Origin of the sequence: Neochlamydia sp. EPS4 (genome assembly GCF_000813665.1) — a bacterium.
Taxonomy (GTDB): domain Bacteria; phylum Chlamydiota; class Chlamydiia; order Chlamydiales; family Parachlamydiaceae; genus Neochlamydia.
Map to the genome: position 1 here is coordinate 1 of NZ_JSDQ01000047.1, position 81,390 is coordinate 81,390.

Genomic DNA, 81,390 nt, shown 5'->3' on the forward strand with positions numbered 1-81,390 from the left:
GTATTGTAGAATAGCCGTAAGTGATTTTTAAATTGGGTTGAGCTAAAATGAAATAAAAACTTTTAGCCATCTTATCTTTAAACAAGTAATCCGTTTTCCTTCCCGCAACTTAAGTAAGCTTAAGCTAACCTACACATTTATAAAGAATCAATCTCATTCTTTTAGTCAAATCAAAATTGCCGCGTCAATTAATTTCCAAAACCTGTGGCTGCTCCTAAATGCTTGAAAGGTCTCCACCCTTTCCTTAAATCTATACGAATTCGTTTGACTTGCTTTTTTAATTTTTTTTATTCTGTCTTAAAGAAATAAAAATGATAAAAGGTCATTACTACCCAAGGAAATAAAATGCATCCTATCTCATCGACATCTATTGAAAGCTTACCCAATGAATTGCTACTCCCTATCTTAGAGGCTTGCGTAGTTCCTTCCTTATTTAGCGTCTGTAAAAGATGGCATCATCTGCTGGCTACTGAAGTCATGCCCCCTCTTTATAAGCAAATAGGTAAAGTGCATGTTCCTCAAGGAAATGTTAAGGAGCAGGCTCTTATTGTAGATAAGATTTATAAGCTAGAAGAAAAGCTTTCTGAAGCAGCAAAGGTAAATGCAATCTTTAAGCAAATCTTTACTTTAGCCAAGTCTTTTTCTCCTTTGGAATTTAAAGAGAAAACGGAAGAAAAAAGAGGCTTAACGCTGGCTAATCACTCTTCTTATCTCTTAAACATTAATCGCCTTTTACTTTGGAAAAAATTTCCTGGAGGGGAAGAATACTTGAGCCGAGAAGAAATTAAGCACTTGCCTCTAGAAAAAAAAGGGGAGCTACTTAGAGATTGGATTGAAGAAAATTATAAAAATACCACGGCTTTAGGTTTATCTGGAGTAGGCTTGACTTGTTTACCCCCAGAGATATGCCAGTTATCTAAGCTGCAAGCACTTAACTTAAATCAAAACCAGCTCACCAGTCTGCCTGGAGAAATCGGGCAGTTGTCTCAGCTGCAAGAGCTTAACTTAGATTATAACCGCCTCATTGCTCTGCCTACAAAAATCGGGCAACTGTCTCAGCTGCAAAGGCTTTACTTAAATCAAAACCAGCTCACGACTCTGCCTGCAGAAATCGGGCAACTGTCTCAGCTGCGATGGCTTTACTTAAATCAAAACCAGCTCACCGCTCTGCCTGGAGAAATCGGGCAGCTGTCTAAGCTGACACGGTTTGGCTTAAATCAAAACCAGCTCACCGCTCTGCCTGCAGAAATCGGGCAGCTGTCTCAGCTGAAATCGCTTGGCTTAAGAAAAAACCAGATCACCGCTCTGCCTACAGAAATAGGTCAATTGCCTCAGCTGCAAGTGCTTGACTTAAATCAAAATCAGCTCACCAGCCTTCCTGCAGAAATGGGGCAGCTGTCTGAGCTGCAAAAGCTTTACTTAATTCAAAACCAGCTCACCAGCCTTCCTGCAGAAATAGGTCAATTGTCTCAGCTGCTACAGCTTTACTTAAATCAAAACCAGCTCACCAGTCTTCCTGCAGAGATAGGGCAGTTGTCTCAGCTGCAAACGCTTGAATTAGCGGAAAATCCTTTGAAAGATATCGCCGAAAAAATAAGGCAGCATTTTTCAATTGTAGAATGGTCGTAAGTACTTTTTAGATTGTGGTGAGCTAAATGAAATAAAAAACTTTTAGCCGTAGTTCCATTTTTTTATAAGGTTAAAGTGAGTAATTGGTTTATTATTAAATACTTAGGTTTTTTTATTTAAAATTGTAGTCGCCAAAAAATTATTTAGGCTGGTTTTCAGCAAATTCCAGAACCACGCCATCAAAATAGACAAATGCTTGAGGCTTTAAAGATAGAGTTACCAAAAGTTTTACCAAAGAATTATGCGCCTGTAGTCATCAGGAAAAAGCGCCGATAATATGCGTAAATTTTTAATAATCAATAAGTTGATTACTACTGATTATTTCTAAAGAAATGAAACTTCCCGTTTAAAGAAAAATTAAGTCAATCTCTCCTTAACTATTTCAAAAGATGGACGCTATTACAAAGCTTATAGAATTTAACTTTAGCTTTTTTCTTTCTTCTTTTTCAATTTTCGTTTAGGTTGTTCTATCCCTCTCCTATAAATATTTGAATAAGAATCGAATAGATTAAAAGTCTAAGCTTTTACAATGGATGATTAAAAAATATAATTTACAATTTTTTTAGATAAGGTATATTACAAAATAATGCCTCCTTTATCCCTAAATGAGCGCTGCTACTTAAAGTTGGTTTTATTCACCTTTATAGATGCCTTTTACTCAGCACCTTGTTTTGAAATAAGTGCGAATTAAAGGGTGAATTAGCAGCCCAAATAGCTAGGTAAGGCAGGAAAGAAAAAGAGATTTTTAAACTAGGCGCTTTTCTGCCTCATTTTTTAATACTCGACTTCGCAGCTCTTCCACTAAATTGGCTAGGGGATTAGCAAAAAACAATCATTTATCTATATCTTAAAGGAGATGCTATGAAGATTTCTCTCTCTATTTTTTCTTATACATGCGCGGGGATCATCCTTTCAACAATGAGCTCGGCTTATGGGCAATGCACAGCGGAGGATTGTCCTATTTTTAATTCTTATTTTGATCATCCTGCTTCTTCTCCATCTAGTTACTCTCTTCAAACTTCGCAAGAGAGCCAAGATTTTAGCTCGCAAAATAGCTTAAAGGCAGAGAGTAAAAAGAAGAATGGCGGGGAAAGCAGTGTGCAGCGAGGCTTTAATCGGGAGGGAAATCCTGATCAAAGAGAGATAAACAGTAAGCAGATAAGTAGCTATCAAAATAAGGGGTCCGATAGCGTAATTTACTACCAGATTGAAGAAACTTTAAAAAATAACCGTTTAAAGAAAAATTACCCTTTGGTGAATATACGCTTTTATAAAGGCATGGCCACTCTGTCTGGTACGGTAGAAACAGAGGATGATAGGCAACAGGTCGAGAGTAGAGTCCGTGCGATTCAAGGGGTTGCTGATATTAATGATCAGCTGCATGTTGAATCTTCTACTCTACATAACCAAGGCAGCAAACCTACTAACTAGTAAGCAACCAATTTATCTCGGCCTAAAGGCATGAATCTTTTCATTAAAAAATACGCATTTAGAAATAAAGAAGGAGATTCAGAAGGATCAACGTAAAACAAAGTGAGGATTGAATTGGAATTATTCTATCCATAGAGATAATCATTATTATAAGCTGGGTAGGAAATGATGAAGGGTTGCTTGGCCTGGGTGATAGAAGGCAAAAACATACACATGCATAGACAAGCAGCCTCAAGAGAAACTTTTGCCAATCAACCCTTTAAGATAATAAATGATTTTTTAAGGCCATCTATTTAGATATCTTTTAAGGGGCGCAAGTAGCTTCTTTGGCTGGGTTCCTCCCTCTAGGGAGAAGGCATCGTAGGCGCGAAATAAAGAATTCAATTTTGGGCACTGAGAAGAATTTCTAATCCCATTTCTTCGGGTATATACTTGTGTTGAAGGTAAACTCGGCGTAAGCATCCCTGCTCATCAAATTGTAAAATAAATTCCATCCAGCCCTCATTAAAGTAATAGGAAAATAAGCTTTTTTGAGAGAAACGATCGATACGAAGAGCAGATTTGAATGCCTCCTCGGCTTGCTGGCGGGGCATATATTTTTTTAAGCGAGTAGATCTTAGCTGAGGGCATTGCAGTTGAGCAACAAACTCCTCGAAAGTCAAGCCATACGAAAACTCTACCCCTAAAGCATGGGCGATATCTTCTGGCAAGGATACGGGATAACGAAATCGTCGTAAGATACGATAGATAAAGTTAAACATTTTCATCTGATACAGAAAATAAAAAAGTTTTTTTAACAACAGAAAGTGCTGCTATACATTTGCCCACTTTCCGCTCATTTTGAATGGCTGACCTCCTATTTAACCAGGCGGAGAAAAAATTCGCAATATATAATTTTAGGTTATTTGCAAAGTAAGATGCAGATGAGGCCGCTTTTTCTCGTTGGAATGAGAGTCTAGACATCACTTTTTCTCAAAGGGGTAAAGCATGCTTTAAGCTCTCGCGGATTGTTTTTTTTACTACCAATCAACGCTTGCCTTTTAGCTTTTGCGCTTTTCTTCTTCTTTGCCCACCTGACCATTTCCTATCTAAAAAATCTTAGAACCTAAAGAAAAGCTCTTTTATCAGTTAGATATAGCTTATGGTGCCTAGGTTAATAATTGTTTTAAAAGTAAGCGGTTTTTGATTTATAGATGTTTTAATAAGTTAAAGAGAAGGCTTTTATATGACTAGACGCTTTTGAATAAAGAGTAGATGGGGACTTTTTTTATGTCGATTGATCCATTGATGATGACTGCAGCTCCATTCTAAGGGGCTCAGTTTTTCTACGAGAGATAGCACACTCTGCTCCTCACATTGCCCTTCAGGATGGCCTGGATAAAGGGTAATGCTTATCGCTCCCCCCGGTTGAAGCAGCAGCATCGCTTTTTTTATACTTTCTATAGTAGTTTTTGCGGTAGTGGTTAGCGTTTTATCACCACCTCCTGGTAGATATCCTAGATTATAAGTAATCAATTTAACACTTTCAGGAAAGATTTCCTCAGGAAAGGTAGAATGACATCCTAAAATAAATCGCACTCGTTGAAAATGAACGGAGGGTAATTTTTCATATAAGTATTTTTGGGTAAGCTCTATTGCTCTTGGCAAAATGTCTAAGGCATAGATTAATCCTCCTTTAAGGTCCGCGCATAATTGGGCCAATATTAACGTGTCTTGGCCATTCCCACATGTAGCGTCAATAACAAGGTCACCTTTATGAACTAATTTTTCCCAATATAGGTGGGCAAGTTCTAGATGGGAATTAAAAAGAGGAAATTGAGCTCGCATAGAATTTTTAAAAAGTATTAAAAAATTATTAGGAGGTTTCTTTTTGAAAGCTTAAAGCAAGGACATATTCCTGCTGATAGCCTAGCAAACGAGCTAACATCTTTTTCACGTCATCATTTATGCGTGCCAACAATGCTTTTTGTTTGGCAGAAGGAATATAAGGAAGATCGGCAGTAATTACTATTTTATTTTTTTGGATAAGAATGGAGCTAGGAACCTCTTCTTTGGGAAAGAGCTGTTTCCAATAATCATGCATATATTCTTGGAAAATGTTTTCGTCTAAAAAATAAGCATGATTATCTTTGGAATTAATTTTTAGATAACTTTTTTTTAAATTAGTCCGTAAGTAAAAAATGATAGCCACTCCAATCGCCAAACATCCTATCGCAAATAATGAAAGAAAAAGCTGATCTTTCTCAATAAAAGCTACAAATTCTGAACGAACATGTGGGGAGGCTTGCACCAAGATACTTAGTAAGCCAAGCACCACAAAGAATAGAGAGATAACAAAGGTAAGCAAGGGATAAAAAAATTGGTTCATAATTTAGAACTCATCGCTATAGTCTTCTTGGGTGCTAACCAAGTTTACAGGGTGTGTGACGGGAGAAAGAGATTTCTTGGAATCGGCAGTTACTACATTTTTAAAGACTACATGGACATAGGAGACGTGTAAACCGGTAAGATGGGTAATTTCCTCAGAAACAAGCGTTTGTATTTCTTCAGCTTTTTCAGGGATAGAAATTCCATAAAAGACGTTTACCTCAATTTTTATACCTACAGAATGATTCTTATTATCTTGCTCTGCTATGATTCCACGTGCTCCTTCGGTAGTATTGCGTCCAAAAATACTGTCGATGAAAGTGCTTTCTACCAAAGTAACGCCTTCAATGCGATTCAGGCATTCAAGAACAATTCCTTGGAAGACTTTGTTGTCAACGTCACGAATGAACAGCGTTTCAGGTAGCTCAAATTCTTTTGTATCCACTTTTTTCACATCAATAGGCATTTTCTTCTCCCCCATGCTAAATTGTCCTTATAATAGTTGACAGCATCATAAATAAGAATATAATAAAATGCTAACTGAAATAGTTGATGCTGCTCTATTAAATCGAAATTTATACTTAAAGATAGCAGGATGTGAAGAGAAGCGTATGATGGTTAGTCTTTTTTTACTTTTTTTTCTGGCTGCCTTTTCTGCTTATGTGGCTAAACAAAGGGGACGGGATCCATTAGTATGGTTTATGCTAGGCATACTTTTAGGAATTTTTTCTCTTATTTTGCTTTTTGTTTTAAAACCTTTTGAAGAGGATCACCTAGAACAAAAAAATAAGATAGAAGAGAATCTGACTCCTAAATATGGGGCTCTAGCGGAAGAAATAGGAGAAGTTTCTTATGAGAATAAAGAATGGTTTTATTTAGACCAGGCACACCACCAACAAGGCCCTATCTATTTTAGAGAGCTATACACCTTGTGGCTAGATAACAAAATAACCCCCTTAACTTATGTATGGTCAGAAGGGATGGCTGATTGGCAGCGTATCAACGAGCTTCCCAACTTTATAAATAAATGATGAGCTGAAGGATTACGAACTTTAAAGATTAGCTAACGATTGAGGTCAAACTAAAAAGGAGGATAGTAAGCTTAAGGCTTTGTAGAATCGTGCGTTATATTCTTTCAACCCTAAACTTACATCTTATGATTTTTTTGCTTTTACCAACTCGACTTAGTCACCCCAGGGATCAATCCATGCAAAGCCATTTCTCTAAAGGTAAGGCGGGAGAGTTTAAACTGTCTAATAAATCCTCTTGCACGTCCTGTTAAAAGGCAGCGATTACGTAGACGAGTAGGGGATGAGTCACGTGGCATTTTGTTAAGCGCTACACGAGCTTCATGGCGTTCTTCTTCTGAAATGTTGATGTCAGCTGCTGTTTTTTTAAGAGCTTGTCTTTTTTCCCATTTCAGCTTAACAACTTTTTCACGACGTTTTGCTTTTTCTATTGAGGACCTTTTTGCCATATGATTATAATCTTCCTATTTTTTACGAGCAGGGCCTTTTTGCCGCTGTTTACGATTCGGGTCTTTCTTATTAATCACATAAAGACGTCCTTGGCGACGTACGAGGATATCACCCTTCGATGGATCGGCTTTAACGGATGCTTTTACTTTCATATCTATTCCTGCATGTTACAATAATTTGTAAGTTAAGCGATTCTTATATCCTAAACCTTAATTTCCTTTCAATCCTTTTCTTGTAAAGGTAAAGAGAAGAGCTCTCAAGGAGCCTTAAATACTAGGTAGGGATGAGAGGGGCTTATTGATGAAGAGTAGATAGGTAAGCTTAAGTTAAAATACCACTGTTCTCTTTCATTTTTTTAGCTGCCTTCTGATCAGTTTCCTCTACTTCTTTTCTTGCATTTATTTTACCTGTTTTGTATTCTGCTGTTCATATTTATCTAATTGTCGAAAATTTTAATCAAGGAAGTTAATGTGAAGCGCACATACCAACCTAGTAAACGTCGTCGTAAATCCGAGCATGGCTTTCGTAAAAGAATGAAAACTGCTGATGGACGTAAAATCATCAATTCCCGTCGTCGCCGAGGTCGTAAGGCTTTAACAAGGGCGTGAAATACAGCTTTTCCAAGCTTTTTAGATTACGCAAGCGTTATCAATTTCAGAAGTTTACTCACAGCAGTAAACGTTTAATCGGGCGATGGATTACCATAGAAATCCTTCCTAATCCTTTGCAAATGACCCGATTAGGGATTACCGTCACCAAACGCTATGGTAAAGCTCATGATCGTAATCGGTTTAAAAGAATTACGCGTGAGGCTTTTCGCTATTGCCAGTCAAGTCTTCCATTAGGGCAAGACCTTAATGTAAAGCCGCGCGTTAATGCTAAACAGGCAACGTCTTTAGACATTTATATGGATTTAATAAAGCTCTTAAGTACCAATCATCATGAGCGCGGGACTTAATACTCAGCAGAAGCAAGCTGTGGATACCATTACAGGCCGTGTCTTAATTTTGGCTGGAGCTGGTACGGGCAAAACGCGCGTTCTTACGATGCGTATGGGCCATCTAATCAATAACCTAGGCGTTCATCCTAGCCATATTCTCGGCCTCACTTTTACCAATAAAGCTGCAGCTGAGATGTATCATCGAATGGTTTCACTCGTTCCCCAAAGGATAGCCAAGCTGGTTACCTTATGTACATTTCATAGTTTTTGCATTCAAATACTAAGAGAAGAGATCGTACGTTTGGGTTACACCAAAGAATTTACTATTTATCGTGAGTCGGATGTGCAACGTCTCATCTCTACTCTTGCACGTGATATGCTAGAAAGAGAAAAAGATCTGCCTTCGTTAGCCGCTACCTTAGCGGTGATCACGCAGGCTAAGAATAAAGGGCTTTGTGCAGAGCAGATTCAAAATACAGGATCTGCCTGGCATGATCAATTTTCAAGCACTCTTTATCGTCGCTTGCAAGAAAGTATGCGTGCCTATAATGCTGTTGATTTTGATGATTTATTGGTGCTTACGGTCCAGCTTTTAGAAAAGTATCCTGACGTCCTTAACCGCTATCAGGAACAGTATCGTTATATCATGATCGATGAGTATCAAGATACCAACCCTATTCAGTATCGCTTAGCAAAATTGCTTTCTGCTAAATATAATAATTTGTGTGTAGTAGGTGATGATGATCAGTCTATTTACGGCTGGCGAGGAGCGGAAGTACGCAACATTTTAGATTTTGAGCAAGCAGTAGTGATTAAGCTAGAACAAAATTATCGCTCCACCAATAGTATTCTTAAAGCCGCTAATGCGGTGATCAGCAAAAATCAGTCTCGTTATCCTAAGGCCTTATGGAGCACCAAGGGAGAGGGTGATCCCATTGAGATTTTTTATGCTCCTCAAGAGAGTGATGAAGCTGAAGCTGTCGTGTATAGAATGGTAAAAATGAAGGAAGAAAAAGGCCTGCGTTGGAATGATTTTGCTATTTTATACCGTTCTAATGCTCTTTCTCGTGCTTTTGAAACGGCTTTATTAAAATATACGTGGGTAGAGAATGGGCAATGGATGAAAGGGATACCTTATCAAATTTACGGGGGCATAGAATTTTATGAAAGGCGTGAAGTAAAAGATTTATGTGCTTATTTACGTGTGATAGTCAATAATAGAGATCAGGAAGCTTTACTACGTATTATTAATCAACCTCGACGTAATATAGGTGGAGTTTCTTTAGATGCTCTTACGGCCTATAATCGCCAGCAGAATATTTCTCTTTGGGAAGTTTTAAAAATGGTAGGTGATGACCAGCTTAAAGAGGAAGAGGTTAAGAGTTCCTTACCTGCAAAGACTTTGAAAGCTATCCGTGAGTTTGTAGCTCTTATTGAGGAAGCTCAAAAGCGCTTTGAAAACATGCCTTTAGCAGAAACTTTTGAATGGCTAATTGAAAAAATTGATTACCGTAAAGCTATCGAGGAAGAGGTTAAAAGTTCTCAGATGCGGGAATTTAAATGGGAAAATTGCCTGGAGTTTGTAGAGACGTTGAGAGATTATGCATGTAAGGTGAAAGAAAAGCTTCATAAGCAACCCCGGCTCTATGATTTTTTAGGCACCGTTTGCTTAGAAAATGATTGGGAGCGTATGGCTCGTCAGCAGCAAACAGGAGAAGATAAAGTCAATTTAATGACTTTCCATAGTGCTAAAGGATTGGAATTTCCGGTATGTTTCTTAGTAGGAATAGAGGATCATATTATTCCTCATGAGAAAAGCTTAAAAGAAACAGGAGTAGAGGAAGAGCGGCGTTTAATGTATGTAGCGATGACGCGGGCGATGCAAAATTTAGTGATTAGCATGGCTTGCTCCCGCCATAAAATGGGAAAGAAAGTCTCTTGTAAGCCTTCACGTTTTCTCTATGAGATCCCTAAAGAGCTCTTGAGAGTCACGGAGTGGGGTGGGTAAAATAGCAAGTCCTTAAAGGTTGTCTTGCCCCCGGTTTAAACAAATATTCCTAAAAAGAGGTGGCAGATAACTGGCTAGTCTACAATTTTATCGGGAGATGAGGGTGTAATACATTTTAAAAAACTAACTCCCCGTAACCCATTGTTTAAAAGTTGCCTCTCTATTTAAAGAAAGGGTTTTACAAGGATAGGGGGCATAAAGAATAATTTAAAGGGATAGAATATTCTAAACCGCTGCTTCAATTATAACTTAAGCTAAACTTCCATTGTTAATTAATGCCTGACCACCGCCGTTTCAGTAGCCATTTGAGATTTAATATTCTTAATAGCAGTTGAGATCTCAATTTTTGCAGTAGGAGGGGCAGACGTAAAAGAGCTTTCGGCGAAATTTAGGGCCTCTGCAAGATTATTTCGGTCAAAATAAATTTGTGAAATAATCATCTGCAGGCGCCACAGATGTTCTTTATCTTTAGGGCCAAACTTCTGAATATAATCGACAAGAGAAGCTACAGCTAGATCAGCTGAGCGTTTATCGCCCGCCTCTGTATATCCTTCAAAATCGATAAGAGCCAGATGATAATGAGTCATCTTTTCGTTGTTAGGATCCATTAGCTGCAATTCTTTCTTTAATGCCGTAGCTTCAGCAAGCCCCGACAGACCTTCTTGAGTCATTTTGCGATAGCGTTCAATCATGAAAAAATGGCTATCTTCCGAATTAACGCCTACTTTAATAATTTGGTTAATATCGCTCTCATATCCAAAATTTTGGGCTACTGCATAAAGTTTTTTAAGTTCGGCGCCAGAATACTTTTGTTTGTTTATAGCCTCTAACTTTTTTTGATAGTCGAAATAGTCAGCGACAATTTTTGAAAGGTGGGCGGCATACATCTTTCCGCCTCCGGCGCGATATCCAGTGATACCGATCTGCTTTTGTTGCTGGCCATCTAAAATGATTAAAGTAGGAAAACTTCGTATATTATATTTTTTTTGGAGTTGTTTGTTTTGGACAGCTAAGGGAGTTGGCAGGGTAGAATTTACTGGAAAGTCTAGCCTCATAAAAATAAATTTATCGCCTACCGCTTGCGCAAATTCTGCTGTATCTAAGCTTTCTTGCTCAAGCTTAGAGCACCAATTACACCAGTCTGAGCCAGTAAAAAATAAAATAATGGGCTTAAAAGTTGCGCGTGAAAGGTTTTCTGCTTCCTCATAATTGGTCATCCACTGGAGGGAATCAGTAGAGATACCTTTAGCAGGAGTAATAAAAAAGGTCACTCCCACCATCATACTACACATATAGGTTAGCACTGGCCTCATATATTTTTCCCTCTTGATAATGAATTTAAACTCATGTTACTATACTTTTTTTTAATGCATATTAACTAATTAATTTATATCATGCAATCCTTTCCTCCTACTGTAATTTTACGGCACCATAAAGAAAACCTTAAAAAATGTAGTTTAAGGGGTCTAGAAGGAGTTAAAGATTTTCATTTTTATACCTATCCTAAAAGCATTTTACCTTCCCTGGTAGGATATACCATGTTAACGTTGGAGGCTCCGGTTTTATCTTTAGAAGATGCAGGGCAGGGCCTGTTTATTTTAGATAGTACGTGGCGCTATGCAGAAAAAATGCTAAAATTTGTAGAAAGGCATGCCGATCTACCAAAAAGGAGTCTGCCTCCTCATTTTCGCACCGCTTATCCTCGGCGTCAAGAAGATTGCGTAGATCCAGCACGGGGATTAGCCTCTATAGAGGCTATTTATGTTGCGTATACGCTCCTAGGCCGTGATACTACTCAAGTGTTAAGCCACTATCATTGGAAGGAAGATTTTTTGAAAGTCAATGGATTTGAAAAGAAGAGTTAGATTTTCTATTTTAAAACTTTTTAAAAACTTTATGATACGCTTCTGAGCGGCCCTTTATGTAATCATAGGTTTAATAAAAAGATTGTTGCTACGGAGAGAGCCAGCTTGGAAAAAGGTTAACTTCTTTTTTGGTTATACAGACGGGGTTTCTTTAAAGGGGGGGGGGCTTTAAAAGGTATGATTTTATTTATAAACTTCAAATTACTTGAATTTACTTGACTTTCATCCGTCGTAAGCCTGATCTGAGCTTTAAAATTAAGAAATTAAAAAGGCTAGAATAACAAGAATGCTTGTAGCTGCTAGGAGTAAAAGGTTTGCGATTAAATAAATTTCAGCTCTCTTGTCCTAGTTAGTTATCTATTTAGTGAGGGAAACCGGCCGGCAGATACAAGAGAAAAAATCCATAAAAATCTTAATTTTTTATATTAAAGCTCTCAGCTTGCCAAAGAAAATTTTATCAAGATAACAATACTGAGTAAACTGGGGGAAATTCTTGACTAATACAAGATAGTAAGAATATAATATATTATTGCTCAAATAATTTTTGTAAATTTTTATAGTTTAATATCTAATGCTAGACAATTTTTTTATCCACCTGGAACAGGTGGAAAATATTCTATGGGGATATGTAGCCGTTCCCACCATTCTTCTATTGGGGGTTTTTTTAAGCTTTCAAGCTCGTTGGGTGCAAATCGTTCAGTTTCCTCGTGTGGTAAAAACATTTTTTGGCTTTTTATTTGTGCCAGATAAAGATAAAAGTGGTGTCCATCCTTTACAAGCCTTCTTTGCTTGCGTAGGTGGATGCGTAGGCATTGGGAATATTGTGGGAATTACTACAGCTGTGCAAATTGGGGGCCCCGGTGCTTTATTGTGGATTTGGCTCACTGCTATTGCTGGTATGATGATTAAATATAGTGAAGTATATCTAGGAATTCGTTACCGCGTGCCCAATGCCCACGGAGGGTATAATGGGGGTCCCATGTATTTTTTGCAAAGGGTGTTCAAAGGCTCTTTTGTTCCCACTATTGTAGGTGGTCTTTTGTGCATTTACGGAGTGGAAGTTTATCAATTTAATGTGATTGTAAAGAGCGTGACAGCCAATGTAAATCTTTCTCCTTACCTTGTTCTGGCTATCTTGCTAGCTTTAGTGATTTTTGCAGGACAGGGAGGCGTGCGCCGAGTAGGTAATATCTCAGGAATTTCTATTCCGCTTTTTGTGTTTGTTTATCTAGGCATGGGATGTTGGGTACTTATCCAAAATATCGATAGGATTCCCGAGGTTTTAAAAGCAGTTTTTAATACAGCTTTTACAGGCCATGCCGCCGTGGGAGGTTTTATTGGCAGCTCAGCAATGGGAACTATATCGCAAGGAGTTCGCCGAGGATGCTATACAGGTGACCTAGGGGTAGGCTATGCTTCTGTTATTCATAGTGAAAGCTTTGTTAAAATACCAGAAAAACAGGCTTCCTTGGTGATTTTTGATATTTTTGTGGACACTTTCATGATTTGTACCACGAGCGTTCTTATTATTTTAGTGACAGATCTATGGCATCAGCCCATTAATTCTAGTCTGCTCATTCAAACAGCTTTAGCTCAATATTTTCCTTATATGGAATGGTTTATGCCTTTGTTTTTGTTTTTGCTGGGATATTCCACTATCAATGCTTATTTTTGCGTAGGTCTTAAGTGCGCTGAATATTTGCACCCTAGAAAAGGTCGTAAACTCTATTATATCTATGCCGTAATTACTTTAGGCGCATTTGCTTTGGTAGATACAGCACAAGCACAGACTGTCATGACGATTGCTGGAGGACTTCTACTCGTTCTGAACTGTTATGGAATTTTTAAATTACGGCATGAGATCTCCTATAATTTCAATTTTCTTCAAAATGAGAAAACAGAAGGACGTTCTATAGCGGTATCAGCGGATCTAGGATGAAAATAGAAATGAGTATTCCCTGGATGTTTTCAACGCCACTAATACACTAACATAGGGTTCTAACCCTGCTTAATAGAGATTTGGCATCTATTGCTAGACGCCTAGCTCTTTGCGAAGGATAACCTTATACTATTGAAGGGACTACATCCCTATAACCCAGAAAAAAAACAAAGCCTTTAAAAGCCGGCCCCCTTTCCTTGAAGAAACGCATTTCATTAACTAGAGGACGGCATAAGGAACTTTTAAAAAAGCCTATAATGCCTTTTTGAGCTACTTCTTATACAACCCCGTACTTTATAAAATCCCTTGTGTAAGTAGAAAGACAGCTTTCAGAGGGCTGGGTATGCAGACGGAGTTTTTTTTAAACGTATAATTTAATGACGCGAAAATTAAATTTTTTTTCAAAAATCCTCTCCTTCTACCGCGATTACACTTGTTTTTTGCGTTTGTTAATAAGGCCATTAAATGGCTCTTTGGGCCTGCTAGAAATTCTTTTTTACCCTCAATAAATGCTTCTGCTTGTTATCCTAATTAGAGCTACAACTCATCTAGATATTCGGTTTTCAGAGTTCATTTGCTTACCCCTTCCTAGTGGAAGCTCTGCTATCAATATTCCAATCATGGAGCGTCACAACGGGGAAAGAGGGGACTATGAACCTTACACTCCTGATCACCAGTTTCTTGGCTTGGTAGGGGCTCAGTAAAAATTAGAAGATTTGGTCCTTAGCTTTAATACCTAGCAATTGAAACCATGATTCATCTTACGCCTATAAAAACCTCCCTTAAATTTTATGATTCATGATAGGTCATCTGCTTGACTTTAAGAATTATATCGTTTAAAGACACAACGTCTACACAGCCTAAAAGGAGAATCATCTTCCTAGCAGCTCTCTTTTAAAAAAGGAGTTTTTATTAGCTGTATAATTGTGTAAAAAGTTGTCTTAAAGCATATGACGCTGGGATTTATAGCAAATTGATTTAAGTGAGAGTTAGATTGCAAGAAACTCCATCTTGTAGCAAGCGATAAGAGAGGCAAAGATACGATTCCTTTGAGGGCGGGCAATTTGTTGGGCGACCTCTCAAGGCGAGTATTTTGCTTTATTAATTGGCAATACTCTACTATCTTCCACCCTTTTTAGTCGACCTCATGATTTAGACCTCTAATCGCAAGGAGAAAATGTCGGTAAAACCCTCTTTTTTTGAAGATCTTTGTAAATGAAGCTGGGAGGAAGGCTAGCTCTTTAAGATAAGACTATCTTTTGGTATCCCTCTTCGAAATTAAACATAAGGCTCTTTGGTAATCTCCTTTAGGCATGGCCTACTAACAAAGGGGTAATCACCTAAAAATTTATGAGGGCTTAGGGTTTAGCTGGGTGCAAAGACAATAGCTTGGCAATGTATTGTCTATTGGCATACACATAGTCTACTCCAGAATAAGCAGTATAAATTCCTGCTATACCTACAACCCATGTGCTTATGTATTGTAGATCAGGGCTGGACAGATAACCTAAGGAATGAGGAATCATCAGGATTAATACAGTTAAAGCAGCCATCGCTTGAATTCCTGCTTTAATTTTCCCGCTGGTACGCGCTGCTAAAGCAAACCCTTTAAGCGCACAAATGGTTCGAAGTGTACTCACTACAGAATCCCGATAGACAAAGATAAAAATTAAAGCTAAGGGCAACCTGACAGGCTCTGCGGTAAATGTTAAAAAATAAGAGAGACGCGCAATGCTATCAGCCATAGGATCTAGTATTTTTCCAAAATCTGTTACTTGGTTATATTTGCGTGCCAAATAGCCATCAAAGGCATCTGATAATTCACTAACCCCAAGTAAAAAAAGTAAAACATAGGGTAGAAGAGATGGATTAATTTCTAAATAATCATGGTGAAGATAGACTAAAAGAAAAATGGGGCTGATAAAAATGCGAATAAAGGTAAAGTAATTAGCTATACTCAAGAAGTGACCTATAATTTGAAGGATTTTAGCTTAACTTTTACAAAACTTTAGATTTATTTTCTCTAAAAAAAGATCAACTTGTAAATTTCCCTCTATAAAGGGCATTTTTTAGCCTCTTTTTCGGTGGCTAGGATGCTCTGATAGATGTTTAAATATTCATCAGAAGGAGTATGCCAGCTGAAATCTGTCTTCATTGCACGAATGATAAGCTGACGCCAGCGGTCAGGATGATGGAACCAACATTCAAAAGCTCTATCTAAAGCTGACTCAATTCCTTTAGCATCAGGGTATTCAAAAACATATCCATTTGTTTTTTCAATAGGTTTTCCTGAATAATCTACATCCCAAATAGTATCTGCTAACCCTCCAGTCTTTCGCACAATAGGGATAGCTCCATATTTAAGAGCAATCATTTGCGTTAAGCCACAAGGTTCAAATAAAGAAGGTACGATAAACATATCTGAAGCCGCATAGATCAGATGAGCCAATTCTTCGCTATGATGTAAAATTAGGCGCACGTGAGGGTGCTCATGAAAATGGCGATTAAGCTGTTGAAATTCGGCGTTGATACCCTCGATAGGGCTAGATCCTAGCAATAAAAATTGCCCTTTTTTTTCTAGAGTATAATGCAGAGCGTGTTTAATAAGCTCGATGCCTTTTTGAGGAACCAAACGCGCAATGCAGCCTACAATCGGGCGATGTTCTTCGGCTAAAAATAAGCGTTCTCTTAAGAAATTTTTTATGTAAGCTTTTTTATCTAGCGTATGACGATCTTTTTTGCTTTCTGGTGCTTCTCGAGGAGAATAATGTGTAGGAAGATAACGATCGATCTCAGGATTCCAATAGGAATAATCAATCCCATTCAAAATCCCTTTAAATTTGTTTTTGTATTTGTATAATGTTTTATCTAAACCGCGGCCTCCTAGAGGTGTGAGCACTTCTTTTGCATAATTAGGGGAGACGGTGGTGATATGATCTGCATAAATAATAGCCCCTTTTAATAGGTTGATAGCCTCTTTGTATTGAGCATCTTGCATTTTATCTGGCAGAAGATAATGCGAGCCGTTCAATCCTATATTATCAAGATCACTACTTGAGCAATGTCCTTGATATTCAATATTGTGGATAGTAAAAACGATTTTAGCCTCTTTAACACATTGGGGTCGATAAAGCTCATGATAGAGAGGGGCAATCACAGCTGTTTGCCAATCATGCAAGTGAATAATATGAGGAGATAGCTTTTCCTTGTCTATAAATTCTAAAGCCGCTCGCGAGAAATAAAGATAGCGCTCCATATCATCTGCGCAGCCATAAAAACAACCGCGGTGAAAGAAATGGGCGGGATGATGAGGCTCAATGAAATAGACTTTAAGATTTTCTACCCAGCCTTTCCAGATGGTATTGCGATGCCAAGTTCCTTTATAGAAAGAGGGAAGAGAATCATTATAGATAGCAAAATCGCGGATGCTTTCTGTATCCATGCAATCATATTTGGGAATAATAAGGTCAATATCATGTCCCTTGCATGAAAGTTCTCTGCTTAAACCTAGTAAGACATCTCCTAACCCACCAACTTTGGCAATGGGAGCTAGTTCAGAAGCAATATTGATAATATGCATAAATGTGTAAGGGCTCGTTTTATCTAGTTAAAATTTTTTTCCCCATCATAGGGGCAAGCCTAAAAAAAATACAGAAAATCTCTTGAAAGCTTTTTATATAGCCTTTGTATCTCATCGTTAAAGCATTATCTTGTAAAGTTTTTTCACATCTTGGCGCTTTCAAACGAAGGCGCGAAATATAGAATTTTTTTTGTAGGTTCTACTATAGTTTTTTTGCTAGGGGTAGGCAAATCCCCAATCGCCAGAAGGCTAGGGAAGTAAATAAAAAAAAGTCTAGGCATTTTTATAGATTAAATAAAGCTTGGCGTAGGCTTTTTCAGTAAGAAGAAAGAGAATAATCATGCTTGCTCACGCATGTGACGTAAGGGCAAGGTAGCTTGTAGATCGCTACTTAAACTTTAGAACCAGAAAATAAAAATTTAAGAGAACCTGTTCTAGGGCATTGAAGCTAACAAATAAACAAAAAAAATAAAAGGTGTTTGCTAAAAATCTTCCATTCCTGTAGCATATCAAACTTGATTATCGCGCTAAACAGTAATTGTACTGGGGTGTCGCCAAGCGGTAAGGCAGCGGTTTTTGGTACCGCCATGCGGAGGTTCGAATCCTTCCACCCCAAATCTAGTAAGTAGATAAATAGGTTAAATGATACCCACCGCCCCTAACTTTGTAGTCTTTGCCGGTACTTCTCATCCTGAACTATCCAAAGAAGTGGCAAAAAACTTAAAAGTTAAGCTAGGTAAGATTAGCATTCAACGTTTTCCTGACCAGGAAATTTTTCTGGAAGTTTTGGAAGATGTTAGCAATAAAGATGTGTATGTCATCCAATCATTAGCTTTTGCGCCCAATGAGTATTTAATGGAGCTTTTGATTATGGTAGACGCGCTGAAAAGAGCTTCAGCACGCCGCATCACAGCCGTTATTCCTTATTATGGGTATTGCCGGCAAGATCGTCAGGATAAGCCGCAGGTGCCTATTACTGCTAAGCTTGTCGCCGATCTTTTGCAAAAAGCGGGTGTTGCTTGCATAATTGCTGCAGATTTGCATGCAGGTCAAGTGCAGGGGTTTTTTGATATCCCTGTAATCAACCTTCAGTGCATGCCTCTCTTAGCAAAAGTTTTCAGGAAATTTGAGACTGATAAGCTAGTTGTTGTGACACCCGATGTAGGTAGCATCAAATTAGGGCGTGATTATGCTAATCATCTAAATGTTGGGTTTGCTGTTGTTAATAAACAAAGACTTAAAGCTGGTGAAGTGGAAGCTTTACAAGTGATAGGTGATGTTAAAGGAAAAGATGTACTTCTCGCTGATGATATGTGCTCCACGGGAGAAACATTAACATCAGCTGCGAAAGCGTGCCGAGAGAAGGGTGCTAAAAGAATTTGGGCGTCTATGACGCATGGTTTGTTTGTAGGGGAAGCTCTACCGCTTATCAACCAAAGTTGCATTGAAGCACTGATAACGACAAATACTGTCCCCTTCAAGGGTCTTGCAGAAAAAACCACAAAAAATGTGCATGTTGCCTCTGCAGCGCCTCTCTTTGCTCGAGCTATACTAAATCTCGCTACTTAAGAAGACATCCATAAAAGTTAATCAATATTTAAAAAGAGTATGCTTTTGAATTTAATACTCTTATTCTATCGGAGGCTACATGAAGCTAAACGTTACTAAAAGAACTGCAGGAAAGAAGAGTAGCTCCAAGCAACTTCGCCGTGCAGGTCAAGTTCCTGCTATTATTTATAAGCGTGGAAATGAACAAGCAGACAATATAGCGCTGAACATCAGCGAGTTTAATGCTCTCGGTCGACAAGTTCAACCAGGACGGCTATCAACAAATGTTTTTACCTTGGTAGATGAAAACGGTCAAGAACGACGCGCATTGCTCAAAGAGATCCAATATCATGTAACCAGATATGATGTACTTCATCTGGATTTTGAAGAATTGGTAGACGATGTACAGGTCAACGTAAAAGTGCCTATTGAGTGCACAGGTGTAGTAGATTGTGTAGGCATTAAATTAGGGGGCGTCTTACGTCAAGTCATTCGCTACTTAAAAGTACGCTGCTTGCCCAAAGATATACCCTCTGCTTTTGTTTTAGACATAAAGAATATGAATCAGCGAGAAACTCGTCGTTTGGCCGATTTGAATATCCCTGAAAGCATTAGACCTTTGGCTGATCTTAACGAAGTAGCAGTAGCTATAGTTAAACGTTGATAAGCCTTAACAGATAGGGATAGTAAGTCATCCAACATGCATCGCCTCTTTGTAGGACTAGGGAATCCAGGTAAAAAATATGAGCTGACACGGCACAATATTGGATTTATGGTTTTACAAGAGTTGGCTTTAAACCTGGGAGTGCAATTTAAAGAAAAGCCCCAGGTGCAGGGGTGGATAGCTAAAACTGCTTGGAAGGAAACGACAATACATCTATTGATGCCCACCACTTATATGAATGAAAGTGGTCAAGCAGTGCGTCGATATATGGATTATGTGAAGTTAGTACCAGATAACCTTGTTGTCATTGTGGATGATGTGGCATTACCGTATGGACACATGCGCCTAAGGACAGAAGGGGGAGCTGGCGGACACAATGGCTTAAAAAGCATAGAAGCTTATCTAGGTACGCAACGGTATGCTAGGTTAAGGATGGGGATAGGGTACCATGGAATGGGTAGCCTAGCTGACTATGTGCTGGATAATTTCACCCCTGAAGAGCAAAAAGTTCTTCCCACTTATGTCAAGCAAGCTGTTGATGTGCTTAAGCAGCTAGTGAATGAAAGCATCACTGAGGTGATGAAAACAGTTAATAAACAGCCTCAATAGAGGCTTGGAAGACCTAAATTTATACTGGTCAGGAGAAAACAATGAGTCAAAAACCTAAGAACCTTTACGAAGGAATGTATATCATCAGCGCTACCTTAAGTGATGATGCCCGTCACAAAGCGCTCGATAGAATTCAAAAAGGAATTACAGAGCGTGAAGGGTCAATTTTAAAAATTCACGATCAAGGTCGCCGCCGGTTGGCCTATGAAATTGATGGACATCGTGAAGGGCACTATTTCGTGATTTATTTTGAAGTAATTCCAGCAGCTATTTCCGAGCTTTGGCAGGAATATCATCTTAACGAAGATCTCGTTCGCTTTATCACACTCCAAGCGGATAAAGTTATGGAAAAAATTGAATTTAAACTTTTATTGGAAGAAAGCGCATAAGGAGCACAGATTATGAGAAATATGGGTCAAAGGTTCTCTGAGCCAGGCGATTTTCGTTCGAAGAAACGTAAACGTTGTCCATTTATAGCTGCTGGTGTTAAACATATCGACTATAAAGATATTAATACTCTCTCTCGCTTTATTACCGAAAGAGGTAAAATACTGCCAAGGCGCATTACAGGCGTTTCTGCATATTATCAGAAACATCTGACAAACGCGATTAAAAGAGCACGTCACATGGCCCTGTTGCCTTTTGTGGCAGAAGTTTAAAATTGAGGAGAACTAAATATGGCAAATAAATTGCTGTTGCTCAAGGACATCGAAACGCTGGGGCGTAGTGGAGATATTGTTGGGGTTAAACCAGGCTACGCACGTAATTTCCTACTGCCTCAAGGAATGGCAGTTGTTGCGGATAAGAAGGCTTTGCGTATGCAAGCTCGTCTGCAGGAAGAACGTCAGAAAAAAGCGGCTCTTGATCGCCAAGAATCCGATGAGCTTGCTGCTAAGCTGGAAGGCCAAAATATTACCACAATCGTTAAGGTAGATCATGAAGGACATATGTATGGTTCTGTAAGTACTGGAGATATTGCTGAGCTTTTAGAACAGCAGATGTCCATTACTTTGGACAAACGTACCCTTCAACTCAAGCATGCCATTAAGGTAATAGGCGTGCATAAAATTAGCGTAAAACTTAAAGAAGGCGTTCAAGCTTCTTTTAGTTTAACCATTGAACCTGAAGGTAAAGCTGCTCTTCCTAAGGAAGAAAGCATTACAAAGTCCAAGTAAAATTTAAGGTCTCTTGTAAAAACAGCTTACAAGAGACTTTTTGCTCTATTAAATATCTACTTTAAAATAGCAATAAGCCTTAAAACATTACTCCTATGCTCACTCTTTTAGCGCCAGCTAAAATTAATCTTTTTTTAAGGGTTCTAAACCGTCGCTCAGATGGATACCATAATCTGGCTTCCCTTATCCAAACTATTAACCTGCATGATACTCTTCATTTCGCTCTAGGAAGTCAAGATGTGCTCATGTGTGAACATCCTAGCCTTTCTAAAGATTCTTCCAATTTAATTACAGCAGCTACACATCTTTTTAGAAAGAAAACGGGCTTGAACTTTGGCTTAAAGGTCGTTCTAGAAAAAAATATTCCTATGCAATCAGGGCTAGGAGGCGGCAGTAGCAATGCCGCAACCACACTATGGGCTCTTAACCAATTGCATGGATTTCCTGTTCCTTTAGAGCAGCTAATAGAATGGTCGAGTGAAATAGGATCAGATGTTCCCTTTTTTCTATCTCAAGGAACAGCTTACTGTACAGGAAGGGGTGAAGTCGTTCGTTGCTTAGATCCTTTACCTATTCAGCGCTTGTGGATAGCCAAACCTTATGAGGGGCTATCCACTCCTCTTGTATTTAAGCAACTCGATTTAACTAAAATATCTTCCTATGATCCCGAAGTAGCGCTACAAAGCTTTTTTTCTAATCAGCCTTTTTATTTTAACGATTTAGAAGAGCCTGCTTTTGAATTAAAACCTTATTTGAAAACAGTTAAAGAAGAGCTGCTAAGAAGTGGATATGAGACGGTCTCAATGACTGGCAGCGGAACAGCTTTTTATTGTTTGGGCCGTGTGGCTCCTCCCATCATTCCTCAAGTTACCTTTTATCCTGCAACTTTCATCAATCGTCCTGCAGAGAGATGGTACCCTTTTGACTCTGCGCGCGATTAAATTTAGCTATTGATAGAAGGCGGGTCCCTTGGGTCTTTAATTAAATGAGTGAGGGTGTTTCAATCTATTCCTAGCTTTGCTAATATTTGCCTATTTGAATTTTAAGAAAATTATTAAATTCTATCCTTATAAAAGGTCCACTAAAGAGGTAGGGAAGGAGTAAATTTAGCTTGGACTAGAGAGAACCATTTGGGTAAAATTTTTAATCCTTTAAGTAAGATTTCATATGAAAGCATTTAGTGATCAGTACATTATCATCACAGGAGGAGCTGGATTTATTGGCTCGGGCGTAGTGCGCTATTTAAATGATCGAGGAATCTCTAATTTGATCCTGGTAGATGATCTAGGGGCCTCTGAGAAATGGAAAAATTTAGTGGGCAAATGTTTTATAGACATTTTAGATAAAAGTCAGCTGTTAACATGGATGGTAGGACGTGAAGATGCCATTAAAGCTTTTATTCACTTAGGGGCCTGCAGTAGCACCTTGGAAAGAAATGCCAGCTATCTTTTGGAAAATAATTACCGTTATAGTGTTAAGCTAGCTGAATATGCATTCACCCACGGCCAACGCTTTATCTATGCTTCTTCGGCTGCAACTTATGGGGATGGCACGCAAGGGTTTTTAGATAATGAGAATCAATTAGAGAGCCTGCAACCACTTAATATGTATGGCTATTCTAAGCATCTTTTTGATTTATGGTTAAAAAATCAAAGAGTTTTGAATAAAGTGGTAGGTCTAAAGTATTTTAATGTTTTTGGACCTAATGAAAATCACAAAGGCCAGATGGCTTCAGCCATTGTGCGCATGCTGCCTGCGGCACAACATGAAAATGTCGTCCGGCTTTTCAAATCTTCTGAACCAAGTAAATATCCTGATGGAGGGCAAAAACGTGACTTTGTCTACATTAAAGATGTGGCTCGCATGACTTGTGCTTTTCTTTTTAACAAAGTCAATGGAGTTTATAATATCGGTTCAGGAAATGCTAGTACTTGGAATGAGTTAGCTTCTTCTGTTTTTAAAGCTATTCATAAACCTGTTAAGATAGATTATGTAAATATGCCTGATGAGCTGGTAGGTAAATACCAGAATTATACATGTGCTGATATGACTAAAACACGCCAAGCTCTTCAGGAGCAGGCCACTTCCCTACCTTTAGAGGCTGCTGTGGAAGATTACATTTGTAACTACTTAATTCCCGGTAAAACATGGTAAGGTTGACAGGTCCTTTTAGCAGGCTAGGGGTGTGTAAAGTCCTGGTAGCCGGTGACCTCATGTTAGATACTTATACGATAGGAAAAGCCCTGCGTATTTCTCCTGAAGCTCCTGTAGCTATTATCCATGTGCAGCACGAAGAAAACCGTCCAGGGGGAGCAGGCAATGTCATGCTCAACCTGATATCTTTAGGGGCGGAGGTAGTAGCTGTTGGCCGGGTCGGTAATGATGTTTATGGGCAAGCTTTAAAAGAGCTGCTTTCCCAAGAGAAAATCGATGTCAAAGGGATTGTTACGCAATCGAGCTACTTTACCCCTGTTAAAAATCGTATCATTGCTGAAAATCAGCAAGTGGTGCGTGTAGACCATGAAAAGTTCATGAATTTGGAAGAGCAGCTTGAGCAACAAATTATTGATCATCTATCGGTTCTCTTTCAAGGGGTTCAGGTGGTGGCCTTATCGGATTATGGAAAAGGATTTTTAACTAACACTTTACTTAACGCTATCATTGAATATGCCAAGCGGCTGGGTATACCAGTGATCACCGACCCTAAAGGAACGGATTTTACTAAGTATATAGGTACGACCATGATTAAGCCCAATCTAACCGAGGCCTATTCTGCTGCAAATTTATCCTTAACCTCTACTCTTGAAAAAGTTGCTGAAAAGATTCTCCATCAAGTAGAAGCAGAGGTGCTTCTTATTACTCGCTCTGAGGCAGGAATTTCCATCTTTGAAAGAAAGGGAGAGCGTCAAGATTTCCCTGTGCGCGTGCATGAAGTCAAAGATGTGACGGGTGCAGGTGATACCGTTTTAGCTATGTTGGCCTATGCGATTGGAAACAAGCTTGCCTTAGCGGAAGCCGCTCAATTAGCGAACGTAGCAGCTGGAATTGCTATCGAACATTTAGGCTGTGCGCGCGTGACACTCAAGCAGCTAGCTAGCCGTCTGCTAAAATATGATGGAGAAAATAAGGTCTTCGATGAAGAACATATCTTTGCATTACAGCAAGCTCTAAAAGGGCAAAAAATTACGATTATCAATGTCTCTGGAGTGGAGGGTTTAACTTCTACTATCTTCCAGGCGATTAGGAAGATTGCGCAGCAGGATCATCTGAAGTTGCTTGTTTATATCCGTGATGAAAAGCCTTCAGAGGACTTTATCCATATTTTAGCTTCTTTACAAGAAGTAGAATTTATTATTCTAGCTACGAGCAGCTTAGATAACTTTTGCCAACTGCTTAAACCGCAAGAACTTCATTTGATTGAGAATGTATATGTGGGTTAAACGGAAAATAATCTGCCCTTTACCCTGTTTTATAGCCAGGATATCTTTCTTACCATCTGTCTGATATTTTAAAGCCTATTGCTAATAACACCATAGCCATAGGTAAATAATCTAAGCTAACCCCTGAAGAGTCTCTCTTTTTAAGAGAGCTTGGTCTGCCTAGGCTTCAAATTTAGTAAAGTTAAATAAATTTTGCCGTTTAGCTGAATTTCATCCTGAATAACACAGGCACTCCACCCTGGTGACAAGGAAGATTTTAGTAAAATTTATACTCATTAAGCTACTCCCATTGATGCAAGGTTTTTTTGCTATCGTTCATAATAGGCTTTAGAAAAACTTAAGTCCATATATCTAACTCTCTGAAAGTTACCTCTCTACTTAATGAGAGGAATTTTATAAAGTAAGGGATTACATAAGAAGTAGCTTGAAAGCGTATAATTTAAGAAACAAAATCTATTTGTTCATCCTAATTCTCTAATTTCTTATTTGCTTGCTAGAGAAAAATTTATGGAGTAAAATCATTATCAACCCTTGTTCTTAACATATTATCCATGCCACTCTTCACTAAAGAAAGCCTTGAAAATCTCCGTCAAAGAATAGATATTGTCGATGTCTTGAATGCCCACCTTGATCTTAAGCGTGCCGGGGCCGCCTATAAAGGGCTATGTCCCTTTCACGATGAAAAAACACCTTCCTTTATGATTCAGCGGGGAGATACCCATTATCATTGCTTCGGATGTGGAGCGCATGGCGACGCCATCCAGTTCTTAATGGCGCATCTTAAAATGAGTTTTTCTGAAGCCGTTGAAAGCTTAGCTGAGCGTTTTCATGTGCCTTTAGAAATTATGGAGGAGGCCGAATCTAATAAAGGCCCTAGTAAGACTCTCTTAAAAGAAGCCCTTGAGCAGGCTTGCCATTTTTATCATTTCTATCTTCTTCATACTCCGGAAGGCCATGAAGTGTTACATTACTTATATAAAAGGGGACTGGACCTTGATTTTATTAGACGTTTTCAGATTGGGTTAGCTCCCAAAGTTCCTGGATATTTTCGCCAAGTTATGCATGCAAAGTTTATCAAGGATGAGATTTTACGCACGGTAGGATTGATAGCAGAGGGTAAGGAAGGCCGTTGGCGTGATTTCTTTTCGGATAGAATTACTTTCCCTATTCGTGATGCGGCAGGAGCAGTGATTGGATTCTCTGCCCGAAAATATAAGGAGCAAACTTTTGGAGGTAAATATATTAATACCCCTGAAACTAGCCTTTTTAAAAAATCTCGCGTTCTTTTTGGATTAAATTATTGTCGTAGACGTCTTGCTAAAGAAGGGCGAGTAATTATTGTAGAAGGCCAAATTGATGCATTGCGCCTGATCCAAGAAGGCTTTAACTTTACAGTTGCAGGGCAAGGTACCGCTTTTGGAGAGGGGCATGCCAAAGAACTGTTGATGCTAGGCATAAATTTAGTTTACTTAGCATTGGATGGAGATAGTGCAGGGCAAGAGGCGAGTGTAAAGATTGGAGATCTTTTCCAGCGCGAAGGGGTAGAAGTCCGAATTGCTCAGATGCCTAAAGGATTAGATCCCGATGTTTTTTTAAGGGAAAAAGGGCCTGAAGCTTTTTTGAAGCTACTGGAAACAAGTTCAGATTATCTAGATTTTCTTGTTAAGCATTACTCCCAACAGTATGATTTACGTTCACCTGCTGCCAAGCATCAGTGTATCGAGAGAATTGCCAAGCAGATTCGTCAATGGGATCAACCTGTATTAGTGCAAGAAAGCTTACGTAAGTTAGCTCATTTGATGCAAGTTCCTGAAAATACACTCTTGCTTGAACAAATTCATACACCTAATTTGTATATTAAAAAAGCAGCAAATATTGGATTACAAACTATTGATCCAGATCGTATTTTAGAAATGGACTTGCTGCGTTGGCTGCTTATGATGCCAGAGGAGCGCACTCGTCTTTTAAAACTTGCCCAAGAGAATCTAAAACCCTCAGATTTTCGTGTACCTATCTGTCAAAAAATGTATTTAGCCTTGTTGGATGCATGCCAAAAGAATGAATTTATTGATGTCATTTCTCTTGTTTTAAAAACAGATGATTTGGAAAGTCAATTGATAATCTCTGATCTGCTTGAAAAGAAAATTAATAAGGAGAAAGCCGAATCTAATTTTGTGGAAACTTTGCAAAAGATTTTAACGCGAAATTGGATGGGTACTTGCGAACTTATTAAAATGAAAATTCAAAGTGGTCAATGTACGGATGATGAAGTTTTGGAATTAGTCAAAGAATATAATACGCTTAGAAAAAGCCTTCCCAAAGTGAATGTTTCTTTTTAAAAATGCCTTTTTTTGAGGAAACTTAGAGTAGGATAAAAGCTTTAAAAAATTAAACCTTTTTTAATAGAGCTTACTATAAATGCATTCTTCTACCTCTATCCTCGCTACAGCCTATCTGCCTAATGAAGTTCTCATAAATATTTAATGCCAGTTATAGGATAGCCAAGTGTAAAAAGATAACTTAAGCTTGGAATAAATCTTAAACTATTTGTTTAGAAAGTTTTTTTTGTTTTCTAAAAAAAACCAAGAGATCTAAAGAAATGGTCCCTAGATCTCTCGGATTTTAGCTACCTATTATCTATCATCAATGAGTACCTATTACCAGGTAACTGTTACGCCTCCAGCAAGGTTCCAGGCAGAAAAACGATCCCACACTTCACCAGAAAACTCAACATAGCCTTGCCAGCAGTTATAAAAGGTTTTAGCAATATTAACGGAACCTTCAAAACCACTAGTTTTTTGGTGAACGCCTTTGATTCTAAATTGTGAGCCTAGGTTTTTAAAATGGGCTTGAAAACGTTCTTGTAACAAGTTAAAGCGATATTTCCAGGCTGCATCGGCATTTAAATGAAGCTCCCACCAAGGAAGATTAGTACTTAAGTGTGTTCCTAAATAACCTACAGAGGCACTGATGTTTTTGCCGCGCACATGTAAGTTGAGTGATTGAGCACCATGTTCGCTGAGAGCATGGCGACGGTAAGAAGCATGTTCTAGCCGTGCGAAAGGCTGTACATAGAAGTTTTCGTAACCTAAATTTAAACCAAGCTCTGTAAAAGAGGTCCATTCGCTGACTCTAGCTTTTCCTTTAGCTTTTCTCGTAAGGTTACCCACATCAATAGAGCGTTTGACTCTTACGCAGTCGGCACCAAGAATGGTTCCCGAAAAAGAATAGAAGTGGGGATTATTCCACATGTAATAAATAGCTCCTTGCCAATTATTACCTTTACCATGCCCATTTTGCTTAAAATGAATATGGTCTTTTTCATAAGAACCGGCAATACCAACAGTTAACCAAGAGTTTAAAAAATTAAGATTCAATGGCTTTTGAGCACCAAAGGTAATATTGAAATTATCCATTCTATAGCCCTTAGCCCCATGAGAGTTGTGTAGACGGCTCTGTCCTCCTCCTACAGCTCCCCACGCTCTATATTCATCACAGTTCTCTCCACATTGTAAGCCTAAGCTATCATTGAGGATAGGCTGGTACATCCTACGAATAAATGTCTGGGAAGCTGTTTGATTGGGCTGAATTAAATTAGCATATTGCTCGCCTGATAAATCATTGAGAGCTTCCCTTTGTTCTTTAGAAGAAAGATTAGAGAGGTTATTAATTACCAGCGCTTCATCGGCAGATACTGTAGTAGTGGAGCTCCATTGCTGAGCAACATGTCTCTCATTGTAGGTGGAGGCAGAAAATGAGGCACTCATCAAATTGCCCAAAGGGCAAACTAAAGTACAACTACTCAAGCAAATTGTTAAAAGGGTTTTTAAATTATTTTTCATATGCATGTCCTATGCGGGTTGATAATGGAAAAACTCACTGATAGATTTTTTTTAAATTTATCTCAAGAAAAAATTGATAAAGAGGGGGATGAGAGTTGATTTGCTTTATTTGCTTTCTTAGCTTTAAGATTAGCGTGAAGTGCTATTTTCTTAATAAATAATTTAAGGAAGAAAACGATTTTTATCCTGTTCTTTTGGAAGCAAGCAGCTATTTTGCAAGAAAAAACGTTGGCGATTTTGGGCTATTAATCGATACATCCAGTTATATAAAAAAGAAGGAAGAAAGGAAATCCAGCCAATAAGCCTCCATCTTCCGCCTAATAACCATAAAACTTGCAAAGCAGCTTGCCCCAATAAATAAACTTCTTTTTGAGAGGAAGTGTAATTTTTAAGAAGAATTAAAGAATTTGCTGTTTGAACCTTTCTAGGCAGAGTTCCTAGCAGCTTTTTTGCCGTTAAGCCTTGTAAAGGTGCAAAGAGGAGTTGCTGCTTGGTATCATATTTTATAAGAAAATATACAATATGGCTGCAGAGGCCACAGGTGCCATCATAAAAGATTAAATGTTTATCCATGCTATTTTTTTACATTCATCGATTAAGAAAGACAAAATAAAGCTCTAGGAGCTAGCTACCAAAACTCTACGAGCTAAGTTACCAAAGCTCTAGGAGCTAGCTATCTAAGTATAAGTTTAATATTAACAAATGTGTTTCATGAGGAAAAATTTATCAAGTAAAAATATTAATCATGTTTGCAGTGATCGGGCCTTCAAGCATCTGCTTGGTAATTAGCGTGCTTGCAAGCAGCAAGCTCGCTAGGAGGGCAAAATCCTAAACATGCTCAAGATAAAGTGAAGCTTAAGAAAGGAGTGTTTTTTATAATATCTTTAATTCCCTCTTTAAAGTCCTTATCTTTGAGCCTTTCTTTAAGGAATACCCTAAAGCCTAGCCTGTATTCAACAGGATAATCCAAATTGCTATTCTTTTACGCTTTTCTTCATGAAAAGAATTTAAGTTGCTGTCTCTGGATGGAAAATTGCGAAAAATAGGAAAAGTTTTTAATTAATCCTATCCGCATAAGCAATAAGCTAGCCATATTCATGGAGGCCCTCTTAACTGGCTTTTATCCTTAGGGAGTTTTGAGCAAATAAGCCTCTTCAAATGCTTTTCCCACAATCGATTGGGCTTCATTTAATATTTGCTCTAAATGCTCTTGACCTCGAAAGCTTTCTCCATAAATCTTGTAAATGTCTTCTGTTCCTGAAGGGCGAGCAGCAAACCACCCATTCTCGGTGATAACCTTTACTCCTCCTATGGCAGCACTGTTTCCTGCGGCATGAGTAAAGATACCCTGGATAGCTTCGCCTGCTATTTCCTTTGCTTGTATCTGCAAGGCAGAAAAGCTTTTTAATATTTGTCTTTGCTTAAGGCTGGCAGGTGCTTCTACTCTATCATAAGCAGGGTTGCCAAATTCGCGGGTTAAATCCTGATAAATTTCGCCAGGGTCTTTGCCTTGTTGGGCTGTCATTTCAGCAGCTAATAAGGACAAGATAATCCCATCTTTATCCGTCGTCCAGGTTTTACCATCTAAACGAGCAAAAGAGGCGCCAGCACTTTCTTCGCCACAAAAACTTAAAGATTCATTAAGAAGCCCCTCGACAAACCATTTAAACCCTACCGGTACCTCATAAATTTTTCGATTTAATTGAGTGGCCACACGATCGATCATTTGGCTGCTGACGAGCGTTTTGCCTATTGCCGCTTCGGGATTCCATAAAGGCCGATGTTGAAAAAGATAAAAGATGGCGGCAGAGAGGTAATGATTAGGGGGCAGTAAGCCTGAACTTTTAGTGACAATGCCATGTCTATCGTGATCTGTATCGCAGGCAAAAGCAATATCAAAGCGATTTTTTAGATTGATTAGCCCTTGCATAGCATAGGCTGAAGAGGGATCCATACGAATTTGACCGTCCCAGTCTAGAGTCATAAATTGGAAAGTTGGATCAATTGTTTTGTTGACTAGGGTAAGGTTTAGCTTGTAACGCTCTGCTATAGGTTCCCAATAATGAATTCCCGCTCCACCTAGCGGATCTACTCCCAATTTTATTTGGGATTTTTGAATAATCTCCATATTGATTACATCCTTAAGATCGCTAACGTAGGCTTCAAGATAGTTATAGCGCTTAGTGGTAGACAAGGTTAAGGCTTTTTCATAGGGAATTCTTTTAAGGTCTCTTAGCTCATGGCGCATTAGCTCATTGGCTTTTGTTTCAATCCATTGGGTAATATGAAGGTCAGCGGGTCCTCCGCTAGGGGGATTATATTTGATGCCACCTTGACTAGGGGGATTATGGGAAGGGGTAATGACGATACCATCGGCTAAATTTTTGGTGCGATGGCGGTTATAAGAAACTATAGCATGGGAGATAACGGGCGTAGGTGTATACTCTTCTCCTTCAGCTAACAAAATTTCTATTCCATTGGCTGCTAATACTTCTAGAGCACTCATTAAAGCTGGCTTAGAAAGCGCATGCGTATCCATACCCAGAAATAGAGGACCATCAATCCCTTGTTGTTTACGATACTGGCAAATCGCTTGGCTAATAGCTAGGATATGATGTTCATTGAAGCTTTTTTGTAATGCAGAACCACGATGGCCCGATGTTCCAAAAGCTACCTGCTGAGCTGTATCTAGTGGATCGGGCTTTTCAGCGTAATAAGCTGTGATAAGTTGGGGTATATTTACAAGTTTATCAGAAGGACTGATTTTTCCGGCTAGTGGACTGACTCTCATTATTTCCTCTTCATATTGTATGATAGCATGTTAGCTTAAAATTATATTAGGCCCTGCATGAAATTCCTTATTACGGAAAGGTTTTTAATTTTAACTCGCACCAATAAAATAGTTTATTAGCTTTTTAACCTTCTTTGTTTAAAGGATTCTCCAGGCGACTTATGGGTGCCATCTTTGAAGCTTAATATGTGTTTTAAAATATTTTATGTACATAAAATTTATAGGTAACCTTGCTAAAATGTCAAGATGTTGATAAGGTCTGTTCAGAATAAAAAGCAACCATATCTGCTAAAAAGATAAAGATTCTACAAATTTTTTTTGCGTTAACTTGAAGAATACAGAAAGCTTACCAAAGGAGCCTCTATGAAAAATGCATCCAACCCTGTCCCCTCCACCCTGGCAGTACCCATTCATCTCCAAGCGGAAGCAAGTCATAAAATTTCTCAAGTTCTCAATCCCTTAATTGCGGATGCTTTTGCTTTATATGTAAAAACAAAAAGCTATCATTGGCATATGTTTGGCCCCCACTTTCGCGATTATCATCTCTTAATGGATGAGCAAGCCGAGCAAATCTTTGCGATGATCGATGCGCTTGCAGAAAGGGTACGCAAGCTTGGAGCTCTTACCATTCACTCTATCAAACAGATTAGCCAATTGCAAAATGTGCAAGATGATGACGAGCCATGCATTGAAGCCCTCCAGATGCTTAAGCGTTTAGAAGAGGAAAATAGAAACTTAGCTGCTCGCATGCTTGCTGTCCATAAAGTTTGTCAAGAGTATCAAGATGTGGCTACCACTAGTATTCTTGAAGTTTATATCGACGAAGCCGAGCGGCGAGCCTGGTTTCTTTTCGAAACCCAGCAGAGCTAAATCTTTTGTTGCTCAGGGCTTAAAATACCGCAAGCTGGGCGATCTATTGACCTAGATCTTCAAAAAAGCTTCATTTCTTGGCTTTGGTGCTTTCTTCTTAAAAAAGGATTTAAAGCTGGTTGATTTTTTTGCATAGAAAATCCTAAAAGGCAAGGAAAAGCCTTTTGAAGATTCCAGGAATAAGCTCCTAACTTAAGGTAGAAACTAATGAGTAAGACTTAAAGGGGATAAAAATGTTTCATCTGCTTGGATTTCTTTAATCTATTCATAGCAAACTATCAAAAAAAAGTTGATTTGAATTCGGAAATAAAAGATTTATTGTTCATTCTTTCATTTATCTAGACAAAGTGACTCGGCTCAGATAAAAGGATAAAGAAAAATTTGAATAAATAGATAGGGGTGCCAGCAAAGTAGCTGGTGTCTATTATCTTTTTAGGGATTGGAAAAGATGAGCAAAATCTACAAATTAGCCTTTTTTATTGTTTCTCTTCTTGCCCTCTTCCTCGTAGTAGGATGGTTTGTGCACAATAGCGATATCGCTGTGCTCAATCCCAAAGGAGCGATCGCTCAAAGAGAACTGGACTTAATCATTCAAGCTACTCTTCTGATGTTGATTGTGGTTATTCCAGTATTTATCCTGATGATTGCTATTGCTTGCCGCTATAGAGCGAGCAACTCAAAAGCAAAATATGCACCCGATTGGGATCATAGCCATCTTGTTGAGTTTATCTGGTGGGCAATTCCTTTTGTAATTGTTCTGGTCCTTTCGGTTATCACTTGGAAAAGCAGTTTTGAATTAGATCCTTTCAAGCCGATACAGGCCAGCACTAAGCCTCTGACTATACAAGCTGTAGCTCTACAGTGGAAATGGTTATTTATCTATCCCGAGCAAAAAATTGCTACGGTGAATTTTCTTCAGTTTCCCAAAGACACACCCCTTAATTTTGAAGTCACTGCCGACGCTCCTATGAATTCATTTTGGATCCCGCAACTGGGCGGGCAAGTGTATGCGATGCCCGGCATGAAAGCAAAGCTGCATCTTATAGCGCATGAACTAGGAAGCTTTAGAGGCTCTTCTGCGAACTTTAGTGGAGAAGGGTTTGCTGGCATGAAATTTACGGCTGAAGCCACTTCATCCGAAGATTTCGAGCAATGGGTAGAAAAGGTAAAGCAATCACCTAAGCAACTTAGCTTAAACGAGTATAAAAAATTAATCCTGCCTACTCAAAATTCCTCTTTAGACACCTATATTTTGCAAAAAGAAAATTTGTTTGATTGGATCATTATGAGCTACATGATGCCCATGGACTCACATTCAAGCAAAAGCGACGCCTCTTTAGAATAATTAGTAAGTATTTGATCTTAATCCATACAGGGAAATGACATGTTTGGAAAATTAAACCTTGAAGCTTTCAAGCACGACCCCATTGAAAGTGGTGCGGGTATAGGCATGGCTATAGCTGGCTTAATGATTGTTGCTCTCTTATTTTATTTCCGCCGGTGGAAATGGCTCTGGAATGAATGGTTAACATCCCTGGACCATAAGAAAATTGGCATGATGTATATCATCGTTTCTCTTTTAATGTTATTCAAAGGCGTGGTAGATGCTTTGATGTTACGAGCTCAACAGATACTCGCGGTAGGGGAATCGCAGGGCTTTTTAACCTCTTCCCATTTTCAGCAAGTATTCTCTGCTCACGGTACCACCATGATTTTCTTTGTGAGTATGGGAGCTGTGTTCGGCTTGTTGAACTTAATCGTGCCTTTACAGATAGGCGCTCGGGATGTGGCTTTTCCTTTTATGAATTCCTTGAGCTTTTGGCTGTTCGCAGCAGGTGCATTTTTGGTCAATCTTTCCCTTGTTATAGGAAATTTTTCTGCGACAGGGTGGTTAGCTTATCCGCCTCTTTCAAGTCTACAATACAGCCCTGATGTAGGCGTGGATTACTGGATATGGAGTATACAGATTGCTGGTATGGGCAGCTTGCTCTCGGGAATTAATTTCTTAGTGACTATTTTAAAGATGCGTTGCCCTGGCATGACGCTGATGAAAATGCCTTTATTTACCTGGAGTGCTTTAAATAGCATGGTTTTAGTCATTTTTGCTTTCCCTATCTTAACAGCCACCCTGGTCATGTTGAGCTTAGATCGTACCTTAGGAACCCATTTTTTCACGGCAGATTTTGGAGGCAATCCTATGATGTATATCAACCTCATCTGGGCCTGGGGGCATCCCGAAGTTTATATTCTCATGTTGCCAGGTTTTGGAATTTTTTCAGAAGTTGTGGCAACTTTTTCACATAAGCGCTTATTCGGTTATACCTCCATGGTATGGGCGCTAGCTTCGATTACTTTTCTGTCTTTTATCGTGTGGCTCCACCACTTTTTTACGATGGGAGCAGGAGCCAATGTTAATGCTTTCTTTGGCATTATGACCATGCTTGTTGCCATTCCCACGGGCGTAAAAATCTTTAACTGGCTATTTACTATGTGTAGAGGACGTATTCAATTTTCACGGCCTATGCTTTGGTTTTTGGGTTTCGTAGTCGTTTTTACGAGTGGAGGCATGACAGGGGTGTTAATGTCTGTGCCTGCAGCTGATTTCCAAGTGCATAATAGCTTATTTTTAGTAGCCCATTTTCATTCCATGGTCATTGGAGGCGTTTTATTTGCTTTTTTTGCCGGCCTTGCTTATTGGCTTCCTAAGTTTTTAGGATTCAAATTGCATGAAAAGCTGGGAAGATATGCCTTTTGGTGTTGGATTATAGGTTTTTTCCTAGCCTTCATGCCACTCTATCTCATTGGCTTAATGGGGGCTACCCGCCGTTTAAATCATTATGAGGAGGCCACCGGCTGGCATCCCTTATTTGTGCTTGCCGGGGTAGGCGTTTGCATCATTATTGGTGGTGCTTTCCTCCAGTTTTTACAACTTATTGTAGGTGTGATCCAGCGTAAACAAAATAAGGTGGGTAACGACCCCTGGAATGGTAGAACACTGGAATGGTCCACTTCCTCTCCTCCACCCATTTATAATTTTGCTATTATCCCTGAGGTGAACGAGCGCGATCCTTATTGGGCTAAAAAACAGGCGCATGTGCTGGATGCAAAAAAACCTTGTTATCAAGCTATTCATCTGCCTAAAAACTCTGCTATGGGTATCTATGTGGCTAGCTTTAGCCTCCTCTTTGGCTTTGCAGTCATTTGGCATATTTGGTGGCTTGCTCTCTTGAGCTTGCTAGGTACTATAGTAGGCACCATTATACGTCTCTTAGATGATAATACCGACTACTACCTATCAGCCGCAGAGGTAGAAAAAATAGAGGCAGAACATGCCAGGAGTAGGGGATAGCTATGACAGATTTAACTACGCTTTCATCCATCCATCATGCGGACTCTTCTCCAACCACCTCTGCTAAAACGCTGTTTGGCTTTTGGATCTACTTAATGACCGACTGCATTTTGTTTGCCACCTTTTTTGCCACATATGCCGTGCTGCACAATAGTACGTATGGTGGGCCTTCTGCTGGCCAAGTGTTTAGCCCTGCTTTTGCTTTGATAGAAACTCTTATCTTATTAACGAGCAGCTTTACCTGCGGATTGGTTATGTTAGCGGCTCATCGCCAAGAAAAAAATAGGGCGTTAAGCTATTTAAGCTTAACATTTTTATTAGGGCTTTCCTTTTTAACCCTGGAAATAATGGAATTTAACTATCTTATCCAGGAGGGAAATAGCTGGCAAAAAAGTGCTTTTCTATCGGCCTACTTCACCTTAGTTAGCACGCATGGCTTGCATATTCTAGCAGGCTTACTATGGATAGGAGTCCTTGGAATGCAATTTTTGTCACGGGGTTTGAGCGCAAATACGCTTAGACGATTAGCTTGCTTTAGCATGTTTTGGCATTTTTTAGATATTATATGGATTTTTATCTTTACCTTTGTCTACTTAATGGGAGCCCACTAACATGAAAGATAATCTTTATCCTATAAAAACTTCGCAAGCTTCTAGGCATGGAAGCTTTAAATCCTATGGAGTGGGCTTTGCTTTATCCATCGTATTGACTTTAGCGGCCTATATAATTGTCCAGGAACATTTATTTAGCGGTAAGATTTTAGCTCTTGCCCTGGTTAGCTTAGGGGTCATGCAAGCTTTAATTCAGCTTTTATTTTTTCTTCATCTTAAAGAAGAGGCCAAGCCCCGCTGGAACCTAGTGGCTTTAACTTTTATGATAGCTGTGATTGCCATTTTAGTAGTCGGTTCGCTATGGATTATGAATGATTTAGATGAAAGGCTGATGTCTATGCAAGAGATGTTTCACCCCAGCGAATAGGAAATATGGCTACCACCTCAAGGATTAAATCATAAGGCTATTTAAGACGATGATCATTAAAACTTATTATATGTTGACTAAACCTGGTATCATAGCAGGTAATGCGGTAACAACTTTTGGTGGCTTTATGCTTGCCTCAAAAGGGCCTTTTAACTTCTGGCTGTTCTGCTGGACTCTGATAGGTCTATCTTTAGTGATTGCCTCGGCATGCGTGTTTAACAACTATATGGATCGAGAGATAGATAAGAAGATGGCGAGGACTAAAAATCGAGCGCTTGTTAGGGGGCTAGTCTCTGAAAAAAGCGCGCTCATATATGGTACTTTGCTGGGTTTGTTAGGAATGGGCGTGTTAGCTTTGTATGCTAATTTTTTAACAGCTATGATAGCTCTAGCAGGTTTTTTATTTTATGTCGTCGTGTATGGCCTATGGAAATATAGATCTTCTTATGGCACGGTGATAGGAAGCCTAGCAGGAGGTGTCCCTCCCGTGGTAGGTTATTGCGCGGTCAGCAATCAATTAGACTTAGGTGCTTTCCTCCTATTTACCATTATGGTCCTATGGCAAATGCCCCATTTCTTTGCGATTACTCTCTATCGCCTAGAGGATTATGCTGCCGCCTCCATCCCAGTTTTACCGCTTGAAAAGGGTATATACACAACCAAGATACAAATGTGGCTATATATCATGGCTTTTATCGTGGCGACTGTCATGTTAACGTTCATGGGGTATACCGGCTATGCCTATTTAACCGTGGCTGTCCTGATGGGGTTAATGTGGTATGTATTATGTTTAAAAGGTTTTAAAAGTGATAATGACAAGCAATGGGCCCGCCAAATGTTTTTATTTTCAATTGTAGTGATTATGGTCGAATGTTTCATGATGGCTATCGATAGGGTTTAAAAAGAATCAGGTGGTTGGCTAATCAACCTAATGTCTTTACTTTGCCGCCTATTAAAAAAGCTCAAGGATTAAGAGAATAATTTTCGTAGCATTTTTTCACTAGCAAGCGGCATGGACAGATAGACAGTATCAAATTTATAAAGGGGAATTAAAAAAAACCATCCCTCTTTACGAAAAAGACCTGTGATTGAAGCAGTAAACGACAATTAAAAATATTTCCCAACTTAAATATATTTGTTTTAAGATGGGTAGGGAATTTTCTAGTCAATTGCGGGCAAAAATAGCAGCGTAATTGCTACCAACCACAAGAGCCTTCGTTAAGGTTTACTGGCTAAGAAGATTGCTCCTTGAGTGCCATCAAAAACACCACTTCATGTTCTGCTTCAGAAGCTTGCTTAAGCTTGCCTATATAAGAGAAAAAAGCCGTGCAAGCTGTCGATTAAGCAAGAAATAGAAAAAAATTAGCCAGTAATCCTTCATCCTTTATATCTAAATCGAATTTCAAATTTTTTGCTGTTGTTATAATCAAATTTCTGTATTTTTTATTCAGTATAAAAATATACCGGATAGCACCCCGGAGAAACAAATAATTAATCTTATAGTTAGGTTTTAATCGATGGAAAATGCAAGTAACATCCCTTTTCATGGAATGAATATTCATCAGATTCGTTCTCCAAAAACGCTATTAGAAACAGTGCAAGCGACCAAGAAATTCATCGATAAAATTGTGAGGGTTTACAATCAGAAAAAAATTAAAGATAACAACAGCAATCAAATCTATAAAGAGATAAAACTTAAGTGGAATTCAGAAGCCTATAATGGCTTTCATGCCCGTCTATTCTTATCTAAACGCCCGACGCAATCTAAGTTTGCGCAATGGGTAACCATGATGAATACAGACTCTGATGAGAAATTTCAGGGAGAAAATATTCATTTCGTGTTCTTTACTTATTGTGAGGTAAAAAAAGCTAAATCCATGGTGAAAAAAATTAAAGTTGAGAACACCACGCAAAAAGTTAAGCAGGCTTGGGAACTATTTGCATTGACAACAAATGACGGCTGGCAGGTAGTCAAATCATATGCAGACTTTCAAGCTCCTATTAAATGGGCTTTACGCGTCATGGATCCTAAACTCACCTCTACAGAAACTAAATCTCTCGCTGGGCACCAAGATTCTTCAACAGAAACTTACCATCAAGAATATGCCTTAAAAGAACATGAAACGGCAACAGTATGGCACTATTTTAAAGGATTTGGAACCCATTTTAAGCTGGGATCCTCACTCTATAATCCCGAATATAAGCTCTCAGCATTTACTCAACCAAAATCTAAAAAAGGCCTTAAAAAGGAAAAGGTGAGTAAGATTTCTGTTGATGTAGGTGTTGGTAGAATTATTATTGGATCTTCGATGACGATGCAACAACATATAGAAATTCTTAAGCATCTAGCGTGTATTTCTCGGGGTGACGATACGTATCGCTCAGAGGAAAATAAACAGGTAAAAGAAGAGGATGATACTGCTTTTCGTTATTTAGAGAATATTCAGAATGTAGAGGAGGCTTTAGTGCCTACCTTGAATAATGCTCTTTTGATATTAGTTTGGGAATATTATAAAAACAAACAGCCGATAGGAGAACTTTATTTCGTTCATCGCTATTATAAAGATTTCTACAGGTCGGGTGAATTTACCTTAATGTATGAAAAAGAGAATAAGATAAGTTATCAGTATCGTCCTTCATTAAATGAAATTTTAGAAACTTTACGTTTTCTGTTCGGTCAAATTGCTACTTTCGAAGAGTTTGCAACTAAATTTAGTAGAGTTAAGCTTAAGTTCAATCGAAAAAACCCTTATTTTGCACTAAAAGAATTCATTCATGGAGAAATGCGCTATAAGGGAAATGTTTTTTTTCGTATCGATGGACTTTGGTTGCAGATAAAAGCGGATCATTTAGCTGTTTTACAACGTGCTTTTTATATTTTAATTGATAAACATCTGATTGACACAAAAGATCCCCAAGCTAGTGGGCAATTGGGGAAGCCATGGCTTGCTAAAAAAGAGTGGGCCACATTTACAGCTGAATTGGCTTTAGAAAAGACTGAAGTGCAAGAAAAACAGCTAAAAAATTATTTAGAAGAGCTATGCAAAAGAGAATTTTGCTTTATCAATGAAAAGGGGGTTGTAATCTATCCTACTCCAACGCGTTGTCTCTTAGAAAATGAGGGAATGCCGGCAAATTTTACAAAAGCTGTTTCTAAAAATTGGGAGGGACTCAGCCTCCTGCTGACTGACAAGAAGGACAGAAAAGAGGTCCTAAAACCACAGGAATTAGGCGTTTTTTTTAGTAAAAAAAATAGTGAAGAATATGCAAAGGATCTATTTAAACTTTTACAGAAGAAATATCCTGTTTTAAGCCGTTTGTCGGGAAATGCTAAAAAGATATGTATTTTAAGAGAAGATGGCACTCCTACTCTTTCTGATTTAAGTGCATTTATTTTTAAGGGAATAAATCTTAAGAATAATAAGAAGGCAATCGGAAAGCTTTTAACGGAAAAAATGAAGAATAATCATGCTTGCGAGATAAATGATTTTAAAGAACGTTTGAATATAAAGGAGCGATTTGCTAAAGCTATTTTCAAAGAGCTAAGTAAGCCAATACCCATGCCTGAACAAAAACTTTATGGATCTCGCTACTTAATGCAGGGGCCTTTACCTGCATATTTTGAAGCATCCGAGCCGCTTATCGATTTTTTAAATGAGCAGCATAATAACTACAAGTTGGTTTTGCAAGAAGAGGGATATAATCGACTTTATTTGGAGACGCCTGGTTTTCTAGTCTGTGATCAGGTCTACGCAGGGAAAAGGGAAAAGGTGGAACTCTTTGACCTACTAAAATTTGGTAAGGACGAGGAGGATCTTTACCTTTATCATGTTAAGGAAGGCTTTGCCCAACCCACCCGTATTGCTTGTGCGCAAATACGTGAAGCTGCAATCAATGTTTTGAATGCGCGTGTTGGAAAAGCGGAAATGTTGCGTAAACTTTATTATCAAGTAATAGATGTCAAAGATGCGAGTCCTTTTCGCCAAAAATTGAAGAAATCATTCAAGGCATTACCTCTCGTTGAAAATGAAAATGATCCTTCCGATCGATTCGTACAGTTATTTAAAAGGGATTTAAATAAAATCTGCTTTGTCTACGCTTTTATTGATAGTGCTGAGGGGGCGGAGCGTTTTTTAATCGATGAGAAAAATCCTGGATATGAGTTTAGAAAAGAAGATTTTGATAAACTTTCTTCACAAAAAAGCTCTAGTTCCACAAAGCTTTATAAATTTTTAAAGAGCCAAGAATACCTAGATAAGTACGGTCGTGTGGGTGATAAATTCTTGCGCCTTATAAAAGAGGAATTTTGTGCGGAGATGTTAGAAGGGGGATGGTCACATAAGATTGCGGGAAAGGTCTATGAAAGGGTTCATCAGCAACTTTCTCAATTTGACTCTATGGTCGCTAAAATTGAGTTATTGCATTTAGAGGAGTTCCTAAAACTTAAGGGATTCGGCTTTAAGATTTGCCAAATTCCTCGCAGTGCGAATATAGATGTTTCAAAACCTGGCTTTTTCCAATGGTCTTCTCTTTCACAAAAGAAGTGGAGAGCAGCAAGTTTACCTTTAGACGCTTCATTCAAATATGAAGACCAGGTATATCATCGCTCGGAAAAGGCTATAAATCTACTTGGAGTACTGGCTAGCTTATTCGAGCTAAGTATGGAACAGGTTAATGAAAAGGAGCTGCGCTTGAAGATGTGTAAGTTGTTTTTGAAAAAAAAATCGGCTGATCGTAAAATTTTTCTTGACTACTTCTCTAAACTTTCCGAAAAGTTTAAGAATAAATCCAAAACTGAAATTAATTCCTTTTCATTAAGCCCTAAATTAAATTTGCTACTTCAAAATAAAAGTCAGAATTTTGAAAAGTCTTTTGAAGAGATTTTTACCTCGTATTTGGATTCCCTCATCTATTCGACCTTTTTGCTTGAGCACGAAGAATTGGAGCTTGTAGCCATGCTCCTCGATAGAAAGATTGTGTTTTTGGCCCAAAACCGTGAAAAAATCGTGAATTCAAGAAAACCATTAAAGGTAATCAACTTGAATGGTAAACAACGCGTTATCTATATCCAGGAGGGGCTTCTTTACTATCCATGTCAATCACCAGAAAAGACTCACGCAACTTCAGATATAGAGTCAGATATAGACAGTGATTCCTTAGAAGAAATTTCTGCAGAGAATAGTGAGGAAAAATACTCGCTGAGTTTAACGCAAGAGCGACAATCAGAAATACTTTCTAATTTGGGCTCAGTTGGAATAATAAATGTTAATAATGACTGTTTTTTCATTTCTGCCATGCAATTACTTTTTCACACGCCATTACTTCTTCATCTAGTAGATGAAAAGAATCTAGAAAATAAAAAAAACTTAAAGAAATTAGGCAAAAAAACTTTGAATGCTCAACAATTAAGGGGGCTACTTTTAGAAATGGCTTTGGAATATGGTATCGAATCTGATAGCTGTGCTAGCAATCTTAATAGCGAAAGGGACGCGATGGTAACCTTTTCTAGACAGAAGATGCGTACGCTTTTAGGGTTTTCAACAAATGGTCAAGAAGATGCGGCAGAGGCTATCGTAAAAACGTGCGAGCATTACAATATGGCCAGCTGGAACTCTACTTTTACAAGATCTCGCCAAGTAAATTTAGCTAAGAAAAAGTCAGTTAAAGGAAAAAAAATTGAAAACTATTCTAAGATCAACGCAAAAGATAAAATTGAAAATTTTGAGGAGACCTTCATTTTGCCCTTAACAATTTCTGATAAAACGGAAAATCTTCAAGATATGATAAACGAATTATTTTGCTCCCATAAGGAGAATGCTGAGCTTACTTTTGTTCAAAATGGTAAAGTTTATATTGTAAATAATTATAGGGAGCAATTAAATATTGTTAATATGAAAGAGATAATTTTCTTTCAAATTATGCGTTTTCAACCAGCTGAAGATGGCAATGGTTTTATAAAAGTTGTTAAGTCAATTAACATTAACAAACAGATCAAAATTGGCCAACAAAAATATACCTTGAAGGGGTTTATCGTTCATAAGGGTGATACAAAAAATACTGGTCACTATCTCGCATACTGCTTGACTTCCAAGGGATGGCAGCTTTTTGAAGATGGTAAAAAGCCGCAGCGATTAGATGAAGATGAAATATTAAATGAAGCTAAAGAGGGTTATATCTTCTATTACCATAAAATTAATAATTAATTTAGAAAGGTTGCATTTTCAGGAAAACTTTGTTAGCGCTACAGTGGTAATTAACCCCCATATCCAGCCTTGTTGGGTAAATGATAAGAAGGGTATGCGATAAGACTGCTCTTTAGCGCTTAAGAGCTATAAAATTTAATTTGATAAGATAAAAATATAGACAAGCTTTGAGAAAAAACTTACCTATTACCTACGTAATGGATCTGGTTATACTATAGCTTTAGTGGAAAGAAAAAATATAACTTTATGGTTCTAGGGGTTGAGGTTATTGAAGATAGAGGGAAAATAAAAGTACGGGCAGGAAGGGATTCATAAGAATTTATTCCGTTGAAGCTATCCTAAGCGTGTTGATGATTAAAGCCGCTTATCATTTCTCTATGAGTTGTGCGAGGACTTCTCCTGTCTCTGATTGCTTTGCTGACCTTCAAGACTCCTTATTCCTTGTTATGTCTGCTTCAACAGGCGTGCTAAAGAGCTAGGACAAGAATCGAAGAGGTTAAGCCGTAAGCTTCCAACAGGCATAGTCTTTGATTCCTCTGGGGTGAAGGTCTATGGCGAAGGAGAATGGAAAGTGCGTTAGCATGCATGGCAAAACAAAGTGGAGGACTTGGAGAGAGATTCACTTAAGCATTTGCTCAAATTCCCCTGAGATTATTTTTAAGCGAGTTGACAAAGAGCAATAGCGCCGATGATTTAGTGGCAACTCAAATGATATCCAAGTTACCAAAGAGTGTAATAACCGCTCATGGCGATGGTGCTTACGATAAATCCACTTTCTATCGATCATCCAAGTTCAGCAGATAGATCTTTTAGTACCTCTCAGAAGAGGAGGAGGGTTAAGCCAAGAGACGGACAAGCCCTAGATGAAAAAAGGAAATGATGCTTTAAAAGTCATTCAAGGCTTTAGAGGAGAGAATGAGGGCAGGGAGCCTTGGAAGAAGCTTTTGAGGAGATTTCCCCTCTAGGAAACTAGCCTATTAACGAGCAGAGCTATACACTAAACCTCTAGCTATCAATAAAATGACAAAGCTTGGAAGGCTCAAAGGGCATTGGGTGCTAGCTTAAGTGATAAGCCTAGTATAAGGCTGCGCCTTAAAGAGATGGGCTATTAAATCATTTACCTAACAAGGTTCACATATCATTGACCTTTATTCACAGACTTCAAAAACTATTTCTCACTAATTTTACTAAAGTCTAGCAATTGAGAGAACATGTCAAAAACGCGCTGCAGCAAAGCTATACGGTTGTCTCGCAATTTTAGATCATCCGTCAAGATTTTAACTTCATCAAAAAGCTGGGCTAAAGCTGGTTGAATATCTGCAATTAATTCGTAAGCCTTATCATAATCATGCGAGATAATTGCTTGGGTAAGTTGTATTTGCTTTTGGTCTAGTAAAGCATCCAAGTTTTTCTCAGCATTTTCTTTAAGTAATTCTTTTGAAAAAGCTGTACTTGGGATGTTTGCTAACTGACCTTTAGCTCTTTTATAGACTTCAAAGAGAAGGGGGAACTTTTTGTTTGTTTGTCTGAAATGATGAAGGGATTTAGCTTTGCAAAAAGTATCGTAGATATCACTAAAGTTAGCAGAAAGAGAAGCTTCAATTTCATCTTTAGAAAGTTCATATTCTTGGAAAACTGATTTAATACGGTTGGTAATAAAAGCTTCTATCTCTTGTAATAAATGCTCTTTATCTTCTATTAGAGCTTCAGGGAAATGATCAAAACATTGCCGGAAGACCTCCATTAAGGGTAAGCGGTAGCGCCCATTAATAAGCATTTTAATCACGCCGAGAGTCTGGCGCCTTAGCGCATAAGGGTCACTAGAAGAGGTAGGCTTAAGATTTACACAGTAGCAACCAATTAAATTATCGATTTTGTCCGCAAGGCTTACTAAGGTGCCTGTAAGGGTTTGGGGTAAAGGAGCGTTTTCTCCTCGGGGCATCCAATGTTCATCCAGGGCTGCGGCTACCTCTGGATCCTCGCCTGAAGCTAGAGCATAGTATTTTCCTATCGTACCTTGTAGGTTAGGAAATTCATAAACCATTTCTGAGGCTAAATCGGCTTTACATAACCAAGCTGCTCGCTTAGCTTTTTCCAAATTGCCTCTGTTAAGCAATTTTTGCAAAATCTCTACATGGGAAACAATTCGTTTAACCTTATCCCATACGCTCCCTAAGTGAGCTTGGAAAGTCACTTGTTTGAGCTTCTCATTGTAAAAATCTAAGGATACTTTCAAGCCTTGCTCATATAAAAAAGCTCCATCAGAGAGCCTAGCTGATAAGACACGCTCATTACCGGCCCGTATGTAATCCGAAGGATTGTTGTCAGCGGTGATAATGAAGATGTTTTGTAGCTGACCGCGAGCATCGGTAACAGGAAAATATTTTTGATGTTCCACCATCTCAGAAATTAACACTTCTTTAGGAACATTAAGAAAAGAGGCATTGAAGTAGGCATAAGTTACTTGGGGCCACTCCACCAAGTTCAAGACTTGCGGGATGACAGCCTCTCGGCAGATAATTTTTGCTTGTAAGGACTGTTCTAGCTTATCTAGGACAGTAATGATGGTATCTTCTCTTTCCGCCATGTCTACCATCACCTGATGTTTCTTCAAAATTTCCACATAGTCTTGGGCTTTATCAAGAGCAAAAGCCTCCGGGCATAGCTGACGATGCCCAAAAGATTTTCGACCGGCCTGAATATTGCCCACGCTAAAGGGAATAATGTGAGTGCCATGAAGGCAGGTGATCCAGCGCAGAGGACGTGCGTAAGAAATTTCACAAGAACCCCAGCGCATTTTTTTAGGAAAATCGAGATTCAAAATGAGATTGGGTAAGTTTTTAGCTAAGATGTGTGCTGTCGGTATTCCTGGTGTTTCCATGGAGGCAAATAGATAATCGATTCCTTTGATTTGCTGAATGCGCACGGAGCCGCAGGGAGCTTCACGGATAGCAGCTAAGGAAATAGGGGGAATGCCAAGAGAGCGAAAGAAACCTTCACCCGCTGGTTTTAATTGCCCATCGATGCTATAGGCTTGCTCTAAAGATGGCCCTTTTTTTTCTAAGATTTGGGGGGGCTTAAGATAAGGAAGATCTTCAACATACAAGGTCAGGCGACGAGGAGTCCCATAAGTTTTAATATCTCCGTGAGCGATACTTTCTTTATTTAAAAAAGCTTTAAATGTTTTCTCTAGATTTTGACAGCCTAAGCTGACAAAGGAAGCGGGGAGCTCTTCGGAGCCAATTTCTAAAAGAAAAGCCTCTTTTTTATTAGGATCAAGTATTTCGATTTCTTCTTCTCTGGAAAGAGTAGGAGCTATAATCTCTTCAATTTCGGATAGAGGCGTAGAGTTAAATTTGCCTAGTAAGGGGTAGTTTAGCTGTTCGCGGCTCTTTGTATAACTTTCGGCAATTTGCTTAGTAAGATTACGTATACGTGCAATATAACCTGTTCGCTCAGTAACAGAAATGGCGCCGCGTGCATCCAGAATATTAAAAGCATGCGAAGCTTTCATGACAAAATCATAGGCGGGTAGCGGCAAGCTTGCAGCCATTAATGCTTGAGCCTCTTTTTCAAAATCATTAAAGTGTCGAAACCACATTTCTGTTGAAGCATTTTCGAAATTGTAATGGCTCCATTCGACTTCATTACGGTGATAAATATCTTTATAGGTAATCTCTTCATTCCATTGTAAATCAAAGATGTTATTGACTTTTTGTAGATACATGGCCAAGCGCTCAATGCCATAGGTAATCTCACCGGTGATAGGTTTTAAATTGAGGCCCCCTACGCATTGAAAATAAGTAAATTGGGTAACTTCCATCCCATCCATCCAGACTTCCCATCCTAATCCCCAAGCTCCAAGTGTAGGGGCCTCCCAATCATCATGAACAAAGCGGATATCATGCTCACTCAGGTTAAAGCCAATAGCTTCTAAGGATTTTAGATAAAGATCCTGTATATGCGAGGGTGAGGGCTTGAGAATCACCTGGTATTGAAAATAGTGTTGAAGCCGGTTGGGATTGGTTCCATAACGTCCATCTGCAGGGCGGCGTGAGGGCTCAATGTAAGCTGCACGATAAGGCTCGGGACCTAAGCAGCGTAGAAAGGTGGCAGGGTTAAAGGTCCCTGCTCCTACTTCAAGATCATATCCTTGATGGATAATACACCCTTGCTGTTCCCAAAAAAGCGAGAGACGTCTTAAAACTTCCTGAAAGGTAATCATGTAGATACTCATTTTTTATGAAAGGCATGATGTTATCTTATTTAAGAAAAATAACGCTACATTTTCATCATCTTCACTTCTCTCCTATTCCTTTCCCTTTTATTTTTTATTATATAGCCCAAAAGTTCTCTACTTGCGCTTTTCATTTTTTAAATAGCTTAAGCTGAACCATCTCTAGCTAGCAAATCGTGAAAATCTAAGGGAAAACCCTTCTAACTATTCAATAAGTAGCTTTCTACACCTTTAGTTATATGTATAACTTTATCTATCCTTACCAGGGAAATTGGCCTTTAATAAAAAAATATAAGAGGTAAGGCAGCTTGCCTTACCCTAACGAGCAAGTCTTAAGCAGGTTTTACAGATCTTTAGTAGGCTTGTTTTTCTAACGCCAGCTAAAATAATTAGTAAGGAATTAACTAGTAGTTATTTAATACATATGGTATGCTGCACTATAAATAAAATTATTGATTGAGAAAATAATGACAAATTTTTGTGACCTAACCTATTCAGAACTTGTAGATTGGCTAGAAACTTATGAGGAAAAAAAGTTTCATGCACGCCAACTCTTTGAATGGGTGTATAAAAAATCGATCCTGGATTGGGATTTGATGTCTAACCTGAGTAAGCCTCTGCGTGAAAAGCTAAAAAAGGGCTTGTTGTTGCCTACCTTGCAATTGGTAAAAGTTACCCCTTCCACAGACTTAGAAACTTATAAATTTCTCTGGAAGTTAAGGGATGGTAATCTGGTCGAATCTGTACTGATTTGCTCTGGTGATCGTCGTACAGTTTGTGTTTCCTCGCAAGTAGGATGTCCTGCTAACTGCGCCTTTTGCGCTTCAGGAAAGCAAGGTTTTTTTCGCAATCTCCGACCTGGGGAAATTGTCGAGCAGATCGTGCAAATTAACCATTGGTTAAAGCAAAAAGAAGAACGTGTTTGTCATGTGGTTTACATGGGAATGGGTGAGCCCCTTAAAAACTATGAGGCCGTGATGAAATCCATTCATCTGATCATTGATGAGGAAACTCTTAACATTTCTCAAAGAAGAATTACAGTCTCTACGGTAGGAATTGTGGATGGAATCAAGCGTCTAAGCACAGAAAATCTTAAAGTCAATTTGGTTCTTTCTCTTCATGCTCCTAATCAAAATATTCGCAAAAAAATTATTCCCTATGCTCGTAAATATCCTTTGGAAGATATTTTAGCTGCTATGGATGAATATAGTATGAAAACGAAGCGCGATATTACCTATGAATATACTCTGATTGCGGGCATCAATGATCATCCTGATCATGCGCATGAATTGGCTCATCTATTAAAAGGCAAGCAATGTACAGTTAATCTAATTCCCTATAATCCTATTCCAAATGTGAGGCTGCAGAGGCCTGATAGAAAAGCGATTAAAGAATTTAGAAGCGTTTTGTTTGGATGCAAGATCGTTAACACTTGCCGTTACACCAAAGGTGATGACATTGCAGCAGCTTGTGGGCAATTGGCAATGCAGCAGCAAAACTTGCCAAAGCCTGCCTTAGCGATGATGCCAGAGTAAACACAAGTGATCTGCTTTTTAATCAATTGAGGGGAATGCCTTACGCAACTGCTAATCGAGAAGTACGCTTTCAGCACTCTTGCTAAAAAAAAGCTTAAGTAGTAGGTTTTTAATGATGAAGCCCACCTATGAAGATCTTTTCATACTTGTCCAGCATCAGAGCCAAATGGTTTTTGAGCAGGAGCAGACGATTAAGCGCCTTGAAAAGCGCATTCTAGAGCTTGAAAAAATGCTAAATCTTCCTCCAATCAATAGCTCTAAAGGGCCCAGCTCTGAGCGAAAGAAAAATCGTCAGTCTCCTAAAAGGGGAGCCAAGCCTTAAACCTAAAGGTTATTCACCACTATTACTCCCTAAAGAATAAAGGCTACCCTTCTTTCATTTTTGTTTATCGGCCAGTTTTGTGGATTCAGTTAAACCAAAGATTGCTCCATGAATCTCTAGCAGGATAGCATGAAAAAATGACAAGAAAAAATTGTTAAACCTTTAAGAAATTGGCCTAACAAGCGGTTGATGGATAAAATAGGGAGTGGTAGGGTCTAAACACTTGGTAGTAAAGCTTTTTAGGGAGGACCTGTTTAAGCTTTCTTTTCCTAGTTGGCTACATTTAAAAGGAAGGAAAAGCTTTAAAGAAAAGATTTTTTTCTGGCCTTCTAGGGAGGAAGAGAAAAGCATTTTTATTTATTAGGTTGCTTAAGATAAGAAGCTCCCTTTAAAATTATGCTCTGAAATAAAAGGTATTTATGTCTTTTGATCTCAAAAAACTCGATCTTTTTCCTACCCAGCCTGGCGTTTACTTGATGAAGGGGGAGCAAAATGAGATTCTTTATGTGGGCAAAGCTAACAATTTGCGTCAACGGGTCAAGCAATATTTTGCTGCAGGTAGAGATGGGCGTATAATGGTCCCTTTTTTAATTGCAAAGGTTGAAGAAATTGATACGATTATTGTTAATTCAGAAAAAGAAGCTTTGTTATTAGAAAATAATCTGATTAAGCAATACCAGCCTAGGTATAATGCTTTACTCAAAGATGATAAAAGTTATATTGCTTTAAAAATTAACAATCGACATCCCTGGCCTATGGTCAGCCTTATACGGTATCGAGGTAAACCTAAATCCGATGGTTACTATTTTGGACCTTATACAAGTGCTCTAGCTGCTCGCCATACTTTAGATTTAATTCAACGCATTTTTCCCTTAAGGCAATGTTCTGATCAGGAGCTGGTTCGTCGTCATCGCCCCTGCATTCTTTATGATATCAAACGTTGCATAGCCCCTTGTGTCAATAAATGTACAAAAGAAGAGTATGATCATTATATGGATGGGGCTATCAAGTTTTTAAGGGGGCAAGATAAGGAAGTTTTGCAAGATTTAAAAGCTGAAATGGAGCGTCAGTCGGAAGCTTTAGAGTTTGAAAGGGCAGGAGAGATTTTACAGACCATTCGTCAGATTGAGAAAACGATTGAAACACAAAAAGTAGATAAACCTCTCGGGGAGGATGCGGATGCTTTTGGAATTTTCCGTCAAGGCGATGAAGCTATTCTTTGCCAGCTTTTATTTAGGGCAGGCAAGCTTGTAGGATCAAGGCGCCATAACTTTAGTCAGATCGCTCAAAATGATCATGAGCTGCTCGAATCTTTCCTATTACAAAATTATGATGAGCAAGCTGAATTGCCTCATGAAATTTTACTTTCCGCGCCCGTTGATAATTCTTCGGCTATTGCTGAAATTCTCTCTAGTCAAAGAAAAAGAGGAGTGCGCATCTATCATCCTCAGAGGGGTAACAAATTAGCGATGGTTGAAATGGCTATTGCTAATGCCAAAGCTTCTTTTCATCAAGAAAAAGATTTGCAAGCGGTTAGGGAGCGAACCTTATTAGAAATGGAAGAGAAATTCCATTTAAATAGGTATCCTGAGCGCATTGAATGTTTTGATATTTCTAATATTGCAGGCACCAACATTGTCGCTACGATGGTTGCCTTTACTAACGGCCAAAAAGACTCCAATCGTTATCGAAAGTATAAGATTCGTACGATCGACCAATCGAATGACTATGCTTCTATGCAAGAGGCTTTAAGCAGACGTTATCTAAGAGCTAAAGAAGAAAATGATTTACCTGATTTGCTGATTGTGGATGGAGGAAAAGGACATCTTAACATGGCTTTAAAGCTCCTAGCAGATTTAGATATCGCCACGGTCGATGTGATCGGCTTAGCAAAAGAAAGGGGACGACACGATCGCGGCATGACAGAAGAGCAGGTCTTCTTGCCAGGTGTTAAAGATCCTCTTTTATTGCATAAGACCTCACCCGTTTTGTTTTTACTCCAGCAAATTCGTGATGAAGCTCACCGTACTGCTATCACCTACCATCGCCATTTAAGAACAAAAAAAACAATTAAAAGTTCCCTTGATGATATCCCAGGGATAGGCCCTAAAAAACGTTCCTTGCTCCTAAAGTATTTCGGTAGCGTTAAAAAATTAAGGGAAGCTTCCCTAGAAGAGATCTCTCAACTTCCTCGCCTTACCCAAAAAGATATAAAAGCTTTAACCGAATATTTAAAAAATGCTAAATGATGGGACTGCTTAAATAGTAAAAATTAAGAGATTATTCTTTTTTGATTGAATAAATTCAGCGCTCTCCGTTAACATGCCTTCTTCACTAATCCCGATGGGATATTAGCTCAGTTGGTTAGAGCGCCACGTTGACATCGTGGAGGTCAGCTGTTCGAGTCAGCTATATCCCACCATTTTATGGTTATGACAAATTCGCTAAAAACTCTAAGACAATCGGCTGCAGAGTTATTAGCGCTTGCTATGTGTAGCCTTTTTCCAAAAGCACAGCTATTCCAAGGGGAGGCCACGGATGTGGGCTTCTACTACGATTTTTTTCTTCCCGAAGCTATTACTCACGAGCAATTCTTGTATATCGAAGAGCGCATGCGTGACTTTATGCGGCAAAGCCTTTCGTTCAAGCCCATGGAAATGATGCGCAAAAATGCTATCGAGCTGTTTAAACATCAGGGGCAATCCCTTAAAGTTATTTTATTAAAAGCTTGTGCAGAGACCTTAGTGCATGTTTGTCAAGTGGGTGAGTTTTACGATTGGGTGGCGCCTCCTTTTGTTGAGACGACTAAGCAGGTGGGGGTCTTTAAATTATTAGAGATAAGTTCTTTTAAAGTTTCCTTGGCGGGTAGGCCTAATCTTTCATTAACACGCATCCAGGGGGCCGTATTCCCTGAAAGCTATAGCCTTAAGCAATTTCTGAAGAAAAGAGAGATTGCCAAGCAATGCGATCATCGACAACTGGGCAAGCAGATGAACCTATTTACTAGCTTGGACGAGACGTGCCCGGGCTGCTGGACCTGGTATCCTAAAGGAGTTCTTCTTCGCGAAATATTGCTAAATTGGTTGAAAGCCGAGTATCAACAGCAGGGATGTCAATGGATAACCACTCCCGCATTGCTAAAGCAGCCTTTTGCCGATTCAACAGAGCCTTTGGCTTTACGTTTTGAGTCTGAAGGAGCAGCTTATGTTTTATGTGCGACTAAAGCATCTTTGCACGCCTCTCTTTACAAATCTAAGCCACATTCTTACCAAGAACTGCCCCTCTCTTACGCAGAATACGCTGAATTTTACAATCAGGGGAAAGAGATCCACCAGTGGGGAATGTTAAGGTCGCGTTCCTTTTATGCCGATCAGTCTCATATTTTCTGTTCTGCTGAGCAACTTTTAGATGTGCTCATTTCTTCCTTGCAATTCATTAATAAAACTATTAAGATAATGGGATTTGAGATCCAATGGCATCTGATTGCTAAAAGCACAAAGTATAAGAAGGCTCCTAAAAAGTGGGAGGAATCTCAAGCTAATTTAGTCAGAGCCTTGGATGTAAGCGGCTTTAAATATGTGATTGACAAAGAGCCGCAAGATTATTATGGTCCTGCTATAGAGGCGCGATTCACCGATATCCTGGGGCGCGATTGGAAAAGCTCTTGCATTTATATTGATTTGTATCATCCCGATAAGATGGGCTTGTCCTATCCAGGGCAAGATGGCATAATGCATGTGCCGGTCATGGTAGGTCGAGCAGTACTAGGTTCAATTGAACGTTTAACAGCTATTCTCCTTGAACACTACGCCGGGAACCTGCCTTTATGGCTTGCTCCTGAACAGATACGCGTGATTCCGGAGATGAATAAAAACCTCGATTATGCTATTCAGGTATTTGAGGAGATAAAAAAAGCTGGTTTCCGTGTGAGCATGGATGATTCTACTCACAGTGCTGCGCTAAAAATCCAGGCCGCTCACCATGAGAAAATCCCTTATCTTGTAAGAATAGGGGATAAAGAAGAGGAAAATCGCACCGTTATATTTAAGAAATATCAGCAAGAAAGCGTGCAAGAGGAAGTTTTAAATAAATTTCTTGAGCAATTGAAATTAGAAAACGAATTAAAAGCTTAAATGAAGTCTACCTCTTTAAGAAAGAGGTCTAATAAAAACTAAGAAGTGCAAGGTGACATCTTTGTGCTTCTATAACGAAGGTGGAATTTCGGTTGAAAGTTAACAGAGAAATACGTGCTCCGCGCGTTCGTTTGATTACGCAAACTGGTGAGCAAATTGGTGTAGTCCCTTTGCATGAGGCCTTAGCGAGAGCTGAAGAAGATGGATTAGATTTGGTAGAAATATCAGCAGGCTCTAATCCACCCGTATGTAAGATTATCAACTACGGCAAATTCCGTTACGATCAAACGAAACGGGAAAAAGAGAGTAAGAAAGCTCAACATCAAGTTAAAGTAAAAGAAATTAAGGTCAAGCCGAATATTGATATCCATGACCTAGAGACAAAAATTAGACATGCTCGAGATTTTATTGCTAAAGGCAATAAAGTCAAGTTAACATGCATGTTTAGAGGGCGAGAGATGGCTCATCCAGAGATTGGAGAAAAGGTTCTTCGCAAAGTGTGCGAAGATTTAGAAGAAATCGCTACTGTAGAGTCTCCTTCTAAGCTATTTGGAAGAATGCTCATTGTCATATTAGCACCTGGTGGAAAGAAGAAAAAAGAAGGCGCGAAAGGCCTCTCGAATGAGAGCCAGCCTACCAGGGAAGAAGAAAGCGCATAGGCAAAATGAAAAGATATGTAGGGAGAAGTTCACGTGCCTAAGATGAAAACAAAAAAGGCTGTTGCGGCCAGATTCAAATTGACGGCAACTGGTAAGCTCAAAAGAGGGCGTCCAGGTAAGCGGCATATTTTGAATAAAAAAACACCTAAGCGTAAACGCCAGCTATCCAAACCGGCGTTAGTTAATGATGCGCACTTGAAAACGTACAAACGATTAATGTGCGTATAAAATATAGATCTGACTAGCTAAAAGTCAGAAAAATGAATGAAACGATCTAATATTTTAATAATTAAAGAATTAGACAAATAACAGTGGAGATAAGCTATGGTTAGAGTAACCAATGCTGTTGCTTCACATCGTCGCAAAAAAAGACTACTTAAGAGAGCTAAAGGGTTTTTCGGTGATCGAAAAAACCACTTGCGTCTTACAAGTGATGCGGTTAATAAAGCGTTGGCCTATAATTACCGCCATCGCAAAGAGAAAAAACGCGAGTTCCGTAGCTTATGGATCATGCGAATTGGAGCCGCTGCGAAAATCCATGGAATTTCTTATAGCAAGTTTATTCATGGTTTGCAAAAAGCGCGATGTGATTTAGATAGAAAAATGTTAGCCGATATGGCTATTCGTGATCCCCAAGGCTTTGCTGCCGTGGTGAGTCATGCAAAACAAGCCCTTGTATAACAAGGTATTGATTTCCTACATTTTTAGCAGAGCCGCCGAGTGTGACTCTGCTATTTTTTTTATTTTATTTTTTTGAGGAAGATTGTGCATAGCTCCATTCAAGCCATTCGTAGCGACTTTACTGCCGATATAGCTGCCGTAAAAAGCACGGCAGAGATAGAAAATTTGAAAATAAAGTATTTAGGGAAAAAGGGCCTTATCCAAAATTTGATGAAACTCTTAAAAGAGGTTAATCCTGAACAGCGGCCCGCCTTTGGCAAGGAAATTAATGAACTTAAAGAAGAAGTGTTGCATCAAATTGAGGAACATGAAAAGCAGCTGATAGCTAAAGAAGAAGATCAGCAATTGGCTCAAGAAAAAATCGACATTACTTTACCTGGCAGGCGACCTCCTCTTGGACGCAAGCATATAATTACACAAGCCTTAGATAGTATCCTAGATATTTTAGTAGGCATGGGCTTCTCTGTACAATATGGCCCTGACATTGATACCGATTATTACAACTTTGAAGCCCTTAATTTTTCCTCCGATCATCCAGCACGTGATATGCAAGATACTTTTTATATCACTCCTGATGTTCTTTTACGCACTCATACCAGTAATGTGCAAGTGCGCGTCATGGAGGCCCATCAGCCTCCTATTCGTATCATTACTCCTGGTAAAGCTTATCGCAATGAAACCATTACAGCTCGTTCTCATGTTTTCTTCCATCAGGTAGAAGGTCTATATATCGACAAAGGAGTGACCTTTGCCGATCTTTTAGCTACCATGCAAGAGTTTTTTAAAAAACTATTTCGACGAGAAATTGAGACTCGTTATCGCCCAAGTTACTTTCCTTTTGTTGAACCAGGCTTAGAGGTAGATATCTCCTGCCTTTCTTGCAAGGGAAAAGGATGTCAGCTCTGTAAGCACTCCGGATGGCTCGAAGTTGCAGGGGCTGGAATGGTACATCCCGAAGTATTAAAAAATGGAGGAATTGACCCGGAAGTGTATTCTGGATATGCTTGGGGAATAGGCGTAGAAAGAATGGTATTACTAAAACATGGAGTAAAAGATATTCGTCTATTTACAGAAAATGATCTACGTTTTTTAGAGCAATTCACCCATTTTTAATCCTCTCTAACAAAGGATGCTTAAGAAATTGTAGAAAAACGCTAAAAGCAAGTTTTTCAGCCTATTTTTGACTTTTTTTTAAGGTTTAATTATGCAATGGATGGTGGAGACAGCAGAAAGTGGCCAAAAGCTGGTCAATTTTCTTAAAGGCAAGCTAGGTTCACGCTATTCTGCTCGCCAAATTAAGAGCAGTATTGAATATAATGGATGTTATGTGAATCATCACCTAGAGCATTTTGCTTCCACAGTTCTCGCTAAAGGAGATAAAGTTTCCTTGCCAGCAGGAATTCTAGAGAATAAACCTCTTTCTTCTTTTCAATTCTTACCTAGTCAGATTATTTATGAGGATAAAGAATTACTTGTTTACAATAAGCCTGCAGGGGTAGCCTCCGATGGTCAAGTATTGATAGAAGCTTTAAAAGCTTATAATATGAGGTGGGAGCTTTTACATCGGCTAGATCGGGATACGACCGGACTGTTGATGTTCACTCAAGGTAAGGCGTTTCGCGAAAAAATGGTGGCTGCTTTTAAAAAGCAGGAGATCGATAAAGTTTACTTAGCTCTTATTGATGGAGTTCCTAGGCAAGAATCAGGAAGTATTAACAACTATTTAGGTAAACTTCATGATTATCTTGGACAGTCATTATGGGGAGCTGTCCCTTCTGCTGAGGGCCATCATGCCCTTACAGCGTGGAAAGTCCAAAAAAAAGGCCCAAAAGCCTCTTTAGTGCACTGCTACCCGCGCACAGGCCGCACTCACCAAATCCGCGTGCACATGAGTGAAATGGGACACCCTATTTTGGGGGATCGGCAGTATGGGAAGCTCTTTCATTGTTCTTATTATAGCCCACGTTGTCTTTTACATGCTTATGAGCTATCCTTTATTCATCCCACTCTTCTACGCAAAATGCACTTTCAAGCTCCTATTCCTTTAGATTTTCAGCAAGCCATGGCGCAGGTGTTATGAGGATATTGATCGTTAAGACCTCTTCACTAGGGGATATTATCCATGGCTTTCCAGTACTTGCTTTTCTTCATCAGCAATTTCCGAAGATTAAAGTGGATTGGGTAGTGGAAAAGAGCTTTGCCGAAATTGTTAAAAGCCACCCTTTAGTTGAACGCGTCATTGAAATAGATACAAAAAGTTGGCGAAAAAGGCCTTTTAGCTTAAAAACATGGAGCAGCATATTAAGCTTTCGCTCAGCCCTACAACAGCAAGAATATGCGGCTGTGATTGACTTGCAAGGTAATACTAAGTCAGCTATTCCTACTTTTTTAGCAAGAAGTGCTCATAAAGTAGGGTTTGGAGCTAAATCTCTCCATGAGTGGCCTAACCGGTGGGTAACCCATCATCATTTCGATCCTCCCAAAGAGATAAATGTGCGAGATGAAAATGTATATCTGGTTCAGCACTATTTTCAATGCTATTCTCCCTTAAAAGAAGAAAAATTAATTTTAAATTTAAGTAAGGAACAAAAAGGCGTTTTTGATCTTCTTTGGAACAAGATAAAAGAGCTACCTGGACAAAAGATTTTAGTATGTGCAGGCTCTGCTTGGAGAAATAAAAGGCTTTCTTATGAAGCCCTGGAAAGTTTTTTATATGAAATTTCTAGCAACCTGAAAGTTTCTCTTATTTTAGTATGGGGAAATGCCGAGGAATTAGCCATAGCACAAAAGCTTCAGGCTGCCCTGGTGACAAATGTAAGCCTTTTGGATAAAGTCTCTCTTGCGGTTTTACAAAATTTAATGAGTCGGATAGATGCTGTCATTGCGATGGATTCCTTGCCTTTACATCTAGCTGGAATGTCGGGAACACCTTCCTTTAGTGTATTTGGAGCTTCTTCTGCTCGTAAATATAAGCCTAAAGGTAGCCTACATGAAGCTATACAAGGGGAGTGCCCTTATGGACGGACTTTTGAAAGGCGCTGCCCTGTATTAAGGTCTTGTCCTACGGGATTGTGTATTCGCGGATTATCAGGAAAATATTTGTTTCAGCAGTTTGCCCATTTTTATTCGCAGTTAAAAAATTAAAAGGGCCATTTTAAGCTTTAATAAAATCTTTAAGAAAGATTGCTATTGTCTATTCATTAGATTAATTCATAGATAATTTTAGGAGGGGCTTGATGAGCTTTAATGTAGACAAAGGGGCGGAAAAGGGAAGAGAGCTTTTATATAGCTTTTATAAAGATACTCGGCCTAATGGAGGGCGAGCAAAGCTAAGGAATGCTATTGCAATCTTTAATCGCCTTAAAATTGATAAGACGCTTACCCCTGAAGGGCGCTTACGAGAGGCTATACAGCGCTTATTCGATAAAAATTGCTCAGATAGAGAGACAAAAGTTGAGCAGGCCGTCGCTTATCTAGCTTCTAAAATAGATGATAAAAATCATGAGACAACTAAGCGATTAGAAAAATTATTTGGTAAAATCAATCATTCCGAGCGGGAAGCTTTTATCAGCGGGGAAGAAAAAGCCTTTAAAAAAAGCCCCGCTTATGAAAAGCAATGGCTACAAGAGAAAATAGCTCAAAGCAAAAATGAGCGTTTTGCCCTATTAAAAGCTAATCAAGCAATTCTTGAGGATATAGAAGGCCCTTCCTTTATCTACTTATCGCCTTTGATTGAGAAACTTGATGCATTCATTTTAAAAGAGGAGAATCCTCTTCTTGGGCAGCATCAAGCGCATATAATTAAAATCTTGCGTACCCTCAATGATCTCAATAAAAAAAACCTTTCCGCAGCAGAGCAAGCTAGCATGCGCGAATTTCTCGCCGGGGTGGACTGGGGGATTTTCGAGCCTGAAAACATTTCCTACCTTCATCAAGCCAATATTCATAATATTGAAATGCTAAGTGATTTGCCTGCAGGCAATCAACTGCTAGCCTCAGAGGTGAAAAAAACTTTGAATGAAAATGCCTATAAAATTCTAGCGCTTGAGGAAGAGATTGCTGATAAAGAAAGAGAGTATGATCGATTATATGGCGAGCGACATCAACTGTCTATTCAAAGTCTACTCCCTCCTTCTAACATACACGAAGGACAAGCTACTCCTCCCTTGCAAGATGGCATTCATCAAAAGGAAGAAAAAGACCTAGCAGACTTATTAGCTGTAATAGCAGCAATGGATGCCGAAGAAGAAAGGGCTAGAGAAGAGCCAAGTGTGGAAAGGGCACCTACCCGGGAAGAAAATCATCTTACCCCTGCAAGCTATGATGAAGAAAAAGCCCTAGCAGAAGCATTAGCTGCAAGCTTAGAGGAGTTTGAAAAATTAAACCCACCTAAAAAAAATGAAGGAGAGCAAAAGACAGCTAAAAACTTTGGCAGAGGCCCTTTATCTCTGCTTGAACGCATGCAACTAACAGAAAAAAAAGGTAAAGAGGGGATTCAGCCAGCTACCTCTAACATTCCTCCTTCTGCCCCTGGCACTATTAAAGGAGAGAAAGGAGCGTTAAAAGAGGCTTTTACAGCACCTGACATAACTTCTCAAAAGGGTAGAGCAGGAGCAAGGCCATCTGTTCAAGCTTCCCCCTTAAGAGCTGCTCCTGAAGAAAGTGTAGAAGCAAAATTAGACACAGCTCAAAAGGTAAAGGATAAAGGGAAAATGGCTGAAGTTAAGCAAGAATCATCAGTCACAAAGCTTGTCAAGTTTTTAGCGGCCCCTTTTGTTAAAATTGGCCAATGGCTGTTAGCCTGTTTTTGGTGGATTTTTAAAAGAAGAAATCCATGGATAAGCTTAGCTAAAAAGCATGAGAACTGATACACAGCTAGAAGCCTATCACTCTTTCTTAGTGAGGACTAGGTCTCTAGCTTTTTAAGCTTGCCATCTTAAAGCCCTATCTCTATAGATTTTAAGTTCCCTTAAGGTTTACTTCTACCAGCTTGCTAGCTTTCTCACCTTAATAAAGCACCCTTAGCACTGATTTTTGCAATAAAACTCATGCTTAGCTCCAGGAATTTATCTTTATATGCGGGACAGAGAGTACAAAATATGAACTTTATGCATGTCGTTGAAAGGTCTAGGGCGACCAATAGAGGGGCTGGCTAGTATGAATGAATCCTTCTTTGGATATCTTTACCTTCTCTTGATAAATTTTTTTATGCTTTTTAAGGGTGAGTTTTGCTAGGACTTCCTGTTGAAGCGAGCTGGTAATAAGAATGAAATAGGATTATATAAAGGGTTGCTCGGAAGCGTATTACTTTTTTTGTATACTTCCTTAGGGGCCACATTTTTTAAAAGCCTCTTAAGAAAAGATGGCGAAGTGTTTGCTGGGTTTCCACAAAAATCTCTCCGTCAGGGTTTAAAGCTTCTATCTCTTCTAGGGTAAACCAGCGTATCCCATTAGTCTCGCAAGGATTTTCTTTGATCTCGCCACCGATGGGGCGGGTAATATAAATAAAATCAACATGTTGATGGGCAGGTTGATCTCCGAAAGGGGGAATTTCTTCTAACAAGCATAGATAGGGACGTTCAAAACTATGCGCATTCCACCGCTCAATCCATATATTTTCTTGAAGAATAATCTCAACTTCAAGACCCGTTTCTTCTTTAGCCTCTCGTTTGGCTGCCATAGGGGGAGTTTCGTGAGGATACATATGCCCTCCAGGCGGTAACCATTTACTTAATTTTCGATGAAAAATGAGTAAGACTTTTTCATTATCAAAAATATAAGCGGTGGCGGTGCATTGTTTTTCCATATAACCTTATCTAAAATTTTAACCTCCTACCCTATCACTTGCGGAAGGATTATTCTAGTTTTTTTACATCACCTTAGTTTATAAATGAAGAGACCTATTAAGGCTATAAACCTATTAAGGCTATAAACCTAAAGGTGGAATTTTATTTATGGGGTAGCTAAAGGAATGTTTACCTATGTTTTGGCCTATCTTGTCTAATGAATGGCTGGCTTTTAAGCTGTTTTTAGCAGAGAAGAGCCACAGGATAAAAGATAAAATTCCTTAATAAGGCCTCCATAAACCTGTAATCCTCGATTATTTATTTAATCCTCTAAACTTAAAGTGGCTATGCAAGAATTTAATCAACTGATAGAAATTATTGAGCGTTTGTTAGCGCCTGAAGGATGCCCTTGGGATCAAGCACAAACGCTACATTCGCTAAGATCTTCGCTTTTAGAAGAAAGCTGTGAAGTCATTGAAGCGATAGATTTAGGCCACAATAGCCATATTCAAGAAGAGCTAGGGGATCTTTTTTTTAATGCTGTTTTTCTGTGCAAGATAGCAGAAAAAGAGAAGCGTTTTACTTTTGGTGCCGTGCTTAACGAGCTTAATGAGAAATTAGTTCGACGCCACCCGCATGTTTTTGGCGAAGGAAAAAAGATAAATACTTCTCAAGAGCTTTCCCATCAGTGGGAAGAAATAAAAAAGCGTGAAAAAGGTAAAGATATGCGCAAAAGTGTCCTGGATGGCATTTCTAAGTGTTTGCCTGCTTTATCACGCGCTCAAAAAGTTCTTAAAAAAATAAAAAATTTCGGATATTTAAAAGATTTACCGGCTGGCGATCTTGCTTGTATCCATAATGAAAATGAATTAGGTAAGCATCTTCTTTTCTTGGTAGGAGTAGCTCAAAAACAGGGTCTAGATGCTGAACATGCTTTAAGAAAAACTCTCTCTCATTTAGAAAAAGATTTTCAACTTTTTGAAAAAAAAGCATTTATAAATAACGAGGAATAAGCTATTCTTATAGCTGCCGGGGACCTTGTGGAATGAAATAGTTCGAACCAGGTCAGGACAGGAATGTAGCAGCCTTAAGGATAATGTTTATGCCTTGAGATAATCTCCGGCACTCTTTTTAATTAAATTCTTCTTAAAGTTAAACGATAGTATGCCTTCCAAGTAAGCTATCTTTCTAACACCTTTTTTCTTGTAACGTATAAGGTCATTATCTTTTTACCTTGCTTCATTCTAGAGAATGAGGTGGGAAAAATATATTCCTTTATTTATTCTTCTCATGCTTGGCTGCTAGCGTTTTGATGTCAAAATTTTTGTAGAAAGATAATAATCTTTTTGATAAAATTAAACACTATAAAACCCTTTCCTTATTAATAACAGGTTTTTATGTACTATTTGAGGTGGAATTAATGAATAAAATTATATTATCTTTAATAATCTGTTTACTTACTATTTCTTGTGCTTCACGTTATGGAGATTTTTATCCCATGCATGACGATGGTAAAGCCAAACCGCGCGTGGTATTATTGCCTACCATGGATGCTACGGAAAGATCCTCTAGTGTCGATTATCTTATAAAGCAAACGCGTCATCAATTAAGAGAAAGGGGAAGCTTATATCTTTATCCCCAAGAGTGCGTTGAAAGACAATTAGAAAAGATAAAAAAAGTTTCCTTTTTTAATCCCGATTTTTCTTTTGTGAAGAATTTTGGGGGAGCTGATGTAATAGTAGCTACCGAACTTGTAGAATATCGAAAAGATAGGTATGGAGAGGTAGAAGTGAAATGCATGCCCCCTCATCTGCATAATAAAAATCTATTAACTATGAAGCTAAAGGTGCGTATGATTGATCTACGTGGAGAGCAACCGACAGTGGTCCTACAAGAGATCATGACAGAGCAGCTTTTGCTCCCTCCTACAGCTTGGGACAGTGATAAAGAAAAGTATTACTTCAAAAAATTGAGCGAGCGTTTAGTTAGAGATCTTGTCATACGCTTAGAAAATATAGCCTTACACGTTCTGTAGATGAAAAAGGAGAGAGCGAGGATCCAGCAAGCCTTACTCTTTTTAATTTATAAACTTAAGTTTAAGCAATGGAAAACATGCAAACATTGATGATTGAGCGGTTACAGATTTTCACTAGCGCAAGCTTTATATTTATAATATTTTTGCTAGTGGCCTGGAAAAATGATTATTTTAGCTCCAGTAGAAGATTGCCTGAATCCAAGCAAGCGTTAGATGTAAAGTTATGGAGTTGCCCTTTTGCTATTTTTTTTCTTTTGCAAATCCTACTCGTTCCCGCCTCTTTTAAGTTATGGGCTTTTTTTTATCCTCACGAAGAGCCCTTTTCTCCTTCATCTCTTACTCCAGAAATACAAGGGTGGTACACCATCTACGCTATTTTTGTAACAGGCATAGGAATAGGTGTCTATTACTTTTCTTTATCTAAAGGAAACCAAGAGATAATTCTAGGAGCATGTGCTTTAAAGGGCAGCCTTTATAAACTACAAGATTTTTTTATTGCTTGCCTAAGTGGGGTGTTAAGTTATCCTTTAGTCATCGCAACAGGTCAATTTATTGCTCTTTTGTTAATGCTCACCTACCAAAATGTTGAAATTGAGCAAGTAGCTGTGCAGCAGATTAGGATGGCAACCTCTTCTCTACCTCTGCTAATAACTTTAAGTGTATGCATTATATTTATCGTCCCTATCATCGAAGAATTGCTTTTTAGAGGTTTTTTACAGAATGGATTAAAGAAATATATGACCTCCAAGCAAGCGATTGGATTGACTTCTTTAATCTTTGCCCTCCTCCATTTTTCTTCTCTGCAGGGCTGGGGAAATGTTGAATTAATTGCTTCGCTTTTTGTCTTGTCTTGCTTTCTAGGATTCATTTACGAGCGGCAGCAATCGATTTGGGCATCTGTTAGCTTACATGCTATTTTCAATGCGGTTAATATTATGCTAATTTTTTATACAAAAAGAGGGGTTTAATGAAGCACATCTTTACAAAAACTTGGTTTAAATTAGTGGTATTAGGATGGATAAGTCTATTCTCCCTACCTATACAATCGGAGGAAGAAAAAGCCTCTCAGGATGAGCTGAATGAAAGGCTTTTAGTCTCTCAAGGGGCGAATGCGTTTGCTATAGATATGTACAATCAGCTGCCCCCCACGAATAACCTTTGCTTTTCCCCCTACAGTATTTTTTCTTCTTTTGCAATGGCTTATACCGGTGCTGCTGAAAATACCCATAAAGAAATCTCTACTGCTTTTCATTATCCTCCTTCTATTGATAAATTGGGAAAAGGTTTAGCAGAGCTAAACCATTTCTTTACTTTTTATCCGAGCAGTGCTTCTGATGAAATACGCGTCAGAGTAGCCAATTCTTTGTGGATTCAAACCAATTTCCCGTTACTGCCTTCTTACAAAGAAGGCATGAAAAAATATTTTAATGGCACATTTAGAGTCATCGACTTTAAAGGACAACCTGAAACTGCACGGGCTACCATTAATGCTTGGGTTAAGCATCATACCTTTGGCAAGATCATTGACATTTTGCATTCCCAAGCCATAGATTCATCAACCCGCATGGTCCTAGTGAGTGCTCTCTATTTGAAAGCAAAATGGAAAAACCCCTTTGATCCCCATTTAACTACTCAACAACCTTTCTTTACAGAGGATGGGGTCGTTCAGACAGCTTTATCCATGACTCAAACAGCTTATCTTCCTTATTTAGATACCCCGGAAGCAGCCGTTGTGGAACTTCCTTACATTCTTTCGCGAAAAGAAGGTCCTGAATTTTCTATGATGATTATTTTACCTCATCAAAAAGAGGCCTTGAGGGAAGTAGAAAAAGGGTTAACGGCAAGAAAGCTAGAGGAATGGAGAAAAAATTTAGAAAATACTAAGGTCCTTATAACGATTCCTAAATTTAAAGTTCTCCAATCTAGCAATCTAAAAGATATCTTAGAAAAGATGGGAATGCACACGCCTTTTAGTGAGCAAGCTAATTTTTCAAAGATAACTGAATTTAAAGGGTTAAAGATTGGAAATGTTTTACATAAAGTCTATCTATCCATGGATGAAAATGGTAGCGAAGCTGCTGCTGCCACCTCTATTAGCATGAATGTTACTTCAATTTTGGAGCCGAAAGCTCCTGTGATCTTTCAAGTAGACCATCCTTTTATTTATATGATTTATGAGAAAAAGACAGATACTATTCTCTTTATGGGAAGGGTAACCGACCCCAATAAAAGTTAGCTACTAACTCGTTAAAAAACTTACCCTCTATCAAGCGCCTAATCAATTTTGATAGAGGGTAAGACTCACAAATTTGGCTTGTTTTCTTTCTCTCTACTCCCATCTAGTAAAAAATTCTGTAATGGATTATGATTCCTTCATTAAACTGCACCTGATTAGTAAGTCCTTTCCTCAAAAATTCTATGTTTATGAACCTAAAGTATTATAAGGTCTCTGTTTACGGTATCTCAGACAAAGGCCTTGTACGCTCAAATAATGAAGATTTTTGGACGCATGTGCATGAGTTGGACTTTGTGGTTTTAACAGATGGAATGGGGGGGCATCGTGCAGGGGAAGTAGCTGCTCGTGAGGCAGCTAAGGCTCTTTGTGAGCACTTGCAGCAAACACTTGCTATCGCAGGCCCTTCGCTCTCAATTGATGAAGCTCATGGCCTTATTCAGCTATCTATCGAACATGCCAATCATACTGTCTATGAGCTGAGCAAAGCTGAAAAGGAGTGGCGGGGAATGGGAACCACCCTATGCTGCTTACTCTGCCATCCTCAGGGTATTATTTATGCTCACGTAGGGGACAGTAGAATTTATCGTTTACATAACGCTCGTCTTCGACAATTAACTAAAGATCATTCTTTGCTAAGGGAATTAGTGGACTTAGGTCAAGTGAATGAACGAAGTAAAGATAAATTTATCTATAAAAACATTATCACTAAAGCGGTAGGCACAGAAAAATCGGTGGAGCCTTCTGTGCATATTAGCGATGTAGCTAAAAATGACATTTACCTGATGTGTTCAGATGGCCTTACCGATATGCTGAGCACAAAAGAAATTGAATCCGTGCTCAACAGCATTCAAAATATTGAGGCCGCTGCCCACATTCTAGTTGCCAAAGCTAATGCAAAAGGTGGGCATGATAATATTACTTTAGTAATTATTAAAATTGATGAAACTCGTGAATAGAATTTATTTAGATAACAACGCCAGCACTTATGTGGATCCTTACGTCATCCAGGTAATGACCGAAGTCTTACGCACCTATCCGGGAAATCCTTCTAGTCCTCATTCCTTTGGCCGTGAAGCCCGCCAGGTTTTAATTCAAGCACGCCAGGCTATTGCTAGCTATCTTAAAGTACGTCCTCAAGAGATTATTTTTACTTCTGGAGGTACAGAAGGTGCAAATATGGCCATTCGCGGTATCCTAGGTGCGTTAACTCAAGGGCATATAGTGACCTCTAACGTTGAACATGCCTGTGTGCATAGCGTGATGGATTTATTGCAGCATCAAGGAATTGAGGTTACATCTCTCGCGGCAGGTTTGCATGGAGCTGTTCTGCCAAAAGATGTAGCTGCTGCTATTCGCCCCCATACCCGATTGATTGCTTTAATAGGAGCAAGTAATGAAACAGGAGTAAAAACAGATATCAAAGCTATTGCCAAGATAGCAGAAGAGGCAAATGTTCCTTTTTTTGTAGACGGGGTAGCTTTGCTTGGTAAAGAGCCATTAGAAATTCCTGCAGGTGTGTCAGCAATGTCTTTCAGTGGACATAAAATTCATGCTCCTAAAGGCTGTGGATTTATTTATCTAAAATTTTCTCAAAAATTACTTCCCTTATTGCACGGAGGACTGCAAGAATATAACCGCCGCGGAGGGACTGAAAATCTGGCCGATATTGCTGGAATGGCTGCAGCCATACAAATACTGGCCCAAACTTTACCGGAAGCTTCTGAAAAGATGCTAAAATTAAGGGTCTATTTCGAAGAGTCTTTAAAAAAGCATTTAGGCGAGGCAGTGCACATTAATGGAGAGGGGGACAGAGTTTGCAATACAGTCAACTTAAGTTTTGACGGGATAGATGGAGAAACATTGTTAGCAGCTTTAGATATGGCAGGAATAGCTGCTAGCCATGGGTCTGCCTGTTCCTCAGGAGCCATGGAGCCTTCACGTATTCTTCTTAACATGGGGATTCCTTTAAAAAGAGTAAGAGAGTCGATTCGCTTTTCTTTAAGCCGGTATGTCACTCAAGAAGAAATAGATCGTGCAATTAATATAATTGTGAATTTGGTAACCAAACTAAAGGCTTTATAAGCTATCTTTAAGAATAGAGGCTTGCAAATAAGCCAGGCATACAGGGGACTAAAAAATTGCTGGCGTTCTTTCTAAAAGACGCCGATCGATAATCCCATTATAGCGTATACAATGTTGCCAGGTATTCTGTCTTATAAAAATTTCTCTTTAAATCTTAAAGCTTTTTAAAATATTTTAGGCATTCTAAAAAGCGTAAAATTTCTCTTTGCATTAAATCTTTGCCTTATTTCGCTTAAATTTCCATGGTCATCCAAGAACACCTTTCTTTTCTCTTACTGAGAAACAAGAAGTTTTTTTTCAAGATAGATTTATATCTTACGTTCTAAGAAATTTTTCTCCATGTCTTTCTTTATAGAAAGTATAAAAAAAATAAGCGGTATGAACAGCGGCTATAGCTTCTACCCAGTACGAATATTTTTTTTCTCTTAAAATAAAAATTGATCAATAAAGATAAAAAGAATATGTTAAGGGCAATAAAGTAAGATAAGATCTTAAAAAGCAGGTTACACCAGCATTTAAGGCAATCACTTATCCTAAAACTTTTAGGAGGTTATTATGATCCCTTCATCTTCAACTTCTAGCACCCAGATAACTTTCCGCACAACACTTTCAGAGAAGATAGAAGATGCGGTCTCAGGTAAGCTGATGACTCGGGCAGTTACTTTGTTTCCTTGTGGTCATACCTTTAACGAAGATACCGTCATCGAGTGCTTAGCGCGCAATAAGCTTTGCCCTCTAGATAGAAGGCTTATTGAAAGACATGCGCCTAACTACACGGTGAGGTACCTAGCCGAAACAGCTGGATCTCATCCATTAGAAGAACCTAAGCATGAGCCTAGTGAAGAAGCTGTAGGACATTTCTTACGAGGTAAAGAACTTGCTGAGAAAGGAGATCATGCAACTGCTATAGAAGCTTTACTGCAAGCTTTGCAATTAACTCCTAGTTATGAAAAGGCCCAAGCTTATCTTGAATTTTGCCTTAAACGCTCCTCAGAAGCTTCTTCATCTTCACAGCCGCTCTCCCCTTCTTTATCAGAAAAAGGCAAAGAAAAAAGCCTTTCTTCTACAGACTCTCCTAAAGAAGGCTACACTAAACTCTTATTCAATCTGTTAGAAGAGCCTTCCATTCAAGAAAACTCTATATTAAAGAAGATATTAGAGAATCAAGTCGAAAGGCTGATGAGCCAAGAGGGTGAAGAGCTAAATGAGAAAGAAAAAGTAAACTATAAATGGACAGAAAAATTACTAGGAGAAAATAAAAAGGTTAGGCAGTTTGTGGTTGAAAAACTGCGGCAAATCCACCATCAGTCCCTTTGCCTTGCCTCGGTCGCTCCTCAACCTTCTATTTCTTCTTCATCTACTATCTCGTCTAAAGAGATTCAAGCTCTTGCTCCTCCATCTACTACTCCTATTTCCATGGTTTCGCTTTACAATGCAATTCTCCAGGTTCATTTTCCTGCGGGAAAAAGGGATTTCATAGCACAAGCTGGTATTTTAGATAAAATTTACGAAATTAAACCTAATCTTTCTATTGAAGAAAAAGTCCCTTATATTTTTCAAAAGCTTTTTACCTTAGCTGCTTCTCTTTCTCCTACAGAATTTGAAGGGAATACTAGGGGAAGCCAATCTTTTACCCTCTCTAATTATTCCTCCTATCTGCTCAATATTAACCGCCTCTTAATTTGGCAAAAGCTACCGGGAGGAAACGATTATCTCAACCAACCACAAATAAAAGCTTTATCTTTAAAGAAAAAAGGAGAGCTGCTAACGCGGTGGATAGAAGAGATGGGTAAAAACATTACCATTCTGGACTTAGATAATGTAGGCTTGACTTATTTACCGCCAGAGATAGGGCAGCTTTCTCAACTTCAAGCGCTTGGCTTAAGTAACAACCAGCTAACTGTTATTCCTCCCGAACTGTGGCATCTTTCTAAGCTGAGATGTCTCCTCTTAGACTCCAACCAGTTAAGGGCTATTCCTACATCAATTGGACACCTTTCTCAGCTGCAAACGCTTTACTTAAACTTCAACCAGTTAACTGCTATTCCTGCAGAGGTAGGGCATCTTTCTCAGCTGCAAATGTTTAGGCTAGATAGCAACCTGCTAACCACTCTTCCTGCAGCCATTGGGCAGCTTTCTCAGCTGAGAGAGCTTTGGTTAAGCAACAACCAACTCACCACTATTCCTATAGAGGTAGGGCAGCTTTCTCAACTGCAAACGCTTGACTTAACAAACAACCAACTCACCAATATTCCTGCAGAGGTAGGGCAGCTTTCTCAGCTACAACTGCTTTTATTAAGCAACAACTGGCTAACCACCATCCCTGCGGAAATGGGACAGCTTTCTCAGCTGCAAACCCTTGCATTAGACCGCAACCAGTTAACGGCTATTCCTACATCTATTGGGCAGCTTCCTCAGCTGCAAAGCCTTGCCTTAGATCGCAACCAGCTAACGGCTATTTCTACATCTATTGGGCAGCTTCCTCAGCTGCAAATGCTTTGTTTACATAACAACCAGTTAACTGCTCTTCCTGCGGAAATCGGGCAGCTTTCTCGGCTGCAAACGTTTAGGTTAGATAGCAACCTGCTAACCGCTGTTCCTGCAGCCATTGGGCAGCTTTCTCAGCTGAGAAAACTTTTATTACATAACAACCATCTAACCGCTATTCCAGCAGAGATAGGGCAGCTTTCTCGGCTGCAAACGTTTAGGTTGGATAGCAACCAATTAACCGCTGTTCCTGCAGAGATAGGGCGGCTTTCTCAGCTGAGAGCGCTTTCCTTACATAACAACCATCTAACCGCTATTCCTGCAGAGATAGGGCGGCTTTCTGAGCTGGATTGGCTTGACTTAAGCTCCAACCAGTTAACCGCTATTCCTGCAGAGGTAGGGCAGCTTACTAGGCTACAAGAGCTTGACTTAAGTAATAATCAGCTAACCGCTCTGCCTATAGAGATATGGCAGCTATCGCAGCTAAAAACTCTTGACTTAAGTAATAATCAGCTAACGGCTATTCTTGCAGAGATAGGACAGCTTTCTCAGCTACAAACGCTTGACTTAAGCAACAACCGGCTAATCTTTATTCCTCATCTTCCTAAGCTAAGATTACTCAAGATTGATGGTAATCCCCTTTAGATGGCATTATGAAGTCAATCCAATCTTTTGTACGCTTGTTTACTTTGGTGAATAAAGGAAATCCATCTTTCCTAGCCTTTGGGCCAAGGTTTCAGATAGGTAGCCTACAATTGGCAAAAATTTTCCCTTTTAAGCCTTTTAGCAGGTTATTCAGGCTATGAAATGAAAGGTTTGAGAGCAAAAACTTTGAGAGGCTAATCCAAAGAGATAGGATAAAAATGGATAAGAGGTAATAACAGCTGCTATAGCTTCTACCAAATGCCAGCAAAGATTCTCTCTTTTTTCTTTAAAATAAAAATTGATCAATAAAGATGAAAAGAATAAGTTAATGGCGAAAAGTTAGGGCAAGACCTTAAAAAGCAGGTCGGACCAGCTTTTAAGGTAATCTCTTATCATAAAATTTTAAGGAGCTTATTATGATTCCTTCATCTTCTACTTCTAGCACCCAGGTAACTTTCCGCAGTACAGTTTCAGAGAATATAGAAGATGCGGTTTCAGGAGAGCTGATGACTCGGGCAGTTACTTTATTTCCTTGTGGCCATACCTTTAACGAAGATACCGTGATCCAATGCTTAGCGCGCAATAAGCTTTGTCCTCTAGATAGAAGGCTTATTGAAAGGTATGCACCCAACTACACGGTGAGGCACTTGGCTGAAACAGCTGAATCTCATCCATTAGAAGAACTTAAGCCTGAACCTAGCCAAGAAGCTGTAGGACATTTCCTACGAGGTAAAGAACTTGCTGAACAAGGAGAGCATGCAACTGCTATAGAAGCTTTACTCCAAGCTTTGCAATTGGCTCCTGCATATGAAAAAGCTCAAGCCTACCTTGAATTTTGCCTTAAGAGCTCTTCCAAAGCTTCTTTATCTTCCCAGCAACTTCCTCCTCTTTTTACTGGGAGTAGAGATAAAGGTAAAGAGAAAAGCCTTTCTTCTATAAACTCTCCTAAAGAACGCTATACTGAACTCTTATTCAATCTGTTAGAAGAGCCTTCCATTCAAGAAAACTCTATATTAAAGAAGATATTAGAGAATCAAGTCGAAGAGTTGATGAGCCAAGAGGGTGAAGAGCTAAATGAGAAAGAAAAGATAAGCTATAAATGGACGGAGAAATTATTAGGAGAAAACAAAAAGGTTAGGCAGTTTGTCGTTGAAAAACTGCGGCAAATCCACCAGCAGCCCTCTTGTCTAGCCTCGGTCGCTCCTCAACCTTCTATTTCTACTTCATCTACTACCCCTATTTCCATGGTTTCGCTTTACAAGGCAATCGTCCAAGTTCATTTTCCTGAGGGAAGCGGGGATTCCATAGCACAAGCTGGCATTTTAGATAGGATTTATGGAATTAAGCCTACTCTTTCTGCTGAAGAAAAAGTTCCTTATATTTTTCAAAAACTTTTTACCTTAGCTGCTTCTCTTTCTCCTACAGAATTTAAAGAAAATGCTAAGGAAAGCAAGGCCTTGACCCTTTCTAATTATTCTTCCTATCTACTAAATATTAACCGCCTCTTACTTTGGCAAAATCTACCTGGAGGAACCGATTATCTCAACCAGCCAAAGATAAAAGCTTTACCTTTAAAGAAAAAAGGAGAACTGCTAAAGCAGTGGATAGAAAAGCATGGCAAAAACATTATCAAACTGAACTTAGATGAGGTAGAGGTAGGCCTGACCTTTTTACCGCCCGAGATCTGGCAACTTTCTCGGCTATCCTGCCTTTCCATAAGCAATGATCAACTAACTACTCTTCCTCCAGAAATAGGGCAGCTTTCTCATCTACAAACGCTTGACTTATGTTGCAACCAGCTAACAGCTCTGCCTGGAGAGCTCTGGCAGCTTTTTGAGCTGAGAGAGCTCTACTTAACCCTCAATCTCAATCAACTAGCTGCTATTCCTGCCGAGATAGGCCAGCTCTCTAGGCTGCAAAAGCTTGACTTACGCTACCACCAGATAGCAAATATTGCTGCCGAGATAGGTCAGCTCTCTAGGCTGCAAAAGCTTGACTTAAGCTTCAACCGTCTAACCGCTATTCCTGCCGAGATAGGGCAGCTTTCTCAGCTACAAAGGCTTTGTTTAGATAGCAACCAGCTAACCGCTATTCCTGCTGAGATAGGGCAGCTTTCTGAGCTAAATTGGCTTGACTTAAGCTCCAACCAGTTAACGGCTATTCCTGCAGCCATTGGGCAGCTTTCTAAGCTACAAAGGCTTGAATTAGGTTGCAACCAGCTAACCGTTATTCCTGCTGAGATAGGGCAGCTTTCTCAGCTACAAATGCTTAGCTTACATAACAACCAGCTAACCTCTATTCCTGCGGAAATCGGGCAGCTTTCTCAGCTAGATTGGCTTGACTTAATCCGCAACCAGCTAACCGTTGTTCCACACCTTCCTAAGGTAAGAATGCTTAATATTGAGAGTAATCTCATTTAGATGGTATTATGAAGGCAGATCTGTCTTTTTTGCACTTCTTTACGTTGGTGAATAAAGGTAAATCTACCTTCCCTAGCCTTATTTAAGGCAATCGCTTATCATAAAACTTTAAGGAGCTTATTATGATCCCTTCATCTTCTACTTCTAGCACCCAAGTAACTTTCCACAGTACAGTCTCAGAGAATATAGAAGATGCGGTCTCAGGAGAGCTGATGACTCGGGCAGTTACTTTGTTTCCTTGTGGCCATACCTTCAACGAAGATACCGTCATCCAATGCTTAGCGCGCAATAAGCTTTGTCCTCTAGATAGAAGGCTTATTGAAAGGCATGCACCTAACTACACGGTGAGGCACCTAGCTGAAACAGCTGATTCCCATCCATTAGAAGAACTTAAGCATGAGCTTAGCGAAGAAGCTATAGGACATTTCTTACGGGGTAAAGAACTTGCTGAACAAGGAGAGCATGCAACTGCTATAGAAGCTTTACTGCAAGCTTTGCAATTAACTCCTACCTATGAAAAAGCCCAAGCCTATCTTGAATTTTGCCTTAAACGCTCTTCCGAAACTTCTTTATCTTCGCAGCCACTCCCTCCTCTTCCGCCTTCTTTTCATAATAAAAATAAAGGTAAAGAGAAAAGCCTATCTTCTACAGACTCTCCTAAAGAAGGCTATACTGAACTTTTATTCAATCTGTTAGAAGAGTCTTCCATTCAAGAAAACTCTATATTAAAGAAAATACTAGAAAATCAAGTTGAAGAATTGATGAGCCAGGAGGGCGAAGAGCTAAATGAGAAAGAAAAAGTAAGCTATAAATGGACAGAAAAATTACTAGGAGAAAATAAAAAGGTTAGGCAATTTGTGGTTGAAAAACTGCGGCAACTCCACCAGCAGTCCTCCTGTCTTGTCCCAGGCGCTCCTCAACCTTCTATTTCTTCTTCATCTACTATCTCGTCTAAAGAGATTCAAGCTCTTGCTCATCCATCTCCTATTTTCATGACCTCGCTTTACAATGCAATCCTCCAGGTTCATTTTCCTAAAGGGAATTGGGATTTCATAGCACAAGCTGGCATTTTAGATAAGATTTATGAAATTAAGCCTAACCTTTCTATTGAAGAAAAAGTCCCTTATATTTTTCAAAAGCTTTTTACCTTAGCTGCTTCTCTTTCTCCTACAGAATTTGAAGGGAATACTCAGGAAAGCAAAGCTTTTACCCTCTCTAATTATTCCTCCTTTCTACTAAATATTAACCGCCTCTTACTTTGGCATAAGCTACTAGGGGGAACCGACTATCTCAACCAGCCCCAGATAAAAGCTTTACCTTTAAAGAAAAAAGGAGAACTATTAACACATTGGATGGAAGAGAATGCTAAATACATTGTCATTCTGGCCTTAGATAAATTAGGCTTGACCTTTTTACCGCCAGAGATCTGGCAGCTTTCTCATCCGCGAGCGGTTGGCTTAATCTTAAGTAATAACCAGCTAACAGTTATTCCTGCAGAGATAAGGTATCTATCTCAGCTATACGAACTTAGGTTAGACAGCAATCAGCTAACCGCTATTCCTACATCTATTGGGCAGCTTTCTCAGCTGCACAGGCTTGTCTTAAATTTCAACCAGCTAAACGCTCTTCCAGTAGAAATAGGGCAGCTTTCTCAACTGCAGGAGCTTTCGTTAAATGGCAACTGGCTAACGACTATTCCTGTTGAGATAGGGCGGCTTTCTTATCTGCAAATGCTTCTCTTAAAAGACAACCACTTAACTGCTCTGCCTGTAGAGATAGGACAGTTATCGCAACTGCAACAGCTTGACTTAAGCTCCAACCAGTTAACGGCTATTCCTGCAGCCATTGGGCAGCTTTCTCATCTTCAAGTGCTTGGCCTAAGTAACAACCATCTAGCCGCTGTTCCTGCTGAGATAGGGCAGTTATCGCCACTGCAACAGCTTGACTTAAGCTCCAACCAGTTAACGGCTATTCCTGCAGCCATTGGGCAGCTTTCTCATCTTCAAGTGCTTGGCCTAAGTAACAACTATCTAGCCGCTCTTCCTGCTGAGATAGGGCAGCTTTCTCAGTTGCAAGAGCTTGACTTAAGATATAACCCGCCGCTAACCAGTATTCCAGGCTTTCCTAAGATATGGCAATCTCTTACCATAAAAGTTTAAGGAGCTTATTATGATCCCTTCATCTTCTACTTCTAGCACCCAGTTAACTTTCCGCACTACAGTCTCAGAGAATATAGAAGATGCGGTTTCAGGTGAGCTGATGACTCGGGCTGTTACTTTATTTCCTTGTGGTCATACCTTTAACGAAGATACCGTCATCCAATGTTTAGCACGTAATAAACTTTGCCCCCTAGATAGAAGGCTTATTGAAAGGCATGCACCCAACTACACGGTGAGGCACCTAGCCGAAACAGCTGAATCTCATCCTTTAGAAGAGCTTAAGCATGAGCCTAGCGAGGAAGCTGTAGGGCATTACTTACGAGGTAAAGAACTTGCTGAGAAAGGAGAGCATGCCACTGCTATAGAGGCTTTACTGCAAGCTTTGCAATTAACTCCTACCTATGAAAAAGCCCAAGCCTATCTTGAATTTTGCCTTAAACGCTCTTCCGAGACTTCTTTATCTTCGCAACCCCTCCCTCCTTTTCCGCCTTCTTTTCATGGTACAAATGAAGGCCAAGAAAAAAGCCTAACCTCTACAGAGTCTTCTAAAGAAGGCTATACTGAACTTTTATTCAATCCTTTAGAAGAGCCTTCCATTCAAGAAAACTCTATATTAAAGAAGATATTAGAGAATCAAGTCGAAGAGTTGATGAGCCAGGAGGGCGAAGAGCTAAATGAGAAAGAAAAGATAAGCTATAAATGGACCGAAAAATTATTAGGAGAAAATAAAAAGGTTAGACCATTTATCGTTGAAAAGCTGCGGCAAATTCACTCGGACTCTTTCTCTCTTGCTCCAGTTGCTCCTCAACCTTCTATTCTTTCTTCATCTACTATTTCGTCTAAAGAAATTCAACCTCTTTCTCCTCCATCTACTACTCCTATTTCCATGGTTTCGCTTTACAATACAATTCTCCAGGTTCATTTTCCTGAAGGGAATGGGGATTTCATAGCACAAGCTGGCATTTTAGATAAGATTTATGAAATTAAGCCTAATCTTTCTATTGAAGAAAAAGTCCCTTATATTTTTCAAAAGCTTTTTACCTTAGCTGCTTCTCTTTCTCCTACAGAATTTGAAAGAAATACTATTGAAGAAAAAGTACTTTACATCTTTCGAAGGCTTTTTGCCTTAGCCCCTTCTCTTTCTCCTACAGAAGTTGAAAGAAATACTACGGAAAGTAAGGCTATCAACCTTTCTAATTATTCCTCCTATCTGCTCAATATTAACCGTCTCTTCTTCTGGCAAATGCTACCGGGAGGAACAGGGTTCTTAAACCAACCACCGATTAAAGCTTTGCCTTTAAAGAAAAAAGGGGAGTTGTTAACGCAGTGGATAGAAGAGTATGGTAAAAATATCACTACCCTGAACTTAGAAGGATTAGGCTTAACGCTTTTACCGCCAGAAATCGGTCACCTTTCTCAGCTAACTTGCCTGGTCTTAAGATACAACCATTTAACTGTTATTCCTGCTGAGATAGGGCAGCTTACTAAGCTAGAAGTGCTTAACTTAAGCTATAACCATCTAACAGCTATTCCTACATCTATTGGGCAGCTTACTAAGCTGCAAATGTTTAGATTAGACGGTAACCACCTCACCGCTATTCCTGCCGAGATAGGGCAGCTTTCTCAGCTGCAAGAGCTTGACTTAAGCTACAACCGGCTTACTGTCATTCCTTCAGAAATCTTGCGGCTTCGAGAGGCTGGGGCGTGGATTAAATTAGATTGAATGGCAATTCTCGTTAGAATGAGTTATAAAGAGTGGCTTGCTTTTTATGCGTTCCTTTACTTTGATGAATAGACGGGAATCCACCTCCCTAGCCTTTCATCTAAGCTTGTAGATTAAGATTTTAGCTTGTTGTGCGGTCTATAAAAATTTTTGAAAGCTAACATTTTAAGAAGTTAATCTAATGCAAAAGCTTTACTTAAGCTTCAACCAGCTAACGGCTCTTCCTTCTGAGATAGGGCAGCTGTCTCGGCTGCACGACCTTGACTTAAGCTACAATCAGCTAACCATTATTCCTCACCTTCCTAAGGTAGGGAGGCTTAATATGGAGGGTAATCTTCTTTAGAAGGTTTTATGAAGAGAGGCTTGTCTTTGGTATATTTCTTTAATTTACTTTGGTGAATAAACGGGAATCTATTTCTCTTAGCCTTTGGGCTAAGGTTTCAGATAAGTAGCCTACAATTGGCAAAAATTTTCCCTTTTAAGCCTTTTAGCAGGTTATGCAGGCTATGAAATGAAAGGTTTGAGAGCAAAAACTTTGGGAGGCTAATCCAAAGAGATGAGATAAAAATTGATAAGCGGCAAAGACAGCGGCTATAGCTTCTACACAGTGCTAACAAAGCTTTTCTTTTTTTTTTCTTTAAAATAAAAATTGATCAATAAAGATGAAAAGAATAAGTTAATGGCGAAAAGTTAAGGAAAGACCTTAAAAAGCAGGTCGGACCAGCAATTAAAGCAATCACTTATCCTAAAACTTTAAGGAGCTTATCATGATTCCTTCATCTTCTACTTCTAGCACTCAGGTAACTTTCCGCACTACAGTTTCAGAGAATATAGAAGATGCTGTTTCAGGAGAGTTGATGACTCGGGCGGTTACTTTGTTTCCTTGTGGTCATACCTTTAACGAAGATACCGTGATCCAATGCTTAGCACGTAACAAACTTTGTCCCCTAGATAGAAGGTTCATTGAAAGGCATGCACCCAACTACACGGTGAGGCACTTGGCTGAAACAGCTGAATCCCATCCATTAGAAGAGCTTAAGCATGAGCCTAGCGAAGAAGCTGTAGGACATTTCCTACGAGGTAAAGAACTGGCTGAGAAAGGAGAACATGCCACTGCTATAGAAGCTTTACTGCAAGCTTTGCAATTAACTCCTACCTATGAGAAAGCTCAAGCCTACCTTGAATTTTGCCTTAAACGCTCTTCAGAAGCTTCTTTATCTTTCCAGCAAGTTCCTCCTCTTTCTATCGGGAGTAGAGATAAAGGTAAAGAGAAAAGCCTTTCTTCTACAGACTCTCCTAAAGAACGTTATACCGAACTTTTATTCAATCTGTTAGAAGAGCCTTCCATTCAAGAAAACTCTATATTAAAGAAGATACTAAAGAATCAAGTCGAAGGGCTGATGAGCGAGGAGCGTGAAGAGCTGACTGAGAAAGAAAAAGTAAGCTATAAATGGACAGAAAAATTACTAGGAGAAAATAAAAAGGTTAGGCAATTTGTCGTTGAAAAGCTGCGGCAAATCCACCAGCAGTCCTCCTGTCTTGCCTCGGTCCCTCCTCAACCTTCTATTCCTTCTTCATCTACTATCTCGTCTAAAGGGATTCAGCCTCTTTCTCCTCCATCTACTACTCCTATTTCCATGGCCTCGCTTTACAACGCTATTATGCAGTTTCATTTTCCTGAGAGAAACGGGGATTCCATAGCACAAGCTGATATTTTAGATAAGATTTACGAAATTGAGCCTACTCTTTCTATTGAAGAAAAAGTACCCTACATCTTTCAAAAGCTTTTTACCTTAGCCGCTTCTCTTTCTCCTTTAGAATTTGAGGGGAATACTAAGGAAAGCAAGGCTATTACCCTTTCTAATTATTCCTCCTATCTGCTCAATATTAACCGCCTCTTACTTTGGCAAAAGTTACCAGGAGGAACAGAGTACTTAAACCAAGTGCATATTAAATCTTTACCTTTAAAGAAAAAAGGAGAACTGCTAACGCAGTGGATAGAAGAGCAAGGTAAAAACATTATCAAACTAGACTTAGATGATGAGTTAGATTTGACCATTTTACCGCCAGAGATTTGGCAGCTTTCTCAACTGGAATGGCTTAACTTAAGTAATAATCAGTTAACTACTCTTCCTCCAAACATAGGTCAGCTTTCTCAGCTGCAATCTCTTTGGTTACATAACAACCAGCTAACCGCTATTCCTGCTGAGATAGGGCAGCTTACTAAGCTAGAAGTGCTTAACTTAGGCCATAACCAGCTAAACATTATTCCTGCAGAGATAGGGCAGCTTACTAAGCTGCAAGGGCTTGCTTTAGGCTTTAACCAGTTAACCATCATTCCTGCAGAGATAGGGCAGCTTTCTCATCTGCGAATGCTTCACTTAGGAGATAACCAGCTAACCATTATTCCTGCAGAGATAGGACAGCTTTCTCAGCTGCGATCGCTTGACTTAAGTTATAACCAGCTGACCATTATTCCTGCCGAGATAGGGCAGCTTTCTCAGCTGCAAAAGCTTTACTTAAGCTTCAACCAGCTAACTATTATTCCTGCAGAGATAGGGCAGCTTTCTCATCTACATACGCTTAGGTTAAGCAATAACCAGCTAATTATTATTCCTGCCGAGATAGGGCAGCTTTCTCAGTTGGATAACCTTTGGTTAAGCAGCAACCAACTAACCGCTATTCCTGCAGAGATAGGGCATCTCTCTCAGCTGGATAAGCTTTGGTTAAACAGCAACCAACTAACCGCTATTCCTGCGGAAATCGGGCAGCTGTCTCGGCTGCAAGAGCTTGACTTACGCAAAAACCAGCTAATGGCTATTCCTGCAGAGATAAGGCAGCTTTCGCAGCTACAAAGGCTTTGGTTAAGCTATAACCAGCTAGCCGCTATTCCTGCAGAGATAGGGCAGCTTTCTCATCTACAAGAGCTTGACTTAAGAAAAAATCAGCTAAACGCTCTTCCTGTTCAGATAGGGCAGCTTTCTCATCTGCAAGAGTTTTGGTTAAGCGACAACAAGCTAAACGCTCTTCCTGCTGAGATAGGGCAGCTCTCGCAGCTGCAAGCCCTTGACTTAAGCAATAACCAGCTAACCGCTATTCCTGCTGAGATAGGGCAGCTTTCTCAGCTACAAAGGCTTTGGTTAAGTGATAACAAGCTAACCGCTCTTCCTGCTGAGATAGGACAGCTTTCTCATCTGCGAATGCTTCACTTAGGAGATAACCAGCTAACCATTATTCCTGCAGAGGTAGGGCAGCTCTCTCAGCTGCGATCGCTTGACTTAAGTTATAACCAGCTAACCGTTATTCCTCCTCTTCCTAAGCTAAGATCGCTCAAAATTGATGGTAATCCCCTTCAGATGGTAATATGAAGGTAATCCTATCTTTTGTACGCTTGTTTACTTTGGGAATAAACGGGGATCCATCTTTCCTAGCCTTTGGGATAAGGTTTCAGATAGGTAACTTATAATCAGCAAAAACTTTTCCTCTTAAGCCTTTTAGCATGTTATGCAGGCGATAAAATGAAAGATTTGTGAGCAAAAACGTTGAGAGGCTAATCCAAAGAGATGAGATAAAAATTGATAAGCGGTAAGAACAGCGGCTATAGCTTCAACAAAATGCGAACAAAGCTTTTCTCTCTTTTCCATTAAAATAAAAATTGATCAATAAAGATGAAAGGAATAAGTTAATGGCGAAAAGATAAGACAAGACCTTAAAAGGCAGGTCGAACCAGCATCTAAGGCAATCACTTATCCTAAAACTTTAAGGAGTTTATTATGATCCCTTCATCTTCTACTTCTAGCACTCAGGTAACTTTCCGCAGTACAGTCTCAGAGAATATAGAAGATGCGGTCTCAGGTGAGTTGATGACTCGGGCAGTTACTTTGTTTCCTTGTGGCCATACCTTTAATGAAGATACCGTCATCCAATGCTTAGCACGCAATAAACTTTGTCCCCTAGATAGAACGCTTATTGAAAGGCATGTACCTAACTACACAGTCAGACATCTGGCTGAAACGGCTGAATCCCATCCATTAGAAGAGCTTAAGCATGAACCTAGTGAAGAAGCTGTAGGACATTTCTTACGGGGTAAAGAACTTGCTGAACAAGGAGAGCATGCAAGCGCTATAGAAGCTTTACTGCAAGCTTTGCAATTAACTCCTACGCATGAAAAAGCTCAAGCCTATCTTGAATTTTGCCTTAAACGCTCTTCCGAAGCTTCTTCATCTTCGCAGCAAGTTCCTCCTCTTTCCATTGGGAGTAGAGATAAAGGTAAAGAGAAAAGCCTTTCCTCTACAGACTCTCCTAAAGAACGTTATACCGAACTTTTATTCAATCTTTTAGAAGAGCCTTCCATTCAAGAAAACTCTATATTAAAGAAGATATTAGAGAACCAAGTCGAAGGACTGATGAGCCAGGAGGGTGAAGAGCTAAATGAGAAAGAAAAAGTAAGCTATAAATGGACAGAAAAATTACTAGGAGAAAATAAAAAGGTTAGGCAATTTGTGGTTGAAAAACTGCGCCAAATTCACCAAGAGTCTTCCTCTCTTGCCGCAGGCATTCCTCAATCTTCTATTTCTTCTTCATCTACTATCTCGTCTAAAGAAATTCAAGCTCTTTCTCCTTCTTCCACAGCCTCTATTTCCATGACCCCGCTTTACAACGCTATTATGCAGGTTCATTTTCCTGAGGGAAACGGGGATTTCATAGCACAAGCTGGTATTTTAGATAAGATTTACAAGATTGAGCCTACTCTTTCTATTGAAGAAAAAGTACCATACATCTTTCAAAAGCTTTTTACCTTAGCTGCTTCTCTTTCTCCTACAGAATTTGAAGGGAATACTAAGGAAAACAAAGCTTTTACCCTCTCTAATTATTCCTCCTATCTACTAAATATTAACCGCCTCTTAATTTGGCAAAAGCTACCGGAAGGAAACAATTATCTCAACCAACCACGAATAAAAGCTTTATCCTTAAAGAAGAAAGGAGAGCTGTTAACCCAGTGGATAAAAGAGCAGGGTGAAAATATCACTACCCTGAACTTAGACGGGTTAGGCTTGACTTATTTACCACCCGAGGTCTGGCAGCTTTCTCACCTTCAAGCGCTTGGCTTAAGTAACAATCAGCTAACTGTTATTCCCCCAGAAATTGGACAGCTTTCCCAGCTGATAGCTCTACGCTTAGACGGTAACCATCTAACCATCATTCTTCCTGAAATCGGGCAGCTTTCTCACCTGGAATGGCTTAACTTAGGGGGGAACCAGCTAGCCGCTATTCCTGCAGCCCTCGGGCAGCTTTCTCGGCTGCAAACGCTTGGCTTAAGTAACAACCAGTTAATTGCCCTACCTGCAGTGATAGGGCAGCTTTTTCAGCTGAGAGCTCTTGGCTTAAGTAACAACCTCTTAAATGCCCTGCCTGCCGAGATAGGGCAGCTTTCTCAGCTGACGGGCCTAGACTTAAGCAACAACCAGTTAGCTGTTGTACCTGCAGAGATAGGGCAGCTATCACAGTTACAAACTCTTAACTTAGACAATAATCAGATAATTG

At 39.3% G+C, this 81,390-nt stretch carries 62 protein-coding genes, 2 tRNA genes, 1 other RNA gene and 2 pseudogenes; 53 read left to right on the forward strand and 14 right to left on the reverse strand.

The annotated features are described in order from the left end of the window. Nucleotides 1–345: 345 nt before the first annotated feature. Together DB42_RS04195 and DB42_RS04200 are read left to right on the forward strand one after the other, a co-directional pair. Nucleotides 346–1,629, forward strand: coding sequence for a leucine-rich repeat domain-containing protein (locus DB42_RS04195; RefSeq protein ID WP_052435975.1), 1,284 nt, complete (start codon nucleotides 346–348; stop codon nucleotides 1,627–1,629). 861 nt (nucleotides 1,630–2,490) lie between these two features. Then, nucleotides 2,491–3,060: a BON domain-containing protein gene (locus DB42_RS04200; RefSeq protein ID WP_044881882.1), complete on the forward strand. Its 570-nt coding sequence runs from the start codon at nucleotides 2,491–2,493 to the stop codon at nucleotides 3,058–3,060. A 380-nt stretch (nucleotides 3,061–3,440) separates the two neighbouring features. Here DB42_RS04200 and DB42_RS04205 read toward each other — a convergent pair whose 3' ends face one another. The 4 genes from DB42_RS04205 to DB42_RS04220 all read right to left on the reverse strand — a co-directional run bounded on the left by DB42_RS04205 (nucleotide 3,441) and on the right by DB42_RS04220 (nucleotide 5,893). Further along, the gene (locus DB42_RS04205; RefSeq protein ID WP_232044377.1) at nucleotides 3,441–3,821 is read right to left on the reverse strand and encodes a hypothetical protein; all 381 of its coding nucleotides are present in this window, start codon (nucleotides 3,819–3,821) and stop codon (nucleotides 3,441–3,443) included. Between the two features lie 460 nt (nucleotides 3,822–4,281). Further along, the gene (locus tag DB42_RS04210) at nucleotides 4,282–4,887 is read right to left on the reverse strand and encodes a class I SAM-dependent methyltransferase (RefSeq protein WP_044881883.1); all 606 of its coding nucleotides are present in this window, start codon (nucleotides 4,885–4,887) and stop codon (nucleotides 4,282–4,284) included. 28 nt (nucleotides 4,888–4,915) lie between these two features. Continuing rightward, entirely contained in the window at nucleotides 4,916–5,428 is a 513-nt protein-coding gene (locus DB42_RS04215) for a hypothetical protein (protein WP_044881884.1), read from the reverse strand. A gap of 3 nt (nucleotides 5,429–5,431) precedes the next feature. Beyond that, nucleotides 5,432–5,893 carry an Asp23/Gls24 family envelope stress response protein gene (locus DB42_RS04220; protein WP_044881923.1) on the reverse strand — a complete coding sequence of 154 codons (462 nt, stop codon included), beginning with the start codon at nucleotides 5,891–5,893 and terminating at the stop codon, nucleotides 5,432–5,434. Nucleotides 5,894–5,960: 67 nt separating this feature from the next. Between DB42_RS04220 and DB42_RS04225 the strand changes: the two genes are divergently transcribed. Then, entirely contained in the window at nucleotides 5,961–6,458 is a 498-nt protein-coding gene (locus DB42_RS04225; protein WP_044881885.1) for a DUF4339 domain-containing protein, read from the forward strand. A gap of 140 nt (nucleotides 6,459–6,598) precedes the next feature. Here the strand turns inward: DB42_RS04225 and rpsN are convergent, their stop codons facing one another. Together rpsN and rpmJ are read right to left on the reverse strand one after the other, a co-directional pair. Then, complete coding sequence (gene rpsN / locus DB42_RS04230) at nucleotides 6,599–6,904, reverse strand: 30S ribosomal protein S14 (protein WP_039385795.1); 306 nt, start codon at nucleotides 6,902–6,904, stop codon at nucleotides 6,599–6,601. A gap of 15 nt (nucleotides 6,905–6,919) precedes the next feature. Beyond that, nucleotides 6,920–7,057, reverse strand: coding sequence for a 50S ribosomal protein L36 (gene rpmJ, locus DB42_RS04235; protein ID WP_039385792.1), 138 nt, complete (start codon nucleotides 7,055–7,057; stop codon nucleotides 6,920–6,922). A gap of 318 nt (nucleotides 7,058–7,375) precedes the next feature. On the opposite strand from rpmJ, the gene rpmH reads away from it, so the two are divergent. The 3 genes from rpmH to DB42_RS04250 are packed head-to-tail and all read left to right on the forward strand — an operon-like array spanning nucleotide 7,376 to nucleotide 9,853. Next, a complete protein-coding gene (gene rpmH / locus DB42_RS04240) occupies nucleotides 7,376–7,513 on the forward strand; it encodes a 50S ribosomal protein L34 (protein WP_042242994.1) in 138 nt (45 codons plus the stop codon). Next, nucleotides 7,510–7,863 carry a ribonuclease P protein component gene (gene rnpA, locus DB42_RS10850; protein WP_080502732.1) on the forward strand — a complete coding sequence of 118 codons (354 nt, stop codon included), beginning with the start codon at nucleotides 7,510–7,512 and terminating at the stop codon, nucleotides 7,861–7,863. The genes rpmH and rnpA overlap by 4 nt, the downstream gene beginning before the upstream one ends. Continuing rightward, nucleotides 7,847–9,853: an ATP-dependent helicase gene (locus tag DB42_RS04250; RefSeq protein ID WP_044881886.1), complete on the forward strand. Its 2,007-nt coding sequence runs from the start codon at nucleotides 7,847–7,849 to the stop codon at nucleotides 9,851–9,853. Before rnpA ends, DB42_RS04250 begins: the two co-directional genes overlap by 17 nt. Nucleotides 9,854–10,125: 272 nt before the next feature. Here the strand turns inward: DB42_RS04250 and DB42_RS04255 are convergent, their stop codons facing one another. Beyond that, nucleotides 10,126–11,166, reverse strand: coding sequence for a thioredoxin family protein (locus tag DB42_RS04255; RefSeq protein WP_044881887.1), 1,041 nt, complete (start codon nucleotides 11,164–11,166; stop codon nucleotides 10,126–10,128). Between the two features lie 81 nt (nucleotides 11,167–11,247). On the opposite strand from DB42_RS04255, the gene DB42_RS04260 reads away from it, so the two are divergent. Continuing rightward, complete coding sequence (locus tag DB42_RS04260; protein WP_044881888.1) at nucleotides 11,248–11,718, forward strand: DTW domain-containing protein; 471 nt, start codon at nucleotides 11,248–11,250, stop codon at nucleotides 11,716–11,718. 571 nt (nucleotides 11,719–12,289) lie between these two features. Further along, the gene (locus tag DB42_RS04265; protein ID WP_044881889.1) at nucleotides 12,290–13,657 is read left to right on the forward strand and encodes an amino acid carrier protein; all 1,368 of its coding nucleotides are present in this window, start codon (nucleotides 12,290–12,292) and stop codon (nucleotides 13,655–13,657) included. 1,358 nt (nucleotides 13,658–15,015) lie between these two features. Here the strand turns inward: DB42_RS04265 and pgsA are convergent. Further along, nucleotides 15,016–15,618 carry a CDP-diacylglycerol--glycerol-3-phosphate 3-phosphatidyltransferase gene (gene pgsA, locus DB42_RS04275; RefSeq protein WP_039385782.1) on the reverse strand — a complete coding sequence of 201 codons (603 nt, stop codon included), beginning with the start codon at nucleotides 15,616–15,618 and terminating at the stop codon, nucleotides 15,016–15,018. 92 nt (nucleotides 15,619–15,710) lie between these two features. Beyond that, nucleotides 15,711–17,237, reverse strand: coding sequence for a glycogen synthase GlgA (glgA, locus tag DB42_RS04280; RefSeq protein ID WP_044881891.1), 1,527 nt, complete (start codon nucleotides 17,235–17,237; stop codon nucleotides 15,711–15,713). Nucleotides 17,238–17,781: 544 nt separating this feature from the next. On the opposite strand from glgA, the gene DB42_RS04285 reads away from it, so the two are divergent. From DB42_RS04285 to dnaG, 11 genes are all read left to right on the forward strand, one after another. After that, nucleotides 17,782–17,853 (forward strand) — tRNA-Gln (locus DB42_RS04285). A 26-nt stretch (nucleotides 17,854–17,879) separates the two neighbouring features. Next, the gene (locus tag DB42_RS04290) at nucleotides 17,880–18,806 is read left to right on the forward strand and encodes a ribose-phosphate pyrophosphokinase (protein WP_044881892.1); all 927 of its coding nucleotides are present in this window, start codon (nucleotides 17,880–17,882) and stop codon (nucleotides 18,804–18,806) included. 79 nt (nucleotides 18,807–18,885) lie between these two features. Continuing rightward, a complete protein-coding gene (locus DB42_RS04295; protein ID WP_039385775.1) occupies nucleotides 18,886–19,449 on the forward strand; it encodes a 50S ribosomal protein L25/general stress protein Ctc in 564 nt (187 codons plus the stop codon). Between the two features lie 36 nt (nucleotides 19,450–19,485). Further along, nucleotides 19,486–20,058 (forward strand): aminoacyl-tRNA hydrolase, encoded by a 573-nt coding sequence (gene pth / locus DB42_RS04300; RefSeq protein ID WP_044881893.1) that lies wholly within the window; start codon nucleotides 19,486–19,488, stop codon nucleotides 20,056–20,058. A 41-nt stretch (nucleotides 20,059–20,099) separates the two neighbouring features. Further along, a complete protein-coding gene (gene rpsF / locus DB42_RS04305) occupies nucleotides 20,100–20,447 on the forward strand; it encodes a 30S ribosomal protein S6 (RefSeq protein ID WP_044881894.1) in 348 nt (115 codons plus the stop codon). A 21-nt stretch (nucleotides 20,448–20,468) separates the two neighbouring features. Continuing rightward, nucleotides 20,469–20,717 (forward strand): 30S ribosomal protein S18, encoded by a 249-nt coding sequence (gene rpsR, locus DB42_RS04310; RefSeq protein WP_130589701.1) that lies wholly within the window; start codon nucleotides 20,469–20,471, stop codon nucleotides 20,715–20,717. Nucleotides 20,718–20,735: 18 nt separating this feature from the next. Continuing rightward, nucleotides 20,736–21,233, forward strand: coding sequence for a 50S ribosomal protein L9 (rplI, locus tag DB42_RS04315; protein WP_044881895.1), 498 nt, complete (start codon nucleotides 20,736–20,738; stop codon nucleotides 21,231–21,233). Nucleotides 21,234–21,328: 95 nt separating this feature from the next. Continuing rightward, nucleotides 21,329–22,174, forward strand: coding sequence for a 4-(cytidine 5'-diphospho)-2-C-methyl-D-erythritol kinase (gene ispE / locus DB42_RS04320; protein ID WP_044881896.1), 846 nt, complete (start codon nucleotides 21,329–21,331; stop codon nucleotides 22,172–22,174). 226 nt (nucleotides 22,175–22,400) lie between these two features. Continuing rightward, on the forward strand, nucleotides 22,401–23,387 hold the full coding sequence (gene rfaD, locus DB42_RS04325) for an ADP-glyceromanno-heptose 6-epimerase (protein WP_044881897.1): 987 nt from the start codon (nucleotides 22,401–22,403) through the stop codon (nucleotides 23,385–23,387). Next, entirely contained in the window at nucleotides 23,381–24,673 is a 1,293-nt protein-coding gene (locus DB42_RS04330) for a bifunctional heptose 7-phosphate kinase/heptose 1-phosphate adenyltransferase (protein ID WP_044881898.1), read from the forward strand. The genes rfaD and DB42_RS04330 overlap by 7 nt, the downstream gene beginning before the upstream one ends. A gap of 551 nt (nucleotides 24,674–25,224) precedes the next feature. Continuing rightward, on the forward strand, nucleotides 25,225–27,012 hold the full coding sequence (dnaG, locus tag DB42_RS04335; RefSeq protein ID WP_044881899.1) for a DNA primase: 1,788 nt from the start codon (nucleotides 25,225–25,227) through the stop codon (nucleotides 27,010–27,012). Nucleotides 27,013–27,330: 318 nt separating this feature from the next. Here dnaG and DB42_RS04340 read toward each other — a convergent pair whose 3' ends face one another. The 3 genes from DB42_RS04340 to pgm all read right to left on the reverse strand — a co-directional run bounded on the left by DB42_RS04340 (nucleotide 27,331) and on the right by pgm (nucleotide 31,306). Next, nucleotides 27,331–28,515, reverse strand: coding sequence for an autotransporter domain-containing protein (locus DB42_RS04340; protein WP_044881900.1), 1,185 nt, complete (start codon nucleotides 28,513–28,515; stop codon nucleotides 27,331–27,333). A 162-nt stretch (nucleotides 28,516–28,677) separates the two neighbouring features. Then, nucleotides 28,678–29,088 (reverse strand): thiol-disulfide oxidoreductase DCC family protein, encoded by a 411-nt coding sequence (locus tag DB42_RS04345; RefSeq protein ID WP_044881901.1) that lies wholly within the window; start codon nucleotides 29,086–29,088, stop codon nucleotides 28,678–28,680. A 553-nt stretch (nucleotides 29,089–29,641) separates the two neighbouring features. Continuing rightward, complete coding sequence (gene pgm / locus DB42_RS04350; protein WP_044881902.1) at nucleotides 29,642–31,306, reverse strand: phosphoglucomutase (alpha-D-glucose-1,6-bisphosphate-dependent); 1,665 nt, start codon at nucleotides 31,304–31,306, stop codon at nucleotides 29,642–29,644. A gap of 363 nt (nucleotides 31,307–31,669) precedes the next feature. On the opposite strand from pgm, the gene DB42_RS04355 reads away from it, so the two are divergent. The 8 genes and pseudogenes from DB42_RS04355 to DB42_RS11590 form a co-directional block, all read left to right on the forward strand. Next, nucleotides 31,670–32,176, forward strand: coding sequence for a Dps family protein (locus DB42_RS04355; protein ID WP_044881903.1), 507 nt, complete (start codon nucleotides 31,670–31,672; stop codon nucleotides 32,174–32,176). Nucleotides 32,177–32,624: 448 nt separating this feature from the next. Next, nucleotides 32,625–33,521 carry a ubiquinol oxidase subunit II gene (gene cyoA / locus DB42_RS04360; RefSeq protein ID WP_044881904.1) on the forward strand — a complete coding sequence of 299 codons (897 nt, stop codon included), beginning with the start codon at nucleotides 32,625–32,627 and terminating at the stop codon, nucleotides 33,519–33,521. Between the two features lie 39 nt (nucleotides 33,522–33,560). After that, nucleotides 33,561–35,525: a cytochrome o ubiquinol oxidase subunit I gene (gene cyoB / locus DB42_RS04365; RefSeq protein ID WP_044881905.1), complete on the forward strand. Its 1,965-nt coding sequence runs from the start codon at nucleotides 33,561–33,563 to the stop codon at nucleotides 35,523–35,525. 2 nt (nucleotides 35,526–35,527) lie between these two features. Then, on the forward strand, nucleotides 35,528–36,136 hold the full coding sequence (gene cyoC, locus DB42_RS04370) for a cytochrome o ubiquinol oxidase subunit III (protein ID WP_052435977.1): 609 nt from the start codon (nucleotides 35,528–35,530) through the stop codon (nucleotides 36,134–36,136). A 1-nt stretch (nucleotide 36,137) separates the two neighbouring features. Beyond that, nucleotides 36,138–36,503, forward strand: coding sequence for a cytochrome o ubiquinol oxidase subunit IV (gene cyoD / locus DB42_RS04375; RefSeq protein ID WP_044881906.1), 366 nt, complete (start codon nucleotides 36,138–36,140; stop codon nucleotides 36,501–36,503). 52 nt (nucleotides 36,504–36,555) lie between these two features. Continuing rightward, nucleotides 36,556–37,404, forward strand: a complete 849-nt coding sequence (gene cyoE, locus DB42_RS04380; RefSeq protein ID WP_044881925.1) for a heme o synthase — start codon at nucleotides 36,556–36,558, stop codon at nucleotides 37,402–37,404. Nucleotides 37,405–38,380: 976 nt separating this feature from the next. Beyond that, nucleotides 38,381–42,706 (forward strand): ubiquitin carboxyl-terminal hydrolase, encoded by a 4,326-nt coding sequence (locus tag DB42_RS04385; protein ID WP_162180755.1) that lies wholly within the window; start codon nucleotides 38,381–38,383, stop codon nucleotides 42,704–42,706. Nucleotides 42,707–43,226: 520 nt separating this feature from the next. Beyond that, nucleotides 43,227–43,359 (forward strand): annotated as a pseudogene (locus DB42_RS11590) (IS5/IS1182 family transposase); the annotation flags it as partial. Between the two features lie 515 nt (nucleotides 43,360–43,874). Here the strand turns inward: DB42_RS11590 and DB42_RS04390 are convergent. After that, complete coding sequence (locus tag DB42_RS04390) at nucleotides 43,875–46,931, reverse strand: glycine--tRNA ligase (protein ID WP_052435978.1); 3,057 nt, start codon at nucleotides 46,929–46,931, stop codon at nucleotides 43,875–43,877. A gap of 479 nt (nucleotides 46,932–47,410) precedes the next feature. On the opposite strand from DB42_RS04390, the gene rlmN reads away from it, so the two are divergent. From rlmN to DB42_RS04455, 12 genes are all read left to right on the forward strand, one after another. Next, the gene (gene rlmN / locus DB42_RS04395; protein ID WP_039385752.1) at nucleotides 47,411–48,478 is read left to right on the forward strand and encodes a 23S rRNA (adenine(2503)-C(2))-methyltransferase RlmN; all 1,068 of its coding nucleotides are present in this window, start codon (nucleotides 47,411–47,413) and stop codon (nucleotides 48,476–48,478) included. Between the two features lie 112 nt (nucleotides 48,479–48,590). Beyond that, the gene (locus DB42_RS04400; RefSeq protein WP_155117421.1) at nucleotides 48,591–48,800 is read left to right on the forward strand and encodes a DUF6444 domain-containing protein; all 210 of its coding nucleotides are present in this window, start codon (nucleotides 48,591–48,593) and stop codon (nucleotides 48,798–48,800) included. A gap of 419 nt (nucleotides 48,801–49,219) precedes the next feature. After that, complete coding sequence (gene uvrC / locus DB42_RS04410; RefSeq protein ID WP_044881911.1) at nucleotides 49,220–51,049, forward strand: excinuclease ABC subunit UvrC; 1,830 nt, start codon at nucleotides 49,220–49,222, stop codon at nucleotides 51,047–51,049. A gap of 96 nt (nucleotides 51,050–51,145) precedes the next feature. After that, a tRNA-Val gene (locus DB42_RS04415) sits at nucleotides 51,146–51,222 on the forward strand. Nucleotides 51,223–51,232: 10 nt separating this feature from the next. Continuing rightward, the gene (locus tag DB42_RS04420) at nucleotides 51,233–52,933 is read left to right on the forward strand and encodes a threonine--tRNA ligase (protein WP_162180756.1); all 1,701 of its coding nucleotides are present in this window, start codon (nucleotides 51,233–51,235) and stop codon (nucleotides 52,931–52,933) included. Nucleotides 52,934–53,013: 80 nt separating this feature from the next. Continuing rightward, the gene (gene infC / locus DB42_RS04425) at nucleotides 53,014–53,592 is read left to right on the forward strand and encodes a translation initiation factor IF-3 (RefSeq protein WP_368665344.1); all 579 of its coding nucleotides are present in this window, start codon (nucleotides 53,014–53,016) and stop codon (nucleotides 53,590–53,592) included. Nucleotides 53,593–53,625: 33 nt separating this feature from the next. Beyond that, complete coding sequence (gene rpmI, locus DB42_RS04430) at nucleotides 53,626–53,820, forward strand: 50S ribosomal protein L35 (protein WP_039385743.1); 195 nt, start codon at nucleotides 53,626–53,628, stop codon at nucleotides 53,818–53,820. A 96-nt stretch (nucleotides 53,821–53,916) separates the two neighbouring features. After that, nucleotides 53,917–54,273: a 50S ribosomal protein L20 gene (rplT, locus tag DB42_RS04435; RefSeq protein ID WP_039385742.1), complete on the forward strand. Its 357-nt coding sequence runs from the start codon at nucleotides 53,917–53,919 to the stop codon at nucleotides 54,271–54,273. Nucleotides 54,274–54,357: 84 nt separating this feature from the next. Beyond that, nucleotides 54,358–55,386 carry a phenylalanine--tRNA ligase subunit alpha gene (pheS, locus tag DB42_RS04440; RefSeq protein ID WP_044881914.1) on the forward strand — a complete coding sequence of 343 codons (1,029 nt, stop codon included), beginning with the start codon at nucleotides 54,358–54,360 and terminating at the stop codon, nucleotides 55,384–55,386. Between the two features lie 91 nt (nucleotides 55,387–55,477). Then, nucleotides 55,478–56,353 (forward strand): RluA family pseudouridine synthase, encoded by an 876-nt coding sequence (locus tag DB42_RS04445; protein WP_044881915.1) that lies wholly within the window; start codon nucleotides 55,478–55,480, stop codon nucleotides 56,351–56,353. After that, nucleotides 56,350–57,417, forward strand: coding sequence for a lipopolysaccharide heptosyltransferase I (gene waaC / locus DB42_RS04450; RefSeq protein ID WP_044881916.1), 1,068 nt, complete (start codon nucleotides 56,350–56,352; stop codon nucleotides 57,415–57,417). Before DB42_RS04445 ends, waaC begins: the two co-directional genes overlap by 4 nt. A gap of 92 nt (nucleotides 57,418–57,509) precedes the next feature. Next, nucleotides 57,510–59,141, forward strand: coding sequence for a hypothetical protein (locus DB42_RS04455; RefSeq protein WP_044881917.1), 1,632 nt, complete (start codon nucleotides 57,510–57,512; stop codon nucleotides 59,139–59,141). A 473-nt stretch (nucleotides 59,142–59,614) separates the two neighbouring features. Here the strand turns inward: DB42_RS04455 and DB42_RS04460 are convergent, their stop codons facing one another. After that, nucleotides 59,615–60,079 (reverse strand): NUDIX hydrolase, encoded by a 465-nt coding sequence (locus DB42_RS04460; protein ID WP_042240158.1) that lies wholly within the window; start codon nucleotides 60,077–60,079, stop codon nucleotides 59,615–59,617. Between the two features lie 327 nt (nucleotides 60,080–60,406). Between DB42_RS04460 and DB42_RS04465 the strand changes: the two genes are divergently transcribed. The 14 genes and pseudogenes from DB42_RS04465 to DB42_RS10390 all read left to right on the forward strand — a co-directional run. Continuing rightward, complete coding sequence (locus DB42_RS04465; RefSeq protein ID WP_044881918.1) at nucleotides 60,407–61,072, forward strand: MazG family protein; 666 nt, start codon at nucleotides 60,407–60,409, stop codon at nucleotides 61,070–61,072. Nucleotides 61,073–61,087: 15 nt separating this feature from the next. Then, an RNA gene (ffs, locus tag DB42_RS10855) (signal recognition particle sRNA small type) lies at nucleotides 61,088–61,186 on the forward strand. Between the two features lie 293 nt (nucleotides 61,187–61,479). Further along, nucleotides 61,480–62,094 (forward strand): hypothetical protein, encoded by a 615-nt coding sequence (locus DB42_RS04470; protein ID WP_044881919.1) that lies wholly within the window; start codon nucleotides 61,480–61,482, stop codon nucleotides 62,092–62,094. A 77-nt stretch (nucleotides 62,095–62,171) separates the two neighbouring features. Beyond that, nucleotides 62,172–63,062: a CPBP family intramembrane glutamic endopeptidase gene (locus DB42_RS10360; protein ID WP_052435979.1), complete on the forward strand. Its 891-nt coding sequence runs from the start codon at nucleotides 62,172–62,174 to the stop codon at nucleotides 63,060–63,062. Next, nucleotides 63,062–64,330, forward strand: a complete 1,269-nt coding sequence (locus DB42_RS04480) for a serpin family protein (RefSeq protein WP_044881920.1) — start codon at nucleotides 63,062–63,064, stop codon at nucleotides 64,328–64,330. Before DB42_RS10360 ends, DB42_RS04480 begins: the two co-directional genes overlap by 1 nt. A 188-nt stretch (nucleotides 64,331–64,518) precedes the next feature. After that, nucleotides 64,519–65,286: a Stp1/IreP family PP2C-type Ser/Thr phosphatase gene (locus tag DB42_RS04485; protein WP_238578991.1), complete on the forward strand. Its 768-nt coding sequence runs from the start codon at nucleotides 64,519–64,521 to the stop codon at nucleotides 65,284–65,286. Further along, the gene (locus DB42_RS04490) at nucleotides 65,270–66,412 is read left to right on the forward strand and encodes a cysteine desulfurase family protein (protein ID WP_044881927.1); all 1,143 of its coding nucleotides are present in this window, start codon (nucleotides 65,270–65,272) and stop codon (nucleotides 66,410–66,412) included. The genes DB42_RS04485 and DB42_RS04490 overlap by 17 nt, the downstream gene beginning before the upstream one ends. Nucleotides 66,413–66,967: 555 nt before the next feature. Next, nucleotides 66,968–69,544, forward strand: coding sequence for a leucine-rich repeat domain-containing protein (locus tag DB42_RS10365; protein ID WP_052435980.1), 2,577 nt, complete (start codon nucleotides 66,968–66,970; stop codon nucleotides 69,542–69,544). Between the two features lie 416 nt (nucleotides 69,545–69,960). Next, nucleotides 69,961–71,964: a leucine-rich repeat domain-containing protein gene (locus DB42_RS10370; RefSeq protein ID WP_052435981.1), complete on the forward strand. Its 2,004-nt coding sequence runs from the start codon at nucleotides 69,961–69,963 to the stop codon at nucleotides 71,962–71,964. Nucleotides 71,965–72,086: 122 nt separating this feature from the next. Further along, nucleotides 72,087–74,123, forward strand: coding sequence for a leucine-rich repeat domain-containing protein (locus DB42_RS11530; RefSeq protein WP_052435982.1), 2,037 nt, complete (start codon nucleotides 72,087–72,089; stop codon nucleotides 74,121–74,123). Nucleotides 74,124–74,133: 10 nt separating this feature from the next. Then, entirely contained in the window at nucleotides 74,134–75,846 is a 1,713-nt protein-coding gene (locus tag DB42_RS11535) for a leucine-rich repeat domain-containing protein (RefSeq protein ID WP_052435983.1), read from the forward strand. Nucleotides 75,847–76,027: 181 nt separating this feature from the next. Continuing rightward, nucleotides 76,028–76,189, forward strand: a complete 162-nt coding sequence (locus DB42_RS10860; RefSeq protein WP_080502735.1) for a leucine-rich repeat domain-containing protein — start codon at nucleotides 76,028–76,030, stop codon at nucleotides 76,187–76,189. Nucleotides 76,190–76,613: 424 nt separating this feature from the next. After that, on the forward strand, nucleotides 76,614–79,214 hold the full coding sequence (locus DB42_RS10385; protein ID WP_052435984.1) for a leucine-rich repeat domain-containing protein: 2,601 nt from the start codon (nucleotides 76,614–76,616) through the stop codon (nucleotides 79,212–79,214). A gap of 405 nt (nucleotides 79,215–79,619) precedes the next feature. After that, nucleotides 79,620–81,390 (forward strand): annotated as a pseudogene (locus tag DB42_RS10390) (leucine-rich repeat domain-containing protein); the annotation flags it as partial.

Coding starts and splice junctions, on each gene's coding strand:
- DB42_RS04195 (WP_052435975.1), top strand. CDS start 346: ATGCATCCTATCTCATCGACATCTATTGAAAGCTTACCCAATGAATTG.
- DB42_RS04200 (WP_044881882.1), top strand. CDS start 2,491: ATGAAGATTTCTCTCTCTATTTTTTCTTATACATGCGCGGGGATCATC.
- DB42_RS04205 (WP_232044377.1), bottom strand. CDS start 3,821: ATGTTTAACTTTATCTATCGTATCTTACGACGATTTCGTTATCCCGTA.
- DB42_RS04210 (WP_044881883.1), bottom strand. CDS start 4,887: ATGCGAGCTCAATTTCCTCTTTTTAATTCCCATCTAGAACTTGCCCAC.
- DB42_RS04215 (WP_044881884.1), bottom strand. CDS start 5,428: ATGAACCAATTTTTTTATCCCTTGCTTACCTTTGTTATCTCTCTATTC.
- DB42_RS04220 (WP_044881923.1), bottom strand. CDS start 5,893: ATGCCTATTGATGTGAAAAAAGTGGATACAAAAGAATTTGAGCTACCT.
- DB42_RS04225 (WP_044881885.1), top strand. CDS start 5,961: ATGCTAACTGAAATAGTTGATGCTGCTCTATTAAATCGAAATTTATAC.
- rpsN (WP_039385795.1), bottom strand. CDS start 6,904: ATGGCAAAAAGGTCCTCAATAGAAAAAGCAAAACGTCGTGAAAAAGTT.
- rpmJ (WP_039385792.1), bottom strand. CDS start 7,057: ATGAAAGTAAAAGCATCCGTTAAAGCCGATCCATCGAAGGGTGATATC.
- DB42_RS04250 (WP_044881886.1), top strand. CDS start 7,847: ATGAGCGCGGGACTTAATACTCAGCAGAAGCAAGCTGTGGATACCATT.
- DB42_RS04255 (WP_044881887.1), bottom strand. CDS start 11,166: ATGAGGCCAGTGCTAACCTATATGTGTAGTATGATGGTGGGAGTGACC.
- DB42_RS04260 (WP_044881888.1), top strand. CDS start 11,248: ATGCAATCCTTTCCTCCTACTGTAATTTTACGGCACCATAAAGAAAAC.
- DB42_RS04265 (WP_044881889.1), top strand. CDS start 12,290: ATGCTAGACAATTTTTTTATCCACCTGGAACAGGTGGAAAATATTCTA.
- glgA (WP_044881891.1), bottom strand. CDS start 17,237: ATGCATATTATCAATATTGCTTCTGAACTAGCTCCCATTGCCAAAGTT.
- DB42_RS04290 (WP_044881892.1), top strand. CDS start 17,880: ATGATACCCACCGCCCCTAACTTTGTAGTCTTTGCCGGTACTTCTCAT.
- DB42_RS04295 (WP_039385775.1), top strand. CDS start 18,886: ATGAAGCTAAACGTTACTAAAAGAACTGCAGGAAAGAAGAGTAGCTCC.
- pth (WP_044881893.1), top strand. CDS start 19,486: ATGCATCGCCTCTTTGTAGGACTAGGGAATCCAGGTAAAAAATATGAG.
- rpsF (WP_044881894.1), top strand. CDS start 20,100: ATGAGTCAAAAACCTAAGAACCTTTACGAAGGAATGTATATCATCAGC.
- rpsR (WP_130589701.1), top strand. CDS start 20,469: ATGGGTCAAAGGTTCTCTGAGCCAGGCGATTTTCGTTCGAAGAAACGT.
- rplI (WP_044881895.1), top strand. CDS start 20,736: ATGGCAAATAAATTGCTGTTGCTCAAGGACATCGAAACGCTGGGGCGT.
- ispE (WP_044881896.1), top strand. CDS start 21,329: ATGCTCACTCTTTTAGCGCCAGCTAAAATTAATCTTTTTTTAAGGGTT.
- rfaD (WP_044881897.1), top strand. CDS start 22,401: ATGAAAGCATTTAGTGATCAGTACATTATCATCACAGGAGGAGCTGGA.
- DB42_RS04330 (WP_044881898.1), top strand. CDS start 23,381: ATGGTAAGGTTGACAGGTCCTTTTAGCAGGCTAGGGGTGTGTAAAGTC.
- dnaG (WP_044881899.1), top strand. CDS start 25,225: ATGCCACTCTTCACTAAAGAAAGCCTTGAAAATCTCCGTCAAAGAATA.
- DB42_RS04340 (WP_044881900.1), bottom strand. CDS start 28,515: ATGAAAAATAATTTAAAAACCCTTTTAACAATTTGCTTGAGTAGTTGT.
- DB42_RS04345 (WP_044881901.1), bottom strand. CDS start 29,088: ATGGATAAACATTTAATCTTTTATGATGGCACCTGTGGCCTCTGCAGC.
- pgm (WP_044881902.1), bottom strand. CDS start 31,306: ATGAGAGTCAGTCCACTAGCCGGAAAAATCAGTCCTTCTGATAAACTT.
- DB42_RS04355 (WP_044881903.1), top strand. CDS start 31,670: ATGAAAAATGCATCCAACCCTGTCCCCTCCACCCTGGCAGTACCCATT.
- cyoA (WP_044881904.1), top strand. CDS start 32,625: ATGAGCAAAATCTACAAATTAGCCTTTTTTATTGTTTCTCTTCTTGCC.
- cyoB (WP_044881905.1), top strand. CDS start 33,561: ATGTTTGGAAAATTAAACCTTGAAGCTTTCAAGCACGACCCCATTGAA.
- cyoC (WP_052435977.1), top strand. CDS start 35,528: ATGACAGATTTAACTACGCTTTCATCCATCCATCATGCGGACTCTTCT.
- cyoD (WP_044881906.1), top strand. CDS start 36,138: ATGAAAGATAATCTTTATCCTATAAAAACTTCGCAAGCTTCTAGGCAT.
- DB42_RS04385 (WP_162180755.1), top strand. CDS start 38,381: ATGGTGAAAAAAATTAAAGTTGAGAACACCACGCAAAAAGTTAAGCAG.
- DB42_RS04390 (WP_052435978.1), bottom strand. CDS start 46,931: ATGATTACCTTTCAGGAAGTTTTAAGACGTCTCTCGCTTTTTTGGGAA.
- rlmN (WP_039385752.1), top strand. CDS start 47,411: ATGACAAATTTTTGTGACCTAACCTATTCAGAACTTGTAGATTGGCTA.
- DB42_RS04400 (WP_155117421.1), top strand. CDS start 48,591: ATGATGAAGCCCACCTATGAAGATCTTTTCATACTTGTCCAGCATCAG.
- uvrC (WP_044881911.1), top strand. CDS start 49,220: ATGTCTTTTGATCTCAAAAAACTCGATCTTTTTCCTACCCAGCCTGGC.
- DB42_RS04420 (WP_162180756.1), top strand. CDS start 51,233: ATGACAAATTCGCTAAAAACTCTAAGACAATCGGCTGCAGAGTTATTA.
- rplT (WP_039385742.1), top strand. CDS start 53,917: ATGGTTAGAGTAACCAATGCTGTTGCTTCACATCGTCGCAAAAAAAGA.
- DB42_RS04445 (WP_044881915.1), top strand. CDS start 55,478: ATGCAATGGATGGTGGAGACAGCAGAAAGTGGCCAAAAGCTGGTCAAT.
- waaC (WP_044881916.1), top strand. CDS start 56,350: ATGAGGATATTGATCGTTAAGACCTCTTCACTAGGGGATATTATCCAT.
- DB42_RS04455 (WP_044881917.1), top strand. CDS start 57,510: ATGAGCTTTAATGTAGACAAAGGGGCGGAAAAGGGAAGAGAGCTTTTA.
- DB42_RS04460 (WP_042240158.1), bottom strand. CDS start 60,079: ATGGAAAAACAATGCACCGCCACCGCTTATATTTTTGATAATGAAAAA.
- DB42_RS04465 (WP_044881918.1), top strand. CDS start 60,407: ATGCAAGAATTTAATCAACTGATAGAAATTATTGAGCGTTTGTTAGCG.
- DB42_RS04470 (WP_044881919.1), top strand. CDS start 61,480: ATGAATAAAATTATATTATCTTTAATAATCTGTTTACTTACTATTTCT.
- DB42_RS10360 (WP_052435979.1), top strand. CDS start 62,172: ATGCAAACATTGATGATTGAGCGGTTACAGATTTTCACTAGCGCAAGC.
- DB42_RS04480 (WP_044881920.1), top strand. CDS start 63,062: ATGAAGCACATCTTTACAAAAACTTGGTTTAAATTAGTGGTATTAGGA.
- DB42_RS04485 (WP_238578991.1), top strand. CDS start 64,519: ATGAACCTAAAGTATTATAAGGTCTCTGTTTACGGTATCTCAGACAAA.
- DB42_RS04490 (WP_044881927.1), top strand. CDS start 65,270: ATGAAACTCGTGAATAGAATTTATTTAGATAACAACGCCAGCACTTAT.
- DB42_RS10365 (WP_052435980.1), top strand. CDS start 66,968: ATGATCCCTTCATCTTCAACTTCTAGCACCCAGATAACTTTCCGCACA.
- DB42_RS10370 (WP_052435981.1), top strand. CDS start 69,961: ATGATTCCTTCATCTTCTACTTCTAGCACCCAGGTAACTTTCCGCAGT.
- DB42_RS11530 (WP_052435982.1), top strand. CDS start 72,087: ATGATCCCTTCATCTTCTACTTCTAGCACCCAAGTAACTTTCCACAGT.
- DB42_RS11535 (WP_052435983.1), top strand. CDS start 74,134: ATGATCCCTTCATCTTCTACTTCTAGCACCCAGTTAACTTTCCGCACT.
- DB42_RS10860 (WP_080502735.1), top strand. CDS start 76,028: ATGCAAAAGCTTTACTTAAGCTTCAACCAGCTAACGGCTCTTCCTTCT.
- DB42_RS10385 (WP_052435984.1), top strand. CDS start 76,614: ATGATTCCTTCATCTTCTACTTCTAGCACTCAGGTAACTTTCCGCACT.